Source organism: Paludibaculum fermentans, from assembly GCF_051172195.1.
Classification (GTDB): Bacteria; Acidobacteriota; Terriglobia; order Bryobacterales; family Bryobacteraceae; genus Paludibaculum; species Paludibaculum fermentans_A.
Genome location: NZ_JBPJAQ010000001.1, coordinates 3,333,186 through 3,446,038 on the forward strand (window position 1 = coordinate 3,333,186; position 112,853 = coordinate 3,446,038).

The 112,853-nt window shown below is 62.1% G+C and carries 110 protein-coding genes (2 of these 110 cut by a window edge); 55 read left to right on the top strand and 55 right to left on the bottom strand.

The genetic code is table 11. The annotated features are described in order from the left end of the window. The 4 genes in view from bamD to ACR9Y2_RS13525 are tightly spaced (at most 20 nt apart) and all read left to right on the top strand, a layout consistent with a single transcriptional unit that may run on beyond the window. Positions 1-1,118: the 3' portion of an outer membrane protein assembly factor BamD gene (gene bamD, locus ACR9Y2_RS13510; RefSeq protein WP_435041848.1), read on the top strand. Its footprint begins 166 nt before the window's first position; the window shows 1,118 of its 1,284 coding nt (coding positions 167-1,284); its start codon lies beyond the left edge, outside the window; its stop codon occupies positions 1,116-1,118. A 6-nt stretch (positions 1,119-1,124) separates the two neighbouring features. After that, positions 1,125-1,700: a response regulator gene (locus tag ACR9Y2_RS13515; RefSeq protein ID WP_435041849.1), complete on the top strand. Its 576-nt coding sequence runs from the start codon at positions 1,125-1,127 to the stop codon at positions 1,698-1,700. A gap of 20 nt (positions 1,701-1,720) precedes the next feature. Beyond that, a complete protein-coding gene (locus ACR9Y2_RS13520) occupies positions 1,721-2,221 on the top strand; it encodes a YajQ family cyclic di-GMP-binding protein (RefSeq protein ID WP_194453303.1) in 501 nt (166 codons plus the stop codon). Positions 2,222-2,234: 13 nt separating this feature from the next. After that, positions 2,235-2,858 carry an alpha/beta hydrolase gene (locus ACR9Y2_RS13525; protein ID WP_435041850.1) on the top strand — a complete coding sequence of 208 codons (624 nt, stop codon included), beginning with the start codon at positions 2,235-2,237 and terminating at the stop codon, positions 2,856-2,858. Here the strand turns inward: ACR9Y2_RS13525 and ACR9Y2_RS13530 are convergent. From ACR9Y2_RS13530 to ACR9Y2_RS13545, 4 genes are all read right to left on the bottom strand, one after another. Beyond that, complete coding sequence (locus ACR9Y2_RS13530; protein WP_435041851.1) at positions 2,851-3,240, bottom strand: response regulator; 390 nt, start codon at positions 3,238-3,240, stop codon at positions 2,851-2,853. The genes ACR9Y2_RS13525 and ACR9Y2_RS13530 overlap by 8 nt on opposite strands. Positions 3,241-3,410: 170 nt before the next feature. Then, positions 3,411-4,724: an adenylosuccinate lyase gene (gene purB, locus ACR9Y2_RS13535; protein WP_435041852.1), complete on the bottom strand. Its 1,314-nt coding sequence runs from the start codon at positions 4,722-4,724 to the stop codon at positions 3,411-3,413. An 8-nt stretch (positions 4,725-4,732) separates the two neighbouring features. Further along, complete coding sequence (locus ACR9Y2_RS13540) at positions 4,733-5,569, bottom strand: MBL fold metallo-hydrolase (RefSeq protein ID WP_435041854.1); 837 nt, start codon at positions 5,567-5,569, stop codon at positions 4,733-4,735. 14 nt (positions 5,570-5,583) lie between these two features. After that, entirely contained in the window at positions 5,584-6,795 is a 1,212-nt protein-coding gene (locus ACR9Y2_RS13545) for a PP2C family protein-serine/threonine phosphatase (RefSeq protein ID WP_435041856.1), read from the bottom strand. Between the two features lie 119 nt (positions 6,796-6,914). On the opposite strand from ACR9Y2_RS13545, the gene ACR9Y2_RS13550 reads away from it, so the two are divergent. Then, the gene (locus tag ACR9Y2_RS13550) at positions 6,915-7,679 is read left to right on the top strand and encodes a 3',5'-cyclic-nucleotide phosphodiesterase (protein WP_435041857.1); all 765 of its coding nucleotides are present in this window, start codon (positions 6,915-6,917) and stop codon (positions 7,677-7,679) included. 1 nt (position 7,680) lies between these two features. Here ACR9Y2_RS13550 and ACR9Y2_RS13555 read toward each other — a convergent pair whose 3' ends face one another. Genes ACR9Y2_RS13555 through ACR9Y2_RS13565 form a run of 3 tightly spaced genes read right to left on the bottom strand, consistent with a single transcriptional unit; the run spans position 7,681 to position 13,680 of the window. Further along, positions 7,681-9,372, bottom strand: coding sequence for a GWxTD domain-containing protein (locus ACR9Y2_RS13555; RefSeq protein ID WP_435041859.1), 1,692 nt, complete (start codon positions 9,370-9,372; stop codon positions 7,681-7,683). Positions 9,373-9,378: 6 nt separating this feature from the next. Next, positions 9,379-12,204: a TonB-dependent receptor gene (locus ACR9Y2_RS13560; protein ID WP_435041860.1), complete on the bottom strand. Its 2,826-nt coding sequence runs from the start codon at positions 12,202-12,204 to the stop codon at positions 9,379-9,381. A gap of 36 nt (positions 12,205-12,240) precedes the next feature. Beyond that, a complete protein-coding gene (locus ACR9Y2_RS13565; protein WP_435041861.1) occupies positions 12,241-13,680 on the bottom strand; it encodes a M20/M25/M40 family metallo-hydrolase in 1,440 nt (479 codons plus the stop codon). 203 nt (positions 13,681-13,883) lie between these two features. Between ACR9Y2_RS13565 and ACR9Y2_RS13570 the strand changes: the two genes are divergently transcribed. Beyond that, the gene (locus ACR9Y2_RS13570; RefSeq protein WP_435041862.1) at positions 13,884-15,662 is read left to right on the top strand and encodes a MutS-related protein; all 1,779 of its coding nucleotides are present in this window, start codon (positions 13,884-13,886) and stop codon (positions 15,660-15,662) included. A 90-nt stretch (positions 15,663-15,752) separates the two neighbouring features. Here the strand turns inward: ACR9Y2_RS13570 and ACR9Y2_RS13575 are convergent, their stop codons facing one another. Continuing rightward, a complete protein-coding gene (locus ACR9Y2_RS13575; protein WP_435041863.1) occupies positions 15,753-16,307 on the bottom strand; it encodes a hypothetical protein in 555 nt (184 codons plus the stop codon). 237 nt (positions 16,308-16,544) lie between these two features. Beyond that, entirely contained in the window at positions 16,545-17,390 is an 846-nt protein-coding gene (locus tag ACR9Y2_RS13580; RefSeq protein WP_435041864.1) for an HpcH/HpaI aldolase family protein, read from the bottom strand. A gap of 156 nt (positions 17,391-17,546) precedes the next feature. Between ACR9Y2_RS13580 and purS the strand changes: the two genes are divergently transcribed. The 6 genes from purS to ACR9Y2_RS13610 all read left to right on the top strand — a co-directional run bounded on the left by purS (position 17,547) and on the right by ACR9Y2_RS13610 (position 22,934). Beyond that, the gene (gene purS, locus ACR9Y2_RS13585) at positions 17,547-17,792 is read left to right on the top strand and encodes a phosphoribosylformylglycinamidine synthase subunit PurS (protein ID WP_435041866.1); all 246 of its coding nucleotides are present in this window, start codon (positions 17,547-17,549) and stop codon (positions 17,790-17,792) included. A gap of 36 nt (positions 17,793-17,828) precedes the next feature. After that, entirely contained in the window at positions 17,829-19,682 is a 1,854-nt protein-coding gene (glmS, locus tag ACR9Y2_RS13590; protein WP_435041868.1) for a glutamine--fructose-6-phosphate transaminase (isomerizing), read from the top strand. 15 nt (positions 19,683-19,697) lie between these two features. After that, entirely contained in the window at positions 19,698-20,117 is a 420-nt protein-coding gene (locus ACR9Y2_RS13595; RefSeq protein WP_435041869.1) for a secondary thiamine-phosphate synthase enzyme YjbQ, read from the top strand. A 31-nt stretch (positions 20,118-20,148) separates the two neighbouring features. Next, positions 20,149-21,006 carry a hypothetical protein gene (locus tag ACR9Y2_RS13600; RefSeq protein ID WP_435041870.1) on the top strand — a complete coding sequence of 286 codons (858 nt, stop codon included), beginning with the start codon at positions 20,149-20,151 and terminating at the stop codon, positions 21,004-21,006. A 178-nt stretch (positions 21,007-21,184) separates the two neighbouring features. Then, positions 21,185-22,066: an aldo/keto reductase gene (locus tag ACR9Y2_RS13605; protein WP_435041871.1), complete on the top strand. Its 882-nt coding sequence runs from the start codon at positions 21,185-21,187 to the stop codon at positions 22,064-22,066. Next, a complete protein-coding gene (locus ACR9Y2_RS13610; RefSeq protein WP_435041873.1) occupies positions 22,053-22,934 on the top strand; it encodes an FkbM family methyltransferase in 882 nt (293 codons plus the stop codon). The genes ACR9Y2_RS13605 and ACR9Y2_RS13610 overlap by 14 nt, the downstream gene beginning before the upstream one ends. Here the strand turns inward: ACR9Y2_RS13610 and murA are convergent. From murA to ACR9Y2_RS13685, 15 genes are all read right to left on the bottom strand, one after another. Next, positions 22,908-24,206: a UDP-N-acetylglucosamine 1-carboxyvinyltransferase gene (gene murA, locus ACR9Y2_RS13615; protein ID WP_435041874.1), complete on the bottom strand. Its 1,299-nt coding sequence runs from the start codon at positions 24,204-24,206 to the stop codon at positions 22,908-22,910. The two genes, ACR9Y2_RS13610 and murA, sit on opposite strands and share 27 nt — an antisense overlap. 35 nt (positions 24,207-24,241) lie before the next feature. Next, on the bottom strand, positions 24,242-25,597 hold the full coding sequence (ftsZ, locus tag ACR9Y2_RS13620) for a cell division protein FtsZ (RefSeq protein ID WP_435041875.1): 1,356 nt from the start codon (positions 25,595-25,597) through the stop codon (positions 24,242-24,244). A 9-nt stretch (positions 25,598-25,606) separates the two neighbouring features. Next, positions 25,607-26,809 carry a cell division protein FtsA gene (gene ftsA, locus ACR9Y2_RS13625; protein ID WP_435041876.1) on the bottom strand — a complete coding sequence of 401 codons (1,203 nt, stop codon included), beginning with the start codon at positions 26,807-26,809 and terminating at the stop codon, positions 25,607-25,609. Further along, positions 26,810-27,703 (bottom strand): cell division protein FtsQ/DivIB, encoded by an 894-nt coding sequence (locus ACR9Y2_RS13630; RefSeq protein ID WP_435041877.1) that lies wholly within the window; start codon positions 27,701-27,703, stop codon positions 26,810-26,812. Next, complete coding sequence (gene murC / locus ACR9Y2_RS13635) at positions 27,696-29,084, bottom strand: UDP-N-acetylmuramate--L-alanine ligase (RefSeq protein ID WP_435041878.1); 1,389 nt, start codon at positions 29,082-29,084, stop codon at positions 27,696-27,698. The genes ACR9Y2_RS13630 and murC overlap by 8 nt, the downstream gene beginning before the upstream one ends. Before the next feature lie 74 nt (positions 29,085-29,158). Next, entirely contained in the window at positions 29,159-30,244 is a 1,086-nt protein-coding gene (gene murG / locus ACR9Y2_RS13640) for an undecaprenyldiphospho-muramoylpentapeptide beta-N-acetylglucosaminyltransferase (protein ID WP_435044863.1), read from the bottom strand. A gap of 25 nt (positions 30,245-30,269) precedes the next feature. Further along, positions 30,270-31,421, bottom strand: a complete 1,152-nt coding sequence (locus ACR9Y2_RS13645) for an FtsW/RodA/SpoVE family cell cycle protein (RefSeq protein WP_435041879.1) — start codon at positions 31,419-31,421, stop codon at positions 30,270-30,272. A 2-nt stretch (positions 31,422-31,423) separates the two neighbouring features. Next, positions 31,424-32,737: a UDP-N-acetylmuramoyl-L-alanine--D-glutamate ligase gene (gene murD, locus ACR9Y2_RS13650; RefSeq protein ID WP_435041880.1), complete on the bottom strand. Its 1,314-nt coding sequence runs from the start codon at positions 32,735-32,737 to the stop codon at positions 31,424-31,426. Between the two features lie 6 nt (positions 32,738-32,743). Further along, entirely contained in the window at positions 32,744-33,877 is a 1,134-nt protein-coding gene (gene mraY / locus ACR9Y2_RS13655; RefSeq protein ID WP_435041881.1) for a phospho-N-acetylmuramoyl-pentapeptide-transferase, read from the bottom strand. A 2-nt stretch (positions 33,878-33,879) separates the two neighbouring features. Beyond that, the gene (locus ACR9Y2_RS13660; protein ID WP_435041882.1) at positions 33,880-35,199 is read right to left on the bottom strand and encodes a UDP-N-acetylmuramoyl-tripeptide--D-alanyl-D-alanine ligase; all 1,320 of its coding nucleotides are present in this window, start codon (positions 35,197-35,199) and stop codon (positions 33,880-33,882) included. After that, positions 35,196-36,692 (bottom strand): UDP-N-acetylmuramoyl-L-alanyl-D-glutamate--2,6-diaminopimelate ligase, encoded by a 1,497-nt coding sequence (locus ACR9Y2_RS13665; RefSeq protein WP_435041883.1) that lies wholly within the window; start codon positions 36,690-36,692, stop codon positions 35,196-35,198. The genes ACR9Y2_RS13660 and ACR9Y2_RS13665 overlap by 4 nt, the downstream gene beginning before the upstream one ends. Beyond that, positions 36,689-38,797: a penicillin-binding protein gene (locus ACR9Y2_RS13670; protein ID WP_435041885.1), complete on the bottom strand. Its 2,109-nt coding sequence runs from the start codon at positions 38,795-38,797 to the stop codon at positions 36,689-36,691. The genes ACR9Y2_RS13665 and ACR9Y2_RS13670 overlap by 4 nt, the downstream gene beginning before the upstream one ends. A gap of 30 nt (positions 38,798-38,827) precedes the next feature. Then, positions 38,828-39,304 carry a hypothetical protein gene (locus ACR9Y2_RS13675; protein ID WP_435041886.1) on the bottom strand — a complete coding sequence of 159 codons (477 nt, stop codon included), beginning with the start codon at positions 39,302-39,304 and terminating at the stop codon, positions 38,828-38,830. A 34-nt stretch (positions 39,305-39,338) separates the two neighbouring features. Beyond that, positions 39,339-40,208, bottom strand: coding sequence for a 16S rRNA (cytosine(1402)-N(4))-methyltransferase RsmH (gene rsmH / locus ACR9Y2_RS13680; protein WP_435041888.1), 870 nt, complete (start codon positions 40,206-40,208; stop codon positions 39,339-39,341). A 6-nt stretch (positions 40,209-40,214) separates the two neighbouring features. Beyond that, positions 40,215-40,688, bottom strand: coding sequence for a division/cell wall cluster transcriptional repressor MraZ (locus ACR9Y2_RS13685; protein WP_435041889.1), 474 nt, complete (start codon positions 40,686-40,688; stop codon positions 40,215-40,217). Between the two features lie 208 nt (positions 40,689-40,896). Between ACR9Y2_RS13685 and ACR9Y2_RS13690 the strand changes: the two genes are divergently transcribed. Continuing rightward, positions 40,897-41,454, top strand: coding sequence for an inorganic diphosphatase (locus tag ACR9Y2_RS13690; protein WP_228486782.1), 558 nt, complete (start codon positions 40,897-40,899; stop codon positions 41,452-41,454). A gap of 6 nt (positions 41,455-41,460) precedes the next feature. On the opposite strand, the gene ACR9Y2_RS13695 is transcribed toward ACR9Y2_RS13690, so the two are convergent. The 5 genes from ACR9Y2_RS13695 to larA form a co-directional block, all read right to left on the bottom strand. Next, the gene (locus tag ACR9Y2_RS13695) at positions 41,461-42,378 is read right to left on the bottom strand and encodes a DUF1848 domain-containing protein (protein ID WP_435041890.1); all 918 of its coding nucleotides are present in this window, start codon (positions 42,376-42,378) and stop codon (positions 41,461-41,463) included. A 30-nt stretch (positions 42,379-42,408) separates the two neighbouring features. Then, positions 42,409-42,894, bottom strand: coding sequence for an HIT family protein (locus ACR9Y2_RS13700; RefSeq protein ID WP_435041891.1), 486 nt, complete (start codon positions 42,892-42,894; stop codon positions 42,409-42,411). Positions 42,895-42,912: 18 nt separating this feature from the next. Then, the gene (locus tag ACR9Y2_RS13705) at positions 42,913-43,230 is read right to left on the bottom strand and encodes an HU family DNA-binding protein (RefSeq protein WP_435041892.1); all 318 of its coding nucleotides are present in this window, start codon (positions 43,228-43,230) and stop codon (positions 42,913-42,915) included. 40 nt (positions 43,231-43,270) lie between these two features. Further along, positions 43,271-45,034, bottom strand: coding sequence for a 30S ribosomal protein S1 (locus tag ACR9Y2_RS13710; protein WP_435041893.1), 1,764 nt, complete (start codon positions 45,032-45,034; stop codon positions 43,271-43,273). Positions 45,035-45,317: 283 nt separating this feature from the next. Next, positions 45,318-46,613: a nickel-dependent lactate racemase gene (larA, locus tag ACR9Y2_RS13715; protein WP_435041894.1), complete on the bottom strand. Its 1,296-nt coding sequence runs from the start codon at positions 46,611-46,613 to the stop codon at positions 45,318-45,320. Between the two features lie 285 nt (positions 46,614-46,898). Here larA and ACR9Y2_RS13720 point away from each other — a divergent pair, with 285 nt between their 5' ends. Further along, entirely contained in the window at positions 46,899-48,470 is a 1,572-nt protein-coding gene (locus tag ACR9Y2_RS13720) for an N-acyl-D-amino-acid deacylase family protein (protein ID WP_435041895.1), read from the top strand. After that, the gene (locus ACR9Y2_RS13725) at positions 48,467-49,288 is read left to right on the top strand and encodes a class I SAM-dependent methyltransferase (protein ID WP_435041896.1); all 822 of its coding nucleotides are present in this window, start codon (positions 48,467-48,469) and stop codon (positions 49,286-49,288) included. The genes ACR9Y2_RS13720 and ACR9Y2_RS13725 overlap by 4 nt, the downstream gene beginning before the upstream one ends. Positions 49,289-49,302: 14 nt before the next feature. Here ACR9Y2_RS13725 and frr read toward each other — a convergent pair whose 3' ends face one another. The 6 genes from frr to rplM form a co-directional block, all read right to left on the bottom strand. Further along, positions 49,303-49,908, bottom strand: coding sequence for a ribosome recycling factor (gene frr / locus ACR9Y2_RS13730; protein WP_435041897.1), 606 nt, complete (start codon positions 49,906-49,908; stop codon positions 49,303-49,305). Then, a complete protein-coding gene (gene pyrH, locus ACR9Y2_RS13735) occupies positions 49,905-50,624 on the bottom strand; it encodes a UMP kinase (protein WP_435041898.1) in 720 nt (239 codons plus the stop codon). Before pyrH ends, frr begins: the two co-directional genes overlap by 4 nt. 29 nt (positions 50,625-50,653) lie before the next feature. Beyond that, positions 50,654-51,559, bottom strand: coding sequence for a translation elongation factor Ts (gene tsf / locus ACR9Y2_RS13740; RefSeq protein WP_435041900.1), 906 nt, complete (start codon positions 51,557-51,559; stop codon positions 50,654-50,656). 87 nt (positions 51,560-51,646) lie between these two features. Further along, the gene (rpsB, locus tag ACR9Y2_RS13745) at positions 51,647-52,540 is read right to left on the bottom strand and encodes a 30S ribosomal protein S2 (RefSeq protein WP_435041901.1); all 894 of its coding nucleotides are present in this window, start codon (positions 52,538-52,540) and stop codon (positions 51,647-51,649) included. Between the two features lie 186 nt (positions 52,541-52,726). Further along, positions 52,727-53,119 (bottom strand): 30S ribosomal protein S9, encoded by a 393-nt coding sequence (gene rpsI, locus ACR9Y2_RS13750; RefSeq protein WP_435041903.1) that lies wholly within the window; start codon positions 53,117-53,119, stop codon positions 52,727-52,729. 26 nt (positions 53,120-53,145) lie between these two features. Next, positions 53,146-53,580 (bottom strand): 50S ribosomal protein L13, encoded by a 435-nt coding sequence (gene rplM, locus ACR9Y2_RS13755; protein WP_435041904.1) that lies wholly within the window; start codon positions 53,578-53,580, stop codon positions 53,146-53,148. Between the two features lie 215 nt (positions 53,581-53,795). On the opposite strand from rplM, the gene ACR9Y2_RS13760 reads away from it, so the two are divergent. Next, entirely contained in the window at positions 53,796-54,260 is a 465-nt protein-coding gene (locus ACR9Y2_RS13760) for a DUF3291 domain-containing protein (protein ID WP_435041905.1), read from the top strand. A 7-nt stretch (positions 54,261-54,267) separates the two neighbouring features. Here ACR9Y2_RS13760 and ACR9Y2_RS13765 read toward each other — a convergent pair whose 3' ends face one another. The 3 genes from ACR9Y2_RS13765 to ACR9Y2_RS13775 all read right to left on the bottom strand — a co-directional run bounded on the left by ACR9Y2_RS13765 (position 54,268) and on the right by ACR9Y2_RS13775 (position 58,438). After that, positions 54,268-55,701, bottom strand: coding sequence for a TIR domain-containing protein (locus tag ACR9Y2_RS13765; RefSeq protein ID WP_435041906.1), 1,434 nt, complete (start codon positions 55,699-55,701; stop codon positions 54,268-54,270). A gap of 11 nt (positions 55,702-55,712) precedes the next feature. Continuing rightward, complete coding sequence (locus tag ACR9Y2_RS13770) at positions 55,713-57,053, bottom strand: aminotransferase class I/II-fold pyridoxal phosphate-dependent enzyme (RefSeq protein WP_435041907.1); 1,341 nt, start codon at positions 57,051-57,053, stop codon at positions 55,713-55,715. A 113-nt stretch (positions 57,054-57,166) separates the two neighbouring features. After that, the gene (locus tag ACR9Y2_RS13775; protein ID WP_435041908.1) at positions 57,167-58,438 is read right to left on the bottom strand and encodes a Gfo/Idh/MocA family protein; all 1,272 of its coding nucleotides are present in this window, start codon (positions 58,436-58,438) and stop codon (positions 57,167-57,169) included. 164 nt (positions 58,439-58,602) lie between these two features. Here ACR9Y2_RS13775 and ACR9Y2_RS13780 point away from each other — a divergent pair, with 164 nt between their 5' ends. Continuing rightward, on the top strand, positions 58,603-59,298 hold the full coding sequence (locus tag ACR9Y2_RS13780) for a carbonic anhydrase (RefSeq protein WP_435041909.1): 696 nt from the start codon (positions 58,603-58,605) through the stop codon (positions 59,296-59,298). Here ACR9Y2_RS13780 and ACR9Y2_RS13785 read toward each other — a convergent pair. Continuing rightward, a complete protein-coding gene (locus tag ACR9Y2_RS13785) occupies positions 59,295-61,286 on the bottom strand; it encodes an ATP-binding protein (RefSeq protein WP_435041910.1) in 1,992 nt (663 codons plus the stop codon). The genes ACR9Y2_RS13780 and ACR9Y2_RS13785 overlap by 4 nt on opposite strands. A 76-nt stretch (positions 61,287-61,362) precedes the next feature. Here ACR9Y2_RS13785 and ACR9Y2_RS13790 point away from each other — a divergent pair, with 76 nt between their 5' ends. Genes ACR9Y2_RS13790 through ACR9Y2_RS13810 form a run of 5 tightly spaced genes read left to right on the top strand, consistent with a single transcriptional unit; the run spans position 61,363 to position 66,540 of the window. Beyond that, a complete protein-coding gene (locus tag ACR9Y2_RS13790) occupies positions 61,363-62,379 on the top strand; it encodes a methyltransferase (protein ID WP_435041911.1) in 1,017 nt (338 codons plus the stop codon). A gap of 6 nt (positions 62,380-62,385) precedes the next feature. Continuing rightward, on the top strand, positions 62,386-63,351 hold the full coding sequence (locus ACR9Y2_RS13795) for a hypothetical protein (protein ID WP_435041912.1): 966 nt from the start codon (positions 62,386-62,388) through the stop codon (positions 63,349-63,351). Positions 63,352-63,354: 3 nt separating this feature from the next. Next, positions 63,355-63,981 carry a hypothetical protein gene (locus ACR9Y2_RS13800; RefSeq protein ID WP_435041914.1) on the top strand — a complete coding sequence of 209 codons (627 nt, stop codon included), beginning with the start codon at positions 63,355-63,357 and terminating at the stop codon, positions 63,979-63,981. Between the two features lie 4 nt (positions 63,982-63,985). Continuing rightward, positions 63,986-64,972, top strand: a complete 987-nt coding sequence (locus ACR9Y2_RS13805) for an alpha/beta fold hydrolase (protein ID WP_435041915.1) — start codon at positions 63,986-63,988, stop codon at positions 64,970-64,972. An 11-nt stretch (positions 64,973-64,983) separates the two neighbouring features. Continuing rightward, positions 64,984-66,540, top strand: coding sequence for an alkaline phosphatase (locus ACR9Y2_RS13810; protein ID WP_435041916.1), 1,557 nt, complete (start codon positions 64,984-64,986; stop codon positions 66,538-66,540). A gap of 67 nt (positions 66,541-66,607) precedes the next feature. On the opposite strand, the gene ACR9Y2_RS13815 is transcribed toward ACR9Y2_RS13810, so the two are convergent. From ACR9Y2_RS13815 to ACR9Y2_RS13825, 3 genes are all read right to left on the bottom strand, one after another. Next, complete coding sequence (locus tag ACR9Y2_RS13815) at positions 66,608-67,207, bottom strand: hypothetical protein (RefSeq protein ID WP_435041917.1); 600 nt, start codon at positions 67,205-67,207, stop codon at positions 66,608-66,610. A gap of 118 nt (positions 67,208-67,325) precedes the next feature. Then, positions 67,326-67,967: a tRNA-(ms[2]io[6]A)-hydroxylase gene (locus tag ACR9Y2_RS13820; protein WP_435041918.1), complete on the bottom strand. Its 642-nt coding sequence runs from the start codon at positions 67,965-67,967 to the stop codon at positions 67,326-67,328. A gap of 41 nt (positions 67,968-68,008) precedes the next feature. Further along, the gene (locus ACR9Y2_RS13825) at positions 68,009-69,010 is read right to left on the bottom strand and encodes a serine O-acetyltransferase (RefSeq protein WP_435041919.1); all 1,002 of its coding nucleotides are present in this window, start codon (positions 69,008-69,010) and stop codon (positions 68,009-68,011) included. A gap of 134 nt (positions 69,011-69,144) precedes the next feature. Here ACR9Y2_RS13825 and bla point away from each other — a divergent pair, with 134 nt between their 5' ends. The 3 genes from bla (at position 69,145) to ACR9Y2_RS13840 (ending at position 71,395) form a co-directional block, all read left to right on the top strand. Further along, the gene (gene bla, locus ACR9Y2_RS13830) at positions 69,145-69,975 is read left to right on the top strand and encodes a subclass B3 metallo-beta-lactamase (RefSeq protein WP_435041920.1); all 831 of its coding nucleotides are present in this window, start codon (positions 69,145-69,147) and stop codon (positions 69,973-69,975) included. 104 nt (positions 69,976-70,079) lie between these two features. Continuing rightward, a complete protein-coding gene (locus ACR9Y2_RS13835) occupies positions 70,080-71,018 on the top strand; it encodes a dihydroorotate dehydrogenase (RefSeq protein ID WP_435041921.1) in 939 nt (312 codons plus the stop codon). Then, complete coding sequence (locus ACR9Y2_RS13840; RefSeq protein ID WP_194453243.1) at positions 71,015-71,395, top strand: RidA family protein; 381 nt, start codon at positions 71,015-71,017, stop codon at positions 71,393-71,395. The genes ACR9Y2_RS13835 and ACR9Y2_RS13840 overlap by 4 nt, the downstream gene beginning before the upstream one ends. Positions 71,396-71,492: 97 nt before the next feature. Here ACR9Y2_RS13840 and ACR9Y2_RS13845 read toward each other — a convergent pair whose 3' ends face one another. Continuing rightward, positions 71,493-72,455: an aldo/keto reductase gene (locus tag ACR9Y2_RS13845; protein ID WP_435041922.1), complete on the bottom strand. Its 963-nt coding sequence runs from the start codon at positions 72,453-72,455 to the stop codon at positions 71,493-71,495. A 67-nt stretch (positions 72,456-72,522) separates the two neighbouring features. On the opposite strand from ACR9Y2_RS13845, the gene ACR9Y2_RS13850 reads away from it, so the two are divergent. Next, on the top strand, positions 72,523-73,944 hold the full coding sequence (locus ACR9Y2_RS13850; protein ID WP_435041923.1) for a trypsin-like peptidase domain-containing protein: 1,422 nt from the start codon (positions 72,523-72,525) through the stop codon (positions 73,942-73,944). Positions 73,945-74,004: 60 nt separating this feature from the next. On the opposite strand, the gene ACR9Y2_RS13855 is transcribed toward ACR9Y2_RS13850, so the two are convergent. Next, positions 74,005-74,541 (bottom strand): DUF2911 domain-containing protein, encoded by a 537-nt coding sequence (locus ACR9Y2_RS13855; RefSeq protein ID WP_435041924.1) that lies wholly within the window; start codon positions 74,539-74,541, stop codon positions 74,005-74,007. Between the two features lie 95 nt (positions 74,542-74,636). On the opposite strand from ACR9Y2_RS13855, the gene ACR9Y2_RS13860 reads away from it, so the two are divergent. From ACR9Y2_RS13860 to ACR9Y2_RS13880, 5 genes are read left to right on the top strand one after another with little or no spacing between them, the layout of a single operon-like run. Then, on the top strand, positions 74,637-75,431 hold the full coding sequence (locus ACR9Y2_RS13860; protein WP_435041925.1) for a class II aldolase/adducin family protein: 795 nt from the start codon (positions 74,637-74,639) through the stop codon (positions 75,429-75,431). Between the two features lie 45 nt (positions 75,432-75,476). Continuing rightward, complete coding sequence (gene eutM / locus ACR9Y2_RS13865; RefSeq protein ID WP_435041926.1) at positions 75,477-75,761, top strand: ethanolamine utilization microcompartment protein EutM; 285 nt, start codon at positions 75,477-75,479, stop codon at positions 75,759-75,761. Between the two features lie 18 nt (positions 75,762-75,779). Continuing rightward, positions 75,780-76,055, top strand: coding sequence for a EutN/CcmL family microcompartment protein (locus tag ACR9Y2_RS13870; protein WP_194453237.1), 276 nt, complete (start codon positions 75,780-75,782; stop codon positions 76,053-76,055). A gap of 12 nt (positions 76,056-76,067) precedes the next feature. Then, positions 76,068-76,358 (top strand): EutN/CcmL family microcompartment protein, encoded by a 291-nt coding sequence (locus ACR9Y2_RS13875; protein WP_435041927.1) that lies wholly within the window; start codon positions 76,068-76,070, stop codon positions 76,356-76,358. Next, on the top strand, positions 76,358-76,720 hold the full coding sequence (locus ACR9Y2_RS13880; RefSeq protein WP_435041928.1) for a EutN/CcmL family microcompartment protein: 363 nt from the start codon (positions 76,358-76,360) through the stop codon (positions 76,718-76,720). The genes ACR9Y2_RS13875 and ACR9Y2_RS13880 overlap by 1 nt, the downstream gene beginning before the upstream one ends. On the opposite strand, the gene ACR9Y2_RS13885 is transcribed toward ACR9Y2_RS13880, so the two are convergent. Together ACR9Y2_RS13885 and ACR9Y2_RS13890 are read right to left on the bottom strand one after the other, a co-directional pair. After that, entirely contained in the window at positions 76,625-77,242 is a 618-nt protein-coding gene (locus ACR9Y2_RS13885) for a hypothetical protein (RefSeq protein WP_435041930.1), read from the bottom strand. The genes ACR9Y2_RS13880 and ACR9Y2_RS13885 overlap by 96 nt on opposite strands. A gap of 19 nt (positions 77,243-77,261) precedes the next feature. Beyond that, positions 77,262-78,800, bottom strand: coding sequence for a sigma 54-interacting transcriptional regulator (locus ACR9Y2_RS13890; RefSeq protein ID WP_435041931.1), 1,539 nt, complete (start codon positions 78,798-78,800; stop codon positions 77,262-77,264). A gap of 561 nt (positions 78,801-79,361) precedes the next feature. Between ACR9Y2_RS13890 and ACR9Y2_RS13895 the strand changes: the two genes are divergently transcribed. Both ACR9Y2_RS13895 and ACR9Y2_RS13900 read left to right on the top strand, forming a co-directional pair. Beyond that, positions 79,362-80,750 (top strand): M16 family metallopeptidase, encoded by a 1,389-nt coding sequence (locus tag ACR9Y2_RS13895; protein WP_435041932.1) that lies wholly within the window; start codon positions 79,362-79,364, stop codon positions 80,748-80,750. A gap of 13 nt (positions 80,751-80,763) precedes the next feature. Then, positions 80,764-82,926, top strand: a complete 2,163-nt coding sequence (locus ACR9Y2_RS13900; protein ID WP_435041933.1) for a M16 family metallopeptidase — start codon at positions 80,764-80,766, stop codon at positions 82,924-82,926. A gap of 239 nt (positions 82,927-83,165) precedes the next feature. Here ACR9Y2_RS13900 and ACR9Y2_RS13905 read toward each other — a convergent pair whose 3' ends face one another. Continuing rightward, the gene (locus tag ACR9Y2_RS13905; protein WP_435041934.1) at positions 83,166-83,540 is read right to left on the bottom strand and encodes an iron-sulfur cluster assembly scaffold protein; all 375 of its coding nucleotides are present in this window, start codon (positions 83,538-83,540) and stop codon (positions 83,166-83,168) included. A gap of 47 nt (positions 83,541-83,587) precedes the next feature. Between ACR9Y2_RS13905 and ACR9Y2_RS13910 the strand changes: the two genes are divergently transcribed. The 4 genes from ACR9Y2_RS13910 to ACR9Y2_RS13925 all read left to right on the top strand — a co-directional run bounded on the left by ACR9Y2_RS13910 (position 83,588) and on the right by ACR9Y2_RS13925 (position 87,608). Beyond that, the gene (locus ACR9Y2_RS13910; protein ID WP_435041935.1) at positions 83,588-83,986 is read left to right on the top strand and encodes a (deoxy)nucleoside triphosphate pyrophosphohydrolase; all 399 of its coding nucleotides are present in this window, start codon (positions 83,588-83,590) and stop codon (positions 83,984-83,986) included. Between the two features lie 59 nt (positions 83,987-84,045). Continuing rightward, a complete protein-coding gene (locus ACR9Y2_RS13915; protein WP_435041936.1) occupies positions 84,046-84,561 on the top strand; it encodes a hypothetical protein in 516 nt (171 codons plus the stop codon). An 83-nt stretch (positions 84,562-84,644) separates the two neighbouring features. Beyond that, entirely contained in the window at positions 84,645-86,207 is a 1,563-nt protein-coding gene (locus tag ACR9Y2_RS13920; protein WP_435041937.1) for a carboxylesterase/lipase family protein, read from the top strand. 258 nt (positions 86,208-86,465) lie between these two features. Further along, positions 86,466-87,608, top strand: a complete 1,143-nt coding sequence (locus ACR9Y2_RS13925) for an MBL fold metallo-hydrolase (RefSeq protein WP_435041938.1) — start codon at positions 86,466-86,468, stop codon at positions 87,606-87,608. A gap of 221 nt (positions 87,609-87,829) precedes the next feature. Here the strand turns inward: ACR9Y2_RS13925 and map are convergent, their stop codons facing one another. Then, a complete protein-coding gene (map, locus tag ACR9Y2_RS13930; RefSeq protein WP_435041939.1) occupies positions 87,830-88,573 on the bottom strand; it encodes a type I methionyl aminopeptidase in 744 nt (247 codons plus the stop codon). A gap of 19 nt (positions 88,574-88,592) precedes the next feature. Continuing rightward, positions 88,593-89,090 carry a hypothetical protein gene (locus ACR9Y2_RS13935; protein WP_435041940.1) on the bottom strand — a complete coding sequence of 166 codons (498 nt, stop codon included), beginning with the start codon at positions 89,088-89,090 and terminating at the stop codon, positions 88,593-88,595. 25 nt (positions 89,091-89,115) lie between these two features. Here ACR9Y2_RS13935 and ACR9Y2_RS13940 point away from each other — a divergent pair, with 25 nt between their 5' ends. The 4 genes from ACR9Y2_RS13940 (at position 89,116) to ACR9Y2_RS13955 (ending at position 94,343) form a co-directional block, all read left to right on the top strand. After that, on the top strand, positions 89,116-91,086 hold the full coding sequence (locus ACR9Y2_RS13940) for a molybdopterin-containing oxidoreductase family protein (protein WP_435041941.1): 1,971 nt from the start codon (positions 89,116-89,118) through the stop codon (positions 91,084-91,086). Beyond that, positions 91,074-91,598: a hypothetical protein gene (locus ACR9Y2_RS13945; protein WP_435041942.1), complete on the top strand. Its 525-nt coding sequence runs from the start codon at positions 91,074-91,076 to the stop codon at positions 91,596-91,598. Before ACR9Y2_RS13940 ends, ACR9Y2_RS13945 begins: the two co-directional genes overlap by 13 nt. Further along, positions 91,595-93,439, top strand: coding sequence for a hypothetical protein (locus ACR9Y2_RS13950; protein WP_435041943.1), 1,845 nt, complete (start codon positions 91,595-91,597; stop codon positions 93,437-93,439). Before ACR9Y2_RS13945 ends, ACR9Y2_RS13950 begins: the two co-directional genes overlap by 4 nt. Before the next feature lie 526 nt (positions 93,440-93,965). Next, positions 93,966-94,343 carry a TraR/DksA family transcriptional regulator gene (locus tag ACR9Y2_RS13955; RefSeq protein WP_435041944.1) on the top strand — a complete coding sequence of 126 codons (378 nt, stop codon included), beginning with the start codon at positions 93,966-93,968 and terminating at the stop codon, positions 94,341-94,343. 75 nt (positions 94,344-94,418) lie between these two features. Here ACR9Y2_RS13955 and pgeF read toward each other — a convergent pair whose 3' ends face one another. Continuing rightward, positions 94,419-95,084 carry a peptidoglycan editing factor PgeF gene (gene pgeF / locus ACR9Y2_RS13960; RefSeq protein WP_435041945.1) on the bottom strand — a complete coding sequence of 222 codons (666 nt, stop codon included), beginning with the start codon at positions 95,082-95,084 and terminating at the stop codon, positions 94,419-94,421. Then, positions 95,081-95,641, bottom strand: a complete 561-nt coding sequence (locus ACR9Y2_RS13965) for an NADH-quinone oxidoreductase subunit B (protein ID WP_435041946.1) — start codon at positions 95,639-95,641, stop codon at positions 95,081-95,083. The genes pgeF and ACR9Y2_RS13965 overlap by 4 nt, the downstream gene beginning before the upstream one ends. A gap of 131 nt (positions 95,642-95,772) precedes the next feature. On the opposite strand from ACR9Y2_RS13965, the gene ACR9Y2_RS13970 reads away from it, so the two are divergent. The 4 genes from ACR9Y2_RS13970 (at position 95,773) to ACR9Y2_RS13985 (ending at position 98,785) form a co-directional block, all read left to right on the top strand. After that, positions 95,773-96,408, top strand: coding sequence for a sigma-70 family RNA polymerase sigma factor (locus ACR9Y2_RS13970; protein ID WP_435041947.1), 636 nt, complete (start codon positions 95,773-95,775; stop codon positions 96,406-96,408). Between the two features lie 2 nt (positions 96,409-96,410). Further along, on the top strand, positions 96,411-96,980 hold the full coding sequence (locus ACR9Y2_RS13975; RefSeq protein ID WP_435041948.1) for a cupin domain-containing protein: 570 nt from the start codon (positions 96,411-96,413) through the stop codon (positions 96,978-96,980). 116 nt (positions 96,981-97,096) lie between these two features. Beyond that, positions 97,097-97,945, top strand: a complete 849-nt coding sequence (locus tag ACR9Y2_RS13980; RefSeq protein WP_435041950.1) for a PEP-CTERM sorting domain-containing protein — start codon at positions 97,097-97,099, stop codon at positions 97,943-97,945. A gap of 66 nt (positions 97,946-98,011) precedes the next feature. Further along, positions 98,012-98,785: a GNAT family N-acetyltransferase gene (locus ACR9Y2_RS13985; RefSeq protein WP_435041951.1), complete on the top strand. Its 774-nt coding sequence runs from the start codon at positions 98,012-98,014 to the stop codon at positions 98,783-98,785. Positions 98,786-99,294: 509 nt separating this feature from the next. On the opposite strand, the gene ACR9Y2_RS13990 is transcribed toward ACR9Y2_RS13985, so the two are convergent. Continuing rightward, positions 99,295-99,726 carry a Panacea domain-containing protein gene (locus ACR9Y2_RS13990; RefSeq protein WP_435044864.1) on the bottom strand — a complete coding sequence of 144 codons (432 nt, stop codon included), beginning with the start codon at positions 99,724-99,726 and terminating at the stop codon, positions 99,295-99,297. Between the two features lie 128 nt (positions 99,727-99,854). On the opposite strand from ACR9Y2_RS13990, the gene ACR9Y2_RS13995 reads away from it, so the two are divergent. Beyond that, the gene (locus tag ACR9Y2_RS13995; protein ID WP_435041952.1) at positions 99,855-100,841 is read left to right on the top strand and encodes a hypothetical protein; all 987 of its coding nucleotides are present in this window, start codon (positions 99,855-99,857) and stop codon (positions 100,839-100,841) included. 56 nt (positions 100,842-100,897) lie between these two features. Here ACR9Y2_RS13995 and ACR9Y2_RS14000 read toward each other — a convergent pair whose 3' ends face one another. Then, positions 100,898-101,683: a 6-phosphogluconolactonase gene (locus tag ACR9Y2_RS14000; RefSeq protein WP_435041954.1), complete on the bottom strand. Its 786-nt coding sequence runs from the start codon at positions 101,681-101,683 to the stop codon at positions 100,898-100,900. Between the two features lie 415 nt (positions 101,684-102,098). Between ACR9Y2_RS14000 and ACR9Y2_RS14005 the strand changes: the two genes are divergently transcribed. The 7 genes from ACR9Y2_RS14005 (at position 102,099) to ACR9Y2_RS14035 (ending at position 108,837) form a co-directional block, all read left to right on the top strand. Next, positions 102,099-103,223 carry a substrate-binding domain-containing protein gene (locus ACR9Y2_RS14005; RefSeq protein WP_435041955.1) on the top strand — a complete coding sequence of 375 codons (1,125 nt, stop codon included), beginning with the start codon at positions 102,099-102,101 and terminating at the stop codon, positions 103,221-103,223. Positions 103,224-103,329: 106 nt separating this feature from the next. Continuing rightward, positions 103,330-104,604 carry an MFS transporter gene (locus ACR9Y2_RS14010; protein WP_435044865.1) on the top strand — a complete coding sequence of 425 codons (1,275 nt, stop codon included), beginning with the start codon at positions 103,330-103,332 and terminating at the stop codon, positions 104,602-104,604. A 32-nt stretch (positions 104,605-104,636) separates the two neighbouring features. Then, entirely contained in the window at positions 104,637-105,137 is a 501-nt protein-coding gene (locus ACR9Y2_RS14015) for a DUF3224 domain-containing protein (protein WP_435041956.1), read from the top strand. A gap of 23 nt (positions 105,138-105,160) precedes the next feature. Beyond that, entirely contained in the window at positions 105,161-105,691 is a 531-nt protein-coding gene (locus ACR9Y2_RS14020) for an opioid growth factor receptor-related protein (RefSeq protein WP_435041958.1), read from the top strand. 191 nt (positions 105,692-105,882) lie between these two features. Next, positions 105,883-106,620 carry an EF-hand domain-containing protein gene (locus ACR9Y2_RS14025; RefSeq protein WP_435041959.1) on the top strand — a complete coding sequence of 246 codons (738 nt, stop codon included), beginning with the start codon at positions 105,883-105,885 and terminating at the stop codon, positions 106,618-106,620. Between the two features lie 45 nt (positions 106,621-106,665). Then, positions 106,666-108,183 (top strand): DUF2271 domain-containing protein, encoded by a 1,518-nt coding sequence (locus ACR9Y2_RS14030; protein WP_435041960.1) that lies wholly within the window; start codon positions 106,666-106,668, stop codon positions 108,181-108,183. A gap of 3 nt (positions 108,184-108,186) precedes the next feature. Then, complete coding sequence (locus ACR9Y2_RS14035) at positions 108,187-108,837, top strand: PepSY-associated TM helix domain-containing protein (protein WP_435041962.1); 651 nt, start codon at positions 108,187-108,189, stop codon at positions 108,835-108,837. A 59-nt stretch (positions 108,838-108,896) separates the two neighbouring features. On the opposite strand, the gene ACR9Y2_RS14040 is transcribed toward ACR9Y2_RS14035, so the two are convergent. Both ACR9Y2_RS14040 and ACR9Y2_RS14045 read right to left on the bottom strand, forming a co-directional pair. After that, complete coding sequence (locus tag ACR9Y2_RS14040) at positions 108,897-111,524, bottom strand: ADOP family duplicated permease (protein ID WP_435041963.1); 2,628 nt, start codon at positions 111,522-111,524, stop codon at positions 108,897-108,899. Between the two features lie 5 nt (positions 111,525-111,529). Next, a complete protein-coding gene (locus ACR9Y2_RS14045) occupies positions 111,530-111,868 on the bottom strand; it encodes a PadR family transcriptional regulator (protein ID WP_194448852.1) in 339 nt (112 codons plus the stop codon). Positions 111,869-111,988: 120 nt separating this feature from the next. Here ACR9Y2_RS14045 and ACR9Y2_RS14050 point away from each other — a divergent pair, with 120 nt between their 5' ends. Both ACR9Y2_RS14050 and ACR9Y2_RS14055 read left to right on the top strand, forming a co-directional pair. Continuing rightward, positions 111,989-112,783 carry an ABC transporter ATP-binding protein gene (locus ACR9Y2_RS14050; protein WP_435041964.1) on the top strand — a complete coding sequence of 265 codons (795 nt, stop codon included), beginning with the start codon at positions 111,989-111,991 and terminating at the stop codon, positions 112,781-112,783. After that, positions 112,780-112,853: the beginning of an ABC transporter permease gene (locus ACR9Y2_RS14055; RefSeq protein WP_435041965.1), read on the top strand. It continues 673 nt past the right edge of the window; the window shows 74 of its 747 coding nt (coding positions 1-74); it begins with the start codon at positions 112,780-112,782; its stop codon lies off the right edge, out of view. Before ACR9Y2_RS14050 ends, ACR9Y2_RS14055 begins: the two co-directional genes overlap by 4 nt.

Below are 112,853 nucleotides of genomic sequence, written 5' to 3' on the forward strand. Positions count from 1 at the left end.
AGCGGGGCCGCTATGAAGTGGCCCGCCTGACGCTAAACACGCTGATGAATACGTACGATACCAGCGAGTTTCTGGCGAAGTCCAAGCTGGCGATTGCCGATTCGTGGATGCGGGAAGGCGGTACGCACGCCTTTGCGCAGGCGGAGGCCGAGTACAAGGACTTCATCCTGTTCTACCCGACCCTGGAAGAATCGGCCGAAGCGCAGATGAAAGTCTGCGACATCCATTACAAACAGATGGAGAAGCCGGACCGCGACCCGACGCATGTGATGCGGGCCGAGGAAGAGTGCCGGACGCTGCTGACGAACTTCCCGAATTCGCGCTACGCGCCGGAAGCGGCACAGCGGTTGCGCGACATCCAGGAAGTATCGAGTGAAGGTGAGTTCCGTGTGGGCGCGTTCTACCACCACAAGGGGTCGTTCCCGGCCGCGGCGAACCGCCTGCAGACTGTAACGGACCACTACCCGCTCTACAGCGGATCCGACCAGGCGTTGTGGCTGTCGGGCGACAGCTACAGCCACATGGGGCCGCGCTTCAAGCAGAAGAGTGTTTCTTCCTACCAGAAGATTGTCCGGGACTATCCGCTGAGTCCGCTGGTGGACCAGGCGAAGGACAAGCTGAAGGAGATGGAAGCGGAGATTCCAGAGCCGGATCCGGTGGCTTATGCCCGGATGAAGTATGAACTGGAGAATCAGGCGAAAAAGGGCATGATGGGCAAGGCGTGGGCTCCTTTTTCGAAGGATCCTGACGTGACCGCGGCAGCCAAATCCGGCCAGCCGGCGATGACGACCTTGCGGCCTTCGATCCCGGCCAGTGTTCCGGTGCCGGCGGGTGCGCAGGGCGGTGTGAACGACATCACGATCAGCACAAATCCGACGGGTGGCACTTCGCAGCTGGATACCCAGCCGGATGCTCGTGCGACGCAGCCCGCGGCGGCAGGTTCCGCGCCGGCGGCTACCCCGCAAGCTGCCCCACCGGCCGCGAATCCGAATGAGATGATTCCGACGAACCATCAGATGCCGGTCCAGAAGAAGGGCAAGCAGAAGAAGGCGCCGAAGCAGGACAAGAAGAAAGCCGAGGCCGCGACGACCCCGGCTGCGCCCGAGGAAAAGAAGTAACACCCTTTGTCTTCACCAGTTCGGGTTCTACTCGCTGACGACAGCCCGCATGCCCAGCGCATGGGGGAGCGGATTCTCCGTGAGGAAGGGTACGAGGTCGTCACCATTACGGAAGGCGATACGGTGCTTGTCCGTCTCGCCGACGTCGATCCGGATCTGGTGCTAGCGGACGTATTCCTGCCCCAGAAGTCGGGGTATGAGATCTGCCGGTACATCAAAAGCAGCGAGAAGCACCGGCACGCGGGTGTCGTGCTGATCGCGGGGCTGTTGGAACCGGTGGACGAAGAAGAAGCCCGGCGGGCCGGGTGTGACGCCGTGTTGAAGAAGCCGTTTGAGGCTTCGGTGGTGCTGGAGACGATCAAGCCGCTGATCGACAAGGCGCGCTTTGCGCGTGGGCTGTTTAGCGACACGGTGCCGCCACCGCCGCCGCCGGAAGAGCCTGCGACGGTGGTGGTGGTTCCACCGCGGCCGGAACTGGATCCCGAAGCGATTCGCGCCGCTGTTACAATTGCATTGGACCGTAGTCTCCCGGCGATCGTGGAAGAAATCACTGGAAAAATCCTGATTGCTCTGGGACACTAGGCCAGCGAATCCAAAGCCCTATGCCCGACAATTCATTTGACATCGTCTCCAAAGTGGAGATTCCCGAGGTTATGAACGCGATCCAGCAGGCGACCAAGGAAGTGATCCAGCGGTATGACCTGAAGGATTCGAAGAGCACGATCGAGCTCAACGAGAAAGAGCTCACGATCACTCTGACGTCCTCCGGCGACTTCCAGATCAAAGCTGTCCTGGAGATCCTGCAGTCGAAGCTGGTGAAGCGGCAGGTGCCGTTGAAGGCCTTTACTTACGGCAACATCCAGCCGACGGCCGGCACGCGCGTGCGGCAGGAGATCACCATGCAGCAGGGGATCGCGTCAGAAAAGGCCAAAGAGATCGTGAAGGTGATCAAGGACTCGAAGAAGAAGGCGCAGGCGGCCATCCAGGGCGACTTGGTGCGCGTCTCGGCGAAAGATCGCGACACGCTGCAGGAAGTCATTGCGTTGTTGAAGTCAAAGGACTTCGGCATCGACATGCAGTTCACGAACTACCGTTCGAACTGATCCCTGCGAGCTCATGCGGCGCATCGAAACGCTGTTCATCGACGGTCCGGCCGGGCGGCTGGAAGCAATTCTGGAAGAGCCGGACTCGGGCGCGCCGACGGAAGCGGCGCTGGTCTGCCACCCCCACCCGCTGGGCGGCGGAACCATGCACAACAAAGTAGTTCACCGGCTGGCTCGTGGTTTGCGCCAGCTCGGCGCGGTGACGCTGCGCTTCAACTTCCGTGGAGTGAACCTGAGCGAGGGTACTCACGACAACGGGGTGGGCGAGGTGGACGATGCGCGGGCGGTTCTGGCGGTGCTGCGCGAGCGGTATCCTGATCTGCCTCTGACCGTGAGCGGGTTCAGCTTCGGGTCGCGGATCGCTGTGCAGGTCTGCCCGGGTGCACGGCGTGTGGTGCTGGTGGGCTTTCCGACAGTTTACCGCCAGTTCGAGATCCTGGAGCGGTGCCCGGTCGAGCGGATCTTTATACAATCTACAAATGACGAATATGGGCCGCGGCTGGAGTTGCAGCCGGTGTTCGACAGGTTGTGGGGCGCGAAGTCGCTGCACTGGGTGGAGGCGCAGGATCATTTCTTTGCAGGCGCGCTGCCGGAGTTCGAACAGACAGTTGTAGGAATTGGGCCGCTGGCTATCTGATCGCGCGGCCGGCGCGACGGGAAGCGCGGGTACTGATCAGCATGGCGACCTTGCCGAGCAGTTCAGGCAGGTCCTCCGGCTCGATGAGCACGTCGGTGTCCTGGCTGTTGGACTTGGTTTCGGGACCGGCGTGCCAAGCTGTGACGAGGGCAGTGGCTGGGCGGTAGTCCTTCATGCGGGCGTGGGCCAACACCTTGAGGCCGGCTTCGGGTGATTCCATCGCCAACTCAGACAATACCAACTGATACTCGGCCTGATCGAGCAGGCCCACGGCCTCAGCCGCGGACGCCGCCGAATCGACACGGTAGCCTCCGGCTTCCAGGACGGTCTGCAATGTCAGTCGCGAGGTTGGGTTGTCATCGGCAAGTAAGACCCTTGCCATGCGGAGGTTTCGCCCCCGCCGCTTCTTCGACAATGTATCTGAATACCGGATCACGAGGTCTGCTCACAGGTCCGAAACGAATCCTGTTCCGCGATCAGTGTAACCCGAAACCGGCCAGATCCGACCCCTCAATTTAATGACTACTAACATCAAGGAATGAACTGGGCGTTTCATTCCCCGAACACGCGGGCAAAAATCGCATCCACGCTGCCGAGCTGGCGGTCGACGGAGAAGCAGCGGCTAATCTGCTCAGGAGTCAGATACTTGCGGATTTCGGGGTGGTTTTCTATGACGGCCCGGAAGTCGCCTTCCTCGTGCCAGGCGCGCATGGCTTCGGACTGCACGATTTTGTATGCCTGTTCGCGCAGCATGCCCGCAGCCGCGAGGTCGAGGAGGACCTGGCCGGAGAAGACTAAGCCCTTTGTGGACTCCAAATTGCGCTTCATGCGTTCCGGGTAGACACGCATGCCGCCGATGAGCCAGATGGTCTTCGCCAGAAGATAGTCGGTGAGAATGCAGGAGTCGGGCAGGATGACGCGCTCGACGCTGGAGTGTGAGATATCCCGTTCATGCCAAAGGGCAATGTCCTCAAAGGCGGCCTGCACGTTGGAGCGGACCACGCGGGCGAGGCCGCAGATCTGCTCGCTCACAATTGGGTTCCTTTTGTGCGGCATGGCGCTGGAGCCCTTCTGGGCGCCTTCGGCGAAAGGCTCCTCGGCTTCGCGGACTTCGGTCCGTTGGAGGTGGCGGACTTCAAGGGCGCACTTCTCGCAGAGCGCGCAGACCAGGGCGAGCGCGGACACGAAGGCGGCGTGGCGGTCGCGCGAGACGACCTGGCTGGCGATGGGGGCAACCTTCAGCCCAAGTTTCTCGCAGATGGCGGCTTCCGTAGCGGGCTCCATGTGGGCCAGGGTGCCGACGGCGCCCGAGAGTTTGCCGTAGCGGAGGTCCTCCGCGGCCTCGTGGAGCCGGCGTTTGGCGCGCAGGGCTTCGTCGTACCAGTTGGCGATTTTGAGGCCGAAGGTGATGGGTTCAGCGTGGACACCGTGGGTGCGGCCGATGGCAATGGCGTGTTTGAACTCGTGGGCGCGGGTCTTGAGGACTTCGATGAGGCTATCGACGCGCTTCAGAATGAGCTCAGCGGATTCCTTGAGCTGGAGGGCTTGGGCGGTATCAACTACGTCATTTGACGTAAGACCATAGTGAAACCAGCGGGAGGCGTCGCTGTGCCCGGCGGATGCCATTGATTCTGCTACGCATGTAGTGAATGCGATCACATCGTGGCGGATTTCGGCTTCGATTTCGAGGATGCGGTCGACGGAGATGGCGGCGTATTCGCGGAGGAACTTTGCGGACTCGGCGGGGATATGACCACGCTCGGCTTGAATATCGCAATTGGCGAGTTCGACGGCGAGCCACTGCGCATATTTGTTCTCATCGCTCCAGATGCGGCCCATTTCGGGGCGGGTATAACGCTGGATCATGCTTACTCCTACAATTGAAAAATATCGCTAAGCTTGCGTGGTTCGGCCACGATCAGGCGGGGCGACAAGCCGCGCCGTTCGAGTGCCTGTTTCGCACCAAGCTCGGTTTCCCAAATCGTGTTGTTGTGTTCGCTCAAGTGGCCGAGGATCAGGGTTTGGACCTCGGAGGGCAGGTCATTGGCGATGTACTCGCAGGCGGCATCGTTGGAAAGGTGGCCTTTGCGGGACAGGATGCGCTGTTTGACGTGCCAGGGGTAAGGGCCCAGCTTGAGCAATTCCGGATGGTGGTTCGACTCTAGTAGTAAAAAATGTGACCGCTGCAGGTGCACCTTGACGCTGTCGGGCATGTAGCCCAGATCGGTGGCAATGGAGATCTTGATGCCCTGGGTTTTGACGGTATAGCCGACGGGATCGATGGCGTCGTGGGGAATGGTGAAGGATGAGACGGAGAGGTCGCCAATCTCGATGCCGGAGCCGGCCTGGAAGGTTTGGACGACGGGTTGGGTGGTACCCCAGTCGATGGTGGGGGCTGTGAGATGGGTGAGGAAGACGGGGATGCGGCGACCCATGGCGGCGAGCGCGCGAATCATCACCGGCAAGCCAAGAATGTGATCGGAGTGCTCGTGGGTGATGAAGATGGCGTCGAGACGAGCCGGATCCTCGCCGATGGCGGCAAGCCTGGCGAATGTTTCCTTACGGTTGAGCCCCGCGTCGATCAGGATGCGCGTGTTGTCGGTCCCGATAAAGGTGGAATTGCCCGCGCTGGATGATGCGAGCACACAAGCCTTGACGATGCGGAGCCTCCCTGCCTTTTTATCGTAAAGGAAGCGGGCGGCAGGCGCCATCCCAAACGGGCTGGCTAGAGGGCTTTCATGGCGACTACGGTCATGTCGTCGGCCTGTTCGGCATCTCCGGTGAAAGCGTCGGCGGCGGCGACGGCGGTCTCGACGATTCTCGGGGCGGGGCAACCGCCGGCGGAGCGGAGGATCTTTTCGAGGTCGGACTCTTCCCAGATTTCCTCAGCGGAGTTTGTGGCTTCGCTGATGCCGTCGGAAAAGCAGAGCAGGACGTCGCCAGGTTCCAACTGGATCTCGGCCTGCTGATAGCGGGAGAAGCCGAGGAGACCGATGGGGCAGCCGCCTGCGTCCAGGCGCTCGACTTGACCAGTGGCGGCGCGGAGGAGCATGGGCGGGCAACCGCCGGCATTCACAAAGGCCAAGCGGCGTGTGTTGGCGTCCAGCATGGCGCAGAACAGGGTGGAGTATTTGTCGGAAGTGGAGAAGGAGTAGACGGCTTTGTTGAAGTCGTTGACGAATTCAGAGAGCGACTCGGGCGGGTGCAGCATCTGGGAGCGGATGGCAGCCTGAATGCTTGCCATGAGGACGGCGGCGGCGATGCCTTTGCCGGAGACGTCGCCGAGGGTGAAGAAGAGGCGGTCGCCGGGCAGGGCGATGAAGTCGTAGTAGTCGCCGCCGACGAACTTGGCGGGGCGGCAATAGGCGTCGAATTCGAGGCCGGGCAGGGCAGGGAGGGTCTGGGGGAGGAGGCGCTGCTGAACGCTGCGGGCGATTTCGAGTTCCTTGAGCAGGAGGCGGGCCTTCTCGGCTTCAGCGCGCAACTGCTGGCCTTCGAGGGCGGAGGCGGAATAACTGGCGGCCAGGGAGAGAAGGTCCACATCGGAGGTGTCGAAGCCGCCGGGTTTGTTCAGGGCCTGGAGCGCGCCGATGACGCGGCTATCGGAGCCGCGGAGGGGGAGAACCAGGACGGAGCGGGTGGCGTAGCCGCTTTTCTCGTCCACGCGGCCGAGGAAGCGGGGATCGGAAGAAGTGTCGTTGACAACGATGGGTTCGTTGTCGGCGATACAGGCACCAACGAGGCCGTGCCCGAGGGGGATGCGGATCTCGGAGGTGCCATGAGCGACCTTGGTCCAGATCTCCCGGCTGGCGGAATCGACCAGCCAGATGCTGCAGCGATCGGCGCCGGCGAGGTCGCGGGCCATGTTCGCGTTGAGTTCCAGAAGAGCATCGGTATCGGGTGCGCCACCGATCTGCGCCGCGTATTCGAAGATCACGCGGGAGATCCTATCGGCCTGGGTCATCTGGTAGAGTGTACCGCTAGTTGCTTGTCTGGTGCGGCTGTCCATGCAATATTGGTCGAAGCCTTGGGAGCGCCAGCCGCTGGGAAAATGACATGAAAGTCCGCCTGATCGGTTCCTCGCCTGACGCACCGCGCGACAGGCACTACGCCAGTTCCTACCTGATTAACGATCGAGTGGCGATCGACGCGGGCACATTGGGTTTTTCCGGGACTCCGGAAGAGCAGGCGGAGGTGCGGCATGTCTTTCTGACGCACTCGCACATGGATCATATTTCGAGCCTGCCGGTGTTTCTGGAGAATGCGTATGATCCGGCGGTTCCGGCTGTGACGGTACACGCCCTGCCGGAGACGATGGATACGCTGCAGCGGCATATCTTCAATGGCGAAATCTGGCCGGATTTCATACACCTCTCGCCGCCGGGGCGGCCATTTTTTCTGCCCAACTGCGTCGACCTGGGGCTGCCGATTGAGGTGGAGGGGCTGACGGTCGTGCCGGTGGCGATGAACCACATTGTGCCCACGGCCGGTTACCTGGTGACCGATGGGCGGTCGACAGTGGCGTTTGGGGCAGACTCCGGGCCTACGGACCGGATTTGGGAGCTGCTGAAGGACATGCCGGCTCCGCGGTCGGTTTTTTTGGAGTGCACCTTTCCGGATGAATTGACAGGGTTGGCGGGGATCAGCGCGCATCTGACTCCGGAGAGCTTCGGGCTGGAGGTGGCAAAGATGCCTGCGGCGACGAATATCCTGGCGGTCCATCTGAAGCATCGATTCCGGGACAAGGTGGCTGAGGAGTTGCTGGCGTTAGGGCTGCCGAGCCTGCGGATCACGGGCGGCGAAGCGACGTACGAGCTGTAGGTCAGCGGCCGGCACGCAGCTTTCCTTTCACGTCGGAGAGGGCCTGTTCCAGGGCAGCGGTGTGGCGCATCTGCAGGGCGCGTTCGAGGTAGGCGGCGGCGACGCTGTAATCCTGGAATTCTGTCTCAACAAAACCCATGGTGGTTAATGCGTCGAAATGACGCGGGTCGAGGGCCAACGCCTCGTGCAGAAGAGCCCGGGCCTGATCCAGGCGGCCCTCCAGCGCCTCCAGGCGGCCCAGTGCGGTAAGGGTGTCCGCGTTCCTGGCCTGGCTGAGGGCGCGGTTGAAGCAGAGCCTGGCCTGCGCGCGATTTCCATTCAACAGAAACTGGCGGCCGATGGAGAGCAGTGCCGCAGCTGGGCCGAGGTTCGCATTGTGCGAGATGATGACGCGGCTGTCGAGGCGCTCAGGCTCGGGTGCTGGCAGCTTCACCTCGACGATTTCAGTGCCAGAGCGGGCCTGCAGGTTGAGCGGGCCGGGCGGGCGATGGGCCGGGAGGGTGTACTGGGCGAAGCCAGCGGCGTCCGTTTCGGAGGATGCCACGGAGAGGACTTCGACGCCGCGTGTGATGCGCCACTGGACACGGCCGGGCGTTGAGAACTGGAGCATGGCCTGGCGGGGTTCCGGCGACGGCAGCAGGCGCAGTGCGCTGAACTGGAAGGGCGCGGCGCCGGTGGTATCCCCGGTGGACCCGAGCAGGATTTGCGTGGCGGCGGAGGGTTTCGCGACCTGGAGCGGATAAGGGGTCTTCACGCCGTCTGTATCCACGACCAGCGTGTAGTCGCCGGGCAAGAGAAACAGGCGATGGACGTAGGCGACCGGCGTCACGGTTTCGAACTCGAGCTGGGTCTGCCACTCATCGAGCGGCACGCCGGAGACCTGGACGGAGAGTCCGATGCGGGCACGGACGGCGGCCTTCACCTGGATGTCGACGACGGGTAGGCGATCGGGGGTCCAGGTTTGGAAAGCTTCGAGCAGCGGCCGTTCTGAGAGGATCAGGCGCGACTGGACGCGTTCCTTGGGATCGCTGCGTAAGGCCCAGGCCGGAGCCGCGGCCATGTTCACGATGTCGCTGTTACCCGAGCCGGTGATGCCCCGGGCGACGGAGGACGCGGCGTCGACAACCTCGGCTTCAGCGGGCGGGAGATTGAGCGAGTTTGGCACGTCGGAGGCGCGGATGATGTCGTTGACGGCGAACAGGCCGCGAGTGCCGCTGTTCGGGATGAGCAGGGTCCGCAGGCTGTTCAGTTGCGGGGAGTAGAGCTGCAGCGGGCCGGCGCCTTCCTTGCGATAGAAGAGAAAGCGGGCCTGGGTGCCGAGGCCGAGACGGGGCAGGCTGTTGTAGTACCAGATCTCGCACTGGACGAAGACGCGGCTGGAGGGCAGCCGGCTGATGGAGGTGGGGGCGCCGAGGCTCAGGTAGACACGGCCCTGGTCCGTATTTGCACCTGAGCCTGGTTTGGCGCCGCCGTATTGTGCGTCGGTCCATTCGATCCGTTGCAGGTATTCCTCTTCGCTGACTGCCTTGCCGCTCCAGAAGCTGTGATGGAAGGCCTGCCGGGCGGAGTCGTCCTGAAGTTCCGTGTAGAGCTTGCGCTCGGCGGAGTTCATGATGGGTTCCACCCGTTGCAGCCAGGGATCTGCTGCGAAGGCGAGAAGCGGAGCGAAGAGAAGAGCCAGGAGGAGTCGCATGGGTGCCTAGTAGTCGAAGCGTACGGCGAACTGCAGCATGCGGGCCGCGTAAGCCAGGTTGGAGTTATAGGCAGGGCGTCCAAAGGTAGCCAGGCCGATGTTGGACTGGTAGGTGCCGTAGTTCTGGGCGTTGATCACGTTGAAGACCTCGAAGATGCCGGTGGCGCGCCAGCGGTCCTTGATGGCGACGGTCTTGGTGAGGCGCCAGTCGATGCGATTGATGGGCTGCCCGCGGAGGGAGTTGCGCTTCACATTGGTGTAGCCGGGGGCGCGGGAGGGGTAGAGGTACGACGGATCGATGAAGGTGGCGGTTCCGGTGAGGAAGGTTCGGTTGGAGGTGCCGGCGTAGTTGAAGGGGTTGCCGGGGCCGATGGAGGCGAAGGCCGCGCCGGAGCCGTAGTGGTAGAACATGCTGCTCTGGAAGCCCCAGGGGAGCTGGACGCTGCCATCGAAGTTCAACGTATGGCGCTGGTCGTCGACGGAGGGGCCCCACTCGTCGGCAAGGTCGAACTGATTGTTGGGGTAGCCGAAGGGGCCGGAAGACGAATCCTTCAGCTTGGAGACGGTGTAGGCGGCTCCGGCGGAGAAGCGTTTGGCGAAGCGTCGGGTGACCTGGAACTGGCCGCCGTAGTAGATGGCTCCGGAAGCGTTGGGAGTGGTGAATTCGAGGATCTGGCCGAAGCGGGTGTCGGGCCGTCCGCTGACGGAAGGATTGGTGCCGAAACCGGTGACGGGATTGAAGCCGATGTTGCGGTCCTGGCGGATCCATTCGTGGTAGACGCGCCAGTAGACGAAATCGCCGGAGACGGTCCACGACTGGCCGAGTTGCCGTTCAGCACCAATGGACGCCTGTGCGGAGTACGGCGTGACGGCATTGGTGTTCAGCAACTGGACGTTTTGGGCGGGTACGGGAACCTTGCCGGAGAGGAAGTCCTCGCCCGTGACGCCGTTGAAGGGATCGCGGAGGTTGATGGAGGTGGTGGCGGTGCGGCTGGCGCCGACCTGGAGCGAGGATTCGCCATTGAAGATGGACTGGTTGATGACCTGGTTGGCCTGGATATCGGCGAAGTAGAGGCCGCCGCCGCCGCGGATGACGGTTTTGCGGTCGCCCAGCAGGTCGTAGGCGAAGCCGACACGGGGCGAGAAGTTGAGGTTCTGTCCGCCGCGAGGTGGAACGACATTGCTCTTGAGGGTGGGGGTGCTCCAGATGCCGATGTCGTTGTCGTAGCGCAGGCCGAGGTTGACGGTGAGGCGTTTATTGATCTTCCAATCGTCCTGGACCCAGCCGGCGATGACGTTGCGCGGGATGTCGATGTTGAAGTTGCCGAAGCCCTGGGTGTAAGTGGAAGCGAGGGGCGAGAGGGCGTCGATGTTCCAGGTTTTGGGGTCGTTCCATACGGGGAAGACCGCGGACAGGTTGGCTGGTGCGGCGGTAAAGGGATTGACGGTGCCGCGGGAGTTCTGCGGGAAGAGCCCGGTGTGGTTGTTGGAGAGGTACTCACCGCCGAGTTTGATGCTGTGGGCGCCCTTTAACCAGTAGAGATCGTCGCGCACCTGATTGGTGAACTGATTGAACTCCTGGGGATAGTTGTAGGGGCCGCCGACGGTGATGCCGCCGGGCAGGCGGTATTCCTGGCTGAGGACATAGGGATTGTTCTTCCACTGGAAGTAGTTGAAGCCGTAGCGCACGTCGTTGGTTGTGGTGGGACTGATGACCCAGGTCCAATCGAGCATGGTGGTTTCGCCATCGCGCGTCTGTTGGGCGGCCTGCGAAGGGTGGCTGGTGCCGGACACGTTGCCAAAGGGATTGCGCCACTGTGACCCGTTGTAGCGGCCGCTGAGGCGGTGCTTTTCATTGACCACCCAGTCGACGCGGCCGATCCAGGTCTTGGTCTGAAAGTCGTTCGCGAAGCTAAAGCTCTGCCCGCCGAAGCCCTGAGGGGTGACGAGCACGGTGGAAGGCTGGGACTCTCCCTCATAGGCTCCGAAGAAGAATAGCTTGTCGCGAAGGATGCGGCCGCCGCCGGTGACGCCGTACTGCTTATTGGAGAAGGGCAGGACGCGCTGGCCGATGGGATCGGCGGCGTTGAACTTGTCGCTGCGGAAGTAGCCGTAGGCGGAGCCGTGGAACTCGTTGCTGCCGGACTTGGTCTGGGCGTTCACCTGGATCTGGGCGGAGCGGCCCATGGTGGCGTCGAAGCGGTTGGTGATGACCTGGAACTGCGACATGGTTTCGCGGCTGAACTGGGGCTGGCCGAAGCCGGCCCCCGCGGCGTTCTGTGTCACCTGCTGGCCGTCGACATTGATTTGGAAGCGCCCGCCACTGACGGTGCCGAGCGGAGTGTTGGAAACCGCGTTGACGGTGACGCCGGGCACAAGGAGGGAGAGTTCCATCCAGTTGCGGCCGTTCAAGGGAGTGTCCTTCATGCGGCTGGTGTCGACGTTGCCGCCGACCTGGGAGGAAGAAACGTCGATGGTGACGGCATCAGCCAGGACATCGACTGTACTGGCCTGGGCCGCGGGTTTGAGCTGGAACTCGGCGACCAGGCTTTGGCCGACCAGCAGATTGATGGTGCGTTCGGCCGGCGTGAATCCGGCCGCTTCGACGCGGACTTTGTACTCCGCGGCCTGCAAAGCGGGAAAGATGTATTGACCTTCGTTCCCCGTCAGGGTGGTGGAGGCGGCGCCGCCTCCGGCCGGAAGCAGGCGGACGATTGCGTTTGGGACCACGGCTCCTGTTGAATCCGTGACGGACCCCTGAATACCGGTTTGCTGTGCCCACAGTGCCGGCAGTACGAATAGAGACACTACGAGTGTCCAGACACACTTCATGCTTGTACTCCCCTCTGTCTCGACTATCCAGAGCGACTACTTTTTGGCGGCGGCGACATCCAGCAGGGTGTCGGTGATCAAGGCAAGGCCCGTCTGCAGCGAGGAGATGGGCACACGTTCATCGTTGCCGTGCATGCGGCTGAGGTCGGCGGCATCGATCGGATATGGGTAGATGCCGTACACGGGAATATTGCGGGAGCGCCAGGCAAAGGCGTCGGTGCCGGCCTGGAACAGATAGGGTGTGACGACGGCTCCGGGGTAGGTCTTTTTCGAGCTGGCGACCAGGGCGCGATACAGATCGGTCTCCTTGGAAGACTCGGGCATGTTGCGGAGGCGTTCGTAGTCCTTCAGCTGTTCGGGCGTGAGTGCTGTACGGCCGATGCCGGGCTGGGCGACGGTGATATCGACGCGGGGGTCGTTGATCACCTTCGTCATCTCATCGATGAGTTCCTGGTTGGAAGTGCCGGGGATGGTGCGGAAGTTGAGCGTGACTTCGGCTGAGCCTGGAATGACGTTGCCGCGGAAGCCGGCGTTCATCAGGACGGGCGCGATGGTGTCGCGCATGATGGCGTGCAACAGAGTGTTCTCGCTGATGGCCTTGTCGGCGGCGGCGACGAGTTGAGGGTCCTTGCCCTCCGAGAGATTGCGGAAGTGCGACTTCATCGGCTCCGCACTGACCTGCGAGAGGGCCATGAAGAATTCGCGGGTGGAGGCGGTCAGCTTGGGTTTGGTGTCGTACTCAGAGACTTTGGCCAAGGCTCGGGCGAGCGTGTAGATGGCATTGTCGGGCCGCGGCATGGAGGAGTGAGTGGAGGTGCCGCGGGCGGTGAGCTTCAGGCTGACGCCGGATTTGTCGGCGGTGGAGATGCTGACGTAGAGGACTTTGCCCTTGTCGTCCTTGATAATCCAGCCGCCTTCGTTCAAGGCAAATTCGCAGTCGATCTTGTCCCAGGCCTGGGTGGAGAGGTAGCGGGTGTTGTATTGTCCGCCTTCCTCGTCGGCTTCGGAAAGGAAGATGATGTCGCGGTCGAGCGGGACTTTGCGGCGGGCGATGTCGATGGCGGCTTGTGCGAAGACGGCGAGGCCGCCTTTGAAGTCGATGGCTCCACGGCCCCAGACTGCTCCGTCCTTCACTACGCCCGCGAACGGATCAACAGTCCATTTCTCGCGCTCCACACCCACGACGTCGGCGTGTGCGGCGATGAGGACGGGCTTGCGGCTGCCGTTGCCGCGGAGTCTGGCGATGAAGTGGCTCTTGCCGGGTTGGGGGGTGGGGATGATGTCGATCTCAAAGCCGTAAGGCTTGAACTTCGCGGCCAGGAGCTGGGCCAGTTTGTCCTCATTGCCAGGCGGATTGCTGGTGTCGACGCGAATGATGTCGACGAGGAGTTGAGCGACTTCCGGCAGGGGGGCGGCCGTGTCGGCGGCGAACAGGCAAGTTGTGAAGAGAGGCAGAAGAAGCGAGCGAAGGCGCATGATGACCCCTATGCAGATTGAACTTCCCGTGCGACGTGACGCACGCCTCAGCATAGAGGAGACTCGCCGTTGAGCAGACTCAGCGCAGAGTGAGTAGCAGTCCCAGAACGACTTTGAATTACTTTACGGACAGGTAAACGAATTGTCAACGAAATTACTGCGAGCGCGGGACGACGGGCTGCATTGCCTACAATGAAGCAAGCGTGACTCCATTGTCTGAATATCAACGCCGGCTGGACGAATACCAGGCGGCAGCCCAGCGTCATGCGGCCCTGGCGAGCAGGATCGGGAATGCCCGCCTGGCCGTGGCCCTGGCGGGTGTCTTCCTGTTCTGGCTGGTATTTGTGCACCGCGGTGCTTCGCCGTGGTGGCTGCCTTTGCCAATCGTGATCTTCGTGGTGCTGATGATCCGGCACGATGCTGCGCTACGCGCCCAAAAGATGGCTCAGCGGGCGGTGAAACTGTATCAGGATGGACTGGCGCGCCTGGATGGCTCGTGGCCAGGACGGGGTGTGACTGGAGCTGAGTTCGAACCGGCGGATCATCCGTACGCGGCTTCGCTGGACCTGTTTGGGCGCAATTCGCTGTTTGAGTTGCTTTGCACGGCGCGCACGCGGGGCGGGGAAGAGACGCTGGCGCAGTGGCTGCTGCACGGAGCTTCGAAAGCGGAGATTGAAGCCCGGCAGGGCGCGGTGCGGGATTTGCAGCCGCGAGTGGAATTGAGGGAACAACTGGCGCTGATGGGCGAAGATGTGCGCGCGGCCGTGCATCCCGATACGCTCATGCGCTGGGGTACCGCTCCGCCTGTGGGGTTGACGGTGGGCCATCGTGCGGCAGCCTTGCTGCTGCCGGTGTGCACATTGGCTTCGTTTGGGGTAATGGCTGCGACTGGCGTCCGAATCCCGTTTCTAGTTGCGCTGCTGGCCCAGATCATCTTCTCGTACCGCATGCGGCCGAAGGTGTTTCAAGTGCTGAGCGGGCTGGAGGAGCCTTCGCGGGAACTGGGCCTGATCTCGTCTTTGCTGGGCCGGTTGGAGCGGGAGGATTTCACTTCCTCGAAGCTGCTGGAGTTGCGAGGCAGCCTGGATGCGAGCGGGGTCACGCCGTCCAAGCAGGTGGCGGGACTGGCGCGCCTGGTCGGGCTGTTGGATCTGCGCCGCAATCAGCTTTTTGCTCCGATCGGATTGATCCTGATGTGGGGGTTGAACTGCTCCTGGGCGATCGAGCAATGGCGCCGGGTGTATGGTCCATCCATCCCGGAATGGTTGAGAACATTGGGTGAAATGGAAGCGTTGCTGGCGCTGGCCGGCTATGCGTGGGAGCACCCGGAAGACCGCTTCCCTGAGATAGCCGAAGGGCAGACTGTACTCAACGGGGAAGAACTGGCGCATCCATTACTGCCGCCCGGCCGGGTTGTCGCGAACAGCGTTCGCCTGGACGGAACGCAGCCCTTGATCGTGATCAGCGGTTCGAATATGTCGGGCAAGAGCACCATGCTGCGAACGGTGGGCGTGAGTGTGGTGATGGCGCTGGCGGGCGCTCCGGTGCGGGCGAAGCGATTGGTTGTCTCGCCCGTGGCGGTGGGCGCCTCGATCCGCGTGGTGGATTCACTGCAAGAGGGCAACTCGCGGTTCTTCGCGGAGATCGTACTGCTGCGGCGCATTGTGGAATTGACGAAGCAGGGCCTGCCGCTGCTGTTTCTCCTGGATGAGGTCTTGAGCGGGACGAACTCGCACGACAGGCGGATTGGCGCGGCTGGAGTGATTCAGGGGCTGGTGAGGCGAGGCGCGATCGGGCTGGTGACTACGCATGACCTGGCATTGACGCATATTGCGGATCAGGTGGAGCCGCGGGGCGTCAATATGCACTTCGAGGATCGGATGGAAGACGGACAGATGCGATTCGATTACAGAATCCGGCCGGGCATTGTCGCGAAGAGCAACGCACTGGAATTGATGCGATCGATCGGGCTCGAATTCTGATTGCCGTAATTAACAAATGATCGGGCTGAAAAGATCCGGGGCAAATGGAGGCAGCAAAGCCACCTGCATTTGCCCCGTTCTTAGGCGGGTCTATTCGGCCGGAGCCGGAATGATGCCGTTCTGCTCGGCCCGGCCACGTGCCTTGGTGTAATCCGCGGCGGCGTCCAGGCTCTTGTTGAGCGCATTCGCCCGGCTGTAGACAGCCTTGACGAGCCGGCAGTAATCCCAGTTCAGGCTGGGGTTGCCTTCGATCTCATTCTGCTTGAGGATCGTGGCATTGACCTCGGCAGCCAGTGCCCGTGCCGCAATACCGGCGCGTGCGATGGTCTGCTGTTCCGGCGTTCCAAGGGAGGCGCCGATTTCTTCCAGGCGGTTGACGGCCGGAGCGAGGGCATTCACCTGTTCACGCAGTTCATTCAGCTGATAAGAATGGGACATACGGCTGAGCTGCATAGGAGTCCGGTTGAAGGACTCAATGCGGGCGGCCGTTTCCCGAATACCATTCGTCGCGCCCGCGATGTCCTGCATCAGCGCGATGCTTTCCTTGAGCGGGGCCTCTTTGGCGTTCGCAGCGGAAAGCAGGGATGCCGGGGCCAGCACAAGGAGGGCCAGCAGAGACACACGAGTAGCGTTTGGTTTGATCAATTGATTTTCTCCGTTTGGTTTTTCCCCGAGCGTGAGGGAGAAATAAGGAAGGACTACTTGGCCGACTTACTTAGTATTATAGACGATCCGAGGAATTGTTTGGTTTCAGAAAATGAAAAACGGCCCATCTCCTGATTTGGAGATGGGCCGCACTGTCTAACGGTTAGATCACTTGCCAAGTTCAGCAGCTTGTGCTTGATTTGGCCTATTGCGCCGCCGGCTGTTCTTACAAAAAGGCTAGAACAACGCCGTGGGACGGCGGCTCCAGAGCTTCCCTTCCGTGGCGGCGATCTTCTCGAGGTCCTGGACGTAGGCGGCCGACTGCGTGAGGACGTGATGCAGGTCGTTGCCGACACTGATGAAGCTGAAGCCTTTGGCGAGGAACTCCGCGACGCGGGTAGTGCCGAAGAGGAACAGCCCCAGGATCACGTTATTCTTGCGTGCCTCGGCGATGAGGGTGTCGGTGGCCGCCTGCAGTTCCGGCGAGGTGTACATGTGGGGGAACTCATACTTTTCATAGAGACCCATCGACATGCAGAGGTCGTTCTGGCCCAGGAAGAGCATATCGACACCGGGCACGGCGGCGATCTCCACCATGTTTTCGATGCAGGCCGCGGTTTCCACCTGCAGCGCGACGATCACATTCTTGTTGGCATTGCCGGCGTAGCCGAGCAGGCCAGCCTTGTTCATGCTGCGCTGCGGAAAGTAGACGGAGCGGGTGCCGGCGGTGGGGTAGCGGGTGCAACTTACCGCCTGCCGCGCCTCTTCCGCCGTATTGATGTAGGGCACGAGGACGCCGTCGGCGCCAAGGTCGAGGGCCTGTTGGATACCACCGCGGTCGTGATAGCCGGCCACGCGGACCATTGACTTGGCTCCGCCGCTGGCGATGGCGCACAGCATGTTGGACAGCTTTTCGTGGTCCATGGGACCGTGCTGGGTGTCGACGAGCAGCCAGTCGTAGCCGCTGTGAGCGAGTTGTTCGGCCACGGTCGGACTGTGTGAATTGAGAAACAGCCCCATCTTAGGGGCGCCGGCGCGCAATTGCTCTTTAAACTCGGCCCCGGTGGGCACGTTGTTGGACATAGAGGTTCCTCCTCAGGAATAGAAGCGTGGTCCGTCCCCAGACTTGATCGGACTCAGCGCAATATAGCGAGAATCGCCGGTCAGGTCAAAGTCCTGGTACTTTCGGGGGATTCCTCCACAGGACTTGCCATGTCCGCTAAACTCTAAAGAAGCCCAATGAAAGCCCACGTCTACGTCACCATGAAAAAGACCGTTCTCGATCCGCAGGGTCAGACGATCGCTCGCGCCCTCAACGGCATGGGCCACGCCGAAATCGCCGCCGTGCGCCAGGGGAAGTATTTTGAAATCGAACTCGCCGAAGGGACCAGCCTGGAAACGGCCAAGGTGGAGCTCGACCGGATAGCCGCCGAGGTGCTTTCGAACCCCGTCATCGAAGAGTACAGGGTGGAGTTGATCAGCTAGACCGCCGCTCCGCGCGGCGAAACTCGGAGGATAGCTATGTGCGGAATCATCGGTTACGTTGGCAATAAGAAACCTGTCCCCATCCTGCTGGAAGGGTTGCGCCGCCTGGAGTATCGCGGTTACGACTCTGCTGGCCTGGCTGTTGTCGACCAGGAAATGAACCTCCATCTGCGGCGCGTTTCCGGGAAGCTCCATAACCTGGAAGAGGCTGTTCGCCTGTCGCCTGTGGATGGTTTGTATGGCATAGGCCATACCCGTTGGGCGACGCATGGACGGCCTACAGAAGAGAACGCGCATCCGCATCGCGACTCCAAAGGCGACATCGTGGTGGTTCACAACGGCATCGTCGAGAATTACCTGGCGCTGAAGCAGGAACTCGAGGGCGAAGGCCATGTGTTCCAGACCGAAACCGATACCGAGATCATTCCGCACCTGATTGAAAAGTATTTTCAGGGCAGCCTGGAAGAGGCTGTACGTCTGGCGGTGGGCCGGCTGCGGGGTGTATTTGCCGTCGCGGCGATCTCACGCCTGGATCCCGGCAAGATCGTAGCCGCGCGAAATGGCCCCCCTGTCGTGGTGGGACTGGGCGAGGGCGAGTATTTCGTTGCATCCGACGTGCCGGCCATTCTCAGCCACACCCGCGACGTCTTTTTCCTGCACGACGGCGATATCGCTGTGCTGACCGCGGATGGAGTCCGCCTGATGGATCTGGATGGCCGGCCCGTGAAGCGGCAGGTTTCGCACATCCTGTGGGATCCGATCATGGCGGAAAAGGGCGGCTACAAGCATTTCATGCTCAAGGAAATCTATGAGCAGCCGCGTGCCGTCCGCGATACGATCCTGGGCCGCGTGGGCCAGGAGAGCGGCCGGGTGTTCCTGGATGAGATGCAGATCCAGCCGAAGGAGTTTGCCGAATTCCAGAATGTCCGGATTGTCGCCTGCGGTACGTCGTGGCACGCCGCTCTGGCCGGCAAGTTCATGATCGAGCGGCTGGCGCGCATACCGGTGGAAGTGGACTATGGCAGTGAGTTCCGCTATCGGGATCCAATCGTCAATCCGAACTCACTGACGGTGCTGATTTCGCAGTCCGGCGAGACGGCCGATACGCTGGCGGCGCAGAGGGAAGCGAAGAGCAAGGGCTCGCGCACGCTTTCCATCTGCAACGTGATGGGGTCGATGATCTCGCGCGAGGCGGCGGGCACGCTGCTCACCCACGCAGGGCCTGAGATCGGCGTGGCCTCGACCAAGGCGTTTACGGCTCAGTTGACGGCGTTGTTTATCCTCGCGATGTACCTGGGACAGGCCCGGGGCCGCCAGACTCCGGAACAGTCGCAGGATCTCGCGCAGGAGCTGCTGCGGATCCCAGCCAAGCTGGAACATGTGCTCTCGGCCGAAGCCCACTACGAAGACCTGGTGAAGTGGCTCTTCAAATCGACTGACTTCCTGTACCTGGGCCGCGGTATCCACTATCCCATCGCGCTGGAAGGCGCTTTGAAGCTCAAGGAGATCTCTTACATTCACGCTGAAGGCTATCCAGCCGGCGAGATGAAGCACGGGCCGAACGCGCTGATTGACGAGTCGCTACCCACGGTGGTGCTGGCGACCGCGGATCCCGAGGATGAGGCGAGCGTGCTGCGGTATGAGAAGACGCTCTCGAATATCCAGGAGGTCAAGGCGCGCGGCGGGAAGGTGGTCGCGGTGGCCACGGAAGGCATGAACGACGTGACCAGGTCGGCCGACCACGTCATCTGGGTGCCTCCGACACGAGAACTGCTACTGCCCATCCTGGAAGTAGTGCCGCTGCAACTGTTGGCGTACCACATCGCCGTCCGCCGCGGCTGCGACGTGGATCAGCCGCGCAACCTGGCGAAGAGCGTGACGGTCGAGTAGATCCCCGGCCACGAGATGCGGCAGGCTGTACAGGAGTTCACGATCCGCACGCGTGGCAAGGGGCTCTATGAGTTCACCCCGGAAGTGGAAACCTGGGTCCGGAGCGAACAACTCCGGACCGGTCTGCTGACTTTGTTCTGCCGGCACACGTCAGCGTCGCTCATCATTCAGGAGAACGCCGATCCGGATGTCCAGACGGACTTGAAGCACTACTTCGAGCGCATTGCGCCGGAGGACAACCGGCAGTATGTTCACACGATGGAGGGGGCGGATGATATGCCGGCCCACATCCGCAGTGTGCTGACGGGAGTCCAGCTCTCGATTCCCCTGATCGGCGGACGCCTGGCCTTGGGCACCTGGCAGGGGATCTATCTTTTCGAACACCGCACGTCATCCCACCACCGCAGCGTGGCTGCTCACCTTCTGGGTGAGTGAGCGCTGTGAGCAGTTTCCGGAGGAGGGTCGATTGAAGACGAAACAGGGTTTCCGCCGGCTGGATAGCGGGTCCGTGGCGAAGAAGTTCCGTCAGCGTGTGCTGCGGCAGTATTTCGTCCGCTTCCACATGGGCCTGCTGCTGGTGGCCACCACCTCGAGTGGAGTGCTGGCGAGCAAGCTCCTGCTGATGGCTGGACTCACCGCGGTGCTGGTGCGCTATCCGCTGGCGGTGTTGATTGCCTACCTTGTCTTCGTGGGTTTGACGCGGCTTTGGGTGGCCTATGTACTACTGGACGTGCCATCGCGGAAGCAGGCGGGCTCCGGCTTCGGTTCCGGAGTGGACCTGGGCAATGTGGACATTCCCTTCTGGGGCGGCTCTTCCGGAGGCAGCGCGCCGGCAAGTGGTGGAATGTCGATGTCCTTTGGTGGCGGCGACTCAGGTGGCGGCGGGGCTTCGGATGTCTGGGGCGTCGCGGACACCGGGGCGTCGCCGGTTTCGGCGGGCGGAGGCGGCGGGCACGGCATCAGCTTCCCTAGCCTGGATCTGGACATCGACCTGGACGACGGAATCTGGATTATTGCCCTGCTGGCATTGCTCGTCATGGTGCTCTTCGGCGCGGGTGGCTATTTGATCTACGCGGCCCCGCAGATTCTTCCCGATATCGCGCTGAACGCGCTGCTTGCCTCGTGCCTGACGGGCGCCGCAAAGAAGGCCGAGGCGAAGGGATGGCTGCGCAGCGTATTCGGTGCAACCTGGATCCCGCTGTTGCTCATTTTGCTGACGACGGTCGGCCTGGCCGTGGCCGTTCACAAAACCTGCCCCAGCGCGCCCAAGCTGGTTGACGCGTTCAGCTGTCCGGACCAGACTGTTTCGCAAGGCAACAACTAGCGAGTTGAGTGATCCCGCTGGAGCGAAGTAGGATGTTCAGTCGCTTTCCACTACACCCTTACTGATACAATGCCATTTGCGAGAAGGAGTCACCATGAGCATTTCCCGAAGGTCCTTTTTGACATCCGCCGCGCTTGCGGCGCTCGCCACTGAAATTGACGCCCAAACCGGAATGCCGATGCGAACTCTGGGTCGCACCGGAGAGAAGGTCAGCTTGCTGGCGTTCGGCGCCGGCAGCCGCTGGCTGGCATACAAGACCCCTGATAAGGGTCTTCCTGCCCTCGAACGCGCGCTGAAGGCCGGCGTGACGTACGTGGACTCGGCTGCCAGCTATGGAGACGGCCAGAGCGAGCAGTGGGTGGGCCAGTATCTCAAGTCCCACAAGAAGAACTTCTTCCTGGTCACGAAGATTGGCGGCGACCGGTCGTACGACGATACGATGCGCATCGTTGATCGTTCGTTGAAGAATCTCGGCGTCAGCCAGGTAGACCTGATGCACATCCACGCATTGGGCAACGAAGACGACCTCGCCAAGATTGAAGGGGCGAACGGCCAGTTGAAGGCGATGTACAAACTGCGTGAGCAGAAAGTCGCGCGCTTCATTGGAGTCACATGCCACCAGAATCCGCAGGTGCTGAAGGCCGCGCTGGAGCACAACGACTTTGACTCGACGCAGATGGCGTTGAATATCGCCCAAATCGGGAACGCGGCTCCGTCCGACAAAGCGGGCCAGGGCCAGACCGGCGCTTCCGGGTTCGAATCCGTGGCGATGCCGGTAGCGTTGAAGAAGAAGATGGGCCTGACGGCCATGAAGGTCTTCGCCCAGGAGAAGTTGCTGGGCAAGGCGGCGCCTGAGATGCTGCTGCGGTACGCGATGTCGCTGCCCGTGACGGCCACTACGGTGGGCATGCCGGAGCTGGAGCACATCGACTTCAATACGAACGTGGCGAAGAACTTCAAGCCGCTCAGCTCCGAGGAAATGAACTCGCTGCCGAAGAACGTCTCAGCCCAGATGAGGGCGTCCATCGACCACTTCTTTGCAGATCATGTGGATTGCTGAGGAGACGGTCCGCGAACTGGACAGGCCGGGGTCGAGAGAAGAACTGGCGCGCTTGGCCACCAGGGCTGCCCGAGCCGCCAGCGGCGAACCGATAGAGATCCTGTGGGACGGGATGTGGATCCGGAGGGCGGAAGGGATTTCGTTCCCCGATCCGGAGCTATTCCAGACTGCACAACCTCGTTGGGACCGCTGGTGTCACATGGCGACGAAATACGTCCGCGATGCTGACGATTACTGGTTTCACGTCTACAAGCCGAAGGCTGGCGATGTGATTGTGGACATCGGAGCGGGACGAGGGGAAGATGTTTTCGCCTTCTCGCAGAAGGTCGGGTCAGAGGGTCATGTGTGGGCCATCGAAGCGCACCCGACGAACTACCGTGTACTCAATCGTTTCTGTGAACTGAATGGGTTAGGCAATGTCCAGACCCTGAATGTCGCCTGTGTGGACGTTCCGGCCCGGTTGCATATTGAGACTCTCCCTGTCTGGGAGTCGAACTTCGTGCGCAGTGGAGACGCGACGCCCACCAGCTTCCCGGTGGAAGGCGTGACGTTCGACAGCCTGGCCGCTGAAATGGGACTCGACCACATCGATTTCCTCAAGATGAATATCGAGGGAGCGGAGCGGCAGGCCTTGCCCGGTTGCCGCAGCGCCATGATGAGAACGGCGCATGTGTGCATCGCCGCGCACGACTTCCGCGCAGGGCGCGGCGAGGGTGAGGATTTCCGTACGCTGGGCTTCGTCCGCGAATTCCTGACAGACTGCGGGTTCGATCTCGTCACCCGGGACGATGATCCGCGCTACTACGTTCCCTACCACGTCCACGGCGTGCGCCGCGAAGCCTCAGGCGTCGACGATCTGGGCTCCTAGCCGAAGCAGCTTACCCACAAGGTCTTCATAGCCGCGCTCAATCAGGCCCGTGTTGGTGAGCGTGGATTCGCCTTCCGCCACCAGGGCCGCGATCACATAGCTGAAGCCGGCCCGCAGGTCGGGAATATTAATCTCGGCGCCGCGCAACGGTGTTGGGCCCACAATTACGGCGCTGTGTTTGTAGTTCCGTTGCCCGAAGCGGCAGCGAAGGCCGCCCAGGCACTCCCGGTAGAGCTGAATCTGCGCACCCATGCGGTTGAGCGCGTCGATGTAGCCGAAGCGCTGCTCGTAAACCGTTTCGTGGACAATGGAAACGCCTTCCGCCTGGGTCAAAGCGATAACGAAGGGCTGCTGATAGTCGGTAGTGAAGCCGGGGTGGACGTCGGTTTCCAGAGCCGAAGAGCGCAGTTTGCCGCCCGCCCGCCAGAATTCAATGCCTTCATTGGTGACCCGGAAATCGCCGCCGATCTGCCGGTAGCGGTTGAGGAAAGTCATCATGTCCACCTGGCGCGCGTTGCGGACGAAGATGCGGCCGTTAGTGGCGATGGCGGCCGAGGCCCAGGAGGCGGCTTCGAGCCGGTCAGGGATCGGGGTGTGGTCAAAGCCCCGCAGTGCCTTGACGCCAATGATGGTGATGACGCGGTCAACGTCCACGCTGATGACGGCGCCCATCTTCTGGAGCACCATGATGAGATCCATGATCTCGGGTTCCATGGCCGCGTTGGAGAGTTCCGTGACCCCTTCGGCACGCACGGCGGCCAGGATTACCTGTTCCGTGGCGCCGACGCTGGGGTATTCCAACCGGATCTTGTTGCCGTAGAGCCGTTCGCAGGTGAGATGCGCATTGCCCGACTGGTCGTGCAGTTGTGCGCCCATGTCCTGCAGGGCGCGGATATGAAAGTCCACGGGACGGGTGCCGATTCGGCAGCCGCCCAGCGACGGGACCGGCGCTTCACCGAAACGGGCCAGCAGGGGTCCGCAGGTCAGAATCGGAATGCGGCTCTTGCCGGTGAATTCCTTAAGGACGCTGCGCTCCATGGGGTGGAGGTTCGCGGCGCAGATCTCCAGCACATCCGGAGAGGTGTAGGTGACCTCACCGCCCAGAGCGGTGATGAGATCACTGACGATTGCGACATCCACGATGCGCGAAACGTTGCGCAGCGTGCACCGTTCTGCCGTCAGCAACGCGGCCACCATGATCTTGGGCAGGGCGTTCTTGGCGCCTTTGAGCGCAACCTCACCCGAAAGAGGCCTGCCTCCGCGTAATATCATCTGGTCCGTTCCACGTGCGGTAGCCGAGGCCGACATTATTGGAACAGCTTCCGCTCCCGCCTCAAAAACGCGGGGGTGTCCAGATCATCCAGGGAGAATGCGTCGTCATCCCCCTGCGGAGCCGGTTTCGGCGGCAATTGTGGCGGCAGTTCTGCCTCCGCTGCGGTCGCAACGGCCGATTCTTCTTCAGGCTCGATCTCCACATCGAGGGTCACATCGGAGTAGTTTTCCTGCCCCGGCATCTCCACCGAAGTGAACATCGGTTCGGTACCAGGGGGGAACTGCATCGACGGGAATGGTTGCTGGGTGACCGGCATCAGGGTGCTGTTGGGCACCGGTGCAGGATTGAGAACCTTGGGTGCGCCGCTGCGGGTTGCGGACACGTGCATTGGGTCCACCTGCGGCAGATTGTCGCGCTGGAAGCCCGTGGCGATCACCGTGATTTTTACTTCGTCGTCCAGGTTGTCGTCCGGCACAAGCCCGAAGTTGATCTGCACGTCTTCATTGCCGGTGGCGTCCCGGATGAGTTTGCAGGCGTCGTGCATCTCATGCAGCGATAACGCGCCGGAAGCAGTGATGTTGAGCAGGATGGCGCGGGCGCCCTTCAGGCCGCCCTCTTCCAGCAAGGGGCACTGGATGGCGGCTTTGGCTGCTTCGACGGCCGCATTGGGGCCCTTGGCGGAGGCGGTGCCCATCATGGCGAAGCCCATGCCGAGCATAATTGCGCGGACGTCGGCAAAATCGCGGTTGATCAAGCCCGGAGTGGTGATGATATCGCTAATGCCTTGAACGCCCTGGCGCAGCACATCGTCAGCCATGCGGAATGCTTCGAAGAAGCTGGTGCCTGCCGGAACGAGGTCCACCAGCCGGTCGTTGGGGATCGAAATCACACAATCGACGGTGGCGTGGAGTTCGGCCAAGCCCCGTTCGGCCTGGTTCATACGGCGCGGGCCTTCAAAGCTGAATGGCTTCGTAACGACGGCGATCGTCAATGCATTCAGTTCTTTAGCGAGAGCCGCGATGACCGGAGCCGCACCGGTACCGGTACCGCCCCCGAGGCCGGCTGCCACAAAGACCATATCGGCGCCTTCCAGGACCTCAATGATCCTGTCGGTATCCTCGAGCGCTGCCTGCCGGCCGATCTCGGGATCAGAGCCGGCGCCCAAACCGTGGGTGATGCGAGTACCGAGCGCTATCTTATTGACAATCTTGGATGTTCGCAGGGCTTGCGCGTCGGTGTTCATTACGAAGAACTCGACGCCGCCCACACCGGAGGCCACCATGCGGTTCACGGCATTGGATCCGCCGCCGCCCACACCGACCACTTTGATGCGCGTACCGCCCAGCGTCTCGTCTTGGATTTCGAATTTGAGTGCGTCGAGGTCAGGCATGAGTTCCTTTCATTTTCCCGTAAACAGGCTCCAGATGCTCGGCCCGCCGCCTTTTTTGTCTTTGCGGGTCTGCAAACGGGCGGAGTACATGGCCAAACCGGCCGAAGTAGTCCAGACTGGACTAGATAAATCCTCGGGCCAGTCGATGATGCCCCGGGGGAATCCCAGCCGTGCCGGGCACCCCAGGACCTTTTCGGTCACCTCTACCATTCCTTCCAGTTGCGACCCGCCCCCGCAAAGGACAACCCCTTCGCGGAGTGGAGTTTCCCGCGCATAGCGCACACGGCAGCGCTCCACAATATCGAACAACTGCACGGCCCGCGCTTCCAGAATCTCGATCAGATCGCGGCGATTGATCTCGCGGCCGGGCCGGCCCGCTTCCGCGGGCAGCTCTATGACAATATTATCCGCCGTCAGGCCCAGCAGCGCGCAGCCATGCGCGAACTTGACCCGTTCGGCCTCATCAAACGAGAGTGCCTTCAGTTCCCCCAGATCGCGTGTGAAATGATCGCCCGAGATGGGGATGCCCACGGCGTACAGCAGGGCGTCGCCATCATAGTACACGATATGCGTGGAGTGAGATCCAATATCGACGAGGGCTACGCCGCCGGCCCGCTCTTCCGGCAGGATGCTGGCGTAGGAGGCGGCCATGGCCTCGAAGACAGTTTCTTCCACCCGGAGGTGGGCCTGGTGAACAGCCGAGATCAGCGCCTGGTGCTCCTGCATCGAGGTGGTGATGAGCAGCGCGTGCGCCTCCAGGCGCTGGCATTCAATGTTGAGAGGATGGGGGATGGGCGGGCGTCCGTCCACGGTGAAGTCCTGCGGCATCACCTGCAATAGGAAGCGGTCTTCGTCAAGACGGGCGCGGGCAGCCAGTTCGACGGCGTAGACCAGGTCGCCGCGTTCAATCGGCCGCCGGTGGCCGAATTCGTAGAGTCCGCGACCCTGCTGCGAGCGAGCCGAAGGGCCACCCACTCCCACCACCACTGAGCCGATCTGCTCCCCCGAGCTGAGCTCAGCCTGCTGCACCGCCTGCCTAACCGTTTCCGCGACGGCGGACTGATCGGCAATCTGGCCGCGGTGCCAGCCGCGCGAGATGACCGCCGAATGCCCGCGGTAGTGCAGGCAGTTGTCGACCAGCGATAGCACGACGACTCGAGTCCAGGCGCTGCCGATATCGAGTCCGACGGCGAGTTGTGGTTTCTTTGACACTTATTTCTTGTGAGTCCCGTCCGCGGGTTCGATCGCCGTGATGCGGCCTTCGAGGCTCACATCGAGAATAGCCCTGGGCGGCAAGCGGTCGCGAATCCCATCATAGTGGCGGATAAAGATGTTCAACCGCTCCAGGAATCGCTCGTTGCCGAGGATCAAGATCACCTGCTGGTCCTGCATCTGGTAGGTGATGCGAATGCTCTCCGGGTCGCTGACGTCGATCTCCGGAATGCGGTCGCGAAAATCGCGCAGCTCATCCAGCATACGCATCATGCGCAGCACCCGCGCCCGCCGTACCTCCACATCCTCGCTGGCGCGGACACCCGTCAGTAGCGGCAGGTTCGCTGGCACGCTACCCCGCAGGCGCAGAATTACGCCGTCGGCGTCGATCAACATGGGCTTATAGGTGACCGGATTCTCGAAGTTGCCGGTGAAGCCGGAGGCGACCTGGACAAATGCGACCGGCTCGCGCTCAGTCACTTCCACTTCCAGGTGATTGGGCCAGATGCGGCGCACGCTGGCATCCCGCACCCAATCCACGGTCCGCAACTGCATCCGGCGGCGATCCGGGTCCACATCGGCCAGGCTGCGGCCCCGGTCATTCTCGAAGACACGCATCACAGCGCTCTTCGAGGCGTTCTTGAGGCCGCGCACGTCGACACCTTCGTCACGGGCGCTGGCGCCTCGGGCAGGAACGTGGAAACGCGGATCGTTAGTCAGGAACTGTTCCCCTTGCAGGGTGACCCAGGCGACAACAAAAACGCTGACCACCAGTGACAAGGTCCAAAACGTAAACCGAAGGGCGATTCGAATCGTATCTCTCGAGACGACGTTCCGCTCGGAAGCAGGCTTCTGCTCTTCGATCTCTTCTTCCTGCTTCTTCCGTCTAGCCATCGGAAGATTCCTTTCTGAGCTTGGCCAGGAGCATCGGCCCGGCCTGTGTGACGCTGCCCGCGCCCAATGTTAGTACAAGGTCGCCTTCTTCCAACTCGCTCGCGATCATTTCCACCGCCTGGGTTAACGAGCCGGCATAACGGCAATCCGGATGACCCTGCCTGCGCACGGCTTCCGCCAGAGCTTCTGAATTCACACCTTCGATCGGCGATTCGCTGGCCTCATACAGCTCGACGATCCGCACCAGGTCCGCATCGCCGAAGGCTGTAGAGAACTCGGGCATCAAAGCCTTCGTGCGAGTGTAGCGGTGGGGCTGGAAGAGCACGACCAGGCGGCGTGGACGCGTGAGGCGCAATGCCGCGAGTGTGGCCCGCACTTCAGTCGGGTGATGGCCGTAGTCGTCTATCACGGTGATACCGTGCACGGTTCCTTTGAGCTCCATACGCCGGCCCGTGCCGCGGTAGTTGGCCAATCCAGAGCGAATCCGATCAGTGGGAACACCCAGTTCCATCGCCGCGGCAATAGCCGCCGTTGCGTTCAGCACATTATGGCGGCCCAGCACATTCAACTCGAATGAGCCCAGCGCCTTGCCATCAAGAGTCAGCCGAAAGGCGCTGCCGCTGGTGCCGGTCTGGATATCCGTCAATTGGAGCTGCGCGTCCGGGGAAGAGCCGTACGTGATGGTTCTGCGCCGCACCTGCGGAAGCACAGAGCGCACTTCTGGGTCATCCAGGCAGAGGATCACAGCGCCCTGGAAGCACACGCGGTTGGCGAACCGGACGAACGCCTGCTTTGCGTTGTCAAATGTGCCGTAGTGGTCTAGGTGCTCGCGGTCAATGTTCGTAATGATGCTGTAGGCAGGCGCGAGTTCCAGGAACGATCCGTCGCTCTCGTCACACTCGGTGATCATCAGGTCTCCGCCCAGCCGGGCGTTCGAGCCGTCCAGGAAGGGTACCAGTGTTCCGATGAACACAGTGGGATCCAGCCCCGCTTCCAACGCGATGCAGGCGAGCATCGAGGTTGTGGTCGTTTTGCCGTGACTTCCGCCCACAGCCACTCCGTTGCGGCCCGACATCAGGTCAGCCAGCAACTCGCCGCGCGTCACGACGGGGAGGCCACGCCGGCGTGCCTCCACTAGTTCGGGGTTGTCCGCTCGCAGGGCGGAAGTGATAATCAAAGCCCCCGTGCCGCCTGGCAGGTTTGCTGCCGCGTGGCCTTCACGCACAGGGATCCCCAGCCGTGCAAGCCGAGCAGTGATGGCGGAGAGCTTCACGTCCGACCCGCTCACCGGGTACCCCAGGGCGTGATAGATCTCGGCCAGCCCGCTCATGCCGATGCCGCCGATACCTGCAAAATGCAGGGGCTGAGGTTGAAAAAACATCCGGATACCCTATTGTTTCGGGCCTCCCGCGCTGTGTCAATGCGCGGAAAGCCGGCGGATGGCCGCCCGAACCACTAATTTGAGTGGCTTTCCCTGTCCTTTTGCCGTTTGCGGCCGGCCTCCACCAACACTTCCGCGGCCCGCAATGCCGCGCCTGGCCGCCGAAGGCCGCGGGCTGCCTGCGACAGCGCCGCCAGATCGCCAGGATGATCCATCAGCTCGCTTACAGTTTCGAACATGCGCTGACCGCTCCAGGCGTTCTCGAGAACCACCCTGGCCGCGCCCGCGCGCTCCAATGCCTCGGCGTTGTGCCTCTGGTGGTCATCCGCCGCCGCGGGGAAGGGAACCAGAACCGCCGCTTTGCCGGCCGCCGTCAACTCATTCACAGCGCCCGCCCCCGAGCGGCTCACCACCAGGTCGGCCGCCGAGTATGCTGCCGCCATGTCGTGAATGAAGGGCGCCACCTCGCCTTCCAGCCCGTACTCGTTGAACTCCTTGGCCAGCGCGTGATGCTCGTCCGCTCCGCACTGGAGTACGAATCGCACTCTCCGGCCACTCTGCCGAAACAGCGGCCAACTCTCCCGGGATGCCCGGTTCAGCGCGCGGGATCCACGGCTGCCGCCGGTTACGAGAACACTGAATACGGCCCCTGGCGGGTGAGCCTGGATGTCGAAGAACTCCTGCCGCACAGGTAAGCCCGTGATCTCGGTCCGTCCCGCCGGAAAGTACTTGCGTGACTCCTCAAATCCAATCAGCGCCTTGCTCACCGTGCCGGCCAGCTTGCGCGAGACCAGGCCGGGCATGGCGTTGGGTTCCATCACGACCACCGGTGTGCCGCTGAGACTTGCCGCGAGCATCGCCGGGGCTGCGACATAGCCGCCCATGGAGAACACGGCCGCCGCGCGGCGCGTTCTCAGGATCCGCCAGCTCTTCCAGATGCTCAGCGGCAGCTGCACGACGGTCCTGAGCGTTTGCCACATGCCGACACGCTGCAGGCCGCCGATCTCGATCCACTCAATATCGAAGCCGGCCCGCGGCACGATGGTCGCTTCCAGGCCCCGCCTGGTCCCGATAAACATTGCCTCGTGTCCCATGCGGCGCAGTTCGGACGCTACCGCCACGGCTGGAATGACGTGGCCGCCCGTACCTCCGCCTGTCATCACGAACAGCAGCTTCGAATCCTCCTTATTCCGCCGTGGCCCGGTCGCCTACGCTCATCAGCAGGCCAATGGTTGCCAGCGTGCAGATGAGGGCTGTGCCGCCATAGCTGATCAGAGGCAGCGGGATGCCCTTGGTGGGCGCCATATCCAGCACCACGCTCATGTTGCACAAAGCCTGGACCGTCAACACCGAGACACAGCCAAGGGCGATGTAGCGTCCGAAGGGGTCCGGCGTAAGCCAGAACAGGCGAAGTCCGCGCCAGAACACGTACAGGTAGCCACACAACAAAAGCACACAGCCAACCAGGCCTGTCTCTTCACCAACTACGCCGAAGATGAAATCCGTATGCGCTTCCGGCAGAAAGCCCAATTTCTGGTTCGACTGGCCCAAGCCCACTCCGGTGATCCCGCCGCTTCCAACGGCAAGCTTCGATTGCCTGGGCTGGTGGTCTGCATCGCGGGCCGCCTTGGTGGAAGCCAACCGTACGGCCAGCCAGTGGTAGCGCGGATTGGAATTGATGACCTCTTCGGTGAGTCCGAAGAACGAAGTGACGCGAATCAGGCGATAGGGCTTCTGGATGATGAAGCCCACGCCCAACAGGCCAACCAGGAAGAGGGTGAGATAGAAGTAGCGCCGCTCAATGCCCGCTACGTAGAAGATGATTACCGCGGGCGCCAGAATAATCGCCGCCGTGCCCAGGTCGCCATACCCGATCAGCAGTGTCAGCCCGCCCACTACGAGGGCCGTCGGGATGATCGTGTAACGGCTGTTGATGATGTCGCCCTGCCGGGAAACAAACCAGGCCAGGAACAGGATCAGCACCGGCTTGGCGATCTCACTTGGCTGGAACTGGCCCAGGCCGGGTACCCTGTACCAGCGATGGGCTCGCGGATCGGCGATGATCACGCCGACCAGCAGCATGATTGTCATGCCCAGGGGGATCAGGATCCAGAGCGGATGCTGGAGTTTCCGATAGTCCATCCGCTTCAGCACCAGCATGGCTGAAACACCGATGAGCGCCGCCACCAGTTGGCGTGCCGCAAACTCCCAGGTCTGTTTGTTGTAGTTCACCTCGGCCACTACCGAGGATGCGCTGTAGACCATCATCAGGCCGAACAGCAGGATCAGCATGGTTGCGCCAAACAACTTCCAATCGGTTCGGATACAGGTGGACATCGTTAGTTCTCCAACGCGTTGACTATGTGTTTGAAGACTCTGCCTCGTTCTTCGTAGCCGGAAAACTGATCAAAGCTGGCGCATGCCGGTGCCAGCAAAACTGTGTCGCCTGGCTGGGCTTCGCGATGCGCGAGAGCCACCGCCCCGGCCAGGTCGCCGCATTGTTCGATTCGCACACAATCACCGAGGTGATTGGCGATCTTCTCAGCCGCGGCGCCAATCAGCAGGGCCGCTTTCGCACGCTTATGAAGTAGGTCGCGCAAGGTAGTGTAGTCGCTGTTCTTATCCTTGCCCCCGAGGATGACCCACAAGCCCCGTTCGAATGACTCGAGCGCCTTCATTGTGGCGTCAACATTCGTCGCTTTGGAGTCGTTATAGTATTCGGCGCCATTCACCGTCCGCACATACTCAATTCGGTGCTCGACGCCCGGGAACGACATGACGCCCTCACGGATCGACGTGAGCGGGGCGCCGGCCAAATGAGCCACACAGGCCGCCGCCAGGACATTCTCGAGATTGTGGCGTCCGCGGAGCTTCACCTCGGAGACCGCCATGAAAGGGACTCCGTCAGCGGTCAGTTGATCGCCATCGCGATAGAAGCCAGGCTGCACGGCCGCACCGGCGTGGAACCAATGCACATGGGCCGCCGTCAGTTTCGCGTAGGCGACAGTGGGTTCGTTTTCCGCATTGAGAACCGCGAAATCCGAGCTCGTCTGATTGCGAAAAATGCGCGCCTTGGCCGCGGCGTAATTTTCGAAGGACCCGTGCCGGTCCAGGTGGTCCGGTGTGACGTTCAGCGCCGCCGCGATGTGCACATGCAGCGTATCCGTGGTCTCCAACTGGAAGCTGGACAACTCCAGGACATTCCATTTGTCTTCGGCCGAGCTGCTCACCATCGAAGCCAGCGGAGTGCCTATATTGCCGCCCACCTGGCAGGGAATGCCGGCCGTTTCAAGAAGGTGCCCGACCAGCGCGGTCGACGTCGTCTTGCCGTTGGCGCCGGTTATCCCAATAAGCGGTCCGCGAAGAAACCAGGAAGCCGCCTCGACGTCACCGACCACCTTGATGCCCCGTCCCGCCGCCTCTTCAAATAGCGGCCGGGTGGGCGCGACGCCCGGCGAAAGCACAGCCAGATCGCATCCTTCGAGGGCCTCGGGGCCCTGGGGGACGAACTCAACGCCGAGTTCCGGCAGATCCGCCGGAGTCTTCACATCCGATGCCCGCACCACAGCTCCATGGGCCTGGAGTAGTCCGATCGTCGCCAGACCGGATTTGCCCATCCCGAAGACTGTTACGCGTGCTCCCTCAATGTTCATGATTCCTTACCGCAGTTTCAGTGTCGTGAGTGCGAACAAAGCCATCACGAGTCCGGCGATCCAAAACCGGACGACTACTTTCGTCTCGTCCCACCCCATCTTCTCGAAGTGATGGTGGATTGGGGCCATCAGGAACACTCGCTTCCCTCTGGTCTTGAAGCTCACTACCTGGATGACCACGCTCAACAACTCAATGACATACACACCACCGATGAAGATCAGGAGAATCTCCTGCTTGATCAGCACAGAGACGATACCCAGGCTGCCACCCAGGGCCAACGAGCCGACGTCGCCCATGAACACTTCCGCCGGATGAGCGTTGTACCAAAGGAACCCGAGCGATGCTCCAGTGAGAGATGCGCAGAAGATAGTCAGTTCGGCTGTGCCGGAAAGCCGGGTCAAGCCGAGATAGTGCGCGAACTGCGCATGGCCGCTGACATAGCTCAGAATTGTCATGGCTCCGCTGGCAACAATCATCAGCCCCGCGGCCAGCCCATCCAGCCCATCCGTGAGGTTCACTGCGTTCGACGAGCCCACGATGACGAAGAACAGAAAGCCGAAGAAGAACACGAAGGCCAGGGGGTAGGTCCATGGGTTGCCAAGCAATCCCTCAATCAGCAGACTGGGCTTCACGTTCTTGAGGAACGGCACGTTCATAGCCGTGTCATAGAGCCCCTTCGAGTGCAGGACCAGCAGCCAGATGCCCAGGCAGAGCATCATGAGGATCTGCAGCAGCAGCTTCTGCCGTGCCGTCAACCCAAGGTTGCGGGCCTTCTTCACCTTTGCGTAATCGTCGAGGAACCCGATAATCCCGTAACTCACCAGCCCGAACAGAGCGACCCAGACATACGGGTTTCGAAGATTAGTGAAAAGCAGCGTCGGGATGATGACGGAGGTCAGAATCAGGAGGCCGCCCATGGTAGGCGTGCCCGCCTTCTTCTGATGGCTCTCGGGCCCCTCTTCGCGAATGTGCTGCCCGATCTGCAACGACTGCAGCCTGCGGATGAACCAGGGTCCCAACAGGATTGAGAGGAGCAACGCGGTGATACTGGCCGCAAGAGTGCGGAACGTCACGTATCCGAAGAGACGAAACGGCGGGAACTGCGGGAACAGTTGCTCGTACAGCAGCCAGTACAGCATTGTTAGTTGAGAAACTCCTGTAACGCCAGCTCGACACGGGTACCGCGGGAGCCTTTAAACAAGAGAGCGTCGCCACTCTCTGCCAGCGTCTTGACAAAACGGCCTGCGTCCGAGGGTTCGGGAAAAAAATGCGCGGCGCCGGGCGCTAACCCGGCGTCAAGTCCTGCGTCGACCAGATGCCTTGCGGCGCCGCGAATCCCTACAAGCACAGAAATCCCACGCCGGGCCGCGTACATACCCACTTCCCGGTGCAGGTCCTCGGACCAGCGTCCAAGCTCCAGCATCTCACCCAGAACCGCGATGCGCCGCCTGGCTGGAGTGTCGGCCAGCAGGTCGAGCATCATCTTGGCGGCTTCGGGATTCGAGTTATAACAGTCGTCCCAGATCACCATGCCCCGGCTCTCGAGGCGCGCCAGTCGCATCTTCGGAGCCTTCAGCGAGGCGACGGTATCCACCAAACCACTCAGTTCCATCTTCAGGGCTTTCGCCACGGCCAATGCCGCCAGTGCGGCCATCAGGCCACCTCGAGCGGGTAGCGGGCAAAAAAATGAGCCCACGTCCGCGACATCAAACTTCGAGCCCTCCGGGAGGAACTCGAGGTTTGAGGCCCGGACGTGGGCTGCCTCGATGGAAGAAAACTCACTGGTGCCGTAGAAGATCGTTGGCCCCGGGTGCTGCGCCGCAAACGTGCGCACGCGCTCGTCGTCCCCATTCAGAACGGCGATGCCCTCTGGTCCAAGACTCTCCACGAGTTCGCGCTTTGCCAGCGCGATCTGCTCAATCGAACCCAGATTCTCGATATGCGCCGAACCAACGTTCGTCACCACCGCGATGTTTGGTTTGGCGATCCGAGCCAGGTCTGCAATTTCTCCCGCGTGATTCATGCCGATCTCGAGCACGGCGACCTCGGTATCGCCGGCGAGATTCAGAATCGAAAGCGGAAGTCCGATGTGGTTGTTATAGTTGCCGGCTGTCTTCCCGACGCGATATCCGGTCGCTACGACTGTGGCAACCGCGTCCTTCGTCGTTGTCTTGCCGGCGCTGCCGGTGATGGCCACCACGACGCCACCCCATCGTTCGCGTTCGGCAGCGGCGGTCTGCTGGAGCCATGCCAAGGTGTCGGAGACCACCAACTGTGGACCGCTGCCTTCGATGAAGCGCTCCACTACCGCGGCCGCGGCGCCACGTTCGAAGGCGGCCGGGACGTGATCATGACCGTCGTGATTCGGCCCTTTCAGCGCGACAAACAAGGCGCCCGGCTCAATCGCCCGGGTATCGGTGCTGACTGAAGTGCAAGGTGCGCCGGCGACGAGGAGGTTCATGCGCGGGCCTCCGCCTTGGGCACATACCCAAAGCTCTCCAGTACGCGGCGCGCGGAAACGCGGTCATCAAAATCAATTGTGCGGTCGCGTAGCACCTGATAGGTCTCATGGCCCTTACCGGCGAGCAGGACGATGTCCCCCGGACGGGCTTCGGCGATGGCCAGGCGGATTGCCTTCTCGCGGTCGGGTTCCACCACGTGTTTCGTGTCAAAGCGGCGCACGCCCACCAGGGCATCATTGATGATGCTCAGGGGATCTTCACTGCGCGGGTTGTCGCTAGTGACCACCACGAAGTCGCTCATCTCCGCCGCCGCCTGTCCCATGAGCGGGCGTTTGGCCCGGTCCCTGTCGCCGCCACAGCCGAAGAGCGTAATGACACGCTTGGGATTCAGCGCACGCGCCGTGGCGATGGTATTCCGCAGCGCATCATCGGTGTGGGCATAATCCACCACGACCAGGAATGGCTGACCCGCGTCAACCCGCTCAAACCGCCCAGGGACTGCCTTGCAGGACTCCAGGCCCTCGGCGATCTGCTGCGCCGGCAAGCCCAGGCTCAGGCCCACGGCAAATGCGCCCAGCAGGTTGTAGACGTTGATCAATCCACACAGCCTGGACTCGATGTGCTGCCGGCCGCCGGGGTAACGGACGTCGAACCGCAGTCCGTGAAAGCCCGCGTCAATGTTCTCCGCCTTCACATCCGCGTTGTTTTTGAGTCCGTAAGTCAGCCGCTTGGTCTCCGGCTGCAACTGGATCCGCTTGCCCCAGGAATCGTCCGCGTTGATCACCGCGAACTTGGGCGGCGGGCCGCCCGCACCCTGGAACAGCAATACCTTGGCCGCGAAATACTCTTCCATTGTGCCGTGGAAGTCCAGATGATCCCGGGTCAGATTCGTAAACAGTACGGTATGGAACGTCAGTCCGGCCACCCGCCGCAGGGCGAGTGCATGGGATGAGACCTCGAAGGTGAAGTTGGTTCCACCGGCGCGTTTCACCTCGTCCATCAATCGCATCAGGTCGAGTGAGTCCGGCGTCGTATTCACAGCGGGACGTTCCTCGCCGGCCACGCGATAGAGGATAGTGCCGACCATGCCGGTCACCCGTCCTGCGTGCCTCAACATCGAGTCGACGCAGTACACCGTGGTTGTTTTGCCGTTGGTGCCGGTGACACCAACCAGGGCCAGGCTTTCATCCGGAGCACCGTAGAAAAGGCGGCTCATCACCGACAATGCGGCCCGGCCATGCTGCACCTGAATCCACAGCCCGTCGAAATCTTCCGGCTTCGCAAGTTCGGATACGACCCCCAACGCCCCGGCCAGAATCGCCTGCGCTGCGAAGGCCCTGCCGTCTGCCTTGGCGCCGGGAAAGGCGAAGAATAGATAGCCTGGCTTCACGCGGCGTGAGTCGAACTCCAGACCGGTGATATCCAGCCCGTACGCGCCGACGGGTAGGTCGGAAGCGAGCGCAACACCGGCGATGAGATCAGATAGCTTCATTGAGCGGCCGAGAATTCCACCTGGATGTGTTCGCCGTTAGACAGAATCGTCCCGGGTGCCGGCTTCTGGACGCGAGCCTTGCCGCGCCCTACAATCTCCACCGGCAGTCCGCGTGTTGCCGATTCCCGCAGAACCGCGACTACGGGCATGCCGCGGAAGTCCGGCACTTTGGGGCCCACCAGTAAGGGGGAGAATGGCTTGGCGTCCTGCTCCTGGTCAGCTGCCTGCAGCTTCTTCTTTTCCAGCTCTTCCTTCTCTTCTTTCTTCTTGAGCGCCTCGGCCCTGGCGATGCGGTTCTCCGGCAGTTCGTCGGTTTCCGCCGGAGTCAGGGGCTTGGGTTGAATATCCGATTCCGGCCGGTCCTTGGGAACCTGGAGGACTCGCAGCGCGGTTTCCGCCACCTTCGAAAAGACCGGCGCTGCCGCGATGCCGCCCTGTTTCGGTGTCCGGTTCAGGGTCACCACGACAACCACGCGGGGGTTCGTCACAGGCGCAAAACCGATGAACGAGGAGTTGTGGCGATTCTGCCATGCGCCGTTCTCGAAAATTTCGGCCGAGCCCGTCTTGCCACCAGAGGAATAGCCAGGAATGGCGGCCCGGCGCCCAGTGCCCTCTTCCACGACGCTTTCCATGATGCGTCTGATGGTGAATGCCGTCTCCGGACGGATCACCCGGATCGGGTTCTTAAACTCAATCGGGACATTCTGCACACGCCCGTCATCCGTGGGGCGCGACTTCTTGAGGATGAGATGGGGATTCACCAGCAGACCGCCGTTGGCTATGACGGAGACTGCACGGGCCAATTGAATGGCCGTTGCGCCCACTTCATGCCCGAATGCAATGTACTCGTGCGACGCCGGCGACCAGCACCAGCGGTCCTTTGAATCCTTGCACTCCAGGTGGCGCAGCAGGCCCCGCGATTCCGCCGGTAGCTCGATGCCTGTCTTCTCGCCAATACCAAAACGCTTCAGGTAGTCGTAGAGCGTCTTTGGCCCCGAGGCGATCGAAATCTTGGCGACTCCGATATTGGAGCTCTTGATCAGTACGCCGGCGACATCCATGTTGCCCATGCGGTGGAGGTCGTGAATCGGCCGGCGGCCAGGGCGGGGAAATGAGCCGTTTTCGCAGTAAATGCCACTCGTGGGTGTAAACCGTCCCGAATCGATGCCCATGGTGACGGTGATCATCTTCATCACGCTGCCCGGCTCACACGGAATCTGTACGGCGATGTTCTTGTGGCGAGCTTCGGCTTCACCCGCCGTGGGCTGCTCGTGCCTGGGGTCGAAAGTGGGATAGTTGGCCAGGGCCAGCACTTCACCGGTCTGGGGGTCCATCACGATCACTGTTCCGCTGGAAGCCGCTGCTTCCTTGACGCCTTCCGCCAGGAACTCCTCGGCATCGTGCTGGATGACACGGTCGATGGAGAGCGTCAGATTCGTGCCTTGCACGCTCTCTTCGCTCACCCAACTGACATAGCTGTCCTGGCGCGAGCCGGTCAGCACCATCATCTTGCCCGGCTTGCCCTGCATCTCGGTGTTTAGCTTCTGCTCCAGGCCGGCATTGCCGTTGCCCTCAGCATCCAGACTCCCGATAACGTGGGCGCCAGTGAGGCCATTGGGGTACTCCCGCTGGTGGTCCGGCAGGATTTCGATGGGCAGCGTGCGTCGCAGCGGCAGCATGCGGTATTTCTCGTCTTCCGTCAGATGCCGTTTGATCACAAGGAAGCCGCGTCCACGGGCCTTCTTCGCGCCCCGGTCCTGGTATTCAGCAATTGTGTTGGCCAGTTCCGTGGAGTTCAGATCCAGGGCTGGAGCCACGATCGCGCTAAAGAACTGCGGGTCCGCAACCCGCTGCGGATTGACGACCACCGATTCCGTCCGGACGCTAATGGCCAGCGGAGTGCCGGTGCGGTCGAGGATCTCGCCCCGATCCGCCGGAATTCGAATCTTGTGCTGGTGTTGTGCTTTGGCCGCTTTGACGAAATCGTCGTGCTTCAGTACTTGCAGGTAGCCGAGGCGTCCCACAATCAGCACGGCCCAGATGAACACAATGCGGCCAACCAGAATGACACGTTTGGACGCGCGGTCGCCTACCGGATTCTCCATAGCTGCCTCGTGCGGGTGGGATTGAGCCGCTTAGTGGCGGGTGCCCAGTGACGCAACAGCGCCTTTCGACGGGGGCGCGAAGATCACCGCCGCCGCCGTTGGGGTCGAGAAATTGTGCCCGGCATACTGCTCCAACTGGCTGGGGCTGACGAGCGCCGCCTGGCGGCTGCGCAGGACGCGCAATTCGTTCGTCATCCGGTCACGGTCGTGCTTCAACTGTTCCATCCGATGGCTTGCCAGCAGCGTATACCCCCCGGGCAGCAGCATGGCGATCAGCAACAGGCTGGCGGTGAGAACCCCACCGGCCATACCCACACTAGCCAACCAATCCTTCTTGTCCACCAGCCGGACAACCGTCGTGTTGTCGATGGATTTTACGTACAGGTGGATCTCTTCTTTCGGCAAACGGCGCAGCCGAAAGTCCGTAGCATTTCCCCTCCGCGCAGCGGCGCTGGTCATCGCCTTCCCCGCCGCCAGCCAATCAAACAATGCCGCGAGGCTTGTCATGGAATTGAATCTCCCTCTCCTAAACCAAGAACCACTAGTTCATTTCCAGCGCCCGGAGCACTGCACTCCGTGAAGCTGAATTCTTTCTTGTCTCTGCATCACTCGGCCTGACCACGTGCTTGGTCAGGATTCGGGCCCGGCTCTGTCGGCCAAGATCCCGAAATACGGTCTTCACTTTTCTGTCATCAATTGACTGAAAAGCGATCACTACCCAGCGCGCGCCCGGCGCCAAACAACCCGGCACCTGCTCCAGCATTGCGTCCAACTCGCCCGGTTCGTCGTTGACCGCCATCCGTAACGCTTGAAACACCCGCGTAGCCGGATGCAGTTTTCCGGACCGTGGCACGACCGATTCCACGACACCAGCCAGTTGGCCCGTATCCCGGAGCGGCCGTGCTCGGACCAGTGCTCTGGCAATTCGCTCTGCCGGGTGCCTCCTTTCTTCGCCCAGGCTCATGAAGAGCTGGGCAAGTTCTCGTTCGGAAGACCGGTTCAACACGTCGGCGGCCGTGATCTCCTGCCGCCGGTCCATGCGCATGTCCAAGGGAGCCGCCTGCATAAAAGTGAAGCCCCTGTCCGGGGACGTCAATTGCATACGGCTTACGCCCAGGTCCGCAAGAATTCCATCCACCTTCGCAACGCCGACCGCACGCAGCGTCTCCGTCAGCTGGGAGAACGCGCTCTGCCGGAACGTAATCCTGTCCAGGCAGTCCTCGCAGTTCTGCTTCGCCAACTCCAGCGACTCCGCATCGCGATCCATCGAAATCACACGCCCGGTGGTCAGCTGGCGCGCGATCGCTCCGGTATGTCCACTCAGGCCACACGTCAGGTCCGCGTAGGTTCCTTCCGGCCGGATCGCCAGAAACTCCAGCGATTCGCCAAGCATGACTGGAAAATGTCCCATGCCGTCTCACAACCGGAAACCTTTCGCCTTCGCCGCCTTCAAACTTTCTTCGATCTCCGCCAACAGGCGGTCCTGTTCAGCCTTGTGCTGTTCTTCGGAGTAGATGCTGATCACGTCCCCGTCAAACCGCAGGTAAACTGACTTGTCTTCCAGGCCCAACAACTTCCTCAAGGACTGGGGAATCGTGATGCGGCCCTGCGGATCCAAGTCCACGTCGGCCCCGAACATGTCCCCGTACTTCGCCATCGTTTCGAGCAGGGCTGGCTCCTCGCTCAACAGTTCGAGATTGCGTTCGAAACTGCCATTGCTGTAAATTCGAGCCATGCCCTCGTACATCGTGGCGAACAACGTCTTATCTATCAGCGCTTTCAGGTATTCCTGGTACTTCGCTGGCAGCTTCAGGCGCCCCGCTGCGTCGACCCGGGCGGAGTGGAAGCCGCGAGGGTTGCGAGGTGTCAGAACTGCTTCGGCTTGAGCCATTTTGGTCCGAAAACGACTTTTCTGGTCCGAATCGGACCATAGACGTATCCTAAACCCTCGTACTGTGCCACGCAAGTCCTTTTTGAACCTTCAAGCGGAACTTTAAGCTTCTCCTTTTCTTCGCTTTAGGTGATTCGGCCGTACTACCTCCTCCTCATATAGGTGGTGTTGTTGGAGGCGGCCTTCCGGATTTGCTAGTCTGACTCTTGTGTCAATAAAGCTCTACGACCTCGACCCCGGTCCGGAAACGCCCGAACTGGTCCGAATGATCGTTGAAATCCCCAAAAACTCCGCTAACAAGGTGGAGTATGACGGGAACCTCGGGCTGTTCCGGCTGGACCGGACCCTCTACTCGCCAATGCACTACCCCGGAGACTACGGGTTTATCCCCGGCACCCTGGCCGAAGACGGCGACCCGCTCGATGTCCTGACCCTCGTCAATGAACCCAGCTTCACGGGCTGTCTGATCGAGGTCCGGCCGGTGGGTGTGCTGGACATGGTGGACAGGGAAGAGCAGGATCAGAAGATCATTGCGGTGCCTACCAGGAATCCGCGCTATGACCAGATCCACACCATGGACCAGGTTTTCCCCCACGTCCGGCGCGAGCTGGAGCACTTCTTTAGCATTTATAAGGAGTTGGAAGGCCGAGTCGCGACCACTCACGGTTGGGGCGGCCCGCGCGAAGCTCGTCGCTGTATCGTCGAGGCGCGCCAGCGGTATCTCGACTCCAAGGCGACGCCTGAGCCTCTGGCCGAAGGGATCTAGTCCGGGTTAACCCTCAAATAGAGGCAATATCGCCGGTTGGTCCGGCTCCAATGGGATCAGCGCATCGTCGTGCGGGTCGTGGACCTTGTATCTGGCTAGAGCGATAGCCCGATGTCGTACCGCATAGCAGTATGCGCAGCCATGCGGACAAGTATCATAGGCGCCGATATCTCTGGACTCGTGGCACGCGCAACCCGGCCTGTTTCCTTTTAGTGGTACGTCCAAATTGATTCCGGCGATCGCCCCCAGGCGCCTCGCATCCACACACCTCGCCTCGTTCACCTGGCTGGACAAAAACTGAGGCTGGGTACAGATGGTCAACGACATTCCATGGGCTCCGGCTGTGGCGGCGAGTTCTTCCAAAAGAGCTGCTTTGATGGAAGGGTCCGGATCGGACCATTCGAAGCCGTGCCGTTCCGCGGCCGCGTCCAGATTTCTTTCACTCTTCTGGTAGATCGTGGCAAAACTGACAGCCACCTCATCGACGCTCCCCTCCAGCGAGGCCGCGAGTTCTGCAAAGTTCCTGCGGTGGAACTCCAGCGAGGTGACATCGGTGCAAACGATGGGGTCGTACCTCCAGACCGGGCACTTCGGGTGGACCTCGGCGCTGAGTCTTCGGATCTGCTCCACTGCCTTGTGCGGGTCGATTACCGCCGCTTCCAGCGACCTCGGATAGTTTGTCACGGTGAACTGGACGACGAAGGGCCGGCCGAATGCCAGCAATTCATTCAGTCGCGGTAGGCACGGACCGAAGTTCCGGGTCCAGAAAACCAGGCTTGTCACCTTCTCACGGCGCAGATCGATCCGCAGTGACCTGCCCGAGTACGGATTCTTGACTCGACAGTATCCTGCCCGCAGCCGGGCGAAGAACCAATCGCTGTAGAAGGCTGGAATGTCGGTTCGATAGCTGGCAGAGATGATCATGCCATGAGGCCGTAGGGCCCGAAGGAACGGCTATTGGCCGCGAAACGCGGCTGTCAGCCTGCGCCAGGTTTCCGGCAACTCCTCGGGCATAACTCGAGTTTCGCCGATAGTTGTCATGAAGTTGGCATCGCCTGTCCATCTTGGCAGGACATGCATGTGGAGATGCCCAGCCACTCCGGCGCCGGCGCACTCGCCCAGGTTCATGCCGACGTTCAGCCCCTGCGGCCGATAGACAGCCCGCAGGTGGTGCACCGCAGCCCGGGTCAAACTCATCAACTCGGCCGAGGTCGCTTCAGGCACGTCTTCGATGCTGGCGATGTGGGCATAAGGGGCCACCATGAGGTGGCCCGTTGTGTAGGGGTAGAGATTCAAGAGCACAAAGTTGTGCAGTCCACGATGAAGGATGAGGTTCTCTTCGTCACGCTGCTCGCCGGACTTTACGCAGAAGATGCAAGCGTCGGATTGAGAGGCCTTACTCACGTAGCGATAGCGCCAGGGACTCCACAAACGATCCATTTCTGAAGGGAACCGGCTCTACAGTTCTGGAGCCGGCGAGGCGGCAGGCGTTTCCGTGCCCTCGTCGTTCACCAGGTCTTTCAGCTCTTTGCTGGGCTTGAAATACGGAATTCGCTTGGCTGGCACGTCCACCCGGGCGCCGGTCTTCGGGTTCCGGCCCACCCGCGACTGGCGTTGTCGAGTTCGAAAACTGCCAAATCCCCGGATCTCGATTTTGTCGCCGTCGCGCAAAGCCTTCACCACGCTGTCGAAGATGGCTTCGACAATTACTTCTGATTCCTTACGGGTGAATTCCACCACCCTGGAAACTTCTTCAATGAGATCCGCTTTCGTCATGTGTCAGTAATCCTGTCCTCTTCCCGCGCTCAAATCGCTCCTATTCCTGTGAGGCGCCCTCGCTCTTGGGTGGCGTCTCAGACTCCGCCGGAGCTTCCACTTCCGGCTCGGCCGGAGTGAGGGCTTCTTCAATCTGATGCGTTGCCTCGGCCGCCTGGCGCTGGTAGTCTTCCAGTCGCTGGCGCTCCTTCTCCGCTTCCAGACTGACCACAGTCAGCCCAATCCGCTTCTCAGCCTCGTTCATCTTGATGATCTTGAAGCTAAGTTCCTCATTCAAAGGAAGCGGCGGATTCTGTTCCCGCAATTCGGGGGGAATCTCTGTATTGTGGCAAAGTCCTTCCACGCCCGGCGCCAACTCGACGAATACCCCGAAGTTGACCGCGCGCGAGGGCTTCCCTTTCACGATATCGCCAACTACGTGGGATTGGAAGAACGTTTCCCACGCGTCGGGCTGTAATTGCTTGATTCCCAGGGAGAGACGCCGGTTGCCCGAATCGATGTTCAGGATCACCGCCTGGACCACCTGCCCCTTCTTCAGCAACTCGGACGGGTGTTGCACACGCTTCGTCCACGACAGGTCGGAGATATGAACCAACCCGTCGATACCTTCTTCAATCTCTATAAAAGCGCCGAAATCGGAGAGCTTCCTGACTCGTCCCTCAACCACACTGCCGATTGCATAACGAGTGTCGACGGTAGTCCAGGGGTCGGGTTCCAGTTGCTTGATGCCCAGGGAGATGCGCCGTTCCTTCGGCTTCACTTCCAGTACGACACTCTCAACATTGTCGCCCACCCGGACCACCTTGGACGGGTGCTTCATCCGCCGCGACCAGGTCATCTCGGAGATGTGGATCAAACCCTCCACTCCGGGTTCCAATTCCACGAACGAGCCGTAGTCAGTGACGCTGACAACGCGTCCAACTACTTTCATTCCATCGGCATAACGATCGTGGATGGTCTCCCAGGGGTCCGGTTGAACCTGCTTCAGCCCGAGCGAGATCCGTTCCTTCTCGTTATCGAACTTGAGGACCTTAACCGTAATTTCCTGGCCAACCTGGAGCACGCTCGATGGATGAGCCACGCGGCCGTGGGACATGTCGCTGACATGCAGCAGACCGTCTATTCCGCCCAGATCGACAAAAGCCCCATAGTCCGTGAGGTTCTTGACGACGCCTGTGATCAAGTCGCCTTCATGGATGTGGTCGAGAAGCGAGGTCTTGCGGACGGTGAGTTCGTCCTCCATCGCCGCCTTGCGGGAAACCACCACATTGTTCCGGCGGCGGTTTAGCTTGACGACTTTGACGACAATGTCCTGGCCGATGAACGCATCCAGGTTGTGCATCGGGCGCACATCCACCTGGGTGCTCGGCATGAAGGCCACGACGCCGACATCCACGCTGAGGCCGCCCTTGACCCGGCCCAGAACGCGGCCGGACATCATGAGGCTCTCGCGGAACGCCTTCTCCAAAGTGTCCCAGGCTCGAATCCGGCTCGCCCGCTCGTGAGAGAGGGCTATGTAGCCTTCCATCTCGCGGCGGCGATCCACCATCACTTCGATGGTGTCACCCGGCTGAACCACGATCTGTCCGTCTGGTGTGGAAACCTGCTCGAGCGGGACGCACCCCTCCTGCTTCAGGCCGACGTCAACGATGACGCCCTGAGGGGTGATCTGCAGGACGTGACCCATCAACACCTCACCCTCGGCGGGTGGTGCGAGATGGCTGTAATCGTCGAGCAGTTGCTCGTAGCTTTCCTCGCCGCCGGCAGGTATCTCCGCCGGACGGTCGTCCTGGTTGCTGGTCATGCCCCAGTCTCCAAAACCGCCTCAATTCCGCAGTCTGCAACGATCATCGTCCAGGGAAGTAAGCCGCATACCGATAGTTCAACCGCGCTGTCAGCGTATTGGCCCCTCGGATTTCGGCGGATCTTCCGGATCGAACTCGCCACAGGTGCGTGTGCACCCCTCGGCTTCCACACAAACCGTTGAAAGTGCGACACTTCAGAACTATAGCCGAGCCTGGAATGCTTGTCAACCGCGCTCCGGCCGCCGATTTTCCATTTCTCCCGCCACTTAGGCCGTTCAGGAATCAGGCCAACACGGGTTCGGGCTGGGCTGAGAGAGGCCGGGCGAAGACGTATGGCCCCTCCGGGAGAACGGCCACCTGTGCTCCGGAACCCAGTTCAGCGCGGAGTGCTTGCAGCGCACCAGCCGCACTCGGGAACAGTTTGCCCCACACGGTGGGATGGTACTCCGCCGGCAAACCCGGGGTGTACCACCAGACCCGATGCGAGGCAACGACCATGGCCAACTTCTCCAATTGCCATTGGTCGATCGTCACAGGAGTATTCGAAATTGTTTCGAGAAACGCCCGCGGGTCGGGGAACTCTCTCATTAGGCGGGAGAATTCGTGAGCACCGGCGCCTTCGTCACAGGCGGCCATCAGTAGGATGATTCCGCCCGGCTTTACTATATGCGACGCTGCCGTCACCCCTTTCACGCCTTGGTAGAAGGTCAAGTCCAGCGGATAGCCGGCTGCCGAAGTGATGGCCGCGTCCACCCTTTCAGGAATCCATTGGGTCGTGCTGGCACGGACAAATGCGATGCCCTCGGCATGGGCCTGCCTCGGCTCTCCAGCGAAAGCGGCCGCGATCTTCCGTCCCTCCGAAAGCACCACATCGAACACGAAATCATGACCCGCCATTCCAGCGATTTCCAGAAGTTCCTGGTGCAGCGGGTTCTCCTCGATCGACCCCTCGACGGCTCGTGGATGGCGCATGAACCGCGGGCTGTGCAGGTTCTTGATCGTCTCCTGGTAGGCCAGACCCGGGGCGATCAGTTTCCGGCCGCCGGAGAACCCGGCCATCAGGTGCTGCTCGATGAAACCGAGGGTGATTCGGAGGCCGGCGTCAACAAAACGCCGGTCGACGAAGACTGGCGTGCCGGACTTCGTCACGCCCAACTCGCGGTGATCCGCGAGTTCGCGCGCATTGTGATTCACGACAGGATAGCTGGCGGCGATCTCGGGGCCGAGGATCTCGACGATCTCTGACTCTGTCGCCTGCCTGTGCAGCCCGGTCGCAATCAGGATGGTCGTCCGGCTCTTCGGGATGCCGGCCGCTTCCAGCCTTGCCAGCAGCGGCGGCAAGGTGCGGCGGTTCGGGGCGGGCCTGGTGATGTCGCAGACGGAAATCGCGGCGCTGTGTCGGCCTGCCGCCATCTCCCTGATAGGCGGGCAGCCGAAGGGCCGGTCCAGCGCCGCCTCGAGCATCGAGGTCTCATCGGCTGAGGGCTGCGCCCAGCGGGTCTCCAATACACGATAGTTGGGGCCTTCCGGCAGGTCCACGGAGAGGCCGGTCTTGCCGAAGGCGAAATCCGTTCGCATATGTGCAACGTATCACAACATGGATTCACATCCCCTTTGAGCGCCGATTCCTGGAACCGAATCCGGTTTGGCTCGTCAATTGCAATGTAAGGGTCATGATCAATTTATCGGGGGTGCCTATGTTGGTCGGAGGAGTGATTACAGCGTTGCTGATTCTGGGGCTGTTTTTCTCAATGCTCGGCTCGTCGCCTCGCAGCGAGCGCTAGGCCTGTTCAGTCGCCGGTTGGCCGTTTTCGAAACACCCAGTGACCGTTTGGGACACGAAGTCCCGCTACAATAGCCTGCATGGTTCGCGGGCTCATCCTTTGGTTCTTTCTCGCTTCCCCTTCGTTCGCACAGACCTACGATCTGCTCATTCGAAACGCCCACATCGTGGACGGCGCGGGTAGTCCCTGGTTTTTAGGGGATGTGGCTGTGCAGGGCGACCGCATTGCCGCGATGGGCCAGCTTCGGGATGTGTCCGCGAAGTTTACAGTCGATGCCACCGGCTTGACGCTCGCGCCCGGTTTCATCGACACCCATAGTCATGGCCTGCGCGGAATTCAAGCTGCTCCTGCCGCTGAGAATCTCATCCGGCAGGGCGTCACCACAATCATTGAGGGCCCTGATGGCAGTTCACCGCTGCCCATTCGCCCATTCCTCAACCAGATCGCGGGCCACTTGGGCGTGAACTTCGGACTCCTGGTGGGGCATGGCACTATCCGGTCCAAGGTGATGGGTAGCCAGAACCGCCAGGCGACCGCTGCTGAACTGGACCAGATGCGAGCCCTGGCCCGGCAAGCCATGCTCGACGGCGCATTCGGTCTATCCACCGGACTTTTTTACGTGCCCGGGAATTATGCCTCTACCGAAGAAGTCATAGAATTGGGGAAAGTCGTCGGATCCCTCGGTGGACTGCATACCTCCCACATGCGAAATGAGGGCGCACTGGTCCTCGACAGTGTCAAAGAAACCATTCGCATTGGTGAGGAAGGGCACCTCCCGACTCAGGTCACCCACCACAAAATCATCGGCAAGCAGAATTGGGGGCTCAGCCGGGAGACTCTGCGTCTGGTCGAAGAGGCACGGGCGAGAGGGGTTGACGTCACAGTTGATGCATACCCCTATACGGCTTCTTCCACGGGACTCGGAGCGCTCTTTCCGCAGTGGTCCCTCGCGGGCGGAAGCAAGGCGCTGGTGGAACGCTTGGCCGCTCCAGAATCGCGGGCCCGGATTAAGGCGGAAATCATAGATCGGATCCTGAACGACCGTGGGGCCGGAGATCCGGCGAATGTCGTCATTGCCAGCTGTGGGTTCGATTCGTCACTGGCGGGGAAAAGCCTCGCGGACATCGCCCGCGCCCAGGGGCGCGCCGTCAACCCCGAATCCGCCACCGAAGTCGCTATCGAACTCCAATTGAAGGGCAGTTGCTCGGCGATCTACCACGCCATCAGCGAGGAAGATGTTGAGCGCATCCTCCGCTATCCGTTCACCATGATCGTTTCGGATGGGGGTATCCCCGCATTCGGCCTCGATTTGCCCCACCCGCGCAACTACGGCACCTTTGCCCGTATCATGGGCCGCTATGTCAGGGAGAAGAAGGTCCTGCTGCTGGAGGATGCCGTTCACAGGATGAGCGGGTTGCCCGCCCGACGCTTCGGGTTGCAGGATCGCGGCATGATCAGCCCCGGGATGAAGGCCGATCTTGTGCTCTTCGATCCGGCCACTATTACCGACAAATCCGATTACATCCACCCGCACCAGTACTCAGTGGGCGTAGACTCGGTCTGGGTGAATGGGGTGGCGGCAATGCGGCAGGGCAAAATGACAGGAGCGCTGGGCGGTCGGCCATTGTACGGTCCGGCGGTGAAGCAATGATTACAGCCGAGCAGGAACGCGAGTTCTACGACCGGCAGTACCGTCAGTTTCTCGAATTGCCCGATCATGCCCTGCGCATCGACCGGTCGATCCTCGTGGGGAACTGCAGCAACCCGGCTCATCCGTTCTATGAGCGCCGGCGCCTTTACCTGGCATCCATGCAAGCTCTGGAGATGGAACCGTTTCCTGGAAAGCGCGTGTTGGACTACGGCTGCGGACCGGCCGATTTCGGGGTCTGGATGGCCACGGAGAGCGCCGAAGTGACCTTGCTGGACCTCTCTCCCCTGGCCGTGGAACTGGGCCTGAAACGTGCAAAAGCCAGCGGTGCCGCCCGCCGGGTGAAGGGCGTGGCGGCCGATGCATCCACGCTCGATATGTTCGCCGATAATGCTTTCGACCTTGTCTTTGCCTGCGCTTCCCTCCACCACACCCTGAAGTATCCTGGCGCGATGGAGGAACTGGCGCGCATCATGCGGCCCGGTGCGCGGTTGGTGCTATGCGAAACCTGGGGGGGCAATCCGCTGCTGGAGGCGGCGCGTCAATGGCGGGCACGGGTGGAAGGAGAGCTCGAGGAGCAGGGCGAGGATATCATCCTCTCAAGTAAAGAACTGAAGTTGCTGGAAGCCCACTTCGGTGACATCCGCGTCCAGCATCTCAATCTGCTGGCCATGGCCAAGCGGCTGCTGCGCGGCAAGTTCGAGAAGCCATGGGCCCGCGCCGCGGTAACGGTCCTGGAAAAAACAGACCGGGCGGTGATCACCATCTGCCCACCCCTGAAAAACTGGTGTGGGGAAGCGGTGATCACCGCCCGGCGTTAGCTGTCCTGGGGCAGCTACTTCACTTCGAGAATGTCTTTTTCCTTGCCCTTGGACAGTTGATCGATCTTGGCGATATAGGCATCGGTCAACTTCTGGGTTTCCTCATGGCCGCGGCGGTCTTCGTCCTCGCTGATCAGCTTGTCCTTGACCAGCTTCTTGATCGCTTCGTTGGAGTCGCGGCGCACGTTGCGCAGGCGGACACGATGCTCCTCGGCGACATGATGAAGGTGCTTCACCATATCTTTCCTGCGTTCTTCAGTCAGCGTTGGAATTGGTACACGAATCTGCTTGCCGTCGTTCGACGGGTTGAGGCCGAGGTCCGAGCTTCGGATGGCCTTTTCGATGAGGCCCATCTGAGAAACGTCATACGGTTGGATTGTGATGAGAGTGGGCTCGGGCACGTGCAGTGTCGCCACGTGGTTGATCGGCATTTGCGAGCCATAGGCTTCCACCGTGATGCCGTCGAACAGGTTCACCGAGGCTCGCCCGGTGCGCATGCTCGTCATCTCGTGCTGCAGGCCGGCGATGACTTTTTCCATCTTCGCCTTGGCGGAAGCTTCCACTTCTTTCACGTTCTGGAACTGGCCAGACGGAGCTGAGGTTTGTTGTCCAGGTTTCATAGAGCGTTCCCAATAATTGTGCCGACGGGTTCTCCCATCGACATTCGCATTATATTGCCATGCGTGGTGAGGTTGAAGACCACAATCGGCATGTTGTTGTCCCGGCACATCGCAACAGCCGACGCATCCATCACCGCCAGGTTCTTCGCCAGCATTTCACTGTAGGTCACCCGGTCGTATTTCACCGCGTCGGGATGCTTACGCGGGTCCTTGTCGTAGACCCCGTCAACGCCGGTCGCTTTGGCCAGGATCTCGGCGCCGATCTCCAGCGCCCGCAGGGATCCCGCGGAATCGGTGGAAAAGAAAGGATTTGACGTGCCCCCGCCAAAAACGACGATGCGACCCTTCTCCATATGGCGAATGGCCCGGCGGCGAATGTAGGGTTCGGCCACTTGCGGCATCTGAATCGCGGTCATCACCCGTGTCGGCATGCCCTGCTTCTCCAGGGCGTCCTGCAGTGCCAGGCAGTTGATGACAGTGGCCAGCATGCCCATGGAGTCCGCCGTCACACGGTCCATCTGGCGGGCCGCGGCGGCCACCCCCCGAAAGAAGTTGCCCCCACCCAGCACGATGCCCAGCTCAACGCCAGTTCGCGCGACTTCCGCCACTTCTCCCGCCAGGGCGCGTACGCGCTCCGCGTCTATACCAAAGCTGGCGCCGCCGGCCAGCACCTCTCCGCTTAATTTGAGCAGGATTCGCTTATACCGGGGCGCCATCTTCGTTTGCTCCATGATGCCGGTGAAACTTACTCGGCGGCGGGCTCTTCTGCTACCGCAGTTTCGCCAACCTTGAACCGCACGTAAGCCGCCACGGCGATCTCGTCACCCAACTGCTTACCCTTGTCGGCGAGCAACTGTGAGATGGTGACCGAATTTTCCTTGATGAAGGGCTGATCCAACAGGCAGACTTCCTCGTAGAACTTCGACATGCGGCCTTCCACCACCTTGTCGACGATCTTTTCCGGTTTGCCTTCCGCCAGGGCGCGCGCCCGCTGGATTTCTTTTTCCTTCGCGATGTACTCGGCCGTGACTTCCTCGCGAGTGAGAAACTTCGGGTCGGCGGCCGCTACCTGCATGGCAATGTCCTGAATCAGTTCCTTGAATTCAGGCCGTTCCAGGGTGGCGGGATTCTTGGCCGTGACGTCCACCAGGACCACCAGCTTCGAACCAGGGTGGGTGTAGCTGCCCAGGGCGCCGGCGGCCGGATGGAGCACGAAACGCGGAACGTTCATGTTCTCACCGACTTTGGCGATCTTTTCCTTCAGCAGCGACTCCACAGTCAAAGCAGGGCTCGAGGCGGAAGGCAGGGCCTTCAACGCTTCGGCGTCCACTGGCTTGTGCGTGAGGATGATCTGCTTGACTTCCTCGACCAGGGACTTGAAATCGTCGGTCTTGGCAACGAAGTCGGTTTCGCAGTTAACTTCGACCAGCAGTCCGAGGTTCACTTCGGGGCTGATATGGAGGCCAATCAGGCCTTCCTTCGCGGTGCGCGATGCCTTCTTGGCGGCCGTGGCCAAGCCGCGCTTCCGCAGGATGACTTGCGCTTCGTTAAAGTCGCCGTTGGCTTCGACCAGGGCCTTCTTGCATTCCATCATGCCCGCGCCGGTCATTTCACGGAGCTGTTTGACTAGTTGCGCAGTGATTTCTGCCATGGGGATATATCTTTCAGATCAGTTCAAGCTGGGAGCGGATGATTGGACGCGGCCCGGCTACAGCAGGCCGCGTCCGGATTGAATGGGTTAGTTGCTGGCCGGAGTTTCGGCCGCGACTTCGGCGGCAGGCTCGGCTGACTTCTTCGGCAGGGACGTGCTGGGCAGGTCCAGATCCGAGATGCCTTCCGTGAGCACATCCTCGTTCAGCCTGGGGTCCACATAGTGCGCAAACTGCGACATGTCTTCCACCGGGCCATCCTCGGTCACGATTTCCTTCGGCGTGAAGTCCTGCTCGCTGGCCAGGGAGCGTCCCTCGACCATCGCGTCCGCGATCTTGTTCGCGAACAGGCGGATGGCGCGCAGGGCGTCGTCATTGCCGGGGATCGGATGATCCACCATGTCGGGATCGCAATTGGTGTCCACGACGGCGACAACCGGAATACCGAGCTTGCGGGCTTCCTTGACTGCGATGTCTTCTTTGTTCGAGTCGATGACGAAGAGCATGTCCGGCAGGCCGTCCATGTCCTTGATGCCGGCGAGGTTCGACATCAGATTCTTGCGCTCGCGCTCCATCTGGATCAATTCCTTCTTGGTGCGCCGCTCTCCGCTGCCTTCGTCGAGAATCGCCTCGAGTTCTTTCAGCCGCTTGATCGACTGCTTGACCGTGACGAAGTTCGTCAGCAGGCCGCCCAGCCAGCGGTTGTTCACGTAATACATGCCACAGCGCGTGGCTTCTTCCAGAATGGCTTCCTGCGCCTGGCGCTTGGTGCCGACGAAAAGAATCGTCTTTCCCATGGCCGCCTGCTCGCCGACAAAACGCATCGCGTCCTTGAACAGCTTCAAGGTCTTCTGGAGGTCGATAATGTAGATCCCGTTGCGTTCGCCGAAGATATATTCCTTCATCTTCGGATTCCAGCGCTTGGTCTGGTGCCCGAAGTGAACGCCCGCTTCGAGCAATTCTTTCATTGAAATCGAGGGCAAGGTTGCTCCTTCATTGGTTCACCTGTGATGAACCGTGCTATCCGGTCGGGTTTCCGGGGGGTTGACGCAAGACCAGCCGCTCCATACCCACCGGCGCCCAAAGCGAAATTTGCCGGTGGAGGAGCGGCTGGCCAGAAGACAGAAATTCGTACAGAAGTCCGAACGAAGCCGCCCGAGAGGAGCGAACTAGCGCTTGGAGAACTGGAAGCGGGCCCGGGCGCCCTTCAAACCGTACTTGCCGCGCTCATGCTCGCGTGCATCGCGAGTGAGAAAGCCAGCACCCTTGAGCTTGCCGCGCAGCTCGAGGTTGAACTCGATCAACGCACGTGCGATGCCCAAACGGACCGCGCCAGCCTGACCGATCACGCCGCCGCCGGTCGCGTTCACGAGAACGTCGAACTTGTCGGCGGTCTCAGTGGCCGCCATCGGCTGACGCACCAGCGAACGGCTGGTGTATGTGGTGAAGTACTCGTCCAAAGGCTTGCCGTTCACGGTCATTTTGCCCGTGCCCGGACGCAGGAAGACGCGGGCTACGGCGCGTTTCCGCCGGCCGGTTCCAAGATACTGAAGCAGTGCCATTCTAATCTGTTCTCCGTCGATTGAGCCTACTTGCCGGAGGCAAGCGCGGTGGGCTGCTGGGCCTCGTGGGGGTGCTTTTCGCCGGCATAGACCTTGAGCTTGCGATACATCTGCTTGCCCATCTTCGTCTTCGGCAGCATGCCCTTGATGGCATCTTCCACCAACCGGATCGGCCGTGTGGCGCGCACCTTGTCGGCGCGGGTCTCCGTCAGACCGCCCGGGTAACCCGAGTGCCGACGGTAGAGCTTCTGTGATTCCTTGTTGCCGGTCAGGATGGCCTTATCGGCGTTAATAACGATGACGTGGTCGCCAGTGTCCAGGAAAGGAACATAAGTCGGCTTATGCTTCCCCATCAGGATTTTGGCGGCCTTGCTGGCGACCCGTCCCAGAGCTGCCTCGCTGGCATCGAGCACGAACCAGCAGCGCGTGATCTCGCTCTTGGACGGAAATTCGGTCTTCATAGACAGACGATCTCCGTTTGCGAACTACAAAACTTTAGTCTACGGATCCCAGTGGAAGTGTGTCAATCCGGACAGGCCAAGCCTATTCAGACCAGGCGCACACGATGACCGGGCAGGCGCAGTCAGACCAAACTAGTATAGCAGGGTAGCGGGGAAACGGTAAATCCTTACCTCGCCAGGGCAGTTTCGGGGCGGTTGCCCCTCATAATTGCAAAATGGACTTCCACCTCGCGCAGATCAACATCGCCCGTCTGGTCGCCCCGATCGATGATCCCCGCATCTCCGATTTCGTCCGCCAACTGGACGAAATCAACACTCTCGCCGAGTCTTCGCCCGGATTTGTCTGGAGGCTGAAAGTCGACTCAGGCAACGCCACCGGAATTGCCTACTCCGACGACCCGTTCGTCATGGTGAATATGTCCGTCTGGACTTCGATCGAGGCATTGCGGGAATACACCTACAACTCGCGCCACGTGGAAGTCTTTCGGGACCGCGCCCGGTGGTTCGAACGCATGGAGCTTCCCCATTACTGCCTTTGGTGGGTCCCGGCGGGTCATGTACCCACGGTGGCTGAAGCGCGGGAGCGTCTCGAACACTACCAGAGCCACGGCGCCACGCAGCACTCCTTCTGGTTCTCGCAGCGCTTCGCCCAACCCGCCGCCGAACAATCTCCGGCCTAAAGCCCTCTCAGAACAGCGACATCTGCTCGCCGCCCTCCGCCGGCCGGTAGATGTCGCCGCGATCATCCTGGAACCAGGACAGCTCCCACTCGCAGTCCTTCACCACCTGCTGGTCGCCGCGTGTTCTCGCTGCTTCCAGCAACCGATTCATCAGCAGGGCGGACTCCATCCTTCGCCGTTCGGACGACAGGAACAGGAACGCGCGCCGGGTGAGTTGTACAGCCACCGCCCAGTCCTGGCGGACCGCCCATTCGAGCGCCGCATCCAGTTCCGCGATCATTTTGCGCACCAGCAGCGGCTGATCCCGCCAGTCGAGATAGAACTCGCTAAGTGCCTCCGCGTGCCGCCAGCGCAGGGTTTCCTCCGGCTCCAGGGACACCCCGCCTGCCAGACGGAAAACGGTTCCGCCAGAATCCAGGGCGTCGAGCAATCCGCGACTCACCAGCCATCCGGCTGCGGCAACCGCTTCCGTACCGGGCAATTGCGCAATTCTCGCGGCCAGTTCCAGGGAAAACCCATCGCCCCGGCACAGCGTGATCGCTCGCCACAAGCGTTCTGCCTCTTCTTCCATTGAGGCCGGCCGGTTGCCGGCTTTGCACGACGTCATCTTTATCAGGGCTGGGCCTTCCTGCCGGGTCGTGATGAGCACGGAGCCCAAACCCTCCGGAGGGGCCATCAACGGCGTCGCACCCCGAACGTCATCCAGCACAACCAACACCCGGTGCGACCGCAACGTCTCGCCCACGCTGGCGAGCAGGCTTTCCGGGGTTCCCTCCGCGGCAATACCCAGTTGCCAGGCGATTTCGCCGGCCACCAGCGACGTGGGCCGGTCGCCGCAACTGATCCAGACCACATCGCGGAAGTGCGCGCCGGCGCGCCGCGCGAACTCCTGCGCCAGCCAGGTCTTCCCGCTGCCCGCCGTCTTTCCACCGATCACCGCAGTTCCGCAGCGATCCACCAGGGCATCCCATAACTTCGCCAATTCTTCGTCCCGGCTGGTGAAGCCAGGCAGCGGCGCCAGGGAGAACGGTGTCACGGCATCGCGCGGATGCAGGCTGACCACCCAGCGTTCCAGCGCACGCAGCATTTCCAGTGGGTCTTCACTCCACCGGAAAAAACGCCGCCGTTCCAGGATCGCCGGGTGGGGGCAGTCCTCAGCCAGCACGCAGGCCACGGGTGGATCCTCGTTGCTTTCCACATGCGCCAATAGTGCCGCCCAGTCGGAACGGGAGGCGCGCTCCGGGACGGCCTGTTTCGAAAGCAGCAGCAGGATCGCGTCGTTCCCCACTCCGCCATCCCAGGCTTCGGCGACGGTTGGTCCAACGGACGGCCCCAGTTCTTCCAAAGTCACCCGGCATTCCGCTCCGCCTTCCAATCTACGCGCAAGCGTCTGCGCAAGCGCCCGGTCCCCAGGGGCGTAACACAGGAATAAATTGAGCACAGTCTCTTATCCTAACCGGGACAAACCACCTGCTGCGAGCTTCTGGCGTACTCCGCCGCTTCGCGCATCATGCTGAGTGCTTCTACGATGCGAGGCGCGTGTTCGAAGCCGTACGACAGCCTCAACTGTCGTCTGCCTTGCAGGGCCAGATCACCGCCCGGGTGCACACAATATTCGCCGGGGATGTACAGCACCCGCACCCGTTTGGAACCCGCCAGTTGGTCCACCTCGGCTGTGCCGGTAGTCCTGGTGAGAAATTGGAAGAAGGCTGAGCGGGGATGGGTCTCTACATCCCGAAAAGTCAGGTAGAAGTAGAAGCCGGCGCTGCCGCCGCGGCATTCCTCAATCTGGGCGCCCAGATGCTTCTCGATGCCTGCCCGCACCGCCAGGGCCTTCTGCCGGTACCCCGCATTGACGGTCCGCAACTGCTCGTCGATCTTATGATCCAGCAGATAGCTCGCCATCTCCTGCACAAACAGAGGCGCGCTGAACCCTGTGTCGCTCGTCTTCTGCACCAGCGCGTTCATCAGCGGTCCGTCCGGACCCAGGATGTAGCCGATGCGTAGCGCCGGCGCCAGGATTTTCGACAGAGTCCCGATCTCAAAGGCTATGCCGGAACTGTCCAAGGGCAAGACTGATTCGAAGGCCTCCACCGCGGGATCGTGCAGCAGTAACTCGTACGCTAGGTCGTAGATGATCGGAATCCTGCGCTCCTGGGCCGCCGAAAGCTCCTCCGCGACCTGCAACAGGGCGCGCCTTCTCCGGTTGGACAGCAAGGTGCACGTCGGGTTGTTCACCGTGACGAAGTAGAAGAACGAAATACGATCCGCTTTGGGACCCAGGCCGTCCAGCTTCGCCCGCAACAGATCCAGCGAAGGACCCTCGGCGTCTTCCGGCACGGTCACCACTTCAAACCCGCGCCGCTCCAGCGCCTCGGCGTAAATGTAGTACATCGGATCCGAGGTGACGACAATGCCCTGCGGCAACACCTCGCCCAGCGCGTCGAGAATGCTGGTAGCGCCGCACGCGCCAATCGCCAGCCGCTTGTCCGCGAGGCTGGTTTCCGTCAGTCCGCCCACTCGGTGTCCGGTCAGGAAGTTGCGCAGCGACGTGATCAGATTGGCCGAGCCGGCCGGACTCCCGTAGTTGAACGCCTGACGGTATCTGGCGCCGTTCGTGGCAACCGCCTCCATGGCCTCGCGCAGTCCTGCCACCGGGATGGTCTGCTCATTCACATAGCCGACGCCGAGGTTGATGTCGATACCGTCGCGGAAGTCGTGCGAGAACTCAGCCATCATCCGGCTCACCGGAGCCGGGCTGGTCGAGGCCTGCCCGTAGGAAGAAAGTCGCATTTGCTTTCATCCTACCCGCTTAGCGAGGCCGCCAGACGCAGCAAGGCCGGGCAGCGCTCCCTGATAGCGGGATTTCAGGGCGCTCTGCCCGGCCTTACTTCTTTCAAACAATTCTAGATGAACTTGTACTTGCCGGGAACAGGGAAATCCGGGATTTCCGGCTTCCCGTCATATTTCCACTGGTCTTCCTTGGGCATCAGGTCCTGTTTGGAATTCAAGATCATATCCCAAGTGATCTTCTGGCCGCTATAGGCGGATTCGCGGCCCATGATGCACGTCAGCGTGCTGGCGGCCACCTCGAGCGATTCGTTGATGTATGGACCGTCTCCGCGAATCGACTTGTAAAGCTTCGTGTGCTCCAGATAGTAGCCCACGCCGCCGCGCGGCTGCGTCAATTCAATGCGTCCCTTTGCGCCGGCCACCACTTCATTCACCTGGCCGTAGAGGCCGTTGGGGAACTGGCGGCAGTAGCTGGACATCCGCACACCATTCGGATACTCATAATCGGCCGAGATGTGGTCGAAGATGGTGCCGTGGATTTCGTCCTTGGGTCTCCAGGCCGCGCCGCCGGTCGCCACTACACTCACCGGATGCGTGCCCATGACCCAGTTGCAGACGTCGATGTTGTGCAGGTGCTGCTCGACAATCTGGTCGCCGCAGATCCACAGGTTCGAATACCAGTTGCGGAGCTGCCATTCCATGTCGCCCCACTTCGCATCGCGGCCATTGCGCTGCTGAATGACCGGCGTACCTACCCAGTAGGCGTACAGTCCGACAACATCGCCCAGCTTGCCGTTCTTCAGCGCGTCGACATTCTCCAGGTAGTACGGATCGCTACGACGCTGGGCGCCGCTGACCACAGTCAGCTTCTTCTCTACGCTCTTCTGTGCCGCGGCCATGAAGCGGCGGATGCCGGTTCCGTCCACGCCGAACGGCTTCTCGCAAAAAACGTGCTTGTTGGCTTCGATGGCGGCTTCGAAATGGGTTGGGCGCCAACCGGGTGGCGTGGCCAGGAAGACCACGTCGATATCCGACTTCAGGACCTTCTTGAATGCGTCAAAGCCGACGAACCGCTTGTCGGGCTCCACCTTGATGCGGTCTCCCGCCTTCATCGCCTCCGCTCTGGTGCGCAGGTCCCTCAGGCTCTTCTCCAGTTTGTCCTCGAAGGCGTCGCCCATGGCGACCAGTTCCACTGCCGAGTCGCCTTTCAGCGCATCCAGCACCGCCTGTGTGCCACGGCCGCCGCATCCAACCAGGCCGACTTTCAGCTTTGCCGGAGCCCAGCCTTTGACGAGTTCAGGCCGCATGATCGTAAATGCGGCGCCTGCCGCTGCCGGGCCGGTCAGGAACGACCGGCGTGACGTGTTCTTGTTCTTGCTTTCCATTCGTTCGGCACCTCAGCCGCCGACTATTGTATATCGGACGACACCCATTTTGAGGACGCCTCCCGTTGACAACCGGATCTCATTCTATGAGAGACTCCCGCGCGTGGCGGCGGCGTTGTACCCTGACAGAGTCCTCTCAGCCGGGCGCAGACTTAGGAGTAAGCATGATCGACATCCTCACGGGACTTAAGCGCTTTCAATCCGACGTCTATCCAAGCCATCGCGAACTCTTCGCGCACCTGGCCGAAAACCAGCAGCCGCGCGCCCTGTTCATCACCTGTTCCGACTCCCGCGTCGTACCCAATCTCATGCTCCAGGCGGAACCTGGCGACCTGTTTCTCATCCGCAACGCAGGCAATATCGTGCCCCCTCTGGGGTCGGCCGATGGCGGTGGCACCGTCGCGTCCATCGAGTACGCCGTGGTGGCTCTGGGCATCACCGACATCATCCTCTGCGGCCACACCAATTGCGGAGCCATGAAGGGCATCCTGCACCCCGAGAAAGTGGCCTCCATGCCGAACGTGGCGGCCTGGGTGCAGCACGCCGCGCCCGCCCGCCGGGAAGTCGAGAAACTGTTTCCGGGAGCAGATGAACACGAACGAATGGAGCGCATGGTCGAGCAGAATGTTATCCAGCAGGTGAAGAATCTGCTCACCCACCCATTTATCCGGTCCCGGGTCGAAACCGCCCGTATGGAAATTTACGGTTGGGTCTATGACATACGTTCCGGCCTGGTGCGCGGCATGGACGAGTCCGGCAAGGAGTTCAGCGAGATTCACTTCGAATCGCACGGCTCGCCCGACGAAAAGCGGATGCTGCGCGAACTGGAGAAGGACGAGGAGTTCTGGGAGCGGATCTAGCTGATGGCAGGGATCGCCGACTCCTGCAGCCGGCGGAGTTCCACTTCCATGGCTTCGAGGCTGATGCGGGCGGCATCGAAATCGGACACCTCGGCCGCCCGATCCAGCCGGGCCGCCGTTTCGGCGACACCCGCTGCCATGATGCTCTGAGCCGCGCTCTGGATCCTCTGCGCATCGCTGCGCAAGGACGCCAGATCGCCGCACTCGGTGGCCGCCTGCAGCTTCTTCAATCGCTCCGGCGCCAGTTGCAGAAACAGTTGCATCATCTGCCCCAGCAACACGGGATCGGCGTCCATCATGCGCGACGCGGAGCCGATACTGGCCCTGGCCGGAGCCGCAGCCGTGGGCTTGTCCTGCAGCGGGAACGACGGCTGGTCCATGTACTGCTCCACCAGGCTCAGCAGGTGCTTGTGGTCCACCGGTTTGGCGATGTAGGCGTTCATGCCCGCCTGCAGGCAGCGTTCCCTGTCTCCGTTCATGGCATGCGCTGTCATCGCTACCACTGGCAGATGTGCAAAACGCTGGTCCGCGCGGATCCGCCGGGTGGCTTCGAGTCCATCCAGGACAGGCATCTGGACATCCATCAGCACCAGCCGGTAGGATTTTGCGGCCAGGCTCTCCAATGCCTGTTGTCCGTTGTTGGCGACGTCGATCGTATAGCCTTTCTTGCGGAGCAGGGAGGTGACCACTTTCTGGTTGATCAGGTTGTCTTCCACCAGCAGAATCAGGCCGCGGCCATTCTCATCCACCGACTCGGGCGGCGCCAAAGCACTCTGCCTCATCGCCTCCCGGCCCTCGCTGCTGCCAGGCGTCATCGGAATCACCGCGACAAACGTGCTGCCCTTGCCCGGTTCGCTTTCCACCTCGATCTGTCCGCCCAGCAGCATGACCAGTCGCTTGGTGATTGCCAGGCCCAGCCCCGTGCCCCCAAAACGCCGGCTGATGCTGCCATCCGCTTGGGTAAACTTCTCGAAAATGGCGTCCAGCTTCTCTTTCGGAATGCCTACACCGGTATCCGAGACGCGAATCCGCAGATTCACACGGCTCTCCTCACCTGGCTCCGGCGCCTCCGACGTGATCGAAGCCCGCACTGACCCGGCCGGTGTGAACTTCACCGCGTTGCTGAACAAGTTGGCCAGAATCTGCCGCAGCCGCAATGGATCACCGATCAACTGCGCGGGTACGGCCGGATCCACCTCCCACGTCAGCGCCACATTCTTCGAGCGGGCGCGCAGCTGATGCGTCTTCGCGCAATCCAGCACAAGTTGCCGGACGTCGAACGGGATCTCTTCAATCACCATCCGTCCGGCCTCGATTTTTGACAGATCCAGCAGGTCGTTCAGCAGTCCCAACAACGAATGCGCACAATTCTGAGCCGCCTTGAGCTGCTCGCGCTGTTCGTTGCTCACCGGGCTGTCGAGCACCAGATCCAGCATCCCGATCACACCGCTCATCGGTGTCCGTAGCTCGTGCGACATGTTCGCCAGGAACTCGCTCTTCGCCTGGCTGGCCGAAAGGGCCTTCTGCAGCGCCTGCTCGAGTTCGTCCGTGCGGCTCCGGATCTTCTCTTCCAGCTGTTCCTGGTGTTCCTTGAGCTGTTCCTGATAGGCGGCCAGCGACCCGATCATTGCGTTGAAGCTCTCGCCCAGCACTTCGATCTCATCACCGGTGTTGCTGAGCTGTACTTTCTTCATCCGTCCGGCGCGAGCCTCCTGGATCCCCTCCTGCAGCAGCAGTAGCGGTTTCACCAGCAGTCTCGTCGTGAACCGGGCAATCGTGCCGGCCACCAGCAGCAGGATCGCCAGCAGGATCGCCACCTTGCCCAATCTCACCCCGTCAGCGTTCGCGGAGATGTCGTACGCAAGTACTACGGAGATGACCCAGAAGACGAGCATCGCGGTGAACATGGAGAACTTCGTCGCGATCGAGCGAATCTTCCTGGGTTGGGCCAAGGTTCGTTGTTCTTCCTTCACTAAACCTTCGGTCAAATCTGCCCCCTAAACCATAGGGCAATAGCCTTAGTTGGGACGCTATGAAGCGATACATCAGGCACAATGGTGGGAGATGGCCAACGCTGATCCTTCGCAGGTCCTGGACCTCATTGACGCATTCCGCCGCTCAAAGACCATGTTCACCGCTGTGTCGCTAGGCGTTTTCGACCGGCTTCACCCTTCACCAGCCTCAGCCGCCGCCCTGGCCGTGGAACTAGACCTGAATCCCAGCGCACTGGCCCGGCTGCTCGACGGTTGTGTCGGCCTGTCCCTGCTTACGAAGTCGGGCGAGTTGTACTCTAACACACAGGAAGCAGAGGTTTACCTCCGCCGCGACAGTCCAGATACGCTCAGCGGCTACATCCTCTACTCCGACCAGGTTTTGTTCCAACTTTGGAGCCACCTCGACGACGCCATCCGCGAAGGGTCTCACCGCTGGGACCAGTCCTTCGGCGGAAGGTCGGCACTCTTCGATCACTTTTTCCGGACGCCGGAGGCCCGCGAGACCTTTCTGTCCGGCATGCACGGCCTGGGACAAATCGGTTCACCGGCGGTCGTCCGGATCTTCAATCTGAACCAGTTCCGCCACATGGTTGATCTGGGTGGTGCGACGGGCCACCTTTCGATCGCGGCCTGTGAACGCTATGGCAATCTGCGCGCCACCGTCTTCGATCTGCCGGCTGTCGTCGAGGCAGCCAGGCCCCACATCGCCGCCTCTCGCGCTGCCGACCGGCTCGCTGTCGTCGCCGGCGACTTCTTTGCCGATCCGTTCCCTCCAGCCGACCTCTATGCCGTCAGCCGTATCCTCCACGACTGGTCGGAAGAGAAGATCCAGCGGCTGCTCACCAAAATCCATGCCGCGCTACCCTCCGGCGGCGCCCTGCTGATTGCCGAGACTTTGCTGGATGAAGATGCCTCCGGCCCCGTTTCTTCCCAGATGCAATCTCTAAACATGCTGATTTGTACGGAAGGCCGCGAGCGCACGGCCACTGAGTACAAGGCTCTTCTGGAGTCCTGCGGCTTCACTCGGGTCGAGGCGCGCCGCACCGGTACGCCGCTTGACGCTGTACTCGCATTCAAGAAAGAATAGCGGTCGATGAGCAGGATCCATTTCCCTGCCAACATTTCTGCCATGACCTCTACTGCCGCAGTGAATATTGAGAAAACCGCCTGGAGCGGTTGGCCGAATTGCTATCGCATCAGCAACGGTGAAGTCGAGATGATCGTTACTGCAGACATCGGCCCGCGCATCATGCGCTTCGGCTATGTGGGCGGTCAGAATCTCTTTTGGGTTCAAAAAGAGACGGCAGGCAATAGCGGAGAACCCACCTGGATTGCGCGCGGCGGCCACCGCATTTGGGTTGGGCCGGAAGACATCCGCTACACCTATCCGCCGGATAATTCGCCAATTCAAGTCGAGCTGAAAGGCGACGTACTCATCGCCACCCAACCCGTGGAGGGCGAAACTCGCATCCAGAAGCAACTCGAGATCCACCTGGCGCCTTCCGGCGCCAATGCCACCATCATTCACCGCCTCGTGAATACCGGCAATATGCCGCTGCAGTATGCAGCCTGGGCCTTGTCGATGATGGCTCCAGGGGGACACGGCGTCACCGGCTTCCCGCCGCGTGGTACCCATCCCGAGATGCTCCAGCCCACCAATCCCCTGATTATGTGGGCTTTCAGCGATTTGAGCGATCCCCGCTGGACCTTCACCAAAAAATACTTGATCCTGCGCAGTGAGCCGGGCAACAAGACGCCCACCAAGCTGGCGCACCACAATCCGAAGACCTTCGGCGCCTACTTCCTGAATGGGGAAATGTTCCTGAAGCAGTACGACGCGGCGCCCCGGGAGCAGCACCCCGACATGGGTTCGTCCTACGAGACCTTCACCAATGCCGATTTCCTGGAGATGGAAACGCTCGGGCCGCTCACGCAAGTTGAGCCGGGCGGCACCCTGGAGCATGTAGAGCGGTGGTCGCTCCACAACAATGTCGTCCCCTCACCCTGGAACGATGCCGAGTTGGATCGCATCTTATTGCCGATCCTTGCATCCAAGTAGGAGATGACAATCCTTCGCGCTATCGGTGTGGCCAGCCTTCTGGCCGTCTCTTGTTTTGCGGAATTCAAGGTGCAGCCGGCCGGTGCTCCGCCCTCCGAGGCCTCGTCCGTTGCCGCGACTTTGGTCAAGGACGGAGTAAAAGTTCTTAAGGATGACGGCTCTACCCTGCTGGAGCTTTGGGTCGTTGCGGCGGAGCCTAAGGGTGGAGCCGCAGAACAGAACACAACGTGGTCCAGTGTTGGCCATGGTTCCCTGCTGGGTGTCGTGAAATACCCTGCGCGTGCCAGTGACCGCCGCGGCCAGACCATCAAACCCGGTACCTATACCCTGCGGTATAGCTACTTTCCGATGAACGGCGACCACCAGGGTGTGGCCCCACAGCGCGATTTCGCCATTCTTTCTCCCGCCGCCACCGACACCGATCCGGCCGCCAAACCCGCCTTCGATACTCTGGTCGAGATGAGCCGTAAGGCGTCTGGTACGCCTCATCCTCTCGTGCTGAGCATCTGGAAGGACGACGGCGGCATCACCCAGGGCATCGAGGCCGCTGGCGAAACCGACCAGGTCCTCCACGTGAAGGTGGGTTCCACAACCCTCTCCATCATCGTCGTCGGCAAATACGAAGGCTGACATTGTGATCTGGCTCGCGGTTGTAGTTCTGCTGTTGCCGGTCGCGGGCCTGCTCTACCAGGCTATCGGCATACGCCGCGATTCCGCTCGTTTCCCCTGTCCGGGCCGCGTCGTCAACGGCTTGCATTTTCACCAGACCGGCAGCGGCGGCCCAACGGTAATCCTGGAGGCTGGCATCGCTGCCAGTTCAGTGAGTTGGCGGTTGGTGCAGGAACGGTTGGGCCGGACATTCACGGTGGCGAGCTACGATCGCGCCGGCCTCGCCTGGAGTGAGTCCCGCTCCACCCCCAGGACCATGCCCAACCTCGTCGCCGATCTGAATGAGGTTTTAGAAGCCACCCGGTTGCCCGGCCCTTATATCCTCGTCGGCCACTCGTTCGGCGGCCTCATCCTGCGCCACTTCGCCGTCACTCATCCCGGCAAGGTTCGAGGACTCGTGCTGGTCGACCCGCTCGAACCCTTCGAGTGGTCTCCGCTTTCCACCACCCAGGCGAAACGGCTGGCCAAGGGCGTGATGCTCTCCCGACGAGGAGCCTTCCTGGCGCGCATCGGAGTTGTCCGTTTTGCCCTCCACCTCCTGCTCTCCGGCTCCCGAGCGATCCCCAAATTAATGGCGAAAGCCTCCAGCGGGCAAGGCAGTTCGGTCACCGACCGGCTCGTCGGAGAGGTCAGTAAACTCCCGTCCGACCTGTGGCCCATCATGTGCTCCCACTGGTGCCTGCCGCGCTGCTTCCTCACCATGGCTGAGTACCTTGAGCGCCTGCCCGAAACCTGCTCCCGCCCCCTGGATCCAGCGCCGCTCCAGTCCATTCCCGTAGTGGTGATTTCCGGCGGAAAGATTGACCCCAGGGTACAGGAAGTTCACCGCCAGACAGCCGCTCTCTCCACCCTCGGCAGCCACGTGATCGCTCCGCTCAGCGGCCACTGGGTTCAGCTCGACGCGCCAGAACTTGTAGTCGCCGGCGTCCAAACCGTGATGGAACTGTCATAATTGTTTATGCCGTGACTGTACGAACAGGCAACCCAACCAGGATTGGCAGGCGCGGATTCCTCGGCCGCGCTGGTGCCCTCGCCGCCCTGGGCGGCAGTCTTGAGGCGCTCCACTCCGCTCAACTGAAGCCCGGAGCCCGGCCCAGGAGCATCATTTGGATGGTGGCCGACGGCATGAGCCCCAGCGTGCTGCCGCTCGCCGACCACTTCTCCCAACTGATCCGTGGCAAGGGCCTGCTCTGGCAAGCCCTGCTCGACCGGCCGGAAGCCCAGCGCGGCCTGATGGATATGGCCTCTTTGGATTCCCTGGTGACGGACTCCTCGTCCGCCTCCTCCTCGTGGGGCTCCGGCTCGCGCATCTTCAACGGCTGGGTGAACGTCCTGCCCGATGGAACCGAACTCACCCCGATCGCCGAGATCGCCCGGGACAAACGCAAGCGAGTGGGCCTGGTCACCACGGCTACCGTCACGCACGCCACCCCCGCCGGCTTCACGGCTTCGGTCAAACACCGCGACGACGAACACCTCATCGCCGAGCAATACCTCGATCGCGCCGACGTCATCCTGGGCGGCGGCCGCAGGTTCTTCGATCCCAACGCTCGCGCCGACAAACGGGATATGGTTGCCGCCTTCCGCAAGGCCGGCTACGGTTACGCCGCTACCCGGGACGAACTCACCAAGCTCCGCAGTTCCCGGATTCTCGGGCTGTTCAGCGCCAGCCACCTCCCCTACTCCATCGACCGGCGTGGCGACCAGGCGGCCCAGGATCTGGTGCCAACCCTCTCTGAGATGACCTCGATCGCGCTCACCACTCTCGCCAACGGGCCCAATGGCTTCCTGCTTCAGGTGGAAGGTGCACGCGTCGACCACGCCGCCCACGCCAACGACGCGGCCGCCATGCTGTGGGACATGCTCGCCTTTGACGAGGCTCTCGAAACCGTGCTCCAGTTCTCGGAGAAACATCCGGAGACACTCGTCGTGGTCACCAGCGATCACGGGAACTCCAATCCGGGCTTGGTCGGCATGGGCTATGAGTACAAGGAGAGCACGCAGTGCTTCGAGCGGCTGTCACGTATCAACAGCTCCTTCTACGCCATCTCACCCCGGTTGGGCGGTGCCGCCGAATACTCCATGAAGACGCCCTCTGTCACCGCGCCGGCAGGTCCGGCACCGACTCCTGAGCGCGTCCAGGAACTGGCTCGCTATCATTTTGGGTTTGAACTTGCCCCGGATGAGATCGAAATCCTTCGGAAGTCAGGCAGCGGAACGAAGAAGCTCAGCATGAACCGGCAGCTGGATACGATGTCGGGGCTGATGGGGCAGGTGGTGGGGAACCACACCGGCATCGGTTGGACGGGCTCCACTCATACTTCCGACTACACCCTGCTGACTGCCCTCGGCCCTGGAGCGGAACGATTCTCCGGATTTGTCCGCAACACCGAGGTTTTTCCGAATCTGACGGCCCTGATGGATGCCCAGTTCAAGAATCCGTCCATGGATGCGGACAAGGCCCGTCAATTCAAGGATGCCGCCGGACTCTTCCGGCGCCGCCGGCCCGACTGGGCTTAGGCGCAATCTCTACAAATCCGGGCAGGACGGACCAGCCCCACGCAGAGGCCCGTCCTCATTACACGCGCTAGGCAGTCTGCCCAGAGAACACACTCGCCAGCACATCGGTGAGCGTCGACATCGGATCGGTGCCCGCCTGCTTTTCCATCAACGCCAACATCTCTTTGTAGGATTCCAGCACGGTATTCGTTGCCGAATCCGTACTCTCGGTCGAACTGCTGTCATCGTCATCCGTCGAACTCGTGCTGCTTGTGCTCGAATCGGTCGGCGGCGGTCCGGGAGGCGGTCCACCACCAGGAGGCGGCCCACCGGCGCCCTTCATGCCGCCCGGCGGCCGGAGGTCCGGCATGCTGCCTGTCTCTGATGCGGTCGTAAACTTCTGGGCCAGCTCAGTCAATTTGGTCGCTTTCTCGGAATCGCCACTCTCACTGGCCGACGCGGCGGCCTCCTTCAATTTGTCCGCAATCGTCGACGCGACTTCCTTGAATTTGTCCGGATCAGACTGCTGCAACTCACTCAGCTGAGCCATCAAACTGCCCAGCTTGGACACCTTGGCCGGCGGATCCGACGCTACCTCCGTAGTTCCGGAGGTGCTCGTCGTCCGCGTTTTAAGTATGCTTTCCAGCGAGTTTGCGGAAAGCGAACTGTTGATAGCGTTCACAGACATACTGCTCATACCATCGGCCGCTCACGGTCGTGCTTGAGTCGTGGGGGTGTAAAGAAGAGTTAAGTCAATGCGGATTTAAATATCCGAATACTCGCACGCAGGAATGCGGTCGCAATATCTAGGCGGCGGGTGCCGTCATTCCAGGCCAGCCCGAGTGGATGCGCGGGCCCACTTCCTGCTCGCTGAGAATCCGCGCCTCGGCCAACAGCATCTCCCGCCAGCGCGCTTCCGCCACCACGGGCTTGGCGATCTTCCGGGCCAGCTTCAGGAATACCCGGTAGTGGCCGGACTCGGACGCGTAGAGCGCCTTGTAGAATTCCGCCAGCTCCCGGTCGTCCGACGCCTCCGCCAGCGCCAGGAACCGCTCGCACGACCGCACTTCGATTAACGCTGAGATCAGCAACCGGTCCAGCAATTCCGTCGCTTCGCCCTTGCGCACCATCAACCGCAGCGCGTTGGCATAGGGGTTCTTGTGGACCCGCTCCAGCCGTCCGCCTCGCCGCAACAGGATCCGGGTCACCTGGGCCAGGTGCGCCGTCTCGTCCCGCGCCACGCCGGTCATCGTCTCCACCCACCCGTCCAGCCAATCGTTGGGCCACCGCGTCAGCAGCTCCAGTGCGTTCGTGGCCGCTTTCTTCTCCAGAAAGGCGTGGTCCACGAGTAGCCGCAGCGGGTCCCCCAGCACCGAGTGCGCCCAGTCCACGGGCGTCCGCGACAACAGCGGCATATCCTCGATTTCAACCAGTTCCGATTTCTTCACAGCTCCAAGTTAGCGCGTCGCCGGGCACGCAGCCGTCGCCTTCAGATCTGGAAGTCGAGCTCGTACGCGCCGCTGGGCCGCTTCTGGATCACTTTAGCCTCGGCGGCCTCCTGGATTACCAGGGAGTAAGGCGGCACGCTGCTCGTGACAAATACGCTGGCGCCAATCGTACTGCCCGCGCCAATCACCGTGTCGCCACCCATGATCGTGGCGCCCGCATAGATGGTCACCTTGTCCTGAATGGTCGGATGCCGCTTCTGTCCGCGCAGCGCCTGGCCGGCCGCCAGCGATTTCGCCACCAGACCCACGCCCTGGTACATCTTGACGTGGTTGCCGATCACCGACGTCTCACCGATGACCGTTCCCGTGCAGTGATCCACGAAAAAATGAGTGCCGATGCGGGCACCCGGGTGCAGGTCCATGCCCGTCCGGGAGTGCGCCCACTCGGTCATGATGCGTGGGATCAACGGAACGTTGTCCAGGTAGAGTTCGTGCGCCAGTCGCTGGGCGGCGATGGCTTCCACAAAGGGATACGCGACAATCACTTCTTCCTTGCTCAAGGCCGCCGGATCGCCCTCATACGCGGCTTCGATGTCCGTCTGCAGCATCTCCCTGACCCGCGGCAGGTTGCCCAGGAACTTCAAGGTCAACCGGTGTGCGGCATCCTTCAGGTTCTCGTTTTCCAACTCTTTCGGAGTGCTGTACTCCAGGCTCTTGTAGATCTCGTTCTCCAGCTTGCGCAGCACGCTGCCAACAAGTTCCAGCGTCTCGGAGTGGATCTCCGACGAGTGGATCAGGAACTCATCGAAGAACCCCGGAAACAGCAGCCGCAACAGGTCCACCGTGATCTCCGCGATGGCATTCTTCGACGGCAGGTTCTTGCCGTCTATATGGTTGATGCCGCCGCAGCAAGTGTACGAACCGATCAGGCGTTTCGTCAGATCTTCAAGAGTAGTCTCCACCGCCGCAGTATCCCAGCCGCGGTGCTGCGGCTGCAACCCCTTGGCGGATGCAACGAACTCAGGGCAGCTGGAATGGGGCATACCTACTACTGATTCAGCCGGCGGGGTCGAAGCATCAAGGATTAACCATAACGGGTAGTTTGCTGGTGTAACTTCGGAGCCGCGTCGGCCCGGTCACTCCCCTCCCGCCATCCAGCCGCGCGATACTGGCACTCATGCGTCTGTTGCTCACCGCACTCCTTCTCCTGCAACTCCTGCCAGCCGACCAGAACCCCGGCTGGAAGAAGCCATTCCCGGCCCACCGCATCGCCGGCAACATCTATTACGTTGGAACGGAAGACCTGGCCTGCTTTCTGATTGCCAACCCGGAAGGCCACATCCTCATCAATACGGGCCTGGCCGACTCCACACCACTCCTGCGCCAAAGCATCGAGAAATTGGGCTTCCATCTCAAGGACGTCAAGATTCTGCTGAACATGCAGGCCCACTTCGACCACGTGGCGGCCATGGAAGAGGTCCGCAAGATCACAGGGGCAAAGGTGTACGCCACCGAAGCCGATGCGCCCATCATGGAAGACGGCGCCCACAGCGACCCCGCCTTTGGTCCTGAGTCCTACTTCACCCCCATCCACGTCGACCGCCGTATCAAAGACGGCGAAGTGATCAAGCTCGGGGCCACCGCGCTCACTGTGGTCACCACCCCCGGCCACTCCAAGGGCAGCGTCACCTACACCATGACCGTCGACGACAACGGTCGCAAACGCAGCGTCGCCTTCGCCAACATGGGCAGCGTCGTCATGCCGCTGCTGGGCAACCCGAAGTACCCCAACATCGCCTCCGATCTCGAGCAGTCGTTCGCCAAGCAGCGGAAACTCAGTCCCGAGATCTGGGTAGCTGCGCATGCTTCGCAGTACGACATGGAGAAGAAGGTGAAGGCCGGCTCCTTTGTCGATCCAACGGGCTACAAAGAGGCCATCGACCAGTACGAGAAGAGCTTCCAGAAGCAGTTGGCCCAGGCGCGAGCCAAGGCCGGCTCCTCCCGCTAGCCCCACCTAAAGGGGCGAGGGCCGCATCCCGCATCCACCCATCGGGCCGCGGCCTTCGTCCAGTTCCCATCGGCTCGCCTGAATCGTTCGCTACACTGGTATGAATGGCAGGTGACCCCGCCTCTTCCCGTCTGGCCGTCTCGCTTTGCGGTATCCCGCTGAAGAATCCCGTATTGGCCGCATCGGGCACGTTCGCCTATGGCGTCGAGTTCGAGTCCATCCTCAATCTAGACCAGATGGGCGGCTTCGTCGTCAAAGGCCTCTCACGCGAACCCATGGACGGCAACAAGCCGCCGCGCGTCTGGGAAGCCGAGGGCGGCATGATGAACTCCATCGGCCTGCAGAACATCGGTGTCCGGGCATTTGTTGCTGAGAAACTACCTGCCCTCAGGAGGCACTCGACGCCTGTCTTCGCCAACGTCTTCGGCCACGCCATTGAGGACTATTGCGAAGTCGTCCGCGTCCTGGAAGATCACCAGGGTGTCGCCGCCTACGAACTCAACGTCTCCTGCCCGAACACCAAACACGGCGGCATCTTCTTCTCTTCGGATCCCGGATTGCTCGGCCAACTCGTCTCCGAGGTACGCCAGATCGCCCGCCGGCCGCTGATCGTGAAGCTGTCGCCCAACGTCACCAGCATCGAGCCCCTGGCCCAGGCCGCTGAGGCTGCCGGCGCCGACGCTCTCTCCCTCACCAATACCTTCGTCTCCCTGGCCATTGATGTCCGCACCCGCAAGCCGCGCCTCGGTGCCGGCTTCGGCGGACTCTCCGGACCCGCCATCAAGCCCATCGCCCTGCGGATGGTCTTCCAGGCTGCCCGGGCCGTCAAGATCCCGGTCATCGGGTTGGGCGGCATCGCCAGCGGCGAGGATGCGGCCGAATTCATGCTCGCCGGAGCCACGGCCGTCCAGGTTGGCACCGCCACCTTCTGGGATCCGCGCGCGCCCATCCGCATCGCACGCGAGCTCGATCACTTTTTGAAACAGGAAAACATTGCCAGCGCAGCCTCTCTTACCGGCGCGCTCGAATGGGGTAAACCATGAAAGAAATCATCTCAACCGAAGACGCACCCAAGGCCATCGGTCCATATTCGCAGGCTGTCCGTTGGAATGGCCTGGCCTTTCTCAGCGGGCAGATCCCGCTCGATCCCGCCACCGGCCAAATCGTCGAAGGTGGCATCGAAGAGCAGACGGTGCGCGTCCTCGAGAACCTCCGAGCGGTACTCGAAGCCGCTGGAGCCTCTTTCGAGACTGTCCTCAAAACGACAATTTTCGTCAAGGATCTCGGCGACTTCGCCAAGGTCAACGAAATCTACGCCCGCTACTTCCCGGTCAACCCGCCAGCCCGGGCCACAGTCGAAGCCGCTCGTCTCCCGCGCGACGTCCGCGTGGAAATCGAAGCCATCGCCTACACGAAGTAGCCCGTCCAGGCCGAGGAGCAAAAGCGGTCAGCCATCAAACAAATCCAAGCTGAAAGCTGACCGCTGATCGCTGAATGCTAAGCCGGCGCGAGACGGCTCACGCCGGTTCCCCGTCTCGATGGCAGGGCCCCGCGAACGCCCCCTTTTCCTTTACCTTGTACTGCTCCACCTGGCTGCCCGTCTTCCCTTGCTTCGTCTTGTGCAGCAGGACGCTGATCGCCTGCGGCGTCATCTTCTTCAGGGTCTTCAGCGTGACAATGTTCGCTTCCAGTTGATCCACCGTCTCCACACCCGACACCACCGCATCCACGTCCTGGCTCCAAGTAAACTGCAGGCACTCCTCGATCTTCGCCACCTGCTGCTTCGTGATCGAACCCATCGCGTTCGACTTCATCGCCAGCACCCCCAAGCCCTTCTTCCGCGCCACCGGCAGCACGTTCGTGATGAAGCTCAGGTAGTGCGGGTCAATCAGGTTGATCGGCATCTGTACCGTTTCCCAGACGTCGGTCGCCTCCAGCAGCCGCAGGTGGATCGACGGATCGTGGTGCCCTGTGAACCCGATGTGTCGCACCTTGCCCTGCTGCTTCGCCTTCACAAACGCTTCCAGCGATCCGTTGGCCGCCAGAATCTGATCGACCTCCTTGTGCTCGCTCACCTGGTGGCAGGCCCACAGGTCCAGGTAGTCCGTCTTCATGCGGCGCAGTTGCTCTTCCAGCGTCTTCATTGCCCCGTCACGCGAGTACACTTCGCACTTGGTCATCAGCATGACCTTCTGCCGTCGTCCGCCCTCCAGCGCCCGCCCGTAAATCTCGTCACTCTTGCCTTTGTGATACAGGTTGGCGCTGTCAAAGAAGTTCACGCCGAGGTCAATCGCACGGTGGATGATGCGCGTCGCATTCTCCTCGCCCTGCACGTTCATGTGGTACCCACCCACCACAAAACGTGAGATCTTGAGTCCGGTTTTGCCGAGCGTCGCCGTCGGCATCGGGGTGTCGGCCAATAGCTCCAGGCGTGCCGCCGCGGTCAATGCCGCGGTCTGCAGGAAAGTCCGGCGTCTCATGTTCTGAGGTCCTCCAAAATACGTTGCGCGTCTTAGAGATTAGAATAGGACAAAACGGGGGAATTGCTTGCTCGTAAGATTGTTACTCGGAACGATTGCCGCGTCACTACTGCTGTGCGCGCAAAGCCGGCCTCAGCCGCCGGCCGGAGGAGCCGAATTCGCAGCCCTGAGCGCCAGCTTCCAGGGGCTGAGCCGTCGCGTCCATACTTCTGTCGTCAAAGTCACCGCCGTCGGTTATCGCCAGCTCGAGGGTGACGAAACCGACGAGCCCGGCGTCGCCGCCCGCCAGCAGAGCTCCGGCTCAGGCGTCATCATCGACGAAACCGGTTTCATCGTTACCAACGCCCACGTCGTCATCGGGGCCCAGCGCGTCCAGGTCACCCTGCCCACCACCGTGGAGAGCACCGCCGGCCCCCGCCGCTCCGCCGTCCGGCCCGTCGGCCGCATCATGCGCGCCGAACTGGTCGGGCTCGACCTCGAAGCCGACATAGCCCTGCTCAAAGTCAACGAGAAGGGCCTGCCCGCCCTCAGCCTGGCCGACTCCGACACCGTCGAACAGGGCCAACTCGTCCTCGCCTTCGGCAGCCCCATGGGCCTCGATAACTCCGTCACCATGGGCGTTGTCAGCTCGCCCGCCCGCCAGTTGAAGCCCGACGATCCGATGATCTATATCCAGACCGACGCGCCCATCAACCCCGGCAACAGCGGCGGACCGCTCGTCGACTCCTCCGGCAACGTCGTTGGCATCAATACCCTCATCCTCACCCAGTCCGGCGGCAGCGAGGGCATCGGCTTCGCTGTTCCTTCGAATATCGTTGCGAACGTCGTTGACCAGCTCCGCAAATCCGGCCGCGTCGTACGCGGCGAAATCGGAGTCACCGCCCAGACCATCTCCCCGGCCTTGGCCGACGGCCTCAAGCTCAGTCAGAACTGGGGCGTCGTCATTGGCGACGTGGAGCCGGATGGGGAGGGCGAAAAAGCGGGCCTGCGGGTTGGAGATATTATCTACAGCCTGAATGGCAAAGTGATGGAGAACGCCCGCCAGTTCAACATCAACGTCTACCGCCCGGCCATCGGCGAATTCGTGAATCTGGAAGTGGTTCGCGGCAAACGCCGCCTGGCCCTCACCGTCAAAGTGGTGGAACGCCACGACGAAGCCACCACCTACGCCGATCTCGCGAGCCGGGAAGAGAATCTGGTCTCCGAACTCGGCATCTTCGCCGTGGACCTGACCCCCAAACTGCGTGAGCAGGTGGAACCCATCCGGCGCGAAAAGGGCGGCCTGTTGGTGGCCGCCCGTCACGCCGATGGTCCTCTTCTTGACGAAGGCTTCAAAGCCGGCGACGTCATCTATGCAGTCAATGGAACCCTCGTCTCCTCGGTCGCAGACTTGCGCCAACTGCTGCGCAAGATGAAATCAGGAGACCCCATCGCGGTCCAGATCGAACGAGCTGGCAAACTCCGTTTCGTCAGCTTCGAACTCCCGTAGCCCCGGTCTTCCGGGCGGCAAACCCTAGCTGACTGCTGATTGCTGAAAGCCGTCAGCTGCTTAGTGCACCATCACGTCGATCGACGCTTCTGAATCCGCCCAGGCGATCTTCAGTTTGCCGTTGCTGCCCTTGCCCGGCTCCACCGTGATCGTCACCTGCTCAACCGGCGTCGTCAGTTTCTTCACTTTCATCGGCGCGCGGCCCAGATCCTGCTTCTCGTCATACTTGAATGCGCCCCACTGATCCGCGGTCTTATTCAGGATCAGCGTCCAGTCCTTCGTGTCGCCGCTCGGAATCGTGAACAACGAATACGTCCCGGCCGGCACATGGATAGAACCCACCATCAGGTCTGCTTCCGTGGTGAACTTGGTCGCTTCGTCGGCGCCCGTCCGCCATACCTTGCCCGCCGGCGCCACCGCCGTATGCCACACGTCCCGGCCCTTCACATATGGCCGTCCGTACACGATTGTGATGGTCTTGCCCCCAATCGTGGCTTTGGTCGTTTCATGCGGACTCGCCTTCTGGGCACTGGCTGAAATAGCCATCAGGCAGCCCAGGGCGCCCAGGGTCATAGCAAACGAAAGAGCATTTCTCATCTAGTGTGGTCTCCTAACCAGGACATTCTAGCAATCGCGCGATAGGCCGTATCCGAAGGGCCCGAAAATCCTGTCTGATACAATTGGACTGTTAGATGTTGAAATCGGAACAGGAGCTGCGCGAAGACATCGTCAAAGTTGGACGTCTGGTCTTCGAAAAGGGTTGGATCGCCGCCAACGACGGAAACATTTCAATCCGGCTCGACCCCGGCCGCGTCCTCTGCACCCCTACCAACATCAGCAAGGGCATGCTTTCCGCGGATGACCTCATCATCTGCGACATGCAAGGCGCCAAACTCCTCGGCGTCAAAGCGCCCACCAGTGAACTGGCCATGCATCTGCTCATCTATCAGATGCGCCCGGACGTGCAGGCCGTTGTCCACACCCATCCCCCCGTCTCCACCGGCTTTGCGGCCACCGGCCGTGCCCTCAACCAGGCGATTCTGCCCGAAGTCGTCATCGGGCTCGGCTGCGTCCCCCTCGCCGAATACGGCTTGCCCGGCACCAGCGCCCTGACTGAGCCGTTAAGGCCCTACATCCCGCACTATGACGCCATCCTCATGGCCAACCATGGTGTTGTCTGCTACGGCCCGGATGTCTTCAGCGCCTATTTCCGCATGGAAACCGTCGAGCACTACGCCCGCATCGCCCTTGTGGCCGAACTGCTGGGCGGCGCCAAAGTCCTGCCCCGCGTCGAAATCAACAAGCTCTACGAGTCCCGCACCCGCTACGGCGTGAATGCCCGCTCCACCCTCGAACCAGGCTGCCCGCTCGCCGCCGAGGACATCCCATCCGGCGCTGCAGTGCGGTCTAATGGTAAGTTCGAGGTCACGCGCGAGGAACTCATCGCGCTGATCGAGGAAGTGTTGCGGTCGCGAGGCGTTGCCTGACCCGCCGCCCGCCTGGCGGATTGAGGTAGCAGAGAGGAACTTTCGATGGGTGATGCACTTGGAATGGTGGAATGTCGCGGTCTGGTCTCCATGGTCGAGGCCGCTGATGCCATGGTGAAAGCCGCCAATGTGAATTTGGTCGGTTGGGAGAAGATCGGTTCCGGCTACGTCACCGCCCTGGTACGGGGCGACGTCGCCGCCGTCCGCGCCGCTACCGATGCCGGCGCCGCCGCAGCCCGCCGGGTCGGCGAACTTGTCGCCGTTCACGTGATCCCCCGGCCTCACCCCAGCCTCGAAGCGATCCTGCCCATTGGCAAAACGTCCAAATAGGCCGGGAAGGGAACTGAAATGACGCTCGGCCGTGTGGTGGGCACAATTGTTGCCACCCGCAAAGATCCCAGACTCGAAGGGCACAAACTGCTCATCATCAAACCCGTGACCCCCGACGGTAAGGATGAGGCAGGCTACCTCGTTGCCATCGACACCGTCAGCGCGGGCTTTCGCGAATTGGTCATCACCGTCGCCGGCAGCAGCGCCCGCATGGCCGAAGGCTGCAAGGATAAGCCCGTCGATTGCGTCATTGTCGGCATCGTCGACAACGTGTCCATGGATACGGGCCGCTAAAGGGATCCGCAAGTGCAACTAGGCCGAGTCGTAGGCTGCGTCTGGTCCAGCGTGAAAAACGTCGGACTCACCGGCCAGCGCCTGCTCATCGTCCAACCCGTCAAAGCGGACCTTACCCTCACAGGTCGCGCCATCATCTGTACGGATTGCACCGGCGCCGGCTCAGGCGAACTCATCTATTGGGTCCGGGGCAAGGAAGCGACCTTCCCCTTTACCGACGCCGAGGTCCCCTCCGATGCCACAGTCGTTGGCATTGTCGACGAACTCAATCTCGGCAAACCCAGGGCGGAGGACGGGAACTAATGCTCATCGCCCGCGTCATCGGGGACATTACCGCCACCCAGAAGCACCCTTCCCACGAAGGAAAGAAGCTCTTGCTCGTACAGCCGCTCGACCTCGATGGCTCCCACCGCGGCCTACCCATCATCGCCGTCGACAGCGTCAGCGCCGGCATCGGCGATCGCGTACTGCTCGTCCAGGACGGCTTTGCGGCCTTCACCACCGTCGGACTCAAAATCGCACCCATCGACGCCGCCGTCATTGGCGTCATCGACCACATCCAGCTGGTCTCAGACTTCGGCGCCGTCGCCCCTCAGCCCGCCCCGGCTCCCGCTGAACCCGGGCCTGCTGCGAAGAAGCAGTCCAAGAAGAATCGCGCCCAGTAACACAACCACCATCTCAAACGCGGTGAACCCCAGGTGCATCGCCCGCGCCTTTGCCGCCATCTCCATCGCCTGTACCTGGTTCGTCTGCTGCAGCTCCTGCCCCAGTTGCGAGATCCGCGGGATCAGGAAGAACTCCAGCAACAGCGACATCACCAGCATCCCCAGGGATAACCCCAGCGCCGGGCGCCCAGCCGTACTCATGAACAGCAGCAGTAGGAATACCGCCAGTCCGGCCGCCAGTTGCAGCAACCCCCACCACTCCAACACCACCCGGCTCGCCTCCGACGCCTGGTATTGCAGGATCTCCCGCATGGGCGCCTGGCCCAACTGCTTCATCGCCTTGGCGACATGCTGGGGCGGCCTGGCCATCGTGCTGTCCACTGACCGGTAACTCGCAGGCGCCACCAGCGACACCAGCAGGATCCCGCCCAGCCACATGCTCAACAGCACCGCCGTGAACCGCCGCGTCGCCCACGACGTGTGGTGCGAAATCCGGTCATGCGCCGTAGATGTACCGCTCACTCGAGCCTGATTGGCCACCTTACTCTTCCTCCGCAGCGTTGGCTTTGATGCCATACCGCTTCAACTTGTTAATCAATCCCTGGCGGCTCAAACCCAGCGCCCGCGCGGTCTTCTGCTGATTCTGACCGTGCCTCGTCATCGCTTCCTGGATTCGGCGCCGTTCCAGATCCTCAATCTCTTCCTGCAATCCACGGCCCGCCGCCTGCTCAGTCGCGGCCGTCTCCGGAGAGGCTTGCAACGCCTCCGAGAAGTCCTCCGGCTCGATCATCGACCCCCGAGCCACCACCATCGCCCGCCGCAGCTCATTCTCCAGTTGCCTGATATTACCCGGCCACCGGTAGCCCGCCAACGCACCCAGCGCCGCCTTCGACAACCCCAACACCGGCCGCCGCATCTCTTCCCCGATCCGTTGCAGCAGCATCGCCGCCAACGCCGGGATATCCGCCGACATCTGCCGCAGCGGCGTCGTCCTCAGGTGAATCACATTCAGCCGGTAAAACAGATCCTCGCGGAACAGATTCTTCTGGATCGCCTCCGCCAGATCCTTGTTGGTGGCCGCGATCACCCGCACATCCACCGGGATCGGGGTACGCCCGCCAATCCGCTCCACCATGCGCTCCTGCAGCACCCTCAGGATCTTCGCCTGCGCCGCCAGGCTCAGGTCGCCAATCTCGTCCAGGAACAACGTGCCGCCATGCGCCGACTCGAACTTGCCCGCGCGCCGGTCCACCCCCGTCGCCACGCCCTTCTCCACGCCAAACAACTCGGTCTCCACCAATGTCTCCGGCAGCGCCGCGCAGTTCAATGCCACAAACGGCCGCGCCGCCCGCGGACTCGCAAAATGCAGCGACCGCGCGATCAGGTCCTTGCCCGTCCCGCTCTCGCCCGTAATCAGGACCGTGACCTCGGCATCCGCTACCCGCTCAATCATCCGCCGCAGCTCTTCAATCCTGGGATGCGACCCCAGAATCGTCTTGCCCGGCAGCTTGCCGCCCAACTCCCTCAGGAGGTTGCGATTTTCGTCTTCCAGCCGCACCCTGTGCCGCTGCAGCTCGGCGATGAACTTCGCCGTCTGGATTGCAATCGCCGCACTGGCCGCCAGCGCCCGCGTGATCTGCTTGTCTTCCTCATCGAAGATGCCTTCGCGCTTGTTCAGAATCTCGAAGGCGCCAATCGCCCGCCCGTCCACATCAGTCAACGGCACCGCCAGCATGTTCTTCGTGCGATACCCGCTGCGCTCGTCCACGCCTTGATAGAACCGCGTGTCCCCGTAGGCGTCGTCTACGCAGATCTCTTCACAGGTCGACACCACGGTCCCCGCGATCCCCTGCTTCGAGTCCAGCCGGATCATCTCCGAACTGCCCAGCGCCACCTTCGACGTCAGCTCCCGCCCGTCTTCGCTCAGCAGGAAGATGCTCGCCCGCTCCGCCCCCAGCAGCCGCGCACCCTCTTCGGCTACCAAATCCAGCAACTGATGCAGGTCTCGCTCCGAGTTCATGCGCTGGCTGATGCGCAGAATCGCCGCAAGCTTTTCCGATGCTGGCAGCTGGCTTACCATAACAATCCGTTAGTCTACCCTGTACACACCCCGCTGTACAAAGTCTGGACAGCGCTTGACTACACCCTGTACAACCCCACTGGCCGCCTCAGCGATTCTCCCTAGTTTTCAATAAGATCGGGCCCGCCGGACTTTGGCACTCCGCCTGCTTATTACAGTAGTGGGTCGATTCCAAAGGCCCGCTGAGGGGTTTCTGGACCGGTTGATCCGGCGGCTGAGCGCCACACGAAGATCGGAGGAGATATTCGTGCCGGTGAGGTCGCTGGGTTGGAGGGCGCCTCCGGAAACCCCCTGTGGAACCGGAATCGGAGACTGTGGGCGCCGGCTCGGAGGAGAGCTGGCGGAGTTCGGAGGGACGGCTGAATAAGGGGCGGGTCAACGCTCTGGGGGACAGCCGGACCACTGGAGGGGTGCCGTTGCGCGGCCTCGCGGCACCCCCGCACCGAGTCTCTTAACACCTTCATCCGTACTCCTACACCCGTAACATTTCCGCCCGCTTAGCTCACTTTCCCCGCAATCTGCTACCCTCAAGGCAAATCCGTAACCTGTGGATACCGCAAAATGCTGCTTCAATCCAGCCGTCACTCCGCACCCAACCTGCGCGCGTTGTGCCTCGCACCCCTGGCTGCTCTTACTATGACTATGACGGGCTTTGCCGCCGATACCCCTCCCCCTCTCAAGATCATCCGCCACGAACTCCCCAATGGCCTCAAGGTCGTCCTCGCCGAGGATCACTCGCGCCCGGTCACCAACCTTCAGGTCTGGTTCCATGTCGGCTCCAAGGACGAAAAAACCGGACGCACCGGCTTCGCTCACCTGTTCGAGCACCTCATGTTCCGCGGCTCCAAAAACGTCGGCCCCGAAGAACATATGCGCTACGTCCGGGAAGCCGGCGGCCAGGTCAACGCCTACACCAGCTTCGATCAGACCGTCTATTGGGAAACCTTCCCCTCCAACTACCTCGAGCGCATGCTCTGGCTGGAAGCCGACCGCCTGTCCTCCCTCGACGTCTCCGACGCCAATTTTAAGAAGGAGCGCGAGGTCGTCAAGGAAGAGCGCCGCCTCCGCTTTGAAAATCCGCCCTACGGCCTGATCTTCGAGGACGTGCTGGCCAAGACCTACACCCAGTACCCTTACAAGCACCTCCCCATCGGCTCCATGGAGGACCTCAATAAGGCCACCGTCGAGGACGTCAAGGAATTCCACGACCTCTTCTACGTCCCCAATAACGCCACCATCGTGGCCGTCGGCGACTTCGACGCCAAGGAAGCCATCGCCCTCATCGACAAACACTTCTCGGCCATCCCCAAGGGCAGGCCCATCCCCCGCGTGACCGCCACGGAACCGGCCCAGACCGCCGCCCGCGAGACCACCATCAAGTACAAGAACGTACCCCTCGATGCCGTGGTCAGCGCCTACCACCTGCCGCCGCTCGGCCACCCCGACTCCTACGCCCTGGAGATCGCGTCCTCCATCCTCTCCACCGGCCAGTCCTCGCGCCTCTACAAGCGCCTGGTCTACGACGAGCAGTCCGCCGTCGCCGCCCAGGGCGAAGGACTCTTCCTCGAAGGCCCGTCCGTCTTCTTCGGCTTCGCCGTCGTCAACCAGGGCAAGAACATCAAGGAAGTTTCCAACAGCCTTGAGTACACCTTCCAGGAGATGACCGAAAAGCCCGTCACCGACGAAGAACTCGCCAAAGCCAAGAACCAGACCATTGCCGGCTTCATCATCGGCCGCGAAGGCGTCCAGGCCAAGGCCGACTTCCTCGGCAAGTGCTCCGTCCTCCTCGGCGACCCCGAACGCTACAACACGGAACTCGAGAACTACCGCAAGGTCACAGCCGCCGACGTCCTGCGCGTCTCCAAAAAGTACCTCGCCAAGTCCAACCAGACCAAGCTCTGGGTCTACCCCGAGGCCGAAGCGCCCAAGGCCGCGGAGCCCAAGCAGTAACTGAGGATCCCCCATGCGCTTCACCACGATCCTGCTCCCCGCGCTCGTCTCCGTTCTGGCCTCCGCCCAGACCGCTCAACCCACTCAACCGCCCAAGGTGAATCCACTCGCTGTCGCCAAGCCCGCGCCTCCTGCCAAGCCAAAGATGACTCCTCCCGCCCCAACTGCTCCGCGCCCCTACGAATTTCCGAAGGTGGCCTCCAAGACCCTGCCCAATGGGCTCAAGGTCTTCGTTATCGAGGATCACCGCCTGCCGCTTCTCTCGGCCTCCCTTCAGGTCATCGCCGGCGGAGCCTACGCCCCGCCCGAGAAGTCCGGCCTCGCCAACATGACCGCCACCCTCCTCCACGAGGGCACCACCACCCGCTCCGCCCAGGACCTCGCTAAACTCGCCGACAACGCGGGCGGTTCCCTCTCGGCCGGAGCCGGTGACGACGTCGCCACCCTCGGCATGACCTTCATGAAGTCCTACTCGTCGCTGGGTATGGAACTCCTCGCCGACATGACCCGCAATCCCGCCTTCTCCCAGGAGGAGATCGATCGCGCCATGCGCCAGGCTCAGTCCAACCTGCAGGTCTCCTACTCCAGCGCGGAGTACCTCGCCCCCGCCACCGCCTCCCGCGCACTGCTCGGCACCCACCCCTATGCCTACCCCGGCGATGGCACGCCCGTCACCCTGCGTAACATCAAGCGCGAGGACATCGTGGCGTTCTACAAGGCGAACTACGCCCCCGGCCGCGCCTGGATGGCCGTCGCCGGCGACGTCACCCCAGACGAAGCCTTTGCCCTCGTCGAGAAGTACTTCGGATCCTGGGAAGCACCCGCCGCGCCCGACGCCAAACTGCCCGCGCCGCCCGCTCCTAAGCCGCAGGTCGTCATCGTCGACATGCCCACCGCTGTACAGACCCAGATCATCGTCGGCCACCTCGGCGTAGCCCGCAACAGCCCCGACTATCTCGCCCTCTACGTCGCCAACCAGATCTTCGGCGGCAGCTTCAACTCGCGCCTCAACATGAAGCTCCGCGCCAACGAAGGCCTCACCTACGGAGCGAATTCCTCCTTCGAGCCTGCCCGTCAGACCGGCACCTTCCAGGCCTCCACCTTCACCCGCACCGAGAAGACCGCCGACGCCATCCGCATGCTGGTCGACCTCCTCAAGGAGTTCAAACAGAACCCGGCCTCGAAGGAAGAATTCGACGAAGCCAAGGCCTACCTCATGGGTTCGTTCGCAGTCGGCATCGAGACCGCCGCCGCTGTCGCCGGCCGCGTGCTCACCACCGCCGTCTATGGCCTGCCTGAGGATTACTACCCCAAGTTCCGCGAACGCCTGCAAGCCCTCACGCGCGAGCAGATGTCTGCTTCCCTCCAGAAGTTCCTCGAAAACGACAAGCTCACCATCGTCGCCGTCGGCAATGCGAAGGAGTTCTCCAAGGAGCTCGAAGCCTACGGCCCCATACGCATCATTAAGGCCGAGGAACTCGACCTCACCGCGCCCGGCATGGTCAAGGTCAAGGCCGCCGCCAATCCGGAAGCCGCGACCAAGGGGAAAGCGCTGATCGCTGCCGCCCTCACCGCCCTCGGCGGCCGGGAGAAAGCCGCGGCCGTGAAGGATCAGGTCCTCACCGGCAAAATCAAACTCAGCATGCCGCAGGCGGCTTTCGACGGCGACTCCGAGGAATCCGTCCTCTACCCCGCCTACTACAAAATGGTGATGAAGCTGCCCGTGGGCGTCATTACGGAATCAGTGGATGGCCCCAACGCCTGGGCCGCCCAGGGCCCGCAGGCGCAGGATCTCCCGCCCAACCTGGCGGCGGAACTGCGCAAAGGCATCCCCGCTGCCGGAGGGGGCATGGGCCTGCTCCTCGCCGCGGCCGCCGGTGAAGCCGAAGTACAAGCCATCGACGACACCACGGTGAACTGGAAGAAGGGTGACTTTGAAGCCAAACTCACCTTCGACGCCGCCAGCCACCAGTTGGTGAAGATGGCCTACAGCAGCGTAGGCATGAGCGGCCCGGCCGAGATGGAAGTGCAGCTCAGCGACTTCCGTCCCGTGGAAGGCCTCACCCTTCCGTTCCACGAGATCACTCTGCAGAACGGCCAGAAGGTCCTCGACCGCACGATCGCCGAGCGCAAGCTGAATACCGGAGTCAAACCCGAGTCGTTCAAGAAACCCTAGCGCAAGGGGACGTTCCACTAGCCCAAAACGACCGCGCGTGGGGACGTTCCGCTCTGGCCCAAAGCGACGAAAAGTCGCAACCTGGCGCGTGGGGACGTTCCGCTCTGGCCCAAAACGACGAAAAGTCGCAACCTGACCTCACTCCCAGGTGGCCGGAGCCGGAACGTCCCCCTCCACCGCGACCACCCCCTCCACCGCGACCACCCCCTCCACCGCGACCACCCCCATCCAGCACCCAATCACCCCGCCCGAGCCACCCGAACCAACCCCGCCACCCCATCCGCCATCAGCAGCGCGGCGTGTTTTGACTCGTTAATCAGCCCACCCACCAAACCCTCAATCGCCGCGGCAATCTCCGATCCCTTCAACCGCGAAATCTCATCCAGCCGCCGCCCGGTCAGCCAAACCGTCAAAGCGGACCCGCAGCCAATCGAAGCCGTACACCCTCTCACCTGGAACATCGCAGCCGTGACAACCCCGTCTTCCACCCGAGCCGTCAGCCGCAATTGATCTCCGCAAGCAGGGTTCTCCACGTTCACCGTGAAGGCCGGCTCCGCCAGCACACCCGCGTTCTTCGGATTCTGGAAATGTTCGAGAAGCTGTTCGCTGTACAATGGTTTAAGGTTTCCTCCATCTTTACTCACCCTGCATGGTGCGCACAATGATCGTGGTCGCTGGCGTCCTCCAGCAAGACGGCAAGCTCCTCATAGGCCAGCGTATGGCCAAAGACCGTCACGGCCTGAAATGGGAGTTTCCGGGCGGCAAGGTGGAAATGGGAGAGACCCCCAAACAGGCCCTTCGCCGCGAACTCCGCGAGGAACTCGGCATTGAAGCCGTCATCGGCCCCGAAATCGCCCGCTACGAACACTCCGCCCAGGGCCGCCCTCCGCTGATCCTGCTCTTCCACAAAGTCGACACCTACACCGGCGAGCCCCAGCCCAAAACCTTCGAGCAGATCCTCTGGGAAACCCCGGATGTCCTCCCCGACTACGACTTCCTCGACGGCGACCTCGACTTCGTCCGCCGCATCGCCCGCGGCCGCATCCGCCAACTGCGCTAAGACCGCAGCCCTTTCTCGCCCCCCTCCAAACCGATAATCAAGCGGAGTATCCTGTCCTCATGCCCGTGAAATTCGTCCCGTTATCCTGCGAAAACTGCGGAGGCAAACTCGAAGTCTACGAGGACATGACCCGCTTCGCCTGCGCCCATTGCGGCTCAGAGATGATCGCCGAACACCGCGGCAGCACCGTCATCCTCAAGTCAGTGCGGGACGCAATTCAGAAGGTCCAGGCCGGTACTGAGAAGACCGCGGCGGAACTCTCCATCGTCCGTCTCCGCCAGGAAATTGCCGAAAAGGACGAGGAAATCCAGCAGGCCCAGGCCGAGGCCGAAACTATCTCCCGAGGCTTCCTTCTCTCCCTCGCCGTCATTGCCATCCTGGGCCTCTGGATCACCGTCGACGGAACCTGGCTGGGCGTCTTCCTGTGGATCCCCGCCGCCGCCATCGGCCTCATCTACTATTCCGGCAACAAATCCCTGCGAATGAAAGCCCGCCGGCACACCGAACAAGCTCGCGTCGAACGTGACTCCCTCCAACTCCGGCTCGCTTCGGCTCAGCAGATCGCCGACTCCTGATCCGGCCGCCGCACACCGCAAATCGCAGTTACACCCCCGCATGTCATAAACTGTCCTCGGGCCTCAAACCCTGGTTCATCAACATGCGCATCACCGCCCTACTCACACTCCTGCCCATGGCGTTCCTCCCTATGACCGCCGCCGACCGCGTCCGCACCGCCTCCGGCACACTCGAAGGCGCCCCCGGAACCAACTCCGCCATCCGCACTTTCAAGGGTGTCCCCTTCGCCGCCCCACCCGTCGGCGACCTCCGCTGGAAAGCGCCCCAGCCCATGCCGAAGTGGAAAGGCGTCCGCCCCGCCACCGCCTTCGGAGCCCGCTGCATGCAGGCCCACATCTACGACGACATGATCTTCCGCGACCCCGGTCCCAGTGAAGACTGCCTCACCCTCAACATCTGGACCCCCGCCAAATCAGCGAAGGAAAAGCTGCCGGTCATGTTCTGGGTCCACGGCGGCGGCTTCCAGGCCGGAGGCTCCTCTGAGCCCCGCCAGGACGGCGAAGTCCTCGCCGCCAAAGGCGTCATCGTCGTCAGCGTGAACTACCGCATGGGCATCTTCGGCTTCTTCGCCCACCCGGAACTCACGAAGGAGTCCGGCCACAACGCCTCCGGTAACTACGGCCTCATGGACCAGGCCGAAGCCCTGCGCTGGGTCAAACACAACATCAAAGCCTTCGGCGGCGACCCCAACAACATCACCATCTTCGGCGAATCCGCCGGATCGTTCTCCGTCAGCGCCCTCATGTCGTCACCCCTCTCTCGCGACCTCATGACCCGCGCCATCGGCGAAAGCGGAGCGTTCTTCGGCGCCACCCTCAGCGCCCGCAACCTCGCGGAATCCGAGCAGGCCGGCGTCAAATTTGCCGCCGACCAAAAAGCCGATAATCTCGCCGCCCTCCGGGCTATCCCCGCCGATAAACTGTTGGACGCCACGAAGAACAGTCGCGGTGGGTTCGGCCCCAACATCGACGGCTACTTCTTCCCCACCTCGGCTGCCGAAATCTACGCCGCCGGCAAGCAGGCCCATATCCCGCTAATGGCCGGCTGGAACTCCGACGAAATGCCCTATCAGGCCCTGATGGGGAACGCGAAGCAGAAGCTCACCGCCGAGCGCTTCCAGCAGCAGGCCCGCGACCGCTACAAGGACGATGCCGGCGCGTTCCTCAAGGTCTACACGGCAGCCAGCGACGCCGATGCCCTCAACTCCGCCAAAGCCCTCGACGGCGACCTCTTCATCGCCTACGGCACCTGGAAGTGGATCAACACCCACGCTAAAACCGCCGCCAGTCCCGTGTATCAATACGTGTTCGACCGCGTCCGCCCCGCGCTCCCCGGCAAATCCATCCCCGGCATGGAGCCCGGCTCCTACGGCGCCGTCCACGCCTCGGAGATCGAATACGTCTTCGGAGCCCTCGACTCCAACAAGGCGTTCGACTGGCAGTCGGACGACCGCAAAGTCTCGGAACTCCTCCAGAACTACTGGACCAACTTCGCCAAAACCGGCGACCCGAACGGCCCCGGCCTCCCCAAGTGGCCCGCCTACACCCCCACGGCCAACCAGGTGATGCATCTGGACGTGGAAGCCAAGGCCCAGCCCGAAACCACCCGAGCCCGTTACGAGTTCCTCGACGCCCACGCCAAATAGCCCGTGCGGACGCCGCCAGGGCCATTCGTCCGCTGTCCCAATGCCGCCGGGGACGTTCATCCTCTGTCCCAAAACGCAGATGTCTGCAGCACTGATAGTGCCGAAGGTGGACAGAGCGGGAACGTCCCCCAGCCGTAACTCCCCAGCCGCCGGGTCTTGCCGTTCCGCGATCCGTAGCCATACACTCACCCCAATGCCACACCCCCGTCACCCCCGGCTTACGCGCAACGCATAAACTGGTCACGGCACTCTACGCCCATGCACTCAAACCAATTCCCGCCCGCCCTCCTGGCCCTGCTGGCCTTCGCCGCCGCGCCCCTCGGCCAAGCGCAATCCCAACCCTTCTCCTTCGACCCCGCCGATCCCCGCGAATCCGTCGCCGATAACGCCCCCAAACCGCCCTTCGTCTCCTCCGCCCGTCGTCTCCTCACGGCGCCCGAACTCAAAGACGCACCCGACGACTGGATCGCCAACTCCCTCGACTGGGTCAACTTCATCCTGGCCAACTACCAGCCAGCCCTCGTCGAGACCCCCGTCCGCCGCGCCGCCATGATCCGCCTCGACGACGTCCTCCACATCGAATCCGCGCCCCGCAAGCCCATCGTCCAGCAATACTACAAGGCCCGTCTCGAAGCGGCGCTCCGCGAGATCGAAACCGCCCGCGTCACCACCGGGCTCCGCATCTGGAAGCTCTACAACCACGGCTTCCTCGTCCGCACCGCCAGCGTATCGATCGCCTTCGACATCGTCCCCGGAACCCGCGAACCCGGCTTCTCCATGCCCCAGGAATGGATCGACCGCCTGGCCGCCCAGGCCGACGCGCTCTTCATCAGTCACCAGCACGGCGACCATGCCAACCAGGCCGTCGCCCGTGCCTTCCTGGCCCTCCGCAAACCCGTCGTCGCGCCCGAAGACGTCTGGCCCAGCGAGCCCACCCTGGCCAAAGCCGTCACCCATCTGCCCCGCAACACCGGACCCGCCCAAGTCCTACCGCTGGCCAACGGGCGCAGCCTCACAGTCGTGCCGTACCCAGGCCACCAGGGTTCGCGCATCCTCGTGAACATCAGCCTCATCACCACACCCGAGGGCTTCACCATCGTCCAGACCGGCGATCAATCCGGCAGCGAGGCCGCCGGAGGAGACTTCGACTGGATCGCCCAGATTGGCCGCGATCACAAGGTCGACATCCTGATGCCCAACTGCTGGGCGAACGGCCTCGGCCGTATGGTCCGCGGCATCAATCCCGCCCTCGTCATCACCGGCCATGAGAATGAAATGGGACACGCCGTCGACCACCGCGAAGACTACACCCAAACCTATACGCGGCTCTTCCCCATCCGCTATCCGGCCATCGTCATGACCTGGGGCGAAAGCTTCCTCTACCAAAGGCCTCTTCGTTAAACTGGCACCGGCGCACTAGTCCGCGGCGATCGCAGTCCGCCGGGGACGTTCACGTCCCCTGTCCCAAAACCCAGGCTGTTCGAAGTCTCAACGGCAGTGGGGACGTTCGTCCCCTGTCCCAAAACGCAAACTGTCAGTAATCTCAACAAGAACTGCAGGCGGACAGGGCGAGAACGTCCCCCAACCTCATCGCAACCCCCCCAGCCACCGAGCCCCACCCCTCAAGCCACAGTCAACAGAATCGGAGCCCCGTCCGTCACCACCAGCGAGTGCTCGTAGTGCGCGGCCAGCCTCCTGTCGCGTGTCCGAACCGTCCACCCATCCGCATCCATCCGCATCGATCCGTCGCCCGCCGAAATAATCGGCTCGATCGTAATCACCAGACCGTGCGTCAACCTGGACCCGGACCGCTTGTCGTAATAATTCGGCACACACGGTTCCTCGTGGATCGTCCGCCCCACTCCGTGCCCGCAAAATTCCTTCATCACGCTGAACCCGCACTTCCGCACGGTCCGTTCCACCGTCCGTCCAATCTCATAGATCCGGTAACCGGCCCGCGCCACGGACAGTGCCTGCTGGAACGCACTCTCCGCACAACGTGCCAGCGCTTCGGCCGTGGCGGAAACCCGCCCCACCGGCACCGTCACCGCCGCATCGGCCACGAAGCCATCCTTCTCCGCCGTGACGTCCAGCTTCACCAAATCGCCCTCTGCCAGCGTCCGTCGCCCCGGAATCCCGTGAATCGCCTCGTCGTTGACGCTGATGCAAGCCGTTCCTGGGAATCCGTAAACTTTCCGCGGCGACGCTTCCGCCCCATTCCGTGCCAGCACAGCCGCGCAGATCGCATCCAGTTCCGCTGTGGTGATGCCCGGCCTCACGGCCTTCGCCATTTCGTCCAGAGCCATCCGGACAATCCGTCCGATGGCGCGCAGTTGGTCCAGTTCAGCCTGCGACCGAATCGACATTCAGAGAGCCCTCCCCAGTTCAGTACCTCTCCACCAGGTCCAACGTGACACGGGTCATCCGGCCTTGGGCCGTCAGGAAACTGAGGGTATCTTCCTTCACCGCGCAGGCAGTTCCCTCGACAGTCTCACCATCCTTAAACCGCACGGTGCATCGTGCCCGCACCGCCCCCGCCTCAGCATTTCGTTTGGGCGCCGGCAGCATGCCGTCCGGAAACACGGTCGACTGCGGCACCGGCTTCTCCCGGACAAATTCCTTGTTGACGATCAGCGCCGGACTCTCCTTCGCCGGCTCCACCGGAGACGGCGCAGCTTCATGCGGAGCATCGTACCCAGTGCCCCACCAGCCCCCGTACGGCTGCCAGTATCGACCGCCCGGCCGGTACACTCGCGGAGGACCCGCCGCCGGCCTGCCGCCTTTCACTCCGGATTCGACCGGCGCTCCAACAAACGCCGGCTTACGCGCCTGGCCCCAAACGCTCACCGCCAACAGGCAAATCAACACTGTCGCGTTCCGCATACCGCTACCCTCTATAATCAATATAGTGAAAGACGTCCGGCACTCGACCTGCGCTCTCGACTGCCCCGATGCCTGCTCGATTCTGGTCACCATCGACCAGGGCCGCGCGACGCACCTTCGCGGCAATCCCAACCATTCCGTTACTCAGGGTTTCCTGTGCGGCAAGGTAGCTCGCTACCTCGACCGCCAATATCACCCGGATCGCCTCCAATACCCCCTGCGCCGCACCGGCCCCAAAGGCCAGGGTCAGTTCACGCGCATCTCCTGGGACGAGGCACTGGATGAGATTGTTGCCAACTTAAAAGCCTTAGCGGCCCAGTACGGCCCTGAGTCTATCCTGCCGTATAGTTACGCCGGCACCATGGGCTACCTCCAGGGCGGCTCCATGGACCGCCGCTTCTTCCATCGCCTCGGCGCTTCCCGGCTCGACCGCACCATCTGCGCCTCCGCAGGGGCCGCCGGCTTCATGGAAGCCTACGGCATCCGCATGGGCACCCCACCCCAGCAGTTCGCCGAGTCGAAATACATCATCGCCTGGGGCGCCAACATCCTCACCACCAACGTCCACCTCTGGCCGTTCATCGTTGAGGCCCGCCGCCGTGGCGCCAAACTCGTCGTCATCGATCCCGTCGTCACAAAGGTCGCCTCCCTCGCCGACTGGCACCTCATGCCTTATCCCGGCAGCGACCTCGCCCTCGCCCTGGGACTGATGCATGTCATCTTCCGCGACGGCCTCGACCGCTACCAGGGCGATACCGCCTCCCTCCGCCAACGCGCCGCCGAATTCCCGCCGCAACGCGTCGCCGAACTCACCGGCATCCCGGCCGATCAGATCGAAACCCTGGCTCGCGAATACGCCACCACCCGGCCCGCCGCCATCCGGCTCAATTACGGAGTCCAGCGCAGCGAACGCGGCGGCAAGGCCGTGCGCGCCATCTCCCTCCTGCCCGCCCTCTGCGGCTATTGGGACGAACGCGGCGGCGGCCTCCAACTCACCACCTCCGGCGCCTTCGACATCAACCGCGAAGCCCTCGAACGCCCCGATCTCGGCACCCCCGCGCGTACCCTCAATATGTCCGTCCTCGGCCGCGCCCTCACCGAAGTCAACGATCCGCCCGTCAAAGCCCTCATCGTCTATAATTCCAACCCCGGAGCCATCGCCCCCAACCAGGCCCTCGTCCGCCAGGGCCTCGGCCGCGAAGATCTCTTTACGGTCGTCCTCGATCACTTTCAAACCGACACCGCCGACTGGGCCGACATCGTCCTGCCCGCGACTACCTTCCTGGAACATACCGATCTCTACATGGCTTACGGCCATTACGACCTCCAACTCGCCCGGCCCGCTGTCGACCCGCCCGGCGAAGCCCGCCCCAATGTCGAGATCTTCCGCGCTCTCGCCCAACGCATGGGCTTCACTGAGCCCTGCTTTGCCGACTCAAGTGACGACATGATTCGGCAATTGCTGGATTCCGGCAGCAGCCGGCTCCAGGGCATCACGCTGGAGCGTCTCGAGCAGGAGCACGCCATCTCCCTCAACATCCCGGACCTCCCCATGGCCGGACGGCCCGTCGATATGGACGCCGCCACGCTCGACTACACGCCGCCGCGCGAAAGCCGCCTCGGTCGCGAACACCCCTACCCCCTGGAACTCGTCAGCTCGAAAAACCACGACAGCCTCAATTCGACCTTCGGCGTACACAAAGCAACCGACGCCCAGACCGCCGTCCTCCAGCTCCACCCCGAGGACGCCGCCGCCCGCGGCATCCAGGATGGGGAAGAGGTCGAAGTCTTCAACCATCGCGGCAAGGTTAGGCTCAAAGCCAAGGTCGGCCCCACCGTTCGCCCCGGAGTCGTGCGGGCTCCGTCTGTCCGCTGGGCCCGCCAGGCGCCCGACGGGTTTAACGTGAATGTCCTTATCTCCGATCGCCTCACCGACATTGGCGGCGGACCCTGTTTCTACAATTGTCTAGTGGAGGTAAGGCGTTGCGGCGCATAGCTGTTCTTGTGCTGCTGGCAGGAGTTCTCGCAGCCGGGTGTAAACGCAAGCACCACCCCAATCCCTCCGCCACCATAGAAGAGGAGTCCGAGCTCGCCAGTTCCATCAGTGTGGCCGAGCCCCGTGACGCCTCCCAACTCCTCAGCGGCTTCTACAACCTCGAACAGAACGCCTGGCGCTGGAGCATGAAGAAGTTCGCCGTCACCCTCGCCCCGCCGCTGAATGGCGCCCTGCGCGGCGCGACCCTCGAACTCCATTGCTCCCTGCCCGACGTCATCGCCGCCAAAATGCTGGGCGTCTCCGTCACCCCCATCGTCGGCGCCACCCGGCTGGCCTCCGTCCGCATCGACAAGGCTGGCGACCAAGTCCTGAAGTTTGACGTCCCCATCGAGCCCCTCAAGCAGGACGCCATTATCGTCCAGTTCGAACTCGATAAGGCGATCGGCCCGGATGCCGCAGACTCCCGCGAGTTGGGGCTTGTTGTCTCACGTATTGGGTTTGTCTCAAAATGAGTCGCCTGAAGACCGGACTCTTCTGGGCGCTGCCCACGCTGTTCTTTGTCTGGGTGTATTGGTACGGACTGCGCGCCTGGTTCCAGCAGGACGACTTTGCCTGGCTCGCCCAGCGCAACGGCATCCACAACTGGCACGATTTCTTCGAATCGCTGTTCGTCCCCCGAGCGCAGGGCACCCTTCGTCCGTGGAGCGAACGTCTCTTCTTTATCGTTTTTTTTGATAGGTTTGGCCTCGACCACCGCCCTTACCATCTGCTGGTTGCCTTCACCCAGATCGCCAATCTCCTGCTGCTCCAATCCATCACCCTGCGCCTCAGCGGCTCACGAGTCGCCGCCTTGGTCGCTCCCATCATCTGGGCGTCGAATGTCGGCCTGGCGACACCCGTGTCCTGGTTATCGTCATACAACGAGGTGCTTTGCGCTTTCTTCCTGCTCCTCGCGTTCTGGTTGCTCATCCGCGGACACTTTGTCTGGCAGGTTGTCGTCTTTGTACTCGGCTTCGGCGCCCTGGAGTTGAACATCATCTATCCGGCCCTGGCCGCCGCCTGGTGCCTGCTGTACCAGCGTGACCGCCTCAAGAGGACCATGTGGCTCTTTTCGGTCAGTGCCGTGTACGCTTTGATCCACTTTAAGGTCGCCGCCAATCCGAAGGAAGGTGTCTATGCCCAGCACTGGGACCTCGCGGTCGTCAGTACCTACTTCCGCTACTGGGGGACCGCCTTGGCGGCCGGCGTCAACCCGTCGAAGTTCCACCGGCTGCCGGAATCGTTTTGGACCGTAAACGCGTGGATACTTGCGGCAATTTTGACGGTGTTTGGTATCTGGGTTTGGCGCCGGGGCGAGAAGCTGCCGGCGCTTGGTTTTCTCTGGTTTTCGGCGTCCATTGCCCCGGTCCTGTCCCTGCGCGATCACTTCACCGATTACTATCTGGCCATTCCTTCCATAGGGTTAGCGCTGATTTTCGGGTCTTTGGCGCAATCGGCATGGCAGTCGAACCGCTGGCTGTGGCGGCTTGGAGCAGTCGGAGTGATGGGCGCGCACCTCACTTTTGCGTTGCCGATAAATCGTCAAATCACGATATGGCGATATGAACGGGGCCACAGGGTCAGGGCGCTGGTCGAAGGATTGGAACGCGCACACGAGCTACATCCCGACAAAGTGCTCTTTGTCCAGGGTGTCGACTCCGATTTGTTCTGGTCCGGGTATTATGACCAGCCGTATCACCTTTTTGGTGTCAGCGACGTGTACATCTTACCGGGCGGCATTCAACTCATCGAGGCGCACCCGGAGTTGGGTGACCTGACCCAATTTGTCGCCTCGCCCGGCTTCACGGCGCGGGTTGTGTCCAAGGGACACGGCGCTGTGTACTCATACGAGGGTAACGTCCTGCGGAATATCACCCGGCGCTATGCCAGGCAGATGCCGCCGGAGTGGCTGGCCCTGCGTCCCAAGGAGGTCAACGTCGGATTGCCCGACTTCCAGGGAGACCTCGGCGAAGGCTGGTATCCGAGCGATTTTCCGTGGCGCTGGATGGGCAAGTCCGCCGAAGTTCGGGTGGCGGGGCCCGAAAGGGCTAGTGAGAAACTTTACATCGCCGGCTACTGCCCGAAGGAGTACCTGAAGACTCCACTCAAGCTGCGGGTTCTGGTGGATGGCCAGCCTGTGGGTGAAGCCACCGTGACCTCCGCAAACGATTCATTCGAGTACACTTTTGACCTTCCGGCGGCGCTCACCGGGCGTCCGGAAATGGTCGTCCGGATCGAATCCGCCCGCACGGTGAAACCACCGGATGATGGCCGGGAACTGGGCGTTGTCTTCGGCCGGATTGGGACCAGGTAAGGTCAACCTTCACGCTTCAGCATTAATTTTCGTCCTTTGTTGAGAGGAATGCGGAATTGCTGAAACATCTTGATGGATATTGCGTCTGTACGAATACGCTCATAATGATTTCTGTTGCAACGGCCGATGAGGTGCAGTATGCTAGACCGCTCTAAGCGAGCGGTAGAAGCGAGCGCCGGCCAGGGACGTCCAGTCTGGAATCGGCTCCAGAGGTAGGACGGAAGAGACCGCCGGGCAAGTAGCGGCGGCAAGCAACAGTGAGCGGCGACCGAAGGGCTCGCACCTCGAGTTCCCCGGATTGACAATTGGCATCTGAATTGCTGGGATATGGTATCCTAGCAGATTGGATTTTGCGATGAACGGCGACAGACCTAGTAGGAAGCTATTGCTAGGGATTGCTTATGTAAAGATTGTTGAGCAGTTGACGCTCACATCTTGAAACTTTTTGGGAAGTTCGCCGTCTAATCCGTTGTTAGCAGAGCCGAAGACGACATTGAGTTGGAAAGTGAAGACTGGGAGATAAGACATGACCAAGACGGAGCTCAACAAATACAAGCAGATCTTGGAGACCAAGCTCGCAGAGCTCTCGCAGGCCGTGCGTGACCGGGAAGGTATTGCAATCGAAAAGAGCCCGGACGCATTGGACGAAGTGCAGCACGCCGCGGAGCGTGAGCTAGCCATCCGAAACCTTGACCGTGAGTCGCATTTGCTGCGCAACGTGCGCGCCGCCCTCCGTCGTATCGACGAAGGCAATTACGGCGTCTGCCTGCATTGCGAAGAGGACATCAACCCTAAGCGTTTGAACGCGGTACCGTGGACGCCCTTCTGCATCGAGTGCCAGGAACTGGCCGACCGTGCGAAGGATGACAACACGGAAATGTTCGAAGAGTTGATGGTCGCTTAAAGACTCCACGCTCCGGTTCTGACAGGAGGGCGCGAGCCTGGGGCTCGCGCCCTTTTTGTCTCTTCCGGAGGAAAATCAGTGGTTTGGCAGGCGGCCGATGGCCGCGAACATGCGCTGGCCGAGCACGCGGTCGCGCCTCCAGGAGTAGAACTCTTCCCCCCCGCAGCAAGTACAAGGGGGAGGTGTGTCTATTCGTTCGGGTAAAAGGCCTGCCTGTCTCAAATGGCGGCAGTTGGTCTCCCAAAGATCGACAGTGGTTCGTTGGTCGAGATCGTCCCTTTCTGAGAATATGTCTCGAAATAGGACAGCGACCTCCGGACCAACTTCGAAGCAGCAGGGACCGATGGACGGGCCGAGTGCCGCGCACAAGTCGGACGGCCGGGTACCGTATTCGTTCGTCATGCGGGCGATGGCGGCTCCGGCAATATTACTGAGCGATCCGCGCCAACCGGCGTGGACTGCCGCGACCACGTGATTGACGGGATCAGCAAGGAGCAAGGGAACGCAGTCGGCGCTTTTGGCGGCGACGAAGAGCCCTGGTTCATTGGTGATCAGGCCGTCGCCCTCCATTTCAGGCAGGCACTCGCCGGCGAGTTTGACGACGTTGGAATGGACCTGTTTGAGGACGAGGTAGACGTGTGGGGGCGCGACGGCGGCGGTGCCGAAGGCGTGGCTGAGCCACGTCTCGGACGCGAGCAGGGTTGAAATGAAAAAGCCTTGGGGACCTCGAACGATGCTCACGCGGCGGGGTGCTGGGTCTGGGCGACCATGACCTGCTTCTTGAAGTCCTCGAGCATGGTCTCTTCCAGGCGGATCTCAGTGGGTCTTTGAATGAGGCTCATCTGGTCGATCTTGTCCTGAAGCTTGAGCAGGGCATAGAACAGGTTTTCAGGCCGTGGCGGGCAACCGGAAACGTAGACGTCGACGGGCACGATCTTGTCAACGCCCTGCAAGGTAGCGTAGGTGTTGAAAGGCCCGCCGACGCTGGAGCAAGCGCCCATGGAGATGACCCATTTAGGATCAGGCATCTGGTCGTAGATCCGTTTGAGAACCGGCGCCATTTTGAGCGTCACGGTGCCGGCAACGATCATGAGGTCGGACTGCCGGGGGCTGGGCCGAAAGACCTCGGCGCCATAGCGCGCGATGTCGAATCGCGAAGCGGAACTGGCAATCATCTCAATAGCGCAGCAGGCGAGCCCGAACGTCAGCGGCCAGATCGACGACTTACGCGCCCAATTGAACACGTAGTCGACCGAGGTGACCATGAAGTTGCGCTCATTCACGTTCTCCAGGTACATGCGATCTCCGTGTCCTCATTGTATCAGGACATGAAGGTCGGTAATTCACCCAATTTTGCCTACCGGAAGGATGTCCCGTGGGCTAACGATCTTTCATGTGAAAATCTACTCATTCCTACATGGAGGGGTACATGGATGAATCCGAATGGCCGCCTGAACCCGTAGAGACGGATGTGAGTCCAGCATTTGCAGTGGGAACTGGTCCAGCCCAACAGCGGGAGCTGGTGTGGCGGGAATGGCTGCGACAGGCAGCTGAAGGGGACAGGGATGCCTTTGCGCGGCTGTACGACGCCACTTCGGGGCTGATCTATTCGTTGGTGCTGCGGATTCTGGGGAATCCGGCGGACGCCGAAGAGGTCACCCTGGACGTGTACGTACAGGCCTGGCGGCATGCGAGTCGATTTGATTCGGCGCGCGGCGGGGTGACTGCCTGGCTGGCGACGATGGGGCGCAGCAGGGCCCTGGACCGCTATAGGTCGCATGGGGCGCGGCAGCAGCGCGAGGCGGGTCCGGCGCTGGAAGAGAGCGTCTCGGAGGCGCCCTCTCCCGAGCGCCTGGTGTCGATGGGCGAGGACCGGAAGGTGATCGCGGCGGCCCTGAAAGCGCTGCCCGCCGAGCAGCGGCAAGTGATTGAACTCGCCTATTTTCAGGGGCTCTCCCAGAGCGAGATGGCGGAGCGCCTGGATTTGCCCCTGGGCACAGTCAAGACGAGGGTCCGGCTGGGCATGATGTGCCTCAGGGAAAGTATTTTGGAGCAGAGGGGATAACCATGCCGCACTTGGAATTGACGGAAGAGCTCAGAGCGGCGGCGGCCCTTTACAGCCTGGGCCTGATGACGGAAGAGGAAGCCGTGGCGTTCACGAAGCATCTGGCGGAAGGCTGTGACCTCTGCCGGCGGGAAGTGGATGCGTTCTCAGTTACGGCGAGCCGCCTACCCCTGGCAGCGGAGGAAGTTGCTCCGCCGCCCGGCCTGCGGGCGCGGGTGCTGGAGAAGATAGCCGAGCCCGAACCGGGTATGCATGTTGTAAGGGAGGGTGAGGGGCGTTGGCGCCCCACCCCGTTTCCCGGAGTCAGCAGCAAGACGCTCTACTTTGATCGCGAGACGTCGATGGCGACGAACCTCCTGCGGCTGGAGCCTGGTGCATCTTACCCTGCGCATCATCACACGGCCGTAGAGCAGTGCCTGGTGTTGGAAGGCGATGTGCGGCAGGGTGGCGTCGTAATGAAGGCTGGTGACTACAGCCGGAATGACGCAGGCAGCGATCACGGGCGGATCTCGACAGTGAGCGGGTGTCTGTTGCTGTTGGTCTCCTCGATGAAGGATGAACTGCTGGCCTGAGCGATGGGTGGCCTGTCTTCCGATGGAAACGGCGCGCAAATCACCGATTACTTGATGAATTTGTACATATTGGTGATACGATCAAGCGCGCACTTGCGCCTTCGGGAGGAGGATACATGAGGGTTTTGAGTTCCATTGTGGCCTGCACGATCAGTGTGATGGGTCTATCCGCAGCCCCGGTCAGCTTCATCGACCTTTTCGGGACCCAGGTATTTACGCAGACGAGTGACGGATCCGCTGCAGCGACCGGCGCGTTCCTCGGTACGCATGTGTATTTTCAGGCTGGTGACTTCACCAGCGCCACGTTTACGCCTCCGGGCGGAATCGCCACCAACATGCCGGTGTCGAGCTCCACCACGTTCTACTTTGGGTCTACATCATTTGCGGATCTGGCGGCGATGGACGCAGCGTACGCACCGGGCGTCTACGCCTATGACAGCGCCGGGCCTGGCGGCAATCCCAATGCCCCGTCGAATGTGACAGTGACGCGGCCCGCCAACGCCTATGGGACTTCGACGCCTTATCTCACCAATTTCAGTTCGCTGGCGAACATGAATCCCGCATTAGGCCTGCTGGTGAACTGGGACGCCTTCACGGGAGGGCTGAACCCCACCAACGACCCCAAGGTGCCCGATGCCTATTCCTACGTGTTCTTCACCATTACGCGGGATTCGGACAATGCAATCGTATACGATGCCGGTTTCCTCCCAGGCGCGACCGCCTCGACCTTCCTGGCGGCGAACACGCTGGCAGGGAACACCGCCTACACGTTCAACCTGGTCTTCTCCAACCGGATGATTGGCACCACCACCTCGGGGACGACCGACTTCCCACCGACCTACGGCTTTGATCTCCGGACGTTAGGCTCGTTTACGACGGGTCCGATGACGGCTACGCCCGAGCCGGCTTCGATGGGCATGGTCCTTTCCGGATTGGTGCTGATCGCTCTCCGCCGCAGAAAGTAACGCAAGCCCGGCGCGGCGTTGCGAGGCCCGGGAATTCCGGCGGCGGGGGTGGTAGACTGCTCGGACGTGGAAACGTCGAGACTGATTCAGATCATCGAAATGGGGGCCGCACGGAACCTGATGGACTACGTGCAGGCATTCCAGTTGTGGGCGCCGAAGTCGGCCGCGGCGGCGATGCCCTGCGCGGGCGGGTTGGCCGCTTACACAGGACCGGATTCACCGTTGACGACGGTGAAGGGCGCGGGGCCCGACCTCCAGGAGAGCGAGATCGAGGCGGCTGAGCTGTTTTTCCGGCGGAACCATGCCAGGCAGGTGGTATTTGAGTGTGCTCCGTGGCTGACGGACGACTCCGTGGAGCGGCTGAAAAGGCGCGGGTACACAGTGGCCGGAACTGAAGTAGTGGTAGCCGCTAAGTTGCCGTGTGGAGTCGAAGCGCCGGGCCATACACCGATCGAACTCATGCAGGACGACTGGGCCCGGGTCTTCCAGGCAGCCTTTGAATTGCCGGCCGAGGCGATCTGTCCGCTGTTGGCTCAGGTGGCCTGGCGGCTGCCGGGTTCCGTGAAGCTGGGCGTGGCGGATGCGGACGGAAGCGTGATGGGCTGCGCGCAGATGGCTCCGGCGGGCGAGATCGCGGTGTTGGGGAATGATGGCACACTACCCGAGGCGCGAGGGAAGGGCGTGCAGACGGCGTTGATCCGCGAACGGCTGAGACTGGCGATGAAGGCTGGTTTCCGCTGGGCCGTGGCGGAGGTGGCGGAGCGCAGCCAGTCGGAGAAGAACTACCTGCGGTGCGGGTTTGAGCGGGTTTATGTGCGGACGAGCTGGATTCACGCATGAACATCCGCTCACACCTGCGTCTCCCGCAACGAGACTGCAATGCGGCCGAAGCTCCGGTTGGAACTCCTCACGGCGCCCGCTCCTTCAGCTCGGCTCAGTGGACGCGCCAGGTCCGTTCTCAGTAGACCTCGTGATTTCGGTCTATCCAGACCACATGAAATATGCGTCCATCGCGGTAGCCGACCATCGGGCATTTCCCATGAAACCGAAACGCCAGGAACGTGACGTCGTCAGTGATGTGGCGAGGGATGGGGACGACGATTTTGGCGATTTTCTCGCAACCACTACCGTGCTTGGGTGCCAACGTAAGGTCCAGCCAAGTTCGCTGGGCCAGCTGCCAAAGGGTGTCCACCAGGGAACATTTCTGCTCCGTATTACACTCGCAAATGCCGTATCCGTTTGCCAGGTAGCGGAAGCAGAAAGCTGGGGGCAGCCGCTGAAAGTCCACTGCTGGTGCGGTCGACGGGCCAAGAAGCAACTTGCTCGAATTTGATTTCGGCTGTCGTAGCTTAGGCAATGCGCGTCTTGAAAAACTCTGCCATGGCCGCCTGCGCAATGACCTCGCCGCTGGGCGTGTTCAGCCACGGCGGTTCTTCGTGAGTCATGTTGCGGAGTTTGAACGCGCTGAACTGACCGTAGACCTGATAGACCTCCAGGAGGAGCTCGATCGTCTGATCAGAGAACTTCTCCAAATCAACCTCCGGTGATTCGGTGATTGCTCCCGCTCCATAGGACTTGAAGCGCCTGTATAATTCCGGAACCACTGGGCCGTGCGCCCAGGCTTCGATCGGTTCGTTGAACAGAGGAATGCCTGTGATCGCGAGATGGAGGCCCTGAGCGTAGTACACAAGCTTTTGGAGCTTCAGGTTCGACATCAACTCCCCAGCTTCCGGATCAACCTGGCTAAGAAAGAAGTCAGCGATGTCATGACAACTCAGCATCGACTGATCACCTCGATTCACCTACATTATATCGGCACAAATCACAAGTAGCTTGACCATCTCAGATTCCGGGCGCTGGGCCGGGTTAAGCCCTGTTTGGTTGCAAAGCCTGGGCTGGGATGACCACAATGAAGACCGGCCCTGGTTTGGCCGGTATCATGGCTGGTCTTTTCGAGAATATTGAGATTCGCGTCCCGGAACGGCGTTTTCAGAACTGGGCCGACTTCACCACCAACGCGCCGGAGTACTCCATCGGGCTGGAAGTGATGGACGACACGCCGGGCCACCAGGGACACTACGCGCATTTTGATCATCACTGCGGCGTGATCCGCGAAGTGACGATGAGTGCGGCGATGCAGGTGTACATCGCTGTCCGGCAGGGCCGGATCATGGAGCGGTGGCTGCGGCACAAACAACCGATCCCGGTGTATGTCTGGAATGCCGATCAGGACGTCTGTCTTTCGGCGTTTGTCCTGGAGTACCACTACATGCTGGAGCGTGTGGAGGGGACTCCGCTGTTGCGCTGGATCGTCCAATACAACAACAAGATCGACGTGTGCGGCGGGCTGTACCCGGTAAGGCTGGACGAACTAGTGAAGAATCACTTCACGTGGGTGTTCGAGCCGTATATGGAGCAGCGGAGCCGGGGCAAGGAACAGGGCGACGCGGAACTGGTGACGAAGACGATCCGGGCGGTGTGCGACCGGCTGTTGGCCCTGATTGAGGGCCGGGCGGGCACTTCGCCGATCACGGCGCGGCCGGACATTCTGTACCGGTCGGGGCACGATTTCGTCATTGCCGCCGAGAAGGGCGATCCACATTCGCGGCTGGTGCTGGCGGCCGAAGGGCACCGGAACCTGATCAGTGTGATCTGCCAGCGGCCCAGCGGGCGATTTACGTATAGCGTGATCCGCGGTTCCCCCTACGACGAGGACACCTTCCCGGTAATCGAGCTGATCAATGCATTCCAGGCGGCGGAAGACCGGCAGGACGTGAAGATCTGGGGCGGGTCGAACCTGGCGGCGGGGTCGGATAGCGAACTGGGATCGAGTTTGCACTGGACCCAGTTGCGGGATATCGCGGAGCGGGTCGTTTCAGCAGCCGCTGCGAGGTAGGCGCTTCGACGCGCAGTGCGCATCGAAGCGCGCTTTCAGCCGTCAGCTCTCAGCTTTCAGCTATTCAGTTTGAGATCGGATGCCGAGTCAGGGTCGAGGTAGAGGTGTGCCTGCGTATGGAGCCTGAGGAAGGAGCCTGGGCAGGCGGAGGAAATGGGTCCTTCCAGGGCATTCTGAACCGCCTCGGCTTTGCGGAGATCCGGGACGCAGCAGAGGATGTGCGCGGCTGAGAGAAGCGTCGGGCAGGTGAGTGTGAAGCCGAAGGCCGGGACGGTTTCCAGGTCTGGAAAGTGGCCTTCGCCTACCTGCTGCCGGCGGCAGCGTTCATCCAGGGTGACGATGCGCACCGGTTGGGGGTCGTTCAGATCGGCCTCGTGCGGATCGTTGAAGCCGATGTGGCCGTTTTCTCCGAAGCCCAGGAACGAGACGTCGATGGGGGCTGCGGCCAGCAACGCCGCATAGCGGGCTGCTTCGGCTTCCAGGTTGGCCGCGTCGCCCGCCAGGTAGTGGACGATGCCGGGCCGGACGCGGCGCGCGACGCGCTCGCGGACCCAGCGTCGAAAGCTGGCGGAGTGTGTGTCGGGCACGCCGATCCATTCGTCGACATGGAAGACTTCCACAGCGGACCAATCGAGTCCCGGTGCGGCGGTGAGAGCGTCGATTACCTCAAATTGTGAATTGGCGGCCGAGAGGATGATGCGGGCCCGGCCGCGCTCGCGGATGGCGTCCTGGAGGAGGTGTGCGCCGTAACGGGCTGCCGCCGTCCCCAACTGCTGTTTGTCGTCGTAGATGGTGACCTGGAGGGGGCCGACTTCGAAGGATTTGTTCTGTGTGGTTTGCATGACGGGGTGGTTTTCGATGCGACTGGATTGAGTTTGGCGGAGACAGGGGTGGCGGGCCAGGGTTTTGTTGGAGGTTCCTGATTGTTTCGTAGTGTGAAACAAATGGCCAGGCTTGAGGGGTTGGATGGCGGTCCCCGCAGGGCGCGGCGGTGGGGGACGTTCTCGCTCTGTCCACCTGGGGATTGCGTCGGGGTCGGCTCAGTTTGCGTCTCAGGACAGAGGAAGAGCGTCCCCAACGGGCCGCGGGCCGCGGCTGAGGGGAGCAGTACGGGTGGGGGACGTTCTCGCCCTGTCCACCTGCGGCTTCATCTGGAATGCCCGGTAGTTTGGGTCTTGGGACAGGGGAAGAACGTCCCCGCCGCATTGTTGTACGCTGTTTCATACTGTGAAACAAGCAGGTGATGGGCCATATTCCGTGCAGGCCGTGGTTCGGGCTTTCTCGCTGCTGAAGGCTTCGCGGTTTGAGGGGGAAGTGCTGCGGCTGCGGGACCTCTGCTCGCGGACTGGTTTGCACAAGACCACCGCTTTCCGGCTGCTGCAGACCTTGGAACAGGTGGGCGCCGTCGAGCGGGTGGGGGCGGAGCAGTACCGATCGCTGGTCGCGCTGCAGGGGAAGAGCCGGTACCGGATCGGGTTTGCCGGGAGGAGCGTCGAATCCGCGTTTTCGCGGGCCGTTGGGGCCAGTTTGCAGGCTGCGGCGGCCGAACGCGGGTTGGACCTGGTGCTTCTGGACAATCGCGGGAGTGCCACGGTGGCGCTGCGCAATGCGGAGCGGCTGGTGCGTGAGCAGGTGGATGTGGCGGTGGAATTCCAGGTCCACGAACGGGTGGCGGCCCGGATCTCGGCGAAGTTCCTGGAAGCGCGGATCCCGCTGATCGCCGTCGAGATTCCGCATCCCGGCGCAGTCTATTATGGCGGCAACAACTTCGAGGCAGGGCGGCTGTGCGGGTTCACGCTGGGGCAGCGGGCCAGGCAGGCGTGGCGCGGGGCTGCGGACCAGGTTCTACTGCTGGAAATGGCAGCCGGTGGTCCGCTGCCGCATTCGAGCATGACGGGGTTGCAGAAGGGCTTGCGCGAGGTGCTGCCTGAGTTTGCACAGGAGCGATTTGTGCATCTGGACGGGAAGGGGGAATTTGGGGCGAGCCTGGACGTGGTGCGGCGGCATTTGCGGCGCAACCGTTCGGGCCGGTGCCTGGTGGGGGCAATCAACGATGCCAGCGCCTTGGGGGCGTTGCGGGCGTTTGAAGAGTCGGGGCTGGGACGGGATTGTTATGTGGCCGGACAGAATGCGGAGCCGGAGGCTCGGGCGGAGCTGCGGCGGGCGGAGACCCGGCTGGTGGGGTCAGTTGGATTCTTCCCGGAGCGCTATGGGCCGGAGCTGGTGCGGATCGCCTTGGATCTCATCGAGAAGCGGCCGGTGCCGGGCGCCGTGTTTGTGAAGCATGCGATGATCACGGCTCAGAATGTGGATGCGTATTATCCGAATGACACGCTGCTGGCGCCCTCGAGTCCGGAGGACCTGGTCATGCGGTCGCTCTGAAGATGCCTTCATTTTGTGTTGATTTCTTTCCTTTGCTTATGTTAGTTGTTGAGTCCATGACCCGAGCTGGTGAGGAGTTGCCGCAGGCCGGAGCGACGCGTTGACGGTGCCGTCCGGCCTGCGGTGGCGCGTGGTGGCACTGCTGTTCGCCTCCACCGTGATCAATTATCTGGACCGGCAGACGTTGTCGGTGCTGGCTCCGCACCTGAAAACCGAGTTTCACTGGACGAACAGCGATTTTGCCCTCTTGATCATTGCGTTCCGGGTGGCGTACACCGTTGGGCAGGCGGGGTGCGGGCGCATTCTGGACCGGTTGGGGACGAGGCGCGGGCTGACGGTGGCGGTGGCCTGGTATTCGGCGATTGCGATGGCGACCGCGATGGTGACGGGGTTGAAGAGCTTCGCGGTGATGAGGTTCCTGCTGGGGTTGGGCGAATCAGCGAACTGGCCGGGTGCGACGAAGGCGGTGTCGGAGTGGTTCCCGCGGAAAGAGAAGGCGCTGGCGGTGGCGATCTTCGATAGCGGGTCGTCGATTGGGGCGGCGGTGGCTCCGGCGCTGGTGATTGGGCTGTATACGGCGTTCGGGGGGTGGCGGCCGGCGTTCCTGGTGACGGGGGTGCTGGGGTTCGGGTGGCTGTGGGTTTGGCGGAGGTACTACCAGCATCCGGAGGAGCATCCGGGGATTGGGGCGGAAGAGCTGGCGATGCTGCGGGCGGACAAGGCGTCGAGCCAGGATGGTGAGGCTGCGGAGCAGGCGGTGTCGTGGCTGGGCTTGCTGAAGTACCGGCAGACCTGGGGTGCGATCGCGAGCCGGGCGTTGACGGATCCGGTGTGGTACCTGATTACGGATTGGTTCGCGCTGTACCTGGTATGGCGAGGCTACCGGGTGGAAGAGAGCCTGATGGCGTTCTGGGTGCCCTTTCTGGCGGCGGACCTGGGGAACTACGCGGGCGGGGCGGCGTCGAGCTGGCTGGTGCATCGGGGCTGGCCGGTGGGGCGGGCTCGGAAGGCCGTGGTGATTCCCGGTGCGCTGGGCGTGCTGCTGCTGATTCCGGCGGCATTCGCGCCGAGCCTGATGGGGATTGCCCTTTTGTTCGGTGGGGCGACCTTCTCGTATGCGGCATTTTCGACGATGGCGAATACGTTTCCGGCGGACTGCTTCGTGGATGGGGCGGTGGCGTCGGTGAGCGGATTGGGCGGCGCGGCAGCGGGCGCGGGTACGATTCTGTCGACGTATGCGGTGGGGTCGATTGCGGACAAAGTGGGATTCCGGCCGGCGTTGATTGGGGCGAGTGTGATTCCGCTGGCGGCGATGGTGCTGGTGTTGGTGCTGGTGCGGAACACGCGGGCGAGCGGGCAGGGTGTGATCCGGAGGATCTAAGAAGTACAGATTGGGTGCATAATGGACGGGAAATGCAGAAGCTCACACGTGTTGCGGGCGTCGGACTCCTGGCCTTGTTCCTGGTTCTTGGAGTGTCCAACCGGCTGATGGGACAGGCGGCGAAGGAGAAGAGCGTGACGATCAAGATCAGCGGTCCCTTTCGCGCCAAGATCAGTCCCCTGCAGTTGGAGGACAAGACCGAGGGCACGATGCTGGGGCGGATGGCGATATTCAAAACCTATGAGGGTGACCTGGCGGCTACGGCTCGCGGCGAGATGCTGACGGCGGGGACGGCGGTGCAGGGGTCGGCTGGGTATGTCGCGGTGGAGCGGGTGACTGGAACGTTGAAAGGCAAGTCGGGGAGTTTCTCGCTGCAGCATAGCGGAGTGATGGACCGGGGCGCGGCGCAGTTGGTGATCACCGTGGTACCGGATTCGGGGACGGGCGAACTGGCCGGGCTGAAAGGCAAGATGGCAGTGCGGATCGAGCCGGATGGGAAGCATTTTTACGACTTCGAGTACACGTTGCCATAGTGGGCAGGTAGTGGAGGCGGGGCATGGCTCCCTCTTCTGAATCATCGCTGCTGGCTTTCTACCGGGGCACCGGGAGTGACGACGCGGGGCGCTGGTTGAAGGAGATGCGCCAGTGGCCGGATGAGCGGCTGGAGCATACACACGATTACATCCAATGGATGTTCCCGCTGAGGGAGCGGAGCCAGTACAACTGTGAGGCTCCGGTGCTGGACGAGCGGGTGATTGCGGCGTTTCTGAGCGATGCGGGGCTGCGGTCGGAAATGTTCGAGTCGTTGCAGCGGATGCTGGCCTTCTACGGGCTGGAATGGCACGAGGGTGCAGTGCGGCGGACTGAGCGGTTTGCGGAGAGGTCGCGCGAGTGGGTGACGGCGGGCAACCACAATCACCTGCGGATCACGCGGATGCTGAAAAGCCTGACGCTGCTGGGGTTGGGGAGCGAGGCGCGGGCGTTCTTCTACTGCCTGACCATGGTGTACGACGAGGAACGGGGAAAGGCGCGGCCGGGGATCAGCGCGGTCACGTTCCGGTTCTGGTCGGACGCCTTGCTCGGCTGAGCGCCGAGTTCCTTAACACTCCTTACGTTGGCGAGCCGCTGTGTAAAACTGTGGGCCGCCGGGCGAGACTTTGGCGCAGCGGGCGGCGCGCGGAGAGCGAGTCTGTAACCCCCGCGGAGCGGAAGCCCGTCCAAGGGGATGTCAGCGAGCGGTGTCTCCGGCTGTCCAGCACGGAGGAATCAAGAGGCGAAATGACCATAAGCAGAGTTGTTTGTATTGCGATGGCCGTGTCGGCCGCGGTGTGCGGCCAGGAGCGGGAAGGCGGCTCGCGGCCCGGTTTCGGCCAGGGCGGCTTTATGCGGATGAGCCCGATTCTGGCCGCGGTGGACGCAGACCACGACGGCACGATCTCGGCGGCGGAGCTGAAAGCAGCTCCGGCGGCGTTGAAGGCGCTGGACAAGAACGGCGACGGCCAATTGACGCAGGAAGAGCTGCGGCCGGCGTTTGCGCGCGGCGGACCGGGCGGCACGGAGGGGCGTGGCGGTCCTGGCGAGACGCAGGCTCCGAGTGCGGATGAGCTGGTGAAGACGCTGATGGCTTTCGACAAGGACGGCGATGGGAAGTTGTCGAAGGCGGAACTGCCGGAGCGGATGCAAGGCCTGTTCGAGCGTGCGGATGCGGACAAGGACGGGTATCTGACTGCGGAGGAGTTGAAGAAGACTGCGGCGGCTCCACGGGCGGAGCAGGCCGGGCGGCGCGGCGAGCGGGCAGTTGGCGAAGGCGGACGGCGCATGCAGCGCATGGATCCGGCGAGTAGCGCGCTGGATGCGGATCAGGATGGGACGATCTCCGCGCAGGAGATGAAGGGCGCCACGGGCGCGCTGGCGAAGCTCGATCGCAATGGCGACGGGCAGTTGACCGAGGACGAGGTTCGTCCGAACTTTGGCGGACGCGGCGGTCAGCGGCCTCCACGGGAACAGCAACAGTAGCCGGCCGGCGCAGAATTCGAAGAGTTGAACACCCATATGAAATCAATGTCAGTCTGGATTGCCGGAGTTGTCCTCACTCTTCCGGCCATGAGTGCGGCGAGCATGCCAGGGAGCCGCGAGCGCCTGCAGACGTTCCATCACGAGAACGTGCTGGGGACGTCGATGGAGTTGAAGGTTTCTGCGGCGACGCGCGCGGAGGCGGAAGCGGCGGAGTCGGCGGCGTTGAAAGAGATCGACCGGCTGGCGCGGATCCTGAGTTCGTATGATGCGCAGAGCGAGGTGAGCCGCTGGGCCCGGACGTCGGGCGAGGCGGTGCGGGTGTCGCCGGAACTGATGGAGGTGCTGGGGCTGTTCGATCAATGGCGGACTAAGACTGGCGGTGCGTTGGACGCGTCGGCTGAGGTGGTGAGCCGGGTTTGGAAGCAGGCGGCGGCGCAGGGGCGGGTTCCCGCCGGCACAGAGCTGGCAGCGGCGGTGGCTGAGGTCCGGCAGCAGCATTGGTCGTTGGACCAGGCGGCGGGTACGGCGACGCACACGAGCGGGGCGGCGCTGGCGCTGAATTCGTTCACGAAGAGCTACATCGTGAATCGGGCGGCGGAGGCGGCCCTGGCGAGTGAGGGCGTACGGGCAGTGGTCGTGAACATTGGCGGGGACCTGGTGGTGCGCGGGTCGTGGACGGAGGGTGTCGGTGTGGCGGATCCCTTGGCCGATGGGGAAAATGGCACGGCTTTGACGCGGCTGCGTGTAGCGGATAGGGCTGTCGCGACGAGTGGGAACTACCGGCGCGGGTTCGATATCGGCGGGCGGCATTACTCGCATATCGTGGATCCGCGGACAGGTGAGACGGCGGAGGATGTGGTGAGCGCCACGGTGGTCGCGCCGGATGCGGTGGATGCGGGCGCACTGGCTACCGCTTTTTGCGTGATGACGCCGGCGGAGAGCCTGGCCCTGGCTTCGACGATGGAAGATGTGGAGTTTCTGATTGTGGACCGGAGTGGGCGGCGGACGGCGAGCCCGGGCTGGAGCGGGTTGGAGGCACCCCGGGTGCAGGCGGCGGGGTTTGCGGCGAAGGGAGCCCAGGGCGCAGTTTCGGCGCCGGCGGCGGGCGGGATGGAGTTGCTGGTGCAGTTGGAGTTGGCGCGGATCGAAGATGCTCGGGCACGGCGGCCGTTTGTGGCGGTGTGGATTGAGGACAAGGATCATGTGCCGGTGCGGACGATTGCGCTGTGGTTCGACAAGGATCGCTGGCTGCCGGACCTGAAGTCGTGGTACCGGGGCGACCGCCTGCGGGCGATGGCGGAGGGGACTGAGATTACGGGCTCTGTGTCGAGTGCGACGCGGCCTCCGGGTAAGTACACGCTGCGCTGGGACGGGAAGGACGATAAAGGGAAGGCCGTGAAGCCGGGCAAGTACACGGTGTGCATCGAGGCTGCGCGCGAGCACGGTACGTACCAGATCATGCGGCAGGAGATGGATTTCAGCGGGGCTCCGAAGCAGGTGCAGTTGGCTGGGAATCCGGAGATTGCGGGTGCGTCGCTGGACTACCGGAAGGCGAGCCGCTGAGGTATGCACAGCGCGTTTGCGACACCCGTGGAGGAGCCGCCTGTGACCCGGCACCGCATGGCTCCGTGGAAGCGGCGGCTGGCGATGGTTTCGCGCTGGCTGCACATCTACCTGTCGATGGCGAGCTTCGGGATCCTGTTCTTCTTCGCTGTGACGGGGCTGACGCTGAACCACACGGAGTGGTTGAAGGGTCAGCAACGGACGGTGCAGTACAAGGGCAGCGTGGATGTGAAATGGGTGCGGGGCTCCGATGAGAAGAGCGTCGCGAAGCTGGAGATTGTCGAGCTGCTGAGGAAAGCCCATGGCGTGCGGACCGCGATGAGTGAGTTCCGTATCGACGAGTTTCAATGCACGGTTTCGTTCAAGGGACCGGGGTATACGGCGGATGCGATTGTAGACCGGGCTACGGGCAAGTATGAGTTCACTGAGACGCGCATGGGCGTCGTGGCGATTCTCAACGATCTGCACAAGGGGCGGGACAGCGGCAAAGTGTGGTCCGCGATCATTGATGTGTCGGCCGTGCTGATGACTTTGGTGGCGCTGACGGGCCTGGTGCTGATCTTCTACCTGCAGAAGCGGCGGATGTCCGGGTTGATTTCGCTGGCTGCCGGTGTAGCGTTGTGCTGCGTCATCTATAGGCTCTGGGTTCCTTAGTGGCGCTTTCAGCGGTCAGCTCTCAGCTTTCAGCTCGCGGATGTACCTTGGCGGTTTGATTAGTCGGATTGCAGGGCTGAGCGCGGGTCGCTCTGGGCGGCGGTCCAGGCCGGCTGCAAGGCGGCTGCTGCTGAGACTAGGAAGAGGAACGCGAAGACCGAGGCGAGGACTTGCGGGTCAGCGGCGGTCACGGTGTAGAGCAGGTCTTCGGCGGCCCGGCCGGCTGCGTAGGCTGCGGCCAGGCCAACCAGTTCGCCAAGCACTACGAACAGCAGCGCGCTGCCTGTGATTTCCATTAGAAGCCTGCGGCGGCCGGCTCCAAGCGCCACTTTCAGGGCGATCTCGCGGGTGCGCACGGCCAGGCTTTCGGTGATGACGCTGTAGACTCCGGCGGCGGCCAGGATGACCGCACAGGCGGCGAACCACAGCAGCAGGATCATGTTGAAGCGATGGCGGGCCGTATCCTTCTCGATGAGTTCGCCCAGGGTGGCGGTGCCGGCGATGGCTTGGCGGGGATCGAGCTGAGCGGTGGCCTGGCGGACCAGGGCTACCAGTTCGTGAGCGGGTCGTGTGCCTCGCACGACGAGGTAGTTGGTAGGCACGTCGGACTGCAGATAGTTCACGTAGAGGTCAACGCCGGTCTCGGTGACGCGGCGATAGCGGGCCTCGGCGGCGACTCCGATTACTTTCCACCAGACGTCGTCGGGGCGGCGGCCGAAGCGGAGACGGAGTCCGAGGGGATCGTGGCCGGATTTGCGGAGTTGGCGGGCCAGGGCGTTGCTGATGATGACGACGGGCTCGGCTTTTGCGAAGTCGGTGAGGCGGAAGTCGCGGCCTTCGAGCAGGGGGGTGCCAACGGTGGCGAGGTAGCCGGGGGTGACTACTTCGTAGTTGGCGGAGGGCAGCTCTTCGTTGCGGTGGCGGCCGGCCTCGAAGTCGAACTCATAGCGCAGGTCCCAACCGACATTGCCTTCGAACGGGCGCAGCAGGACGGCGGCGGCGTGGGTGACTCCGGGGGCGTTGCGCAGCTTCTCGATGAGCTGGGTGTAGAAGGTGTCGCGCGACTCGGGTGTCAGGCCGGAGCCGCGCAGGGCCAGGTTCATGGTGACGGTATCGCGGTTGGCGAAGCCGACGTCCGTGTTGAGCATGGCTCGATAGCTGACGACCAGCAGCACGCAGATGGAGAGCAGCAGGACCGTGGCCGCGGTCTGGGCCAGGACGAAGACGCGCTGCAGGCGTTTGCCGGTGCGGGAGCCGGCGGTGCGCTGGCCGCCTTCGCGGAGCAGGGCGTCGAGGTCAAGGCGGGTGATCAGCCAGGCGGGGGCGAAGGAGCAGACGAGGGCGGCCAGGGTAGCGGCGGCGAGGGCGAAAGCGAGTCCTCGGGGGTCGAGTGCGGCGTCGGTCAGTCGCGGGATATCGGCGGGAGCCCAGAGGACGAGCAGACGGATCAGCGCTGAGGCGAGTAATGTTCCTGATACAGCAGCAATGACGGCGGCGGTAAGGCCTTCCACGGCGAACTGGGCGAGGATGTGACGCGGTGCGGCTCCCAGAGATGTGCGGGTGGCGATCTCGCGACGGCGGGCGAGGGCTCGGGAGAGGAACAGGTTGCTGGCGCAGATGCAGGCGGCGATCAGCAGCAGCAGCGAGGCGCCGAGGGAGATCCAGAGGTGGATGCGCGCGGAACCCGTCCAGTATTGAGGCAGAGGGGTGACCACGGCCTTCTGGGAGTTGGAGTAGAACTGCGGGTAGTCGCGGGCCTGGCGTTGGAACAGAGCAGCGACCTGCGACTGGATGGCGGAGGCCGAGTAGCCGGGCCGGACGCGGGCGATGGCCTGGAGGTAAGTGGCTCCGCGGCGCTCCTTCATGGGCGTGACGCCGAGGGGCAGCCAGATGTCGACGCCGCGTGGGAAGTCGATGGCGGGCGCTGTCACACCGATGACGGTGACGCCCGTGCCGTTGAGACGGGCCTGGCGGCCGACGATGGCGGGGTCGGCTGAGAAGTGTTTGCGCCAGACGTGATCGGTGAGGATGACGACGGGGGCGGCGTTGACCTGCTCGTCGGCGTTGGTGAAGTCACGGCCGAGGGCGGGTTTGACACCGAGGACGCGGAAGAAGTCGTGGGAGACGGGGGTGCCTTCGAGCTGGATGGGGTCGCCGTGGCCGGTGTCGAGGACGCGGCCGTAACCGTAGAGCGTGGTTGGCATGAGGGCGACCGAGTCGAAGGCTTTGAGGGCCTGCAGATCGCCGAGCTCGGGGTAGGCGAGCTCGACGAGCGCGACTCCGGCGACCTGGTCCTGCTTCCAGATCACCTGGATGGCGTCCTGATCAGGGAAGGGCAGCGGCTTGAGAAGCACGGCCTGGACGAGCGAGAACATGGTGACGCTCATTCCAATGCCAAGAGAAAGAATGGCGATAGCGAACAGATAGGCGGAGCCGTTGCGGCGGAAGGTGCGCAGGGCGAAGGACGCGTGGCGCAGGGCGGTTTCGAAGGGTTGCAGAGGGGTGGATTCGTAGACGTCTTCGTGGATGAGCGTGGGGTTGCCGAGGCGGCGGCGGGCGAAAAGTTCGGCCTGTTCCGGGGTGTCGCCGGCGTCGAGACGCTCCTGTCTCAACTGGGCGAGGTGGCTGGCGAGTTCGTCGTCGAGGCCGCGGTCGTTGCGGAAGCGGTTGAAGAAGCGCGAGAGCATGGGGCTTAGGCTGGCCTCATGACGCGTGTGATGGCGTGGACCAGGGTCTGCCAGCGGGAATGTTCCAGGGCCACCTGTTTGCGGCCGGCGGGGGTGAGGCTGTAGTAACGGGCGCGGCGGTTGGTGGGGGACACCTCGTACTCCGCCTTGATGAGCTGTTTGGACTCGAGGCGGCGGAGGGCCGGGTAGAGCGAGCCGTGGTCCACCTGCAGCAGTTCGTCGGAGCGTTGCTCGATGAGCTTGGCGATTTCGTAGCCGTTAGCTTTGCCCGGCAGCAGGATCTGGAGAATCATCATGTTGAGGGTTCCCTGGAGGATGTCGACAGGTTTGGGCGGTGCGGCCATGGAGTCAGTTTATCATTCCACCGGTAGAGAAACTACTATTAAGATCCAGCGCGCGTTATTGACATTAATGAACTGAACCGTTTAGTATTCCACTGAGGTGCAAGGAGGCCTACGGCAGGTATGATCCGAGTGGAAAATCTCTGCAAGAAGTACGGCGACTTCACGGCGGTTGACAGCATTTCCTTCCAGGTGGGCCAGGGCGAGATTTTCGCCTTTCTGGGACCCAACGGGGCTGGGAAGACGACCACCATCAAGATGCTGACCACGTTGCTGACGCGGACGAGCGGTCAGTTACAAATCGACGGTCTGCATCCATCCGACAACGCGAATGAAGTGCGGAAGCGCTTTGGAATCGTCTTCCAGGACCCGAGCCTGGACGGCGATATGACGGCGTACGAGAACATGGAGCTGCACGGCGTGATGTATCACGTGCCGCGCAAGACGCGCATTGCCCGGACCGAGGAACTGCTGCGCACGTTCGAGTTGTGGGAGCGGCGAAACGATCAGGCGAAGATGTTCTCGGGCGGCATGAAGCGCCGGCTGGAGATTGCGCGTGCATTCCTGCACACGCCCAAGATCCTGTTCCTGGACGAGCCGACGCTGGGCCTGGATCCGCAGACCCGCAATCAGCTCTGGAGCCAGGTAAAGATGCTGAACAAGTCAGAGGGTGTGACCGTGTTCCTGACCACGCACTACATGGACGAAGCGGACCGTGTGGCGCAGAGGATCGCGATTATCGACCACGGGAAGATCGTGGCTGAGGGGACGCCGGAGAGTTTGAAGCAGCAGACGAACACCACCTCACTGGAAGACGCGTACCTGGCGTACACGGGTTCGTCGATCCGGGACGAGTCGGCCAATGTGTCTTCGGACCAGTTGAAGCAGGTAGCCCAGATGTGGAGCAAGAAACGATGAGCACGGTGTACATCCTGTGGTTGAGAGAGTTGCGGCGCTATGTGCGGTCGAGGGCGCAGATTGTGGCTTC

Coding starts and splice junctions, on each gene's coding strand:
- ACR9Y2_RS13825 (WP_435041919.1), bottom strand. CDS start 69,010: ATGCCCCATTCCAGCTGCCCTGAGTTCGTTGCATCCGCCAAGGGGTTG.
- rplM (WP_435041904.1), bottom strand. CDS start 53,580: ATGAAGACCGAATTTCCGTCCAAGAGCGAGATCACGCGCTGCTGGTTC.
- murC (WP_435041878.1), bottom strand. CDS start 29,084: ATGTTTTTTCAACCTCAGCCCCTGCATTTTGCAGGTATCGGCGGCATC.
- ACR9Y2_RS13610 (WP_435041873.1), top strand. CDS start 22,053: ATGTGGATTGCTGAGGAGACGGTCCGCGAACTGGACAGGCCGGGGTCG.
- map (WP_435041939.1), bottom strand. CDS start 88,573: ATGTCGATTCGGTCGCAGGCTGAACTGGACCAACTGCGCGCCATCGGA.
- ACR9Y2_RS14045 (WP_194448852.1), bottom strand. CDS start 111,868: ATGGCCGCACCGCCCAAACCTGTCGACATCCTCCAGGGAACCCTCAAC.
- ACR9Y2_RS13675 (WP_435041886.1), bottom strand. CDS start 39,304: ATGACAAGCCTCGCGGCATTGTTTGATTGGCTGGCGGCGGGGAAGGCG.
- ACR9Y2_RS13845 (WP_435041922.1), bottom strand. CDS start 72,455: ATGAGACGCCGGACTTTCCTGCAGACCGCGGCATTGACCGCGGCGGCA.
- purB (WP_435041852.1), bottom strand. CDS start 4,724: ATGATCCAGCGTTATACCCGCCCCGAAATGGGCCGCATCTGGAGCGAT.
- ACR9Y2_RS13720 (WP_435041895.1), top strand. CDS start 46,899: ATGGTTCGCGGGCTCATCCTTTGGTTCTTTCTCGCTTCCCCTTCGTTC.
- ACR9Y2_RS13705 (WP_435041892.1), bottom strand. CDS start 43,230: ATGACGAAAGCGGATCTCATTGAAGAAGTTTCCAGGGTGGTGGAATTC.
- ACR9Y2_RS13790 (WP_435041911.1), top strand. CDS start 61,363: ATGGCCAACGCTGATCCTTCGCAGGTCCTGGACCTCATTGACGCATTC.
- murD (WP_435041880.1), bottom strand. CDS start 32,737: ATGAACATTGAGGGAGCACGCGTAACAGTCTTCGGGATGGGCAAATCC.
- ACR9Y2_RS13835 (WP_435041921.1), top strand. CDS start 70,080: ATGGCAGGTGACCCCGCCTCTTCCCGTCTGGCCGTCTCGCTTTGCGGT.
- mraY (WP_435041881.1), bottom strand. CDS start 33,877: ATGCTGTACTGGCTGCTGTACGAGCAACTGTTCCCGCAGTTCCCGCCG.
- ftsZ (WP_435041875.1), bottom strand. CDS start 25,597: ATGCCTGACCTCGACGCACTCAAATTCGAAATCCAAGACGAGACGCTG.
- ACR9Y2_RS13700 (WP_435041891.1), bottom strand. CDS start 42,894: ATGGATCGTTTGTGGAGTCCCTGGCGCTATCGCTACGTGAGTAAGGCC.
- larA (WP_435041894.1), bottom strand. CDS start 46,613: ATGCGAACGGATTTCGCCTTCGGCAAGACCGGCCTCTCCGTGGACCTG.
- ACR9Y2_RS13770 (WP_435041907.1), bottom strand. CDS start 57,053: ATGCGACTTTCTTCCTACGGGCAGGCCTCGACCAGCCCGGCTCCGGTG.
- ACR9Y2_RS13895 (WP_435041932.1), top strand. CDS start 79,362: ATGCTGCTTCAATCCAGCCGTCACTCCGCACCCAACCTGCGCGCGTTG.
- ACR9Y2_RS13685 (WP_435041889.1), bottom strand. CDS start 40,688: ATGGCTCAAGCCGAAGCAGTTCTGACACCTCGCAACCCTCGCGGCTTC.
- ACR9Y2_RS13950 (WP_435041943.1), top strand. CDS start 91,595: ATGAGTCGCCTGAAGACCGGACTCTTCTGGGCGCTGCCCACGCTGTTC.
- ACR9Y2_RS14030 (WP_435041960.1), top strand. CDS start 106,666: ATGTCAGTCTGGATTGCCGGAGTTGTCCTCACTCTTCCGGCCATGAGT.
- ACR9Y2_RS13795 (WP_435041912.1), top strand. CDS start 62,386: ATGAGCAGGATCCATTTCCCTGCCAACATTTCTGCCATGACCTCTACT.
- ACR9Y2_RS13760 (WP_435041905.1), top strand. CDS start 53,796: ATGGACTTCCACCTCGCGCAGATCAACATCGCCCGTCTGGTCGCCCCG.
- ACR9Y2_RS13900 (WP_435041933.1), top strand. CDS start 80,764: ATGCGCTTCACCACGATCCTGCTCCCCGCGCTCGTCTCCGTTCTGGCC.
- ACR9Y2_RS14040 (WP_435041963.1), bottom strand. CDS start 111,524: ATGCTCTCGCGCTTCTTCAACCGCTTCCGCAACGACCGCGGCCTCGAC.
- murG (WP_435044863.1), bottom strand. CDS start 30,244: ATGACAGGCGGAGGTACGGGCGGCCACGTCATTCCAGCCGTGGCGGTA.
- ACR9Y2_RS13710 (WP_435041893.1), bottom strand. CDS start 45,034: ATGACCAGCAACCAGGACGACCGTCCGGCGGAGATACCTGCCGGCGGC.
- ACR9Y2_RS13860 (WP_435041925.1), top strand. CDS start 74,637: ATGTTGAAATCGGAACAGGAGCTGCGCGAAGACATCGTCAAAGTTGGA.
- ACR9Y2_RS13550 (WP_435041857.1), top strand. CDS start 6,915: ATGAAAGTCCGCCTGATCGGTTCCTCGCCTGACGCACCGCGCGACAGG.
- ACR9Y2_RS13605 (WP_435041871.1), top strand. CDS start 21,185: ATGCGAACTCTGGGTCGCACCGGAGAGAAGGTCAGCTTGCTGGCGTTC.
- ACR9Y2_RS14000 (WP_435041954.1), bottom strand. CDS start 101,683: ATGCAAACCACACAGAACAAATCCTTCGAAGTCGGCCCCCTCCAGGTC.
- ACR9Y2_RS13955 (WP_435041944.1), top strand. CDS start 93,966: ATGACCAAGACGGAGCTCAACAAATACAAGCAGATCTTGGAGACCAAG.
- ACR9Y2_RS13725 (WP_435041896.1), top strand. CDS start 48,467: ATGATTACAGCCGAGCAGGAACGCGAGTTCTACGACCGGCAGTACCGT.
- eutM (WP_435041926.1), top strand. CDS start 75,477: ATGGGTGATGCACTTGGAATGGTGGAATGTCGCGGTCTGGTCTCCATG.
- ACR9Y2_RS13880 (WP_435041928.1), top strand. CDS start 76,358: ATGCTCATCGCCCGCGTCATCGGGGACATTACCGCCACCCAGAAGCAC.
- ACR9Y2_RS13775 (WP_435041908.1), bottom strand. CDS start 58,438: ATGGAAAGCAAGAACAAGAACACGTCACGCCGGTCGTTCCTGACCGGC.
- ACR9Y2_RS13630 (WP_435041877.1), bottom strand. CDS start 27,703: ATGGCTAGACGGAAGAAGCAGGAAGAAGAGATCGAAGAGCAGAAGCCT.
- rpsI (WP_435041903.1), bottom strand. CDS start 53,119: ATGGCACTGCTTCAGTATCTTGGAACCGGCCGGCGGAAACGCGCCGTA.
- ACR9Y2_RS13695 (WP_435041890.1), bottom strand. CDS start 42,378: ATGATCATCTCTGCCAGCTATCGAACCGACATTCCAGCCTTCTACAGC.
- ACR9Y2_RS13555 (WP_435041859.1), bottom strand. CDS start 9,372: ATGCGACTCCTCCTGGCTCTTCTCTTCGCTCCGCTTCTCGCCTTCGCA.
- ACR9Y2_RS13660 (WP_435041882.1), bottom strand. CDS start 35,199: ATGAACCTCCTCGTCGCCGGCGCACCTTGCACTTCAGTCAGCACCGAT.
- ACR9Y2_RS13840 (WP_194453243.1), top strand. CDS start 71,015: ATGAAAGAAATCATCTCAACCGAAGACGCACCCAAGGCCATCGGTCCA.
- ACR9Y2_RS13580 (WP_435041864.1), bottom strand. CDS start 17,390: ATGTCCAACAACGTGCCCACCGGGGCCGAGTTTAAAGAGCAATTGCGC.
- ACR9Y2_RS13665 (WP_435041883.1), bottom strand. CDS start 36,692: ATGAAGCTATCTGATCTCATCGCCGGTGTTGCGCTCGCTTCCGACCTA.
- bla (WP_435041920.1), top strand. CDS start 69,145: ATGCGTCTGTTGCTCACCGCACTCCTTCTCCTGCAACTCCTGCCAGCC.
- ACR9Y2_RS13890 (WP_435041931.1), bottom strand. CDS start 78,800: ATGGTAAGCCAGCTGCCAGCATCGGAAAAGCTTGCGGCGATTCTGCGC.
- ACR9Y2_RS13520 (WP_194453303.1), top strand. CDS start 1,721: ATGCCCGACAATTCATTTGACATCGTCTCCAAAGTGGAGATTCCCGAG.
- ACR9Y2_RS13910 (WP_435041935.1), top strand. CDS start 83,588: ATGATCGTGGTCGCTGGCGTCCTCCAGCAAGACGGCAAGCTCCTCATA.
- ACR9Y2_RS14015 (WP_435041956.1), top strand. CDS start 104,637: ATGCAGAAGCTCACACGTGTTGCGGGCGTCGGACTCCTGGCCTTGTTC.
- ACR9Y2_RS13870 (WP_194453237.1), top strand. CDS start 75,780: ATGACGCTCGGCCGTGTGGTGGGCACAATTGTTGCCACCCGCAAAGAT.
- ACR9Y2_RS14020 (WP_435041958.1), top strand. CDS start 105,161: ATGGCTCCCTCTTCTGAATCATCGCTGCTGGCTTTCTACCGGGGCACC.
- ACR9Y2_RS13815 (WP_435041917.1), bottom strand. CDS start 67,207: ATGTCTGTGAACGCTATCAACAGTTCGCTTTCCGCAAACTCGCTGGAA.
- glmS (WP_435041868.1), top strand. CDS start 17,829: ATGTGCGGAATCATCGGTTACGTTGGCAATAAGAAACCTGTCCCCATC.
- ACR9Y2_RS13990 (WP_435044864.1), bottom strand. CDS start 99,726: ATGCTGAGTTGTCATGACATCGCTGACTTCTTTCTTAGCCAGGTTGAT.
- purS (WP_435041866.1), top strand. CDS start 17,547: ATGAAAGCCCACGTCTACGTCACCATGAAAAAGACCGTTCTCGATCCG.
- murA (WP_435041874.1), bottom strand. CDS start 24,206: ATGATATTACGCGGAGGCAGGCCTCTTTCGGGTGAGGTTGCGCTCAAA.
- ACR9Y2_RS14035 (WP_435041962.1), top strand. CDS start 108,187: ATGCACAGCGCGTTTGCGACACCCGTGGAGGAGCCGCCTGTGACCCGG.
- ACR9Y2_RS13780 (WP_435041909.1), top strand. CDS start 58,603: ATGATCGACATCCTCACGGGACTTAAGCGCTTTCAATCCGACGTCTAT.
- ACR9Y2_RS13525 (WP_435041850.1), top strand. CDS start 2,235: ATGCGGCGCATCGAAACGCTGTTCATCGACGGTCCGGCCGGGCGGCTG.
- ACR9Y2_RS13935 (WP_435041940.1), bottom strand. CDS start 89,090: ATGCGGAACGCGACAGTGTTGATTTGCCTGTTGGCGGTGAGCGTTTGG.
- ACR9Y2_RS13540 (WP_435041854.1), bottom strand. CDS start 5,569: ATGGCGCCTGCCGCCCGCTTCCTTTACGATAAAAAGGCAGGGAGGCTC.
- ACR9Y2_RS13965 (WP_435041946.1), bottom strand. CDS start 95,641: ATGTACCTGGAGAACGTGAATGAGCGCAACTTCATGGTCACCTCGGTC.
- ACR9Y2_RS13915 (WP_435041936.1), top strand. CDS start 84,046: ATGCCCGTGAAATTCGTCCCGTTATCCTGCGAAAACTGCGGAGGCAAA.
- pyrH (WP_435041898.1), bottom strand. CDS start 50,624: ATGGCGCCCCGGTATAAGCGAATCCTGCTCAAATTAAGCGGAGAGGTG.
- ACR9Y2_RS13530 (WP_435041851.1), bottom strand. CDS start 3,240: ATGGCAAGGGTCTTACTTGCCGATGACAACCCAACCTCGCGACTGACA.
- ACR9Y2_RS13975 (WP_435041948.1), top strand. CDS start 96,411: ATGCCGCACTTGGAATTGACGGAAGAGCTCAGAGCGGCGGCGGCCCTT.
- ACR9Y2_RS13560 (WP_435041860.1), bottom strand. CDS start 12,204: ATGAAGTGTGTCTGGACACTCGTAGTGTCTCTATTCGTACTGCCGGCA.
- rsmH (WP_435041888.1), bottom strand. CDS start 40,208: ATGGGACATTTTCCAGTCATGCTTGGCGAATCGCTGGAGTTTCTGGCG.
- ACR9Y2_RS13920 (WP_435041937.1), top strand. CDS start 84,645: ATGCGCATCACCGCCCTACTCACACTCCTGCCCATGGCGTTCCTCCCT.
- ACR9Y2_RS14025 (WP_435041959.1), top strand. CDS start 105,883: ATGACCATAAGCAGAGTTGTTTGTATTGCGATGGCCGTGTCGGCCGCG.
- ACR9Y2_RS13995 (WP_435041952.1), top strand. CDS start 99,855: ATGAAGACCGGCCCTGGTTTGGCCGGTATCATGGCTGGTCTTTTCGAG.
- ACR9Y2_RS13980 (WP_435041950.1), top strand. CDS start 97,097: ATGAGGGTTTTGAGTTCCATTGTGGCCTGCACGATCAGTGTGATGGGT.
- ACR9Y2_RS13595 (WP_435041869.1), top strand. CDS start 19,698: ATGCGGCAGGCTGTACAGGAGTTCACGATCCGCACGCGTGGCAAGGGG.
- ACR9Y2_RS13565 (WP_435041861.1), bottom strand. CDS start 13,680: ATGCGCCTTCGCTCGCTTCTTCTGCCTCTCTTCACAACTTGCCTGTTC.
- ACR9Y2_RS13855 (WP_435041924.1), bottom strand. CDS start 74,541: ATGAGAAATGCTCTTTCGTTTGCTATGACCCTGGGCGCCCTGGGCTGC.
- tsf (WP_435041900.1), bottom strand. CDS start 51,559: ATGGCAGAAATCACTGCGCAACTAGTCAAACAGCTCCGTGAAATGACC.
- ACR9Y2_RS13800 (WP_435041914.1), top strand. CDS start 63,355: ATGACAATCCTTCGCGCTATCGGTGTGGCCAGCCTTCTGGCCGTCTCT.
- ACR9Y2_RS13670 (WP_435041885.1), bottom strand. CDS start 38,797: ATGGAGAATCCGGTAGGCGACCGCGCGTCCAAACGTGTCATTCTGGTT.
- frr (WP_435041897.1), bottom strand. CDS start 49,908: ATGAAACCTGGACAACAAACCTCAGCTCCGTCTGGCCAGTTCCAGAAC.
- ACR9Y2_RS13970 (WP_435041947.1), top strand. CDS start 95,773: ATGGATGAATCCGAATGGCCGCCTGAACCCGTAGAGACGGATGTGAGT.
- ACR9Y2_RS13925 (WP_435041938.1), top strand. CDS start 86,466: ATGCACTCAAACCAATTCCCGCCCGCCCTCCTGGCCCTGCTGGCCTTC.
- ACR9Y2_RS13645 (WP_435041879.1), bottom strand. CDS start 31,421: ATGTCCACCTGTATCCGAACCGATTGGAAGTTGTTTGGCGCAACCATG.
- ACR9Y2_RS14050 (WP_435041964.1), top strand. CDS start 111,989: ATGATCCGAGTGGAAAATCTCTGCAAGAAGTACGGCGACTTCACGGCG.